This window comes from Thermomonospora echinospora (genome assembly GCF_900108175.1).
GTDB lineage: Bacteria > Actinomycetota > Actinomycetes > Streptosporangiales > Streptosporangiaceae > Thermomonospora > Thermomonospora echinospora.
The window spans coordinates 150492-263140 of the sequence record NZ_FNVO01000001.1; the positions used below are offsets into that span (position 1 = coordinate 150492).

107 protein-coding genes, 1 pseudogene and 1 riboswitch (1 of these 109 only partly in view) are annotated in these 112649 nt (G+C 73.9%); of the genes and pseudogenes, 74 read left to right on the forward strand and 34 right to left on the reverse strand.

The window, feature by feature from the left end:
- Positions 1-144: 144 nt before the first annotated feature.
- On the reverse strand, positions 145-1206 hold the full coding sequence (locus tag C4U03_RS00690; protein WP_103935623.1) for a polyprenyl synthetase family protein: 1062 nt from the start codon (positions 1204-1206) through the stop codon (positions 145-147).
- A 388-nt stretch (positions 1207-1594) separates the two neighbouring features.
- Between C4U03_RS00690 and metF the strand changes: the two genes are divergently transcribed.
- Positions 1595-2530, forward strand: a complete 936-nt coding sequence (gene metF, locus C4U03_RS00695) for a methylenetetrahydrofolate reductase [NAD(P)H] (protein ID WP_200826950.1) — start codon at positions 1595-1597, stop codon at positions 2528-2530.
- A gap of 47 nt (positions 2531-2577) precedes the next feature.
- Here the strand turns inward: metF and C4U03_RS00700 are convergent, their stop codons facing one another.
- The 5 genes from C4U03_RS00700 to C4U03_RS00720 form a co-directional block, all read right to left on the reverse strand.
- Positions 2578-3186 carry a GNAT family N-acetyltransferase gene (locus C4U03_RS00700; protein WP_235017538.1) on the reverse strand — a complete coding sequence of 203 codons (609 nt, stop codon included), beginning with the start codon at positions 3184-3186 and terminating at the stop codon, positions 2578-2580.
- A 9-nt stretch (positions 3187-3195) separates the two neighbouring features.
- Complete coding sequence (locus C4U03_RS00705) at positions 3196-3525, reverse strand: hypothetical protein (protein WP_103935625.1); 330 nt, start codon at positions 3523-3525, stop codon at positions 3196-3198.
- Between the two features lie 17 nt (positions 3526-3542).
- Entirely contained in the window at positions 3543-4436 is an 894-nt protein-coding gene (locus C4U03_RS00710) for a hypothetical protein (RefSeq protein WP_146087225.1), read from the reverse strand.
- 54 nt (positions 4437-4490) lie between these two features.
- A complete protein-coding gene (locus C4U03_RS00715) occupies positions 4491-4841 on the reverse strand; it encodes an arsenate reductase family protein (protein WP_103935627.1) in 351 nt (116 codons plus the stop codon).
- A 113-nt stretch (positions 4842-4954) separates the two neighbouring features.
- Positions 4955-5422 carry a YbaK/EbsC family protein gene (locus tag C4U03_RS00720; RefSeq protein ID WP_103935628.1) on the reverse strand — a complete coding sequence of 156 codons (468 nt, stop codon included), beginning with the start codon at positions 5420-5422 and terminating at the stop codon, positions 4955-4957.
- An 87-nt stretch (positions 5423-5509) separates the two neighbouring features.
- On the opposite strand from C4U03_RS00720, the gene C4U03_RS00725 reads away from it, so the two are divergent.
- The 3 genes from C4U03_RS00725 (at position 5510) to C4U03_RS00735 (ending at position 9199) form a co-directional block, all read left to right on the forward strand.
- Positions 5510-6301, forward strand: a complete 792-nt coding sequence (locus tag C4U03_RS00725; protein ID WP_103935629.1) for a L,D-transpeptidase family protein — start codon at positions 5510-5512, stop codon at positions 6299-6301.
- Positions 6302-6813: 512 nt separating this feature from the next.
- Positions 6814-7185, forward strand: a complete 372-nt coding sequence (locus C4U03_RS41595; protein WP_235017541.1) for an SAV_6107 family HEPN domain-containing protein — start codon at positions 6814-6816, stop codon at positions 7183-7185.
- A 586-nt stretch (positions 7186-7771) separates the two neighbouring features.
- Entirely contained in the window at positions 7772-9199 is a 1428-nt protein-coding gene (locus C4U03_RS00735) for an MFS transporter (RefSeq protein WP_103935630.1), read from the forward strand.
- Between the two features lie 204 nt (positions 9200-9403).
- On the opposite strand, the gene bldD is transcribed toward C4U03_RS00735, so the two are convergent.
- Positions 9404-9898, reverse strand: coding sequence for a transcriptional regulator BldD (gene bldD / locus C4U03_RS00740; protein ID WP_103935631.1), 495 nt, complete (start codon positions 9896-9898; stop codon positions 9404-9406).
- A gap of 463 nt (positions 9899-10361) precedes the next feature.
- Between bldD and pyrR the strand changes: the two genes are divergently transcribed.
- The 22 genes from pyrR to C4U03_RS00855 all read left to right on the forward strand — a co-directional run bounded on the left by pyrR (position 10362) and on the right by C4U03_RS00855 (position 35186).
- Positions 10362-11021 carry a bifunctional pyr operon transcriptional regulator/uracil phosphoribosyltransferase PyrR gene (gene pyrR / locus C4U03_RS00750; protein ID WP_103935633.1) on the forward strand — a complete coding sequence of 220 codons (660 nt, stop codon included), beginning with the start codon at positions 10362-10364 and terminating at the stop codon, positions 11019-11021.
- The gene (locus tag C4U03_RS00755; RefSeq protein WP_103935634.1) at positions 11018-11959 is read left to right on the forward strand and encodes an aspartate carbamoyltransferase catalytic subunit; all 942 of its coding nucleotides are present in this window, start codon (positions 11018-11020) and stop codon (positions 11957-11959) included. The genes pyrR and C4U03_RS00755 overlap by 4 nt, the downstream gene beginning before the upstream one ends.
- Positions 11956-13245 (forward strand): dihydroorotase, encoded by a 1290-nt coding sequence (locus C4U03_RS00760; protein WP_103935635.1) that lies wholly within the window; start codon positions 11956-11958, stop codon positions 13243-13245. Before C4U03_RS00755 ends, C4U03_RS00760 begins: the two co-directional genes overlap by 4 nt.
- Positions 13242-14360, forward strand: coding sequence for a glutamine-hydrolyzing carbamoyl-phosphate synthase small subunit (gene carA, locus C4U03_RS00765; protein ID WP_103935636.1), 1119 nt, complete (start codon positions 13242-13244; stop codon positions 14358-14360). The genes C4U03_RS00760 and carA overlap by 4 nt, the downstream gene beginning before the upstream one ends.
- Positions 14361-14555: 195 nt before the next feature.
- Positions 14556-17900 carry a carbamoyl-phosphate synthase large subunit gene (carB, locus tag C4U03_RS00770; RefSeq protein WP_103935637.1) on the forward strand — a complete coding sequence of 1115 codons (3345 nt, stop codon included), beginning with the start codon at positions 14556-14558 and terminating at the stop codon, positions 17898-17900.
- Between the two features lie 122 nt (positions 17901-18022).
- Positions 18023-18838 carry a dihydroorotate dehydrogenase electron transfer subunit gene (locus C4U03_RS00775; RefSeq protein WP_103936250.1) on the forward strand — a complete coding sequence of 272 codons (816 nt, stop codon included), beginning with the start codon at positions 18023-18025 and terminating at the stop codon, positions 18836-18838.
- A complete protein-coding gene (locus C4U03_RS00780) occupies positions 18835-19854 on the forward strand; it encodes a dihydroorotate dehydrogenase (protein ID WP_103935638.1) in 1020 nt (339 codons plus the stop codon). Before C4U03_RS00775 ends, C4U03_RS00780 begins: the two co-directional genes overlap by 4 nt.
- On the forward strand, positions 19851-20549 hold the full coding sequence (gene pyrF / locus C4U03_RS00785) for an orotidine-5'-phosphate decarboxylase (protein ID WP_103935639.1): 699 nt from the start codon (positions 19851-19853) through the stop codon (positions 20547-20549). The genes C4U03_RS00780 and pyrF overlap by 4 nt, the downstream gene beginning before the upstream one ends.
- Positions 20550-20899: 350 nt before the next feature.
- Positions 20900-21226, forward strand: a complete 327-nt coding sequence (gene mihF, locus C4U03_RS00790; protein WP_103935640.1) for an integration host factor, actinobacterial type — start codon at positions 20900-20902, stop codon at positions 21224-21226.
- 28 nt (positions 21227-21254) lie between these two features.
- Positions 21255-21929, forward strand: a complete 675-nt coding sequence (gene gmk / locus C4U03_RS00795) for a guanylate kinase (protein WP_103935641.1) — start codon at positions 21255-21257, stop codon at positions 21927-21929.
- A gap of 14 nt (positions 21930-21943) precedes the next feature.
- Entirely contained in the window at positions 21944-22201 is a 258-nt protein-coding gene (gene rpoZ / locus C4U03_RS00800) for a DNA-directed RNA polymerase subunit omega (RefSeq protein ID WP_103935642.1), read from the forward strand.
- Between the two features lie 24 nt (positions 22202-22225).
- Positions 22226-23428: a bifunctional phosphopantothenoylcysteine decarboxylase/phosphopantothenate--cysteine ligase CoaBC gene (gene coaBC / locus C4U03_RS00805; protein WP_103935643.1), complete on the forward strand. Its 1203-nt coding sequence runs from the start codon at positions 22226-22228 to the stop codon at positions 23426-23428.
- Positions 23429-23595: 167 nt separating this feature from the next.
- Positions 23596-24789, forward strand: coding sequence for a methionine adenosyltransferase (gene metK, locus C4U03_RS00810; protein WP_103935644.1), 1194 nt, complete (start codon positions 23596-23598; stop codon positions 24787-24789).
- Positions 24790-25042: 253 nt separating this feature from the next.
- Positions 25043-27079, forward strand: a complete 2037-nt coding sequence (locus C4U03_RS00815) for a primosomal protein N' (protein ID WP_103936251.1) — start codon at positions 25043-25045, stop codon at positions 27077-27079.
- A gap of 201 nt (positions 27080-27280) precedes the next feature.
- Entirely contained in the window at positions 27281-29086 is a 1806-nt protein-coding gene (locus tag C4U03_RS39730) for a serine/threonine-protein kinase (RefSeq protein WP_146087226.1), read from the forward strand.
- A 43-nt stretch (positions 29087-29129) separates the two neighbouring features.
- Entirely contained in the window at positions 29130-29675 is a 546-nt protein-coding gene (def, locus tag C4U03_RS00825; RefSeq protein WP_103935645.1) for a peptide deformylase, read from the forward strand.
- Positions 29676-29748: 73 nt separating this feature from the next.
- The gene (gene fmt, locus C4U03_RS00830) at positions 29749-30678 is read left to right on the forward strand and encodes a methionyl-tRNA formyltransferase (RefSeq protein WP_103935646.1); all 930 of its coding nucleotides are present in this window, start codon (positions 29749-29751) and stop codon (positions 30676-30678) included.
- The gene (locus tag C4U03_RS00835; RefSeq protein ID WP_103935647.1) at positions 30678-32096 is read left to right on the forward strand and encodes an RsmB/NOP family class I SAM-dependent RNA methyltransferase; all 1419 of its coding nucleotides are present in this window, start codon (positions 30678-30680) and stop codon (positions 32094-32096) included. The genes fmt and C4U03_RS00835 overlap by 1 nt, the downstream gene beginning before the upstream one ends.
- A gap of 80 nt (positions 32097-32176) precedes the next feature.
- A complete protein-coding gene (locus C4U03_RS00840; RefSeq protein ID WP_146087227.1) occupies positions 32177-33184 on the forward strand; it encodes a phosphatase PAP2 family protein in 1008 nt (335 codons plus the stop codon).
- Between the two features lie 10 nt (positions 33185-33194).
- Positions 33195-33866 (forward strand): ribulose-phosphate 3-epimerase, encoded by a 672-nt coding sequence (gene rpe, locus C4U03_RS00845; RefSeq protein ID WP_103935649.1) that lies wholly within the window; start codon positions 33195-33197, stop codon positions 33864-33866.
- 121 nt (positions 33867-33987) lie between these two features.
- Positions 33988-34665 (forward strand): HAD family hydrolase, encoded by a 678-nt coding sequence (locus C4U03_RS00850; protein ID WP_103935650.1) that lies wholly within the window; start codon positions 33988-33990, stop codon positions 34663-34665.
- A gap of 158 nt (positions 34666-34823) precedes the next feature.
- The gene (locus C4U03_RS00855) at positions 34824-35186 is read left to right on the forward strand and encodes a hypothetical protein (protein WP_103935651.1); all 363 of its coding nucleotides are present in this window, start codon (positions 34824-34826) and stop codon (positions 35184-35186) included.
- Between the two features lie 33 nt (positions 35187-35219).
- Here the strand turns inward: C4U03_RS00855 and C4U03_RS00860 are convergent, their stop codons facing one another.
- Positions 35220-35681 carry a MarR family winged helix-turn-helix transcriptional regulator gene (locus C4U03_RS00860; RefSeq protein WP_103935652.1) on the reverse strand — a complete coding sequence of 154 codons (462 nt, stop codon included), beginning with the start codon at positions 35679-35681 and terminating at the stop codon, positions 35220-35222.
- Between the two features lie 106 nt (positions 35682-35787).
- Between C4U03_RS00860 and C4U03_RS00865 the strand changes: the two genes are divergently transcribed.
- Positions 35788-36222: a DUF6069 family protein gene (locus tag C4U03_RS00865; protein WP_103935653.1), complete on the forward strand. Its 435-nt coding sequence runs from the start codon at positions 35788-35790 to the stop codon at positions 36220-36222.
- A gap of 72 nt (positions 36223-36294) precedes the next feature.
- Here the strand turns inward: C4U03_RS00865 and C4U03_RS00870 are convergent, their stop codons facing one another.
- On the reverse strand, positions 36295-36705 hold the full coding sequence (locus C4U03_RS00870; protein ID WP_103935654.1) for a DoxX family protein: 411 nt from the start codon (positions 36703-36705) through the stop codon (positions 36295-36297).
- Positions 36706-36874: 169 nt separating this feature from the next.
- Positions 36875-37005: riboswitch (FMN riboswitch) on the forward strand.
- A gap of 287 nt (positions 37006-37292) precedes the next feature.
- Between C4U03_RS00870 and C4U03_RS00875 the strand changes: the two genes are divergently transcribed.
- From C4U03_RS00875 to C4U03_RS00900, 6 genes are all read left to right on the forward strand, one after another.
- Positions 37293-37898 (forward strand): riboflavin synthase, encoded by a 606-nt coding sequence (locus C4U03_RS00875; RefSeq protein ID WP_103935655.1) that lies wholly within the window; start codon positions 37293-37295, stop codon positions 37896-37898.
- Positions 37895-38551, forward strand: coding sequence for a nicotinamide mononucleotide transporter family protein (locus tag C4U03_RS00880; RefSeq protein WP_103935656.1), 657 nt, complete (start codon positions 37895-37897; stop codon positions 38549-38551). Before C4U03_RS00875 ends, C4U03_RS00880 begins: the two co-directional genes overlap by 4 nt.
- The gene (locus tag C4U03_RS00885; RefSeq protein WP_407701400.1) at positions 38548-39813 is read left to right on the forward strand and encodes a bifunctional 3,4-dihydroxy-2-butanone-4-phosphate synthase/GTP cyclohydrolase II; all 1266 of its coding nucleotides are present in this window, start codon (positions 38548-38550) and stop codon (positions 39811-39813) included. The genes C4U03_RS00880 and C4U03_RS00885 overlap by 4 nt, the downstream gene beginning before the upstream one ends.
- Before the next feature lie 46 nt (positions 39814-39859).
- Positions 39860-40372, forward strand: a complete 513-nt coding sequence (gene ribH, locus C4U03_RS00890) for a 6,7-dimethyl-8-ribityllumazine synthase (protein WP_103935657.1) — start codon at positions 39860-39862, stop codon at positions 40370-40372.
- Between the two features lie 43 nt (positions 40373-40415).
- Positions 40416-41291 (forward strand): ATP phosphoribosyltransferase, encoded by an 876-nt coding sequence (gene hisG, locus C4U03_RS00895; protein WP_103935658.1) that lies wholly within the window; start codon positions 40416-40418, stop codon positions 41289-41291.
- A 74-nt stretch (positions 41292-41365) separates the two neighbouring features.
- On the forward strand, positions 41366-41815 hold the full coding sequence (locus C4U03_RS00900; RefSeq protein WP_235017543.1) for a PH domain-containing protein: 450 nt from the start codon (positions 41366-41368) through the stop codon (positions 41813-41815).
- A gap of 23 nt (positions 41816-41838) precedes the next feature.
- Here the strand turns inward: C4U03_RS00900 and C4U03_RS00905 are convergent, their stop codons facing one another.
- The 6 genes from C4U03_RS00905 to C4U03_RS00930 form a co-directional block, all read right to left on the reverse strand.
- Complete coding sequence (locus C4U03_RS00905) at positions 41839-42210, reverse strand: hypothetical protein (protein ID WP_103935659.1); 372 nt, start codon at positions 42208-42210, stop codon at positions 41839-41841.
- A 6-nt stretch (positions 42211-42216) separates the two neighbouring features.
- A complete protein-coding gene (locus C4U03_RS00910) occupies positions 42217-43134 on the reverse strand; it encodes a D-alanyl-D-alanine carboxypeptidase family protein (RefSeq protein WP_235017545.1) in 918 nt (305 codons plus the stop codon).
- Positions 43135-43264: 130 nt separating this feature from the next.
- Positions 43265-44638, reverse strand: a complete 1374-nt coding sequence (locus C4U03_RS00915) for a CoA transferase (protein WP_103935661.1) — start codon at positions 44636-44638, stop codon at positions 43265-43267.
- Between the two features lie 38 nt (positions 44639-44676).
- Positions 44677-45309: a hypothetical protein gene (locus C4U03_RS00920; RefSeq protein ID WP_103935662.1), complete on the reverse strand. Its 633-nt coding sequence runs from the start codon at positions 45307-45309 to the stop codon at positions 44677-44679.
- Positions 45306-46703: a selenium-binding protein SBP56-related protein gene (locus C4U03_RS00925; protein WP_103935663.1), complete on the reverse strand. Its 1398-nt coding sequence runs from the start codon at positions 46701-46703 to the stop codon at positions 45306-45308. The genes C4U03_RS00920 and C4U03_RS00925 overlap by 4 nt, the downstream gene beginning before the upstream one ends.
- A 50-nt stretch (positions 46704-46753) precedes the next feature.
- Complete coding sequence (locus tag C4U03_RS00930; protein ID WP_103935664.1) at positions 46754-48013, reverse strand: sulfite oxidase; 1260 nt, start codon at positions 48011-48013, stop codon at positions 46754-46756.
- Positions 48014-48120: 107 nt separating this feature from the next.
- On the opposite strand from C4U03_RS00930, the gene C4U03_RS00935 reads away from it, so the two are divergent.
- The 3 genes from C4U03_RS00935 to C4U03_RS00945 are packed head-to-tail and all read left to right on the forward strand — an operon-like array spanning position 48121 to position 51264.
- Positions 48121-49035 carry an AAA family ATPase gene (locus C4U03_RS00935; protein WP_103935665.1) on the forward strand — a complete coding sequence of 305 codons (915 nt, stop codon included), beginning with the start codon at positions 48121-48123 and terminating at the stop codon, positions 49033-49035.
- A gap of 5 nt (positions 49036-49040) precedes the next feature.
- Positions 49041-50153: a vWA domain-containing protein gene (locus C4U03_RS00940; RefSeq protein WP_103935666.1), complete on the forward strand. Its 1113-nt coding sequence runs from the start codon at positions 49041-49043 to the stop codon at positions 50151-50153.
- Positions 50140-51264: an XdhC family protein gene (locus C4U03_RS00945; RefSeq protein ID WP_103935667.1), complete on the forward strand. Its 1125-nt coding sequence runs from the start codon at positions 50140-50142 to the stop codon at positions 51262-51264. The genes C4U03_RS00940 and C4U03_RS00945 overlap by 14 nt, the downstream gene beginning before the upstream one ends.
- Before the next feature lie 59 nt (positions 51265-51323).
- Here the strand turns inward: C4U03_RS00945 and C4U03_RS00950 are convergent, their stop codons facing one another.
- Positions 51324-52109, reverse strand: a complete 786-nt coding sequence (locus C4U03_RS00950) for an ABC transporter permease subunit (RefSeq protein ID WP_103935668.1) — start codon at positions 52107-52109, stop codon at positions 51324-51326.
- Positions 52106-53020: an ABC transporter ATP-binding protein gene (locus C4U03_RS00955; RefSeq protein WP_103935669.1), complete on the reverse strand. Its 915-nt coding sequence runs from the start codon at positions 53018-53020 to the stop codon at positions 52106-52108. Before C4U03_RS00955 ends, C4U03_RS00950 begins: the two co-directional genes overlap by 4 nt.
- A 111-nt stretch (positions 53021-53131) precedes the next feature.
- On the opposite strand from C4U03_RS00955, the gene C4U03_RS00960 reads away from it, so the two are divergent.
- The 4 genes from C4U03_RS00960 to C4U03_RS00975 are packed head-to-tail and all read left to right on the forward strand — an operon-like array spanning position 53132 to position 56086.
- Positions 53132-54349 carry a sensor histidine kinase gene (locus tag C4U03_RS00960; RefSeq protein WP_103935670.1) on the forward strand — a complete coding sequence of 406 codons (1218 nt, stop codon included), beginning with the start codon at positions 53132-53134 and terminating at the stop codon, positions 54347-54349.
- Positions 54346-54993, forward strand: coding sequence for a response regulator transcription factor (locus tag C4U03_RS00965; RefSeq protein ID WP_103935671.1), 648 nt, complete (start codon positions 54346-54348; stop codon positions 54991-54993). Before C4U03_RS00960 ends, C4U03_RS00965 begins: the two co-directional genes overlap by 4 nt.
- The gene (locus C4U03_RS00970) at positions 54990-55559 is read left to right on the forward strand and encodes a nucleotidyltransferase family protein (RefSeq protein ID WP_235017547.1); all 570 of its coding nucleotides are present in this window, start codon (positions 54990-54992) and stop codon (positions 55557-55559) included. Before C4U03_RS00965 ends, C4U03_RS00970 begins: the two co-directional genes overlap by 4 nt.
- A 47-nt stretch (positions 55560-55606) precedes the next feature.
- Positions 55607-56086, forward strand: a complete 480-nt coding sequence (locus C4U03_RS00975; RefSeq protein WP_103935673.1) for a nitroreductase family deazaflavin-dependent oxidoreductase — start codon at positions 55607-55609, stop codon at positions 56084-56086.
- Positions 56087-56098: 12 nt separating this feature from the next.
- Here the strand turns inward: C4U03_RS00975 and C4U03_RS00980 are convergent, their stop codons facing one another.
- From C4U03_RS00980 to C4U03_RS00995, 4 genes and pseudogenes are all read right to left on the reverse strand, one after another.
- Entirely contained in the window at positions 56099-56620 is a 522-nt protein-coding gene (locus C4U03_RS00980) for an XdhC family protein (protein WP_103935674.1), read from the reverse strand.
- A gap of 98 nt (positions 56621-56718) precedes the next feature.
- A pseudogene (locus tag C4U03_RS00985) lies at positions 56719-57855 on the reverse strand (DUF6986 family protein); the annotation flags it as partial.
- Entirely contained in the window at positions 57852-58763 is a 912-nt protein-coding gene (locus C4U03_RS00990) for an aldose 1-epimerase family protein (RefSeq protein WP_103935676.1), read from the reverse strand. The gene C4U03_RS00990 and the pseudogene C4U03_RS00985, both read right to left, overlap by 4 nt.
- Positions 58764-58813: 50 nt before the next feature.
- Positions 58814-60262, reverse strand: coding sequence for an MFS transporter (locus tag C4U03_RS00995; protein ID WP_103935677.1), 1449 nt, complete (start codon positions 60260-60262; stop codon positions 58814-58816).
- An 83-nt stretch (positions 60263-60345) separates the two neighbouring features.
- On the opposite strand from C4U03_RS00995, the gene C4U03_RS01000 reads away from it, so the two are divergent.
- On the forward strand, positions 60346-61044 hold the full coding sequence (locus C4U03_RS01000) for a TetR/AcrR family transcriptional regulator (RefSeq protein WP_103935678.1): 699 nt from the start codon (positions 60346-60348) through the stop codon (positions 61042-61044).
- A 162-nt stretch (positions 61045-61206) separates the two neighbouring features.
- Here the strand turns inward: C4U03_RS01000 and C4U03_RS01005 are convergent, their stop codons facing one another.
- From C4U03_RS01005 to C4U03_RS01015, 3 genes are all read right to left on the reverse strand, one after another.
- Positions 61207-62616 (reverse strand): YlbE family protein, encoded by a 1410-nt coding sequence (locus C4U03_RS01005; RefSeq protein WP_103935679.1) that lies wholly within the window; start codon positions 62614-62616, stop codon positions 61207-61209.
- 100 nt (positions 62617-62716) lie between these two features.
- The gene (locus C4U03_RS01010) at positions 62717-64162 is read right to left on the reverse strand and encodes an FdrA family protein (RefSeq protein WP_103935680.1); all 1446 of its coding nucleotides are present in this window, start codon (positions 64160-64162) and stop codon (positions 62717-62719) included.
- A 246-nt stretch (positions 64163-64408) separates the two neighbouring features.
- On the reverse strand, positions 64409-65257 hold the full coding sequence (locus C4U03_RS01015; RefSeq protein WP_235017549.1) for an oxamate carbamoyltransferase subunit AllH family protein: 849 nt from the start codon (positions 65255-65257) through the stop codon (positions 64409-64411).
- Positions 65258-65574: 317 nt separating this feature from the next.
- Here C4U03_RS01015 and C4U03_RS01020 point away from each other — a divergent pair, with 317 nt between their 5' ends.
- The 5 genes from C4U03_RS01020 (at position 65575) to cutA (ending at position 72932) form a co-directional block, all read left to right on the forward strand.
- Entirely contained in the window at positions 65575-67338 is a 1764-nt protein-coding gene (locus C4U03_RS01020) for a PucR family transcriptional regulator (protein WP_103935682.1), read from the forward strand.
- Positions 67339-67577: 239 nt separating this feature from the next.
- Positions 67578-69128 carry a uracil-xanthine permease family protein gene (locus tag C4U03_RS01025; protein WP_103935683.1) on the forward strand — a complete coding sequence of 517 codons (1551 nt, stop codon included), beginning with the start codon at positions 67578-67580 and terminating at the stop codon, positions 69126-69128.
- Between the two features lie 5 nt (positions 69129-69133).
- The gene (locus C4U03_RS01030) at positions 69134-70012 is read left to right on the forward strand and encodes an FAD binding domain-containing protein (protein ID WP_103935684.1); all 879 of its coding nucleotides are present in this window, start codon (positions 69134-69136) and stop codon (positions 70010-70012) included.
- The gene (locus C4U03_RS01035; protein ID WP_103935685.1) at positions 70009-70512 is read left to right on the forward strand and encodes a (2Fe-2S)-binding protein; all 504 of its coding nucleotides are present in this window, start codon (positions 70009-70011) and stop codon (positions 70510-70512) included. Before C4U03_RS01030 ends, C4U03_RS01035 begins: the two co-directional genes overlap by 4 nt.
- On the forward strand, positions 70509-72932 hold the full coding sequence (gene cutA / locus C4U03_RS01040; RefSeq protein WP_103935686.1) for an aerobic carbon-monoxide dehydrogenase large subunit: 2424 nt from the start codon (positions 70509-70511) through the stop codon (positions 72930-72932). The genes C4U03_RS01035 and cutA overlap by 4 nt, the downstream gene beginning before the upstream one ends.
- A gap of 117 nt (positions 72933-73049) precedes the next feature.
- Here cutA and C4U03_RS01045 read toward each other — a convergent pair whose 3' ends face one another.
- Entirely contained in the window at positions 73050-73907 is an 858-nt protein-coding gene (locus C4U03_RS01045; protein WP_103935687.1) for a polysaccharide deacetylase family protein, read from the reverse strand.
- Between the two features lie 178 nt (positions 73908-74085).
- Here C4U03_RS01045 and C4U03_RS01050 point away from each other — a divergent pair, with 178 nt between their 5' ends.
- The 3 genes from C4U03_RS01050 (at position 74086) to C4U03_RS01060 (ending at position 78697) form a co-directional block, all read left to right on the forward strand.
- Complete coding sequence (locus tag C4U03_RS01050) at positions 74086-74883, forward strand: SRPBCC family protein (protein WP_103935688.1); 798 nt, start codon at positions 74086-74088, stop codon at positions 74881-74883.
- A 54-nt stretch (positions 74884-74937) separates the two neighbouring features.
- Complete coding sequence (locus C4U03_RS01055) at positions 74938-75864, forward strand: carbon-nitrogen hydrolase family protein (RefSeq protein ID WP_103935689.1); 927 nt, start codon at positions 74938-74940, stop codon at positions 75862-75864.
- Positions 75865-76171: 307 nt separating this feature from the next.
- Entirely contained in the window at positions 76172-78697 is a 2526-nt protein-coding gene (locus C4U03_RS01060; RefSeq protein WP_103935690.1) for an ATP-dependent Clp protease ATP-binding subunit, read from the forward strand.
- 80 nt (positions 78698-78777) lie between these two features.
- Here C4U03_RS01060 and C4U03_RS01065 read toward each other — a convergent pair whose 3' ends face one another.
- From C4U03_RS01065 to C4U03_RS01075, 3 genes are read right to left on the reverse strand one after another with little or no spacing between them, the layout of a single operon-like run.
- Positions 78778-79605, reverse strand: a complete 828-nt coding sequence (locus tag C4U03_RS01065; RefSeq protein ID WP_146087228.1) for an ABC transporter permease subunit — start codon at positions 79603-79605, stop codon at positions 78778-78780.
- Entirely contained in the window at positions 79602-80576 is a 975-nt protein-coding gene (locus C4U03_RS01070; protein ID WP_103935691.1) for an ABC transporter ATP-binding protein, read from the reverse strand. Before C4U03_RS01070 ends, C4U03_RS01065 begins: the two co-directional genes overlap by 4 nt.
- A gap of 31 nt (positions 80577-80607) precedes the next feature.
- The gene (locus tag C4U03_RS01075) at positions 80608-80982 is read right to left on the reverse strand and encodes an FKBP-type peptidyl-prolyl cis-trans isomerase (protein ID WP_103935692.1); all 375 of its coding nucleotides are present in this window, start codon (positions 80980-80982) and stop codon (positions 80608-80610) included.
- Between the two features lie 150 nt (positions 80983-81132).
- Here C4U03_RS01075 and C4U03_RS01080 point away from each other — a divergent pair, with 150 nt between their 5' ends.
- From C4U03_RS01080 to C4U03_RS01090, 3 genes are all read left to right on the forward strand, one after another.
- On the forward strand, positions 81133-83280 hold the full coding sequence (locus tag C4U03_RS01080) for a hydantoinase/oxoprolinase family protein (protein WP_103935693.1): 2148 nt from the start codon (positions 81133-81135) through the stop codon (positions 83278-83280).
- A complete protein-coding gene (locus C4U03_RS01085) occupies positions 83277-85151 on the forward strand; it encodes a hydantoinase B/oxoprolinase family protein (protein ID WP_103935694.1) in 1875 nt (624 codons plus the stop codon). Before C4U03_RS01080 ends, C4U03_RS01085 begins: the two co-directional genes overlap by 4 nt.
- Before the next feature lie 100 nt (positions 85152-85251).
- Positions 85252-86436 carry a winged helix DNA-binding domain-containing protein gene (locus tag C4U03_RS01090; RefSeq protein ID WP_160146881.1) on the forward strand — a complete coding sequence of 395 codons (1185 nt, stop codon included), beginning with the start codon at positions 85252-85254 and terminating at the stop codon, positions 86434-86436.
- Positions 86437-86477: 41 nt separating this feature from the next.
- On the opposite strand, the gene C4U03_RS01095 is transcribed toward C4U03_RS01090, so the two are convergent.
- Positions 86478-87269 carry a carbon-nitrogen hydrolase family protein gene (locus tag C4U03_RS01095; RefSeq protein ID WP_103935696.1) on the reverse strand — a complete coding sequence of 264 codons (792 nt, stop codon included), beginning with the start codon at positions 87267-87269 and terminating at the stop codon, positions 86478-86480.
- Between the two features lie 108 nt (positions 87270-87377).
- Here C4U03_RS01095 and C4U03_RS01100 point away from each other — a divergent pair, with 108 nt between their 5' ends.
- The 9 genes from C4U03_RS01100 to C4U03_RS01140 all read left to right on the forward strand — a co-directional run bounded on the left by C4U03_RS01100 (position 87378) and on the right by C4U03_RS01140 (position 95926).
- Positions 87378-88334 (forward strand): ABC transporter ATP-binding protein, encoded by a 957-nt coding sequence (locus C4U03_RS01100; RefSeq protein ID WP_103935697.1) that lies wholly within the window; start codon positions 87378-87380, stop codon positions 88332-88334.
- On the forward strand, positions 88331-89176 hold the full coding sequence (locus tag C4U03_RS01105; protein ID WP_103935698.1) for an ABC transporter permease: 846 nt from the start codon (positions 88331-88333) through the stop codon (positions 89174-89176). Before C4U03_RS01100 ends, C4U03_RS01105 begins: the two co-directional genes overlap by 4 nt.
- 92 nt (positions 89177-89268) lie before the next feature.
- Positions 89269-90480 carry a sensor histidine kinase gene (locus C4U03_RS01110; RefSeq protein ID WP_103935699.1) on the forward strand — a complete coding sequence of 404 codons (1212 nt, stop codon included), beginning with the start codon at positions 89269-89271 and terminating at the stop codon, positions 90478-90480.
- Positions 90477-91082: a response regulator transcription factor gene (locus C4U03_RS01115; RefSeq protein WP_103935700.1), complete on the forward strand. Its 606-nt coding sequence runs from the start codon at positions 90477-90479 to the stop codon at positions 91080-91082. The genes C4U03_RS01110 and C4U03_RS01115 overlap by 4 nt, the downstream gene beginning before the upstream one ends.
- Positions 91083-91261: 179 nt before the next feature.
- Positions 91262-91837 (forward strand): snapalysin family zinc-dependent metalloprotease, encoded by a 576-nt coding sequence (locus C4U03_RS01120; RefSeq protein WP_103936255.1) that lies wholly within the window; start codon positions 91262-91264, stop codon positions 91835-91837.
- A 76-nt stretch (positions 91838-91913) separates the two neighbouring features.
- Positions 91914-93077 carry a pyridoxal phosphate-dependent aminotransferase gene (locus tag C4U03_RS01125; protein WP_200826951.1) on the forward strand — a complete coding sequence of 388 codons (1164 nt, stop codon included), beginning with the start codon at positions 91914-91916 and terminating at the stop codon, positions 93075-93077.
- 247 nt (positions 93078-93324) lie between these two features.
- Positions 93325-94431: a barbiturase gene (gene bar, locus C4U03_RS01130; RefSeq protein ID WP_103935702.1), complete on the forward strand. Its 1107-nt coding sequence runs from the start codon at positions 93325-93327 to the stop codon at positions 94429-94431.
- 169 nt (positions 94432-94600) lie between these two features.
- The gene (locus C4U03_RS01135; RefSeq protein WP_103935703.1) at positions 94601-95305 is read left to right on the forward strand and encodes an SseB family protein; all 705 of its coding nucleotides are present in this window, start codon (positions 94601-94603) and stop codon (positions 95303-95305) included.
- Between the two features lie 9 nt (positions 95306-95314).
- Entirely contained in the window at positions 95315-95926 is a 612-nt protein-coding gene (locus C4U03_RS01140; protein ID WP_103935704.1) for a prepilin peptidase, read from the forward strand.
- Between the two features lie 104 nt (positions 95927-96030).
- Here C4U03_RS01140 and C4U03_RS01145 read toward each other — a convergent pair whose 3' ends face one another.
- On the reverse strand, positions 96031-97083 hold the full coding sequence (locus C4U03_RS01145; protein WP_103935705.1) for an alpha/beta hydrolase: 1053 nt from the start codon (positions 97081-97083) through the stop codon (positions 96031-96033).
- A gap of 152 nt (positions 97084-97235) precedes the next feature.
- On the opposite strand from C4U03_RS01145, the gene aroC reads away from it, so the two are divergent.
- The 3 genes from aroC to aroB are packed head-to-tail and all read left to right on the forward strand — an operon-like array spanning position 97236 to position 100027.
- Positions 97236-98429 carry a chorismate synthase gene (gene aroC, locus C4U03_RS01150; RefSeq protein WP_103935706.1) on the forward strand — a complete coding sequence of 398 codons (1194 nt, stop codon included), beginning with the start codon at positions 97236-97238 and terminating at the stop codon, positions 98427-98429.
- Between the two features lie 9 nt (positions 98430-98438).
- Complete coding sequence (locus C4U03_RS01155; protein ID WP_103935707.1) at positions 98439-98954, forward strand: shikimate kinase; 516 nt, start codon at positions 98439-98441, stop codon at positions 98952-98954.
- Entirely contained in the window at positions 98951-100027 is a 1077-nt protein-coding gene (gene aroB / locus C4U03_RS01160) for a 3-dehydroquinate synthase (protein WP_103935708.1), read from the forward strand. The genes C4U03_RS01155 and aroB overlap by 4 nt, the downstream gene beginning before the upstream one ends.
- 57 nt (positions 100028-100084) lie before the next feature.
- Here aroB and C4U03_RS01165 read toward each other — a convergent pair whose 3' ends face one another.
- Positions 100085-100348 carry a hypothetical protein gene (locus tag C4U03_RS01165; protein WP_103935709.1) on the reverse strand — a complete coding sequence of 88 codons (264 nt, stop codon included), beginning with the start codon at positions 100346-100348 and terminating at the stop codon, positions 100085-100087.
- A 235-nt stretch (positions 100349-100583) separates the two neighbouring features.
- Between C4U03_RS01165 and C4U03_RS01170 the strand changes: the two genes are divergently transcribed.
- Positions 100584-100940 (forward strand): DUF2834 domain-containing protein, encoded by a 357-nt coding sequence (locus C4U03_RS01170; protein WP_103935710.1) that lies wholly within the window; start codon positions 100584-100586, stop codon positions 100938-100940.
- A 62-nt stretch (positions 100941-101002) separates the two neighbouring features.
- A complete protein-coding gene (locus tag C4U03_RS01175) occupies positions 101003-101953 on the forward strand; it encodes a TIGR03621 family F420-dependent LLM class oxidoreductase (RefSeq protein WP_103935711.1) in 951 nt (316 codons plus the stop codon).
- 28 nt (positions 101954-101981) lie between these two features.
- On the opposite strand, the gene C4U03_RS01180 is transcribed toward C4U03_RS01175, so the two are convergent.
- Positions 101982-102557, reverse strand: coding sequence for a TetR/AcrR family transcriptional regulator (locus tag C4U03_RS01180; protein WP_103936256.1), 576 nt, complete (start codon positions 102555-102557; stop codon positions 101982-101984).
- Positions 102558-102686: 129 nt separating this feature from the next.
- On the opposite strand from C4U03_RS01180, the gene C4U03_RS01185 reads away from it, so the two are divergent.
- From C4U03_RS01185 to C4U03_RS01220, 8 genes are all read left to right on the forward strand, one after another.
- A complete protein-coding gene (locus C4U03_RS01185) occupies positions 102687-103349 on the forward strand; it encodes an enoyl-CoA hydratase-related protein (RefSeq protein ID WP_103935712.1) in 663 nt (220 codons plus the stop codon).
- 72 nt (positions 103350-103421) lie between these two features.
- Positions 103422-104468, forward strand: a complete 1047-nt coding sequence (locus tag C4U03_RS01190) for an LLM class F420-dependent oxidoreductase (RefSeq protein WP_103935713.1) — start codon at positions 103422-103424, stop codon at positions 104466-104468.
- A 131-nt stretch (positions 104469-104599) separates the two neighbouring features.
- The gene (locus tag C4U03_RS01195) at positions 104600-105682 is read left to right on the forward strand and encodes a M24 family metallopeptidase (RefSeq protein WP_103935714.1); all 1083 of its coding nucleotides are present in this window, start codon (positions 104600-104602) and stop codon (positions 105680-105682) included.
- Positions 105683-105739: 57 nt separating this feature from the next.
- Positions 105740-106297, forward strand: coding sequence for an elongation factor P (gene efp / locus C4U03_RS01200; RefSeq protein ID WP_103935715.1), 558 nt, complete (start codon positions 105740-105742; stop codon positions 106295-106297).
- Entirely contained in the window at positions 106297-106713 is a 417-nt protein-coding gene (nusB, locus tag C4U03_RS01205; RefSeq protein WP_103935716.1) for a transcription antitermination factor NusB, read from the forward strand. Before efp ends, nusB begins: the two co-directional genes overlap by 1 nt.
- Before the next feature lie 56 nt (positions 106714-106769).
- Positions 106770-107507, forward strand: a complete 738-nt coding sequence (locus C4U03_RS01210) for a methyltransferase domain-containing protein (protein ID WP_103936257.1) — start codon at positions 106770-106772, stop codon at positions 107505-107507.
- 19 nt (positions 107508-107526) lie between these two features.
- The gene (locus tag C4U03_RS01215; protein ID WP_103935717.1) at positions 107527-108804 is read left to right on the forward strand and encodes a DNA polymerase IV; all 1278 of its coding nucleotides are present in this window, start codon (positions 107527-107529) and stop codon (positions 108802-108804) included.
- Positions 108805-108949: 145 nt separating this feature from the next.
- The gene (locus C4U03_RS01220; RefSeq protein ID WP_103935718.1) at positions 108950-109354 is read left to right on the forward strand and encodes a DUF3040 domain-containing protein; all 405 of its coding nucleotides are present in this window, start codon (positions 108950-108952) and stop codon (positions 109352-109354) included.
- Between the two features lie 355 nt (positions 109355-109709).
- On the opposite strand, the gene C4U03_RS01225 is transcribed toward C4U03_RS01220, so the two are convergent.
- Together C4U03_RS01225 and C4U03_RS01230 are read right to left on the reverse strand one after the other, a co-directional pair.
- Entirely contained in the window at positions 109710-112166 is a 2457-nt protein-coding gene (locus tag C4U03_RS01225) for a transglutaminaseTgpA domain-containing protein (RefSeq protein ID WP_103935719.1), read from the reverse strand.
- Between the two features lie 46 nt (positions 112167-112212).
- A protein-coding gene (locus C4U03_RS01230) for a DUF58 domain-containing protein (protein WP_103935720.1) crosses the window boundary here: on the reverse strand, positions 112213-112649 show its final stretch. 832 nt of this gene lie beyond the right edge of the window; only the last 437 of its 1269 coding nucleotides appear in the window; its start codon lies off the right edge, out of view — the gene reads right to left on this strand; the stop codon is at positions 112213-112215.

Consider the following 112649-nt stretch of genomic DNA (forward strand, 5'->3'; position numbering starts at 1 on the left):
ACGTGGTGGGAATTCCAGCCGTCGCCGGACCATTGGCCACATCCCGCCACGACATGCCGCCCGGCACGCCGACACGGCCGCCCGCCGGCGCGGCGCCCGGAGGCGGCCCCGTCGCCGGAACGGCGTACCTCCCGCCGGCGGGGATCAGACGCGGCGTGCGGTGGCGGCGACCGTGAGCTCGGCCAGGGCGGAACGGGCCTCGGCGGCGATCGGCGCGACCTGCAGCGCCGAGCGCGCCTGCGCGGTGTAGCGCTCGATCATCTCCTCGCAGGCGGCCAGCGCGCCGGTGTCTTCGATGATCGTCCGCAGCTGCGCGACCCCCTCGGCGTCCAGCGCGGGGTCGCCCAGCCGGCTCTCGACGAGCTCGGCCTGGGCCGGCGTGGCGCGCTCCAGGGTGAAGGCGACCAGCACGGTGCGCTTGCCCTCGCGCAGGTCGTCCCCGGCGGGCTTGCCGGTCTCGGTCGGGTCGCCGAACACCCCGAGCACGTCGTCGCGCAACTGGAAGGCGATGCCCAGCGGCCGCCCGTAGGCGCGCAGGGCGTCCACCACCTGCGGGCCGCCGCCGGCGAGTTCGGCGCCCATGTGCAGCGGGCGCTCGATGGTGTACTTGGCGCTCTTGTACTCCACCACGGTCAGCGCGTCGTCGACCGTGCCGGCGCCGCGCGCGCCCTCCAGCATGTCCAGGTACTGACCGCAGATCACCTCGGTGCGCATCAGGTCGAACACCCGCCGGCCCCGGCGCAGCGACTCCGGGTCCAGCCCGCTGACCTCGAACATCTCCGCCGACCAGGCCAGGCACAGATCACCCAGCAAGATCGCCGCGCCCTCCCCGAACGGCGCCGCGCCGCCCCGCCAGCCCTGCTCGCGGTGCGCGGCCTCGAACCGGCGGTGCACCGACGGCTGTCCCCGGCGGGTGTCGCTGGCGTCCATCACGTCGTCGTGGATCAGCGCGCTGGCCTGCAGCAGCTCCAGCGAGGCCGCGGCGGCGGCGATGCCCCGGGCCGCCTCGATGTCCTCCCCGCCGGCGGCCCGCCAGCCCCAGTAGCAGAACGCCGGGCGCAGCCGCTTGCCGCCGGCCAGCAGCTCGTCCAGCGCGGTGAGCATCGGAGCCAGCTGGTCACTGATCGCCAGCACCCCGGGACGTTGCCGGTCGACGAAATCCAGCAGCGCTCCGTCGATCTCCTTGCGAACACGGCCAGCGGACATATCGATCACCCTAGTGAACCGGAGACGGTTACCCGTACCCAGGCCGGGCTGAGTACCTCAGCTGATGACCGCGCGTCCCGGCCCGCCGATCACGGACATTATGCGTGTCAGGCCCGAAGAGTCCGCAATGGGGCGTGGTGGGGTGTTCGTCTCGGCCGCCGAACCGGCCGCGCCGCCCCCTTCCCGCCGATGTGGGGCCGGGCGGGATGTCGCCGGAATCACGTTCGGCCGGGCCGGTGCGCCGGGCGGCCGGCGGCCGGCGGCCGGTTCCGGCGGCCCGCGGGAACCGGACGTGATCCCCAAGTCCCCGCCGTGGACGGCGCCCCGCCGGGTCGGCGGACCGGATGGGGCCACGACAGACCGGAGGGGTTCGCACTAACCTATGGGGATGCGTCCCGTGCAGCCCGACCGCGCCCCCAGCATCCGTGAGCTGCTGGCCGCCGGTGGCAAGTCGTTCTCCTTCGAGTTCCTCCCCCCCAAGACCGAGACCGGCGAACGCAACCTGTGGCGCACCATCCGGCAGCTGGAGGCGCTGCGGCCGACGTTCGTGTCGGTCACCTACGGCGCCGGCGGCGGCACCCGGGACAAGACCGTCGACATCGTCGAGCGGATCGCCACCGACACCACGCTCACCCCGGTGGCGCACTTCACGGCGGTCAACCACTCCACCGCCGAGCTGCGCAACCTCATCGGCCGGTTCGCCTCAGTGGGGGTGCGTAACATCCTCGCGCTGCGCGGCGACCCGCCGGGCGACCCGATGGGGGAGTGGGTCAAGCACCCGGACGGGGTCGAGTACGCCGCGGAGCTGGTGCGCATGATCCGCTCGTACGGGGACTTCTGCGTGGGCGTGGCGGCCTTCCCCTACAAGCACCCGCGCTCGCCCGACATCGACAGTGACACCCGGCACTTCGTGGCCAAGTGCCGGGCCGGCGCCGACTACGCCATCACCCAGATGTTCTTCCGCGCCGAGGACTACTTCCGGCTGCGCGACCGGGTCGCCGCGCACGGCTGCGACGTCCCGATCATCCCGGGCATCATGCCGGTCACCCAGCTGAGCACCATCGAGCGCTCCGAGCAGCTGTCGGGCGCCCCGTTCCCGCCCGAGCTGGCCGCTCGCTTCGAGGCGGTCGGCGACGACCCGGAGGCGGTCCGCCGGCTGGGCGTCGAGCACGCCGCCGAGCTGTGCCAGGAGCTGCTGGACCAGGGCGCGCCGGGCATCCACTTCATCACCTTCAACAAGTCCACCGCGACCCGTGAGGTGTACGGGTTGCTGGACACCGGCGCCCACCGCGCGGCCCCGGTGTCGTCCTCGCTGACCGCCTGACCGCCTGACCGCCTGACCGGCCGGGCCATCGCCGGCCGTCGCCGGTCTCAGTGATCGTCCGGGCCGTGCGGGGAGTCCGTCAGCGGCAGCCGCGCGCCCATCACGGCGTAGCGGGGGCCGCCGCCGGGGAACTCGAAGTCGGCCAGCAGGTCCACCATCCCCACCGACCGGTAGAGCCGGCGGGCCCGGGTCTCCGGCCGGCGGTCCAGCGTGGACAGCACCACGGTCCGCTCGGGGCGGTCGGCGCACAGCGTGGTCAGCAGCGCCCGGCCCAGCCCCCGGCCCTGGTGCGCCGGGTCCACGTGCAGCTCGGCGACCTCGAACGAGTCCGACAGCCACTCGGCGGCGTGCCCGGCGCCGCCCGCCTCGTCCAGCGCGTGGTGGACGACGTCGTGCCACCACTGGCCGGGCGTCCCGTGGAAGCCGTACGCGAATCCCTGGATCGCGCCGCCGCGCAGGAATGGGCGGCGCGACTCGGCCACCAGCGCCCGGAACCGGGGGTAGGTGGTGTGCCGCTCCATGATCGCGTACCGGCCCGGCAACTGGTCGATCGGCGGATCCATCGCCGCCGCGTAGACGTCCAGGATCGGGCCGAGTCGCCGCCGGAAGCCCCGTACGTCGATCTCGCGCAGTTTGGGCGGGTCACCGTCTTCCACCCGGACAGACTAGACCCGTTGGATCGTCCGGGATGTCGCCACCAGCGTGGCGTGCATATCGGACAGGATCCGGTCGGCCGCCTGCTGCAGGATCCGCCGGTTGTCCTCCAGCCGGCCGCCCCAGCTGCGGGCCTCCGGGCCCAGCCAGGCGTCGGTGCCGGCCAGCGTCCTGGCCGGCGGATCCAGCGCCTCTCGCAGCCGGTCGATGCTGCCGTAGGCGTCGCGGTAGGCGTGGTAGAGCCGCTCGTACTCGGGATTGGGCACCTCGCCTGGCGGCAGCTGCCGCGCGGTGACCGGGTCGATGGGCGGCTGCAGGGTTCCCGGGGGCGGTGGCGTCATGGCGACCTCTCGACCTCTCAGAGCGCCGGCCGGTCCGCACCGGGCTGGACGGGGGCGGGCGTGCGCGCCGGGCCGCCCGGCGCCTGCGGCGCGGCGCCCCCCGGCAGTAGGCCCAGCCTGGCCAGGGCGTCGTCGGTCCGCCGGCTCATGTCGGCGTCGAGCAGCACCCGGACGGTGATGTCGCGGGTGCCGTCGCGGTCGGCCTCGGCCAGCAGCGCCTTCAGCCAGGCGGCGTTCATGGGCAGATGGAAGCTGGCGGTGCCCAGCGACTCGCTGATCGCCCGCAGCCGCGCCTCGTCCCCGGCGGCCCGCCGGATCAGGTCGGCGATCCCGGCAGGGCCGAGCCGGTCGTACAGCTCCTCGGTGTAGTCGGGGTCGTCGGCGTGCTGCCCGAGACGCCGCCACACCTCGTCCGGGATGGGCCTGCCCTCCTTGAGGGCCCGGTTGATGACGAACGCGTCGGCGCGGGCGGCCTTCTGGGCGTCCTGCCGGTTGGGGAACGTGCCGAGATCGTCGCCGGCGCCCTTGGGCGTCGTCCGCGGCGACCTCGGCGGCGCGACCCCGTCGCCCAGGCCGGAACCGCCGCCCTGCCCGCCCGTACCCGGTATCGCGGGACGCGGCGGGACGGCCGGGCCCGTCCTGATCCCGCCGCCGGTGTCGGGATGGGTGATCGCGTAGTTGTAGCGCCGGTTGAGCATGCCGAGCTGCTCGGCCACCCAGACGCTCACCTCCTGCGCCCGCTGGTGCCCGGTGGCGGGTACCCCGGCCGGCGGGGGATGGGCGTCCAGCCATCCGATGATCGCCCTGTTGGCGGCGTTCATCTGCTTGAGCAGGTGGCCCAGCGCGTCCGGGTCGATCCCGCGGAACTCGGGGTCGCCGGCGGCGGGGCCGTTGCGCATGCTCGCACTCATGGCCGCTCCGGTGCTGACGGACGGTTCGGGTCGGTCACTACGATCACACCCGTGTCAGGCGCTGTCGAGGGCCGCCCGCACCGAGCCCTCGTCGCGGGCCACGACCGCCCGGCCGCCGGTAGCGATGATGGGACGCTGGATCAGCACCGGGTGGGCGACCATGACCTCGATCCAGCGCGCCCGGTCCCGCGCCATGTCCTTCAGGCCCAGCTCCTTGGCGACCGGCTCGTTCAGCCGGGCCACGTCCCAGGGCTCGGCGCCGATCGCGGTGAGCACCGCGTCGAGCTCGGCCGCCGTCGGCGGCTCGTCCAGGTAACGGCGCTCGGTGTAGGTCACGCCCGCCTCGTCGAGGGCGGCCTTGGCGGCGCGGCTCTTGGAACAGCGGGGGTTGTGCCAGATCTCCATGCGCCGATTCTCCCAGACCGGTACTTCGGGAGCCGGGGAGTCGCGGTACGGGACGGGGCGAGGAATGGTGAGGATCGCCTGCCCGGGCGTTCGGAGGCCCCAGGGCGGCGAGCTCAGGCGCCGACGTCGGCGGGGGTGCCGCCGGTGATACGCACCAGTTCCTCGAAGGAGGTCGGGAAGACGGTGTGCGGGTGCCCGCCGGCCGCCCAGACCACCTCGTGCTCGCCCAGCCAGGTGTCCACCAGTGTCCGGATCGGGGCCGGGTGCCCGACCGGGGCGACCCCGCCGATCGGCTGCCCGGTGGCCTCGCGGACGAACTCGGGGGTGGCCCGCCGCACCCGCCGGGCACCGGCCAGCGCGGCGGCCTTGGCGGTGTCCACCCGGTGGGCGCCGCTGGTCAGCACCAGCAGCGGCGTGTCGTCGGCGGCGAAGACCAGGCTGTTGGCGATGGCGCCCACCGGGCAGCCGAGCTGCTCGGCGGCGGCCTCGGCGGTACGGGCCGCCTCCGGCAGCTCCACGATCTGCCCGGTCGCGCCCAGCTCCTTGAGAGCCGCGGCCACCCGTTCGACGTTGGGATGCATGGCAGCACTCTAAAGTCTGGTGGCGGCGTCGAACCCGGCGGATGGATCCTTTGTCCAAAAGGGAACCATTCCGGTGGGAGGTCGCACATGAGGGCAAGGGTGCGGATGGCGGGGCTCCTCGTGGCGGGCGGCGTCCTGGTGCTGCCGGGCTGCTCACGGCCGGCCACCGAGACGGCGGGGGAGGACCGGCCCACCGCGCCGGCCACGCCGAGTACGTCCTCGGCCGGCACCACGCCGAGTCCCACGCCGACGCCCCGTCCCAAGCTCAAGCCGGGCGGCAAGGGCGAGCACGTCAAGGCGCTGCAGCGGCGGCTTGAGGAGCTCGGGTACGCCCCCGGCCGCGTCGACGGCCGCTACGGCATCACCACCCAGATGGCGGTGTGGGCGTTCCAGAAGGTCAACCGCATCAAGGTGAGCAACACGGTGGGCGAGCGGGTATGGGAGGCGCTCGACAGGCCCAGGGCCCCGCGGCCCATGGCCAAAAAGCGCGAGCCCGACCGGGTGGACGTCGACCTGCGCCGCCAGTACCTGGTGGTCTACAAGGACGGCCGTCCGGCGCTGATCAGCCACATCTCCTCCGGATCGGGCGAGCTGTTCTGTTCGAACGACCCCGGCTCCAGCACGCCGCGCTGCCGTTACGCCACGACCTCCACGGGCGACTTCCGCACGGGCCGGCGCGCCTCCGGCTGGGAGACCTCGCCGCTGGGGCGGCTGTACAACCCGATCTACTTCAACGGCGGCATCGCCTTCCACGGAGCGCTGGACGTCCCGCGGTACCCGGCCTCGCACGGCTGCGTGCGGCTGCCGATGAACGTCGCCGAGGACTTCCCGAAGCTCGTCGGCACGAACGTTCCGGTGCACGTCCGTCGCCCCACGTGATCTGACGGGTTTTGTCAGACCCCTTTGTTCTCCTGGTCGGGTGCCGCTGACCTGCGACGTCTCCATGTGGACGGCCCGGTCGCGACGCTCGTTCGAACGTATTGACGAATCGCCGCACGGGCGGTTTACTGAAGGTACGTCGAACTTCTGTTCGATGCGGTGCGGGGCCCGCGCCCCGCGCCCAGGGGCACACGTCCCGCCGGGGGCAGCGCGACCGGCCGGCGGGGTGTGACGGCCGGGCGGAGTGAGGGGAAGCTCTCCGTCCGGCCGGCCCGGAGCCGGAAGGAGACAGGCGAATGTCCGGATCGACGACCGCCCGACGCAGAATCCACACCGACGTCCACGGCGACGCCCGTGCCGATGCCCGTGCCGATGCCCGTGTTGATGCCCGTGTTGATGCCCGTGCCGACGCTCACCCTGGGCCGACCGCCATCCCGGCACCACCCCGTCCCCGTAGCGTCCCGTCCCCGCGGACCGGCCACACCGCGCGCGGCCAGCTCCAGGCCGCCCGCATGTGCCTGGCCGAGGCGGCCGAGGCCACCTCGCCCGCCGTCCGCTACGTGTCGGCCCACCTGGCGGCCCTGCGCGCCGCCGCGGCGGTGCTGGCCACCCGCGAGCCGCTGGAGACCCACCGCCGGGGCCGCCCGCGCAGCGTGTGGGTGCTGCTCCCCGAGGCCGACCCCGCCCTGCGCGAGTGGGCCGCCTTCTTCGCCGCCGGCGCCGACAAGCGCGCTGCCGCCGAGGCCGGTCTGCCCCGCGCCGTCACCCCCCGGGAGGCCGAGGAGCTCATGCACGACGCCGAGATCTTCGTCTCCCTGGTGGAGGACACCCTGGGCGTTCCCAGCCAGCCGACCCTCCCGATGCCCGAGACCCGAGCGGGCTGACACCACGGCACTCCGTGGAGCGCCTCCCGCCTCCCCCGGGCCGTCACCGCACCCTCCCCTGTGCGGTGACGGCGACCCCCACCGCGCCGGTGGGGCCGACAGCCCCCTGATCGGCCCCACCGGCCCGGTCCCACCCACCCGGACTCGGCCAAGACCCACGGACGCCCCTGACACCACCGTGTCCGCACGATCCCGGCGAAGCCACCTTGCCTGAATCGCGGTGCTGTCGGTGCGGGTCGGCGGAGTGTCCGATCTTCGGCGGGGCCGGCCTGTCGAGCGGTGCGCTTGCGTAGGTGGACGGCGTTGCGCAGCCGGTGCCCACGCGAGTTCCACCGGTTCGCGGACACTCCCGGCCATCCCGCCTGAGTCGCCGTGGTGTCGGTGCGGAGGGGCGGCGCTTGAGGACCTGATGAGGCGGTTCCGTTCGCGGGGGCCGCCAAGGAGACGTCGACGTGGGGTGTCGTCGTGCGGTCTCGCCGGGCGGGCTGCCGGGTTCGCCGGTGACGAGGGACGTTGTTGCCGGGGCTTATGGGGATATGGGGGCGCTGGAGGGCTTTGGGATCTTGGTGAGTAACGTGGCCTCGGCATGGGAGCGGGTGGACGGGGTTCGGGCGGGCGGGGCGACCGGCTGGTCGTGCCCTTGCTGGCCTTCTTGGGCGTGATGGCGTACGCGCTGTCGATGGCGGTGGTGACGCCGGCGCTGCCGTTGATCCAGGAGGGGCTGGACACCACGCCCGGGGGAGCGGCGTGGGCGCTGACCGCCATGACGCTGTCGGCGGCGGTGGGGACACCGGTGATCGGGCGGCTGGGGGACCTGTACGGGCCGCGACGGGTGCTGCTGGTGGTGCTGGCGGTGGCCTTGGCGGGCATGGTGGTCGCGGCCCTGGCGACCTCGCTGCCGGTGATGCTGGCGGGGCGGGCGCTGGCCGGGGTGGGCGGCGGGGTGTTCCCGCTGGCCTACACGATCATCCGGGACGTGTACCCGCCGCACCGGACGGCCTCGGCGGTGGGGCTGATGTCGTCGATGCTGGGGCTGGGCGGGGCGCTGTCCTGGGTGATCGCGGGGCCGGTCATCGACTGGTTCGGCTGGCGGTGGCTGCTGTGGGTACCGGTGGCGGGCCTGCTGCCAGGGACGCTGCTGGCCTGGTGGATCGTTCCAAAGTCGGCCGGGCGGCCGGCGGCGCGGATCGACTGGTGGGGGGCGGTGCTGTTCGCCGCCTGGCTGGTCGGCGGGCTCACCGCGCTGACACAGGCGCCGCAGTGGGGCTGGGCCGATCCGGCGGTGCTCGGCCTGCTCGCGGCGGCGGCGGTGCTGGCGGCGGCCTGGCTGGTCGTGGAGTCGCGGGTGGCCGAGCCGCTGGTGGACCTGCGGGTGATGCGCGGGCGGGGGGTGTGGACGGCCAACGTCGCCTCGATGCTGTCCGGCTACGCGCTGATGGCTGGGGGAATCCTGTTCCCCCTGCTGGTGCAGTTGCCCGCCGACACCGGCTTCGGGTTCGGCGGATCGGCCACCGAGGCGGCGCTGCTCCAGCTTCCGGCGAGCGTGGGGATGACGGTGGCCGGATTCACCGCCGGGATGCTCGACGTGCGGATCGGATCGCGCACGGTGCTGCTCGCCGGGTCGGTGCTGACCCTCCTGGGATACGGCTACGTGGCGTTCGCGCACTCGCAGATGTGGCAGCTGTACGTCGGAGGAGTGGCGCGCGGGATCGGTCTCGGCCTGGCGTACGCGGCGGTCGCCAACCTGGTCGTCGCCGCGGTCCCGCCAGGGCAGACCGGGGTGGCCACCGGCGTGAACACGCTGATCCGCACCGTCGGGGCGTCCCTGGGAACGCAGGCCAGCGCCGCCATCGTCGCCGCCTCCGCCCCGGTGGCGGGCGGAACGCCGTCCGAGGGCGGCTTCACCGCGGGTTTCACGGTGGCCGCCGCCGTGATGGCGGCCGCGATCGTGCTCGCCCTGATCGCCCCCAGCCGCCGGCCCGGCCCCGCCGGCCGGCCACCGGACCTGCTCTGAGAACGGCCGGGCGTCCGCCGCCCGCGACGGGCCGTGCTTACCGGCGGCCGGCGGCCTGTACCGCCGGACGCGCTCTGGGCGCGGAGGCCGCCGTGACCGTGCGTCCGGGGCGGGCTGCGATGCGGCGGGCGGGACGTTCCGGACGGTGAAGCCGCCGTCGCCGGGCCGCCCGGCGAGCGGTCGGTGACGGCGGCTTCGTCGCGGTCAGAACGCCTCGACGGCGCGGCGCGCCTCGGGGTCGAGAACGCCCCAGCCGATGAGCTCCTCGGTCAGCTCGGTCGGCGACTTGTCGTAGATCACCGCGAGCGAGCGCAGGTCCTCCTGACGGATCGACAGCACCTTCCCGTTGTAGTCGCCGCGCTGGCTCTGGATCGTCGCGGCGTAACGGGCGAGGGGACCGGCCTTGTCCTTCGGAAGCTGCTGCAGCCGCTCAAGGTCGATCACAAGCTTGGGCGTGGGCCCGAGCGGGCTCGGCGCGGCCCCGCCGGGCAGCAGCTCGGACACCGGCACGCCGTAGAAGTCGGCGAGCTCGGCCAGTTTCTGAACGGTGACGGCGCGGTCGCCGCGCTCGTAGGAGCCCACGACGACGGCCTTCCAGCGGCCGCGGGACTTCTCCTCCACGCCGTGCAGGGACAGTCCCTGCTGGGTACGGATCGCGCGCAGGCGCGCGCCGAGAGCCTTTGCGTATTCAGACGGCATCGTTGCGGCCCCCCAGGCTCACTTTCGTTGTTATGTCGGCCCCGGGGAGCGGCGGTCTCGAGTCGCTCCCACAGGGAGCGGGACCTGGGACCGAACGCCCCGGACCCGTCTCCAGGGATGGTTACGGACAGTGACGGTAAAACGGGGAAGCCCGAAGGTCAAGCTGATTGGAAAAAAGCGGTCGAATCGACGGCCGTAGCCATGCCCTCCGCAGGCCCTCCGCAGGCCCTCCGCAGGCCGCCCCGGCGCGCGGAATCCGGGCGCCCGCGACGGCCGCGGGCGCCCGGCGGCCGGCGACGGTCCGCGTCCGCCCGCGGGCGTCCTCCGGCATGCCAGGTGTGACCCCTCTCACCTGGTAAGACACCGGCCTGCCCGGTGCGGGGCGACACGCCGGGGCTGCTACCGTGAGAGGGACAAGACGTCCTTTAAGACCCGTCCCGTGAGGCGGGAAAGGAGGTTGGCGGTGAATGCTGCCTCCCGGCCGGTACAGCCGGCCGAGGCGCGCGACGCGGAACGTGACGCAGGACACAAGGCCGTTCTTGAGGCCCCCGACATCCGGCGCGCGCTCACCCGCATCGCCCACGAGATCCTCGAACGCACCAAGGGCGGTGCCGACGTCGTCCTGCTCGGCATCCAGACCCGCGGGGTGACGCTCGCCCGCCGGCTGGCCGCCCGGCTGGAGGAGGTCGAGGGCAGGCCCGTGCCCTGGGGCTCGCTCGACGTGACGATGTACCGCGACGACCTGCGCATGCGGCCCGCCCGGGCGCTGGGCAGGACCGACCTGCCGCCGGAGGGTGTCGACGACCGCATCGTGGTGCTGGTCGACGACGTGCTGTTCTCCGGCCGCACCGTCCGCGCCGCGCTCGACGCGTTGAATGACCTGGGCCGGCCCCGTGCTGTGCAGCTGGCGATCCTGGTGGACCGGGGCCACCGCGAGCTGCCCATCCGCGCCGACTACGTGGGCAAGAACCTGCCCACCTCGATGCGCGAGACCGTCCGGGTCCTGCTGGCCGAGAACGACGAGCGGGACGCGGTCCTGCTCGGCCCGGCCGCGCCCGGCGACACCCGGGGCGGCGCGCCGGATGGCGAGGCGTCCCACAGCGACAGGAAGTCCGCACAGTGAAGCGCCATCTCATCTCCGCGGCGGATCTGACCAGGGACGACGCCCTGCTGGTCCTCGACACCGCAGAAGAGCTCGCCCAGGTCGCCGACCGTTCGATCAAGAAGCTGCCGACCCTGCGCGGCCGCACGGTGGTCAACCTGTTCTTCGAGGACTCCACCCGCACCCGCATCTCCTTCGAGGCCGCCGCCAAGCGGCTGTCGGCGGACGTCATCAACTTCTCCGTCAAGGGCTCCAGCGTCTCCAAGGGCGAGAGCCTCAAGGACACCGCGCTGACCCTGGAGGCCATGGGCGCCGACGGCGTCGTCATCCGGCACAGCGCCTCCGGCGCGCCGCACCGCCTGGCCAACTGGGTGCGGGGCAGCGTCATCAACGCCGGTGACGGCACCCACGAGCACCCCACCCAGGCGCTGCTGGACGCGTTCACGATGCGCCGCCGCCTCGGCGACCTGGCGGGCCGCAAGGTCACCATCGTCGGCGACGTGCTGCACAGCCGGGTGGCGCGCTCCAACGTGCTGCTGCTGCACACGCTCGGCGCCGACGTCACCCTGGTCGCCCCACCGACCCTGCTGCCGGTCGCGGTGGACACCTGGCCGTGCTCGGTGTCCTACGACCTGGACGCGGTGCTGCCCAAGAGCGACGTGGTGATGATGCTGCGGGTGCAGCGCGAGCGGATGAACGCCGCCTACTTCCCGACCGTCCGCGAGTACAGCCGCCGCTACGGCCTGGACGCCGACCGGGTCGCGCGGCTGGCCGACCACGCCATCGTCATGCATCCCGGTCCCATGAACCGCGGCGTCGAGATCGCCGCCGAGGTGGCCGACTCGCCCCGTTCCACCATCGTCGAGCAGGTCGCCAACGGCGTCAGCGCCCGGATGGCCGTGCTCTACCTGCTTCTGGGCGGCTCGGAGCCGGCCATCGGCAAGGAGGTCTCGCATTGAGCGGTACGTACGTCATCAAGGGTGCGCGGATCCTCGGCGGCGAGCCCGCCGACCTGCTACTGCGCGACGGCGAGATCGCCGAGACCGGCCGGGGGCTGGCCGCCGCCGGGGCCGAGGTGATCGACGCCGACGGGCTGGTCGCCCTGCCCGGCCTGGTCGACCTGCACACCCACCTGCGCGAGCCCGGACGCGAGGACGCCGAGACCGTCGAGTCCGGCACCCGCGCCGCCGCCAGGGGCGGTTACACCGCCGTGCACGCCATGGCCAACACCCACCCGGTCGCCGACACCGCCGGCGTGGTGGAGCAGGTCTGGCGGCTGGGCCGCGAGGCCGGGTTCTGCGACGTGCACCCGGTGGGGGCCGTCACCCAGGGCATCGCGGGCAGGCAGCTGGCCGAGCTGGGCGCGATGGCCGACTCGGCCGCCCAGGTGCGGGTGTTCTCCGACGACGGGCACTGCGTGTCGGACGCGGTGATCATGCGGCGGGCGCTGGAGTACGTCAAGGCGTTCGACGGCGTCATCGCCCAGCACGCCCAGGAGCCCAGGCTCACCGAGGGCGCCCAGATGAACGAGGGCGAGGTCTCGGCGGCGCTGGGGCTGCCCGGCTGGCCTGCGGTGGCCGAGGAGGCGATCATCGCCCGCGACTGCCTGCTGGCCGCGCACGTCGGCTCCCGGCTGCATGTGTGCCACGTGTCCACGGCCGGCTCGGTGGAGATCATCCGCTGGGCCAAGAGCAAGGGCTGGCGGGTGACCGCCGAGGTCACCCCGCACCATCTGCTGCTGGACGACGCCGTGGTACGGGGCTACGACCCGATCTACAAGGTCAACCCGCCGCTGCGCACCGTCGACGACGTGACCGCGCTGCGGCACGCGCTGGCCGACGGCACCATCGACGCCGTCGCCACCGACCACGCCCCGCACCCGGTCGAGGCCAAGGAGACCGAGTGGGCGGCGGCGGCCATGGGCATGATCGGGCTGGAGACGGCGCTGTCGGTGGTCCAGCAGTCGATGATCGAGACCGGTCTGCTGGACTGGCCCGGTGTCGCCGACCGGATGTCCTACCGCCCGGCGCGTATCGGCCGCCTGAACGGGCAGGGACGGCCACTGGAGGCGGGCGCCCCCGCCAACGTGGTGCTGTACGACCCGGCGCCGCGCACGGTGGTCGATCCCTCGGGCTTCGCCTCCAAGAGCCGCAACAGCCCCTTTGCCGGGCTCGAACTGCCCGGCCGGGTCGTCGCGACGTTCCTGCGCGGCCGGCCCACCGTCCTGGAAGGAAAGCTGCAATGACCCAACCCCCCGCGATGCTGATGCTCGAGGACGGCAGGGTGTTCCACGGGGTCGGGTTCGGCGCGGAGGGCGAGACCTTCGGCGAGATGGTCTTCAACACCGGCATGACCGGCTACCAGGAGACCCTCACCGACCCCTCCTACGCCGGGCAGATCGTGGCGATGACCGCCCCGCACATCGGCAACACCGGCGTCAACGACGAGGACCCCGAGTCCGCGCGCGTCCAGGTCGCCGGCTACGTGGTGCGCGAGCCCGCGCGGGTAGCCTCCAGTTGGCGGTCGCGCCGCTCGCTGGACGCGGAGCTGAGGGCGCAGGGGATCGTCGGGATCGCGATGCCCGGCACCCGGGCCCTCACCCGGCACCTGCGCGACCGGGGCGCCATGCGCGGCGCGATCTCCACCGTGGAGACCGACCCGCAGGCGCTGCTGGAGCGGGTGCGCCAGAGCCCCTCGATGGAGGGCGCCGACCTGGCCCGCAAGGTCACCACCCCGGAGCCGTACATCGTCCCGGCCATCGGCGACAAGCGGTTCACCGTGGCCGCCGTGGACCTGGGCATCAAGTCGATGACCCCGCACCGGATGGCTGAGCGCGGCTGCGAGGTGCACGTGCTGCCGGCCACCTCCACCGCCGCCGAGATCCTGGCGACGAACCCGGACGGGGTGTTCTTCAGCAACGGGCCGGGCGACCCGGCCGCCACCGAGTACGCGGTCACCGCGCTGCGCGGGGTGCTGGACGCCGGCCGCCCGTTCTTCGGGATCTGCCTGGGCAACCAGATCTTCGGGCGGGCGCTGGGCCTGGGCACCTACAAGCTGCGCTTCGGCCACCGGGGTGTCAACCAGCCCGTCCAGGACCGCGCGACCGGCCGGGTGGAGATCTCCGCCCACAACCACGGCTTCGCGGTGGACGCCCCCACCGACGGCCCGTTCGAGACCCCCTACGGCCGCGCCGAGGTCAGCCACGTCAACCTCAACGACGGCTGCGTCGAGGGCCTGCGACTGCTCGACGGCCCGGCCTTCAGCGTCCAGTACCACCCGGAGGCAGCGGCGGGCCCGCACGACTCCACCGCCTTGTTCGACCGGTTCTGCGAGCTGATGGACGGGAAGGTGCGCGGCTGATGCGATCCCGCGTTTCGGCGGTCGGCACCGCACACCGTTCTCCTGACCCCATTGCCCCGTTCGGCCGGTTTTGCGGTCTGATGGACGGAAAGGTGCGGGGTTGATGCGCTTCGATTTCCTCCGCCGGGGGCCACGCGCCCACCGCCCGGCCGACCCGCTCGACCAGTTCTGTGAACCCAGGGAGGGTGCCCGGTAATGCCCCGCCGCCAAGATCTCAAGTCGGTCCTGGTCATCGGCTCCGGGCCGATCGTCATCGGCCAGGCGTGCGAGTTCGACTACTCCGGAACGCAGGCGTGCCGGGTGCTCAAGGCCGAGGGCCTGCGGGTCACCCTGGTCAACAGCAACCCGGCGACGATCATGACCGATCCGGAGTTCGCCGACGCCACCTACGTCGAGCCGATCACCCCCGAGGTCGTCGAGAAGATCATCGCCAAGGAGCGCCCCGACGCGCTGCTGCCCACCCTGGGCGGCCAGACCGCGCTCAACACCGCGATCGCCCTGCACGAGGCCGGGGTGCTGGAGCGCTACGGCGTGGAGCTGATCGGCGCCGACATCGCGGCCATCCAGGCCGGGGAGAACCGCGAGCGGTTCAAGGAGATCGTCGCCACGGTCGCCGACAAGCACGGCCTGAACGCCGAGTCGGCCCGCTCGGTGATCTGCCACACCCTGGACGAGTGCCTGGCCGCCGCCGACGACCTGGGCTACCCGATGGTGGTGCGGCCCTCGTTCACCATGGGCGGGGCCGGCTCCGGGATGGCCTACGACGAGACCGACCTGCGCCGCATCGCCGGGTCCGGGCTGGCCGCCAGCCCCACCAGCGAGGTGCTCCTGGAGGAGTCCATCCTCGGCTGGAAGGAGTACGAGCTGGAGGTCATGCGGGACCGCGCCGACAACGTCGTCATCGTGTGCTCCATCGAGAACGTCGACCCGATGGGCGTGCACACCGGCGACTCGATCACCGTCGCGCCCGCGCTGACCCTCACCGACCGCGAGTACCAGAACATGCGGGACGTGGCGATCGCGGTGATCCGCGAGGTCGGGGTGGACACCGGCGGCTGCAACATCCAGTTCGCGGTGCACCCGCGGACCGGCCGGATGATCGTGATCGAGATGAACCCGCGGGTGTCGCGCTCGTCGGCGCTGGCCTCCAAGGCCACCGGCTTCCCGATCGCCAAGATCGCCGCCAAGCTGGCCATCGGCTACACGCTCGACGAGATCCCCAACGACATCACCGCCGAGACCCCGGCCAGCTTCGAGCCGACCCTGGACTACGTCGTGGTCAAGGTGCCCCGGTTCGCGTTCGAGAAGTTCCCCGGCGCCGACGCCACGCTGACCACCCACATGAAGTCGGTGGGCGAGGCCATGGCGATCGGCCGCTCGTTCCCCGAGGCGCTGCAGAAGGCGCTGCGGTCGCTGGAGCAGAAGGGCGCCTCGTTCTCCTGGGAGGACGAGCCCGGCGAGCCCGGCGAGCTCGGCGATCCCGCCGAACTGCTGCGCCGGGCCGGCCGGCCGCACGACGGGCGGCTGCGCGACGTGCAGCGGGCGCTGTGGGCCGGCGCGGACGTCGAGGAGGCTTACCAGGCCACCGGCATCGACCCCTGGTTCCTGGACCAGATCGCCGCGATCAACGAGGTCGCCGAGCAGATCCGCACCGCCGAGGACGCGCTGACCCGCGACAAGCTGCTGGTCGCCAAGCGGCACGGCTTCTCCGACGCGCAGATCGGCCAACTGCGCGGTCTGTCGGAGGAGGTCGTCCGGGAGCTGCGGCGGGCGTTGGGCGTGCGGCCGGTCTACCACACGGTCGACACCTGCGCCGCCGAGTTCGCCGCCCAGACCCCCTACCTGTACTCCACCTACGACGAGGAGACCGAGGTCCCGCCGGGGGACAGGCCCAAGGTGATCATCCTGGGCAGCGGTCCCAACCGGATCGGGCAGGGCGTGGAGTTCGACTACTCCTGCGTGCACGCCTCGTTCACGCTGGCCGAGGCGGGCTACGAGACCGTCATGGTCAACTGCAACCCCGAGACCGTCTCCACCGACTACGACACCTCCGACCGGCTGTACTTCGAGCCGCTCACCCTGGAGGACGTGCTGGAGGTGGTGCACGCCGAGCAGCGGTCCGGCGAGGTCGCCGGGGTGATCGTCCAGCTCGGCGGGCAGACCCCGCTGGGGCTGGCGCAGCGGCTCAAGGACGCCGGGGTGCCGATCGTGGGCACCTCGCCGGAGAGCATCCACCTGGCCGAGGAGCGCGGCGCGTTCGGCCGCGTGCTGGACCGGGCCGGGCTGCCGGCGCCCAAGCACGGCACCGCCACCTCCTTCGAGGAGGCCCGCGAGATCGCCGCCGAGATCGGCTACCCGGTGCTGGTACGGCCCTCCTACGTGCTCGGCGGGCGCGGCATGGAGATCGTCTACGACGACGCCACGCTGCAGGCGTACCTCGACCAGCACGCCAAGGCGAACCTGCTGGAGCACCCGGTGCTGGTCGACCGGTTCCTCGACGAGGCGATCGAGATCGACGTGGACGCCCTCTACGACGGCCACGACCTGTACCTCGGCGGGGTCATGGAGCACATCGAGGAGGCCGGGATCCACTCCGGCGACTCGGCGTGCGCGCTGCCCCCGATCACGCTGGGCCGCGACGACGTCCGGCGGATCCGCGAGTCCACCGAGGCGCTGGCCCGCGGCATCGGCGTGCGCGGGCTGATGAACGTCCAATACGCCCTGTCGGCGGGCGTGCTGTACGTGCTGGAGGCCAACCCGCGCGCCTCCCGCACCGTCCCGTTCGTGTCCAAGGCCACCGCCGTGCCGCTGGCCAAGGCCGCCGCCCGGGTGATGATGGGCGCCACCATCGCCGAGCTGCGCGCCGAGGGCGTGCTGCCGGCCGAGGGGGACGGCGGCACCCTGCCGCTGGACGCCCCGATCGCGGTCAAGGAGGCGGTGCTGCCCTTCGACCGGTTCCGCAACGCCCAGGGGCAGGGTGTCGACACCGTGCTCGGCCCGGAGATGCGCTCCACCGGCGAGGTGATGGGCATCGACGAGACGTTCGGCACCGCCTACGCCAAGTCGCAGCAGGCCGCCTACGGCTCGCTGCCCACCAAGGGACGGGCGTTCGTTTCGGTGGCCAACCGGGACAAGCGGTCGATGGTCTTCCCCGTCAAGCGGCTGGCCGACCTGGGCTTCGAGATCCTGGCCACCGAGGGCACCGCCGAGGTGCTGCGCCGCAACGGCGTGCATGCCAAGATCGTGCGCAAGCACAGCGAAGGCCCCGGACCGGACGGCGAGCCCACCATCGTCCGGCGCGTCCTCGACGGCGAGGTGGACCTCATCGTCAATACTCCCTTCGGCAGCCCCGGCCAGTCGGGGCCGCGTCTGGACGGCTACGAGATCCGTACCGCCGCCGTGCTGCGCGGCGTCCCGTGCGTGACCACCACGGCCGGGCTCGCCGCCGCGGTGCAGGGCATCGAGGCCATCGTCCGTGGCGACGTGGGCGTCCGCTCCCTCCAGGAGCACGCCGAGCGTCTGCGGGCCGCGCGCGGGTGACAGCACGCCGATAGGAGGGAGCGGGTGTGACCGACACTGCCGGCCCGGGCTCCGGCCGGGCCGTCGGCCTGCGGACGTCGGCGATCGTCCTGACGGTCCGCCAGGTGCAGGACTACCACGCGATGACGCTGGTCGCGCCCGCGGTCGCCGAACGGTTCCGGCCGGGCCAGTTCGTCGCACTGGCGGTCGGTGGTGAGCACACCGGCCGGCTGGTGCGCCGCTGCCTGGCGGTGTACGAGGTCAAGCCCGACTACGGCGGCACCGTCGAGGTGGTGTTCGACCACCGGGGCTCGCGCGATCCGGGCACCGGCTGGCTGGCCGGCCGCCGGGCCCGCGACATGGTCGACGTCGTCGGGCCGCTCGGCCGCCCGTTCCGGCTGCCCCGCGACCCGGTCAACTGCCTGCTGGTGGGCGGCGGGCCGGGCGCGGCGGCGCTGTTCGCGCTGGCCGACACGCTGCGCCGGCGCGAGTGCCGGGTGCACTTCCTGCTGGGCGGCCGGTCGGCCCCGGCGGTGTTCGGGGCCCGCTCGGCGCGGCGCATCGGCGACTCGGCCACCGTCGTCACCGAGGACGGTTCGCTCGGCGACACCGGGACGGTGCGGGACGTGCTGCCCCGGGTGATCGAGGAGTCGGCCGCCGACGTGGTCTACGCCTGCGGGCCGACCGGGCTGCTGCGCTCGGTCAGCGCGGTGGCCACCGAGTACGGGCTGCCGTCCCAGGTCTCGGTGGAGGAGTTCCTGCAGCAGACCGGGGCCTGCGGGGTCGGGCTGTGCATGACCTGCGTGCTGCCGATCATCGGCGACGACGGGGTCACCCGGATGGCGCGGGCCTGCACCGACGGCCTGGTGATGCGCGGTGATCGGGTCCGCTGGGGCGACTTGGGCACCATCCCGCTCGACGCGCTGGGCGCCCCCCGGGCCCTGGGAGGCGGGCTGTGACCGACCTCACGACGCGGCTGGGGACACTGGAGCTGGCCAACCCCGTGCTGACCGCGGCGGGCTGCGGCGGCACCGGGCGCGAGCTGGCCCGCTTCTTCGACTTGGCCAGGCTGGGGGCGTTCACCACCACCTCGGTCATGCTGCGGCCCCGCGCGGGCCGGCCGACCCCCCGGGTGGCCGAGACGCCCAGCGGTGTACTGACCGCGATGGGCCTGCCCGGCCCCGGTGTGGACTCCTTCCTGGAGACCGACCTGCCCTGGCTGGCCGAGCAGCAGGTGCCGGTGATCGTGTCGGTGGCCGGCCACAGCCTGGAGGAGTACGCCGAGGTGGCGCGGCGGGCGCAGGAGTCGCCCGCGGTCGCCGCCGTGGAGGTCAACCTGGCCGCGCCCAACGTGGAGGACCGGGGCCGGATGTTCGGCCGGCTGCCGGGCCCGGCCGCTGACGTGGTGCGCGCGGTGCGCGCGGTCACCCGCCGCGACGCGCCCGTCCTGGCCAAGCTGGCCCCGGACGTCAGCGACCTGGTCACCATCGCGTTGGCCTGCGTGGACGCCGGGGCCGACGGGCTGAGCCTGATCAACACCATGGCCGGGCTGGCGATCGACCCGCACACCCTGCGGCCGACGCTGGCCGGGGTGTCGGGCGGGCTGTCCGGCCCGGCGATCCGGCCGGTGGCGCTGCGCTGTGTGTACGAGGTGCACGCCGCGCTGCCCGGTACCCCGATCGTCGGGATCGGCGGGGTGGCCACCGGCCTGGACGCCCTGGAGTTCGTCCTGGCCGGCGCCAGCGCGGTGGCTGTCGGCACCACCCTGTTCCACGACCCCACGGCCGGCCCGCGGATCGCGCGCGAGCTGGAGGAGGCGCTGAGCGCCCGGCGGATCGGCCGCCTGGCCGACGCGGTGGGGCTCGCCCACAGGTTGCCGCCCCAAGGCCATGTCGGCCACGTCCCCCCGCAGATCAGCCCCCCGCCGGGTGCCGACGAGCGCCGGACCGAGGAGTCCAAGGAGAAGCTGCCGTGACGTCCGCTCCCATCGCCGTCGCCCTCGACGCGCCCGACCTGGAGACCGCCGCCCGCTGGGCGAGCCTGGTAATACCGCATGTCAGCACTGTCAAGGTCGGACTTGAGCTGTATCTGAGATATGGGCCGGATGTGGTCGCCAGCGTGCGTGGCGCCAGCGGCGTCCAGGTCTTCCTGGACCTGAAGCTGCACGACATCCCGGCCACCGTCGCCGGTGCCGCGCGGGCGGTCTCCCGGCTGCGGCCCGACTACCTGACCGTGCACGCCGCCGGCGGCACCGCCATGATCCGCGCCGCCGTGGAGGCCGCCCCGCAGACCCGGATCGCGGCGGTGACCGTGCTGACCTCGCTCGGCGAGGACGATCTCGACCGGGTGGGCCTGGCCGGACCGGCCTCAGACGCCGTACGGCGCCTCGCGGCCCTGGCGGTGGGGGCCGGTGCCCAGGCGCTGGTCTGCTCCCCGCAGGAGGCCGCTGCGGTCCGTGCGGAGGTGGGGTCGGAGATCACCCTCATCACCCCGGGGGTGCGGCCGGCCGGCAGCGCCGCCCAGGACCAGGCCCGCGTCGCCACCCCCGAGCAGGCGTTGGCGGCCGGTGCCGACCTGTTGGTGATCGGCCGTCCCATCACCGGGGCGTCGGACCCGGGCGCGGCGGCCGCCGGGATCGCCGCGGCGCTGCGCCGCCGGCCGGTCTCCTGAGGCCGGCGGCGGGTCCTTTGAGCCCCCGCGCGGACGGGTCCAGGGCGCCGGAAGGGCCCGCCGGGGCGGGTGCCGAAAGGATACGGGTGAAGCCGTTTTCGAGATCAAGATCACGCTCGGCGGGGCCCGCGGAGCCGCTTTCGGCGGGCACCAGGAAACTCCTGGCCGACAGGGGAATCCGGCGTTCACCCCGCCAGATTGTGTACACTGCGTATTCAGGACACTTCAAGGAGTGATTTTCGTGATTTTGTGGCGGGCAGAACAGCACTTCACGTTGCTTTATGGGGTGTGAACTCGCTAGTTTCCACACCCGTCCGACTCCGTCGAGTGGAAACACGAGGTGACCCGGCGTGGCTCTTCCGCCCCTAACCCCCGAACAGCGCGCCGCAGCATTGGAGAAGGCCGCCAAGGCCCGCAAGGAACGGGCCGAGGTCAAGAACCGGCTCAAGCACGGGGGTACCTCGCTCGCCGAGGTCCTCAAGGACGGCCAGACCGATGACGTCATCGGAAAGATGAAGGTGTCGGCCCTCCTGGAGTCCCTCCCCGGCGTGGGCAAGGTCCGTGCCAAGCAGATCATGGAGCGCCTGGGCATCGCCGAGTCCCGCCGTGTGCGGGGCCTGGGTGCCAACCAGCGGGCCTCCCTGGAGCGTGAGTTCGGCGGCGGTGCGAACCGCTGACGACGATCGCTCGGGCGGGCGCGACGGGATGACCGTCGCGGCCGCTTCCGGTGTACCCGCGTCGGCGGGCGGCCGGAACGGCTCCACCCCGCCCCGTCCGGGCGCCGCACAGGCCCCGGGCGGCGATGTGCCGCCTGATCTCCACAGGCGCCGCCTGACGGTCCTGTCCGGGCCGTCGGGCGTCGGGAAGAGCACGGTAGTCGCCGAGATCCGGCAGGCCCACCCCGAGGTGTGGCTGTCGGTCTCGGTGACCACCCGGCCCCCCCGGCCGGGTGAACAGCACGGTGTGCAGTACTTCTTCGTCGACGACGCCGGTTTCGACCGGCTCGTCGAGGAGGGGGAATTGCTCGAGTGGGCGGAGTTCGCGGGGAACCGGTACGGGACCCCGCGGGCTCCGGTCGTCGAAAGGCTCGCCGCCGGCGTCCCCGTCCTGCTGGAAATCGACCTGCAGGGGGCGCGGCAGGTGCGCCGGGCGATGCCCGAGGCCCGGCTGGTGTTCCTGGCGCCTCCCTCCTGGGAGGAGCTGGTGCGCCGGCTGGTGGGCCGCGGCACCGAGCCGCCCGAGGTGATCGAACGCCGTCTGGCGGCCGCCCGGGTGGAGCTGGCCGCCGAGAAGGAGTTCGACGTCACACTGGTCAACACGGCCGTCCGGGACGTGTGCCGGGAGCTGCTAGCCTTGATGGCTGACCATCCGTCGGATTAGTGGAAGGCCCAAGCGTGGCAGCCAACAGCGAAGGCATCACCAACCCGTCGATCGACGAGCTGCTCGAGGTCGTCGACACCAAGTACGGCCTGGTGAGCATCGCGGCCAAGCGGGCGCGCCAGATCAACGCCTACTACGCCCAGCTCGGCGAGGGCCTGCTGGAGTACGTCGGCCCGCTGGTGGAGACGCACGTCCAGGAGAAGCCCCTGTCGATCGCCCTGCGCGAGACGCGGGAGGGGCTGTTGAAGGCCGAGCCCATCGAGGCCCAGTAACAACGGGGTCGGTACCCTCTTCGCATGACCCCTGACAAGCCCCGGGTCGTGCTCGGGGTCAGTGCCGGTATCGCCGCGTACAAGGTGTGCGAGCTGCTGCGGCGGCTGACCGAATCCGGTCACGACGTGCGCGTCGTGCCGACGCGGGACGCGCTGCGCTTCGTCGGCGAGCCCACCTGGGCTGCCCTGTCCGGCAACCCGGTCGCCACCGAGGTGTGGACCGGGGTGGACGAGGTCCCGCACGTCCGGCTGGGGCAGACCGCCGACCTGGTGTTCGTGGCCCCCGCCACCGCCGACCTGCTGGCCAGGGCCGCCCACGGCCTGGCCGACGACCTGCTCACCAACACCCTGCTGACCGCCCGCTGCCCGGTGGTGTTCGCGCCCGCGATGCACACCGAGATGTGGGAGCACCCGGCCACCCGGGCCAACGTGGCCACCCTGCGTGAGCGCGGCGCCATCGTGCTGGAGCCGGCCTCCGGGCGGCTGACCGGCGCCGACACCGGCAAGGGGCGGCTGCCCGAGCCGGCCGAGCTGTTCGAGGCGGCGCGGCGGGCGCTGGCCCGCGGCGGCCTGCCCGCCGACCTGGCCGGGCGGCACGTGGTGGTGTCGGCCGGCGGCACCCGCGAGCCGCTGGACCCCGTCCGCTTCATCGGCAACCGCTCCTCCGGCCTGCAGGGGTACGCGCTGGCCCGCACCGCGCTGGCCCGCGGCGCCCGCGTCACGCTGGTGGCGGCCAACGTCGCGCTGCCCGACCCGGCGGGCGCCGAGGTGGTGGCCGTGGGCACCGCCGAGGAGATGCACAAGGCCGTGCTGGAGGCCGCCGGCTCCGCCGACGCGGTGGTGATGGCCGCGGCGGTGGCCGACTTCCGGCCCGCCGACTACCGGGAATCGAAGATCAAGAAGTCCGAGTCGGCCGGGCCCGCGCCGATCGAGCTGGTCCGCAACCCCGACATCCTGGCCGAGCTGGGCCGGCGGCGGCGGGACGGCCAGGTGATCGTGGGCTTCGCCGCCGAGACCGACGACGTCCTGGCCAACGGCCGCGACAAGCTCGCCCGCAAGGGCTGCGACCTGCTGGTGGTCAACCAGGTCGGCGCCGACCTGACGTTCGGCCGCCCCGACAACGCCGCTGTGGTGCTGGCCGCCGACGGCGGCTCCACCGAGGTCCCCCGCGGCCCTAAGGAGGCCCTCGCCGACGTCGTCTGGGATCTGGTCGCCGACCGGCTGTGACGGCGCGCGTGCCCGAAGGCGGCCGAGAAGGTCGGGATTGGGAGGCCGCAGGGTCATTCCCGATACACTTCGGCGGAAATAGATCCCGGCGCGGCGCCGCGCCGGCCCGATGAAGCACAGTCCGCCCTGCGACGTCAGTCAGCAGCCGCTGCAAGGAGTTCACGCACGTGTCTCGCCGTCTGTTCACCTCTGAGTCCGTCACCGAAGGACATCCCGACAAGATTGCGGACCAGATCAGCGACGCGATCCTGGACGCGATGCTGAAGGACGACCCCACCAGCCGGGTCGCCGTGGAGACCATGATCACCACCGGCCAGGTGCACGTGGCCGGCGAGGTGACCACCGAGACCTACGTGGACATCCCCGGGGTCATCCGCGAGAAGATCCTGGAGATCGGCTACGACTCCTCCAAGAAGGGCTTCGACGGCCACTCCTGCGGCGTGTCGGTGTCCATCGGCGCCCAGTCGCCCGACATCGCCCAGGGCGTCGACGACGCCTACGAGACCCGGGAGGGCGAGGGCACCGACGAGCTGGACCGGCAGGGCGCCGGCGACCAGGGCCTGATGTTCGGCTACGCCACCAACGAGACCCCCGAGCTGATGCCGCTGCCGATCACCATCGCGCACCGGCTGGCCCAGCAGCTGTCGGCGGTCCGCAAGAACGGCACCGTGCCCTACCTGCGCCCGGACGGCAAGACCCAGGTCACCATCGAGTACGACGGCGACCGCGCGGTCCGCCTGGACACCGTGGTGGTCTCCAGCCAGCACGCTCCCGACATCGACCTCAAGGAGCTGCTGACCCCCGACATCAAGGAGCACGTGGTCGACCCGGTGCTGGCCGCCTTCGACCTGGACACCGACGGCTACCGGCTGCTGGTCAACCCGACCGGCCGCTTCGAGATCGGCGGCCCGATGGGCGACGCCGGGCTGACCGGCCGCAAGATCATCGTGGACACCTACGGCGGCATGGCCCGGCACGGCGGCGGCGCCTTCTCCGGCAAGGACCCCTCCAAGGTGGACCGCTCGGCCGCGTACGCGATGCGCTGGGTGGCCAAGAACATCGTGGCCGCCGAGCTGGCCGACCGCGCCGAGGTGCAGGTCGCCTACGCCATCGGCAAGGCCAAGCCGGTCGGGGTGTTCGTGGAGACCTTCGGCACCGAGAAGGTCGCGATCGGCAAGATCCAGGAGGCCGTGCTGGAGGTCTTCGACCTGCGCCCGGCCGCCATCGTGCGGGACCTGGACCTGCTGCGCCCGATCTACCAGCAGACCGCCGCCTACGGCCACTTCGGCCGCCAGGAGCCGGACTTCTCCTGGGAGCGCACCGACCGCGCCGACGCCCTGCGCTCGGCCGCCGGCCTGTAACCGCGTCACACCAGGCGGCCCGTGCCCCCGTCCGCTCGGCGGACCAGGGCACGGGCCGTCTGCCTGCGCCGGTTCGTCCGGCTCCCGGGAGCCGCGGCCCCGTCGCATGCGGCGCGCACAGGCCGGAACGGCGCATGTGCCGGCACAGGCCGTTGGCATCCTGCGCCCGATGACGCGCGGCGCTCGAAACGTCCGGCTGATCTGGTAGGACGGGAGCGTGACGAACGGCGGCGAGACGGAACTGATCCCGGGCATGGACGTGCTCGCCGTCCCGCCCGCGCCGGCGAAGACCTCCGCCGCCAAGAAGACCCCCAAGAAGGGCGCCCGGCGGCCCGCCGAGACGCTGCCGGTGGCGCGCGTCCTGGTGGACATGTCGCTGCCGCACCTGGACCGGCCCTTCGACTACCTCGTCCCGGTCGAACTGGACGCCAAGGCGGTGCCGGGCTGCCGGGTGCGGGTGCGGTTCGCCGGGCAGCTCGTGGACGGCTTCCTGGCCGAGCGCGTGGCCGACAGCGACCACGAGGGGCGGCTGGCGTTCCTGGAACGGGTCACCTCGCCCGAGCCGGTGCTGACCCCCGAGATCGCCGCCCTGGCCAGGGAGGTCGCCGACCGGTACGCCGGGACCCTCGCCGACGTGCTGCGGCTGGCCGTCCCGCCCCGGCACGCCCGCGCCGAGGCCGAGGAACATCCCGAGCCGGGGGAGGGGCGGCCCGCGCCGCCCGCTCCGGGGCCGTGGGCCGACTATCCGGCCGGGCCATCCTTCCTGACGGCACTGGCCGAGGGCCGGGCGCCCCGCGCTGTGTGGACGGCGCTGCCCGGCCCGCACTGGCCGGAGGCGATCGCCCGCGCCGTCCGGGCCACCCTGGCGTCGGGACGTGGCGCGCTGGTGCTGCTCGCCGACGGCCGCCAAGTGGCCCGGGTGGACGCCGCGCTGGCCGAGGTGCTGGAGGGGGCGTCCCGGCATGTGGCACTGACCGCCGAGCTGGGCCCGGCCGAACGCTACCGGCGGTGGCTGGCCGTCCTGCGCGGCACGGCCGGGGCGGTGGTGGGCACCCGTGCGGCGATGTTCGCCCCGGTGCGGGACCTCGGGCTGGTCGTGCTGTGGGACGACGGCGACGACGTGCACGCCGAGCCCCATGCCCCGTACCCGCATCCCCGCGAGGTCCTGGCGCTGCGGGCGCACCGGTCGCGGGCCGGGGCGCTCATCGGGGGCTTTACCCGCACCACCGACGCCACCGTGCTGGTCGAGACCGGCTGGGCGCACGCGCTCACCGCCGACCGGCAGCGCATCCGCGCCGTGATGCCCAGGGTGCGGCCCGCCGGCGAGGATGCCGAGCTGGCCAGGGACGAGGCGGCCCGCACCGCGCGGCTGCCCGTGCTGGCGCTGCGCACCGCCCGGCAGGCGCTGCGGGACGGGCCCGTGCTCGTCCAGGTCCCCAGGCGCGGCTACCTGCCCGGCCTGCGCTGCGGCCGCTGCCGCGAGCAGGCCCGCTGCGCCGGCTGCCAGGGCCCGCTGTCGCTCAGGTCGTCGCATGCGGCCCCCTACTGCCGCTGGTGCGGCCGCATCGCCGGGGACTGGCAGTGCCCCGAGTGCGGCGGCCGGCACGTGCGGGCCGCCGTCGTCGGCGCCAGGCGCACCGCCGAGGAGCTGGGCCGGGCCTTCCCGGGAGTGCCCGTGCGGACCTCTGGCCGGGAGGGCGTGCTGGACCGGGTGGGGGCCGAGCCGGCCCTCGTGGTATCCACCCCGGGCGCCGAGCCGGTCGCCGACGCCGGTTACGCGGCGGCGCTGCTGCTGGACGGCTGGGTGCTGCTGGGCCGCGCCGACCTGCGAGTGGCCGAGGAGGCGCTGCGCCGCTGGATGAACGCCGCCGCGCTGGTCCGCCCCGCCGCGCCGGTGATCGTGCTCGCCGAGGGGGCGCTGCCCCCCGTCCAGGCGCTGATCCGCTGGGACCCGGTGACGCTGGCCGAACGGGAGCTGGCCGACCGGCGCGAGCTGGGCTTCCCGCCGGCCGCCCGGATGGCGTCGCTGACCGGCACCCCGGCGGCGATCCGCGAGTTGCTGGCCGACACCAGGCTGCCCGCTGGCGCGCAGGTCCTCGGCCCCGTCCCGGTGGCGGCGCCCCAGGACGGCGCCACGCCCGGCCCGGACCGGGAACGGGCGCTGGTACGAGTGCCGCGCCCGGCCGGTCCGGCGCTCGGACGCGCGCTGAAGGCCGCCCAGGGGGTACGCAGCGCCCGCCGGGCCCCCGACCCGGTCCGCGTCCAGATCGACCCGCTGGAACTCATCTGACCCACCGCTCCGAGCGACGACCCGGGTGCGGATTGGGCAACTCTCGCTGTGCCGTGGTCGTCCGGGCTCCGGAGAGGCGGGGCGGGCGATGTTCGTGCCGGGAAGGCGCCCGTGTGCGGGTCGGGTGGTCTTCGCTGTGCCGTGGTCGTTCAGGGCTCTGAAAGGCAGGTCGGGCGATCTCCGCTCCGCTAGGGTTCCCTGGTGGCTGACGACTGGGCGGATATCGCCTCCGAGGCCCTCGAACGCTGGGCGAGCGGGTACGGGGGCGGCATCGACACGTACGGGATCCGACTGCTGCTCGATCTGGCGCGCCAGGAGCCCGGGCTCACCGGGCCGGAGGAGCTGACCGCGCCGCGGCTGCGCCGCCTGATGCTGGAGACCTTCCCCGACACGGTGGTGGCCGAGGTCGAGGACATGCCCTCGGTGATGGCCACGGCGGGCGCGATGGTGGACTTCCTGGCCGGCACCGGGCGGATCGAGGCCAGGCGGGCCGCCGCGCTGCACCAGGAGCTGGCCGCGCTGGAGCCGGAGCTCACCGAGATCATCACCGAGCTGGACGAGGCCGAGCGGGAGTCGGCCGGCGAGGTGGTGCGCGGCATGATGCTCGCCGACGGGGTCGCGCTGGACGACGAGGACGCGGTGGGGCGCTGGCTGGCGGACTTCGAGTCGCTCAGCGACGACGAGCGCTTCGACCGGGCCGCCGCCTACCTGCGCGAGGCCGAGGAGATGGCGGTACCGCCGGTGGTGCTGGCCCCGCCCGCCGAGCTGGCCGCCGCCGCCCGCCGCTCCGGGCTGAGCGGGCGGGTGCTCGCGCTGGCCGGATGGGCCGATGGACGGGCCGTCACCGAGCTGGACGAGCCGCTGCCGGCCGACCTCCCCGCCGCCGCGGCCGCCCTGGACCTGCCGGCGCCCGGGGCGCCCGGCTCGCTCGGCGACCTGCCAGAGCTGGCACGGCTGTGGTGGGCGGCCACCGAGGCCGGGGCGCTGGCCGCCGCGGGCGGGCGGGCGGCGCCCGGCCCACTGCTGGCGGACCTGCGCGACGGCGGCGACGAGGCCGTCCTGGCCGCCTGGCTGCGGCTGTTCGACGAGGCGCTGGTGGGCGCCGCCGGGGCCGTCGACGAGGCCGACACCGCGCTGCTGGTCCGGGCCGAGCTGACCGGCGTGCTCATCCACCTGTACGAGCAGGACGAGCCCGCCGCCCGGCAGGAGCTGGCGGCGGCGCTGGCCGAGCACCTGCGGGAGGCCGCCGAGGAGCACGGCGCTGCGCCGCCGTCCGGGGACGTCGCCGCCGCGCTCGGCCGCGAGCTGGACGAGCTGGCCTCCTGGGGCGTCGTGGAGACCGTGCCCGGCGGCGGGTGCGCGCTGACCCCGCTCGGCGTGTGGGGGGTCCGCGAGCTGCTGCTGGCCGAGGGCTTCACCGCCCCGGTCGTCGGCGAGCTGACCGACCGCCCGGCCGCCGCGCTGGTGGCCGGGCTGGAGGGGCACGGCGAGCACGCCTTCGTCCCGGAGGTCGAACGCTGGCTGGCCGCCCGCCCGCCCGAGACGGCCGCCGCCGAGCTGATCGAGGTCATGCGCTCCGGCGGCCCGGGCGACCGCGCCATCGCCGCCGCCGTGCTGGCTGGGGCCGACGCCGCCGCCGAGCCCGTCGTGCGGGAGGCGCTGGCGGACCCTGCCGCCGGCCCCTATGCCAGGTTGTGGCTGCACGAGCACGGTGACCGGTCGGCCGAGCCCGACGCCGAGGACCTGGCCTGGATGCTGGCCGACACGGTGGCCGCGGCGCTGGAGTCGGCCGAGCCCGCCGCGGCGGTGGCCGAGGTGCTGGCCGACCTGCCGCCCGACGCCGGCCTGACGGCGCTGATCGAGGCCATGGGCGGCGGCGGGCATCCGCAGGCCGCCGAGGTGCTGGACGCGCTCGGCGCGCACCTGCCGGACCCGGTGCCGGCCGGTGCGGCCCGCGCCGAGGCGGCTCGCACCCGCGCGGTGAGCGGCCCGCCGGGATCTCCATAGACTGGAAGGACGCCCTTTTCCCAGCCCCCGACAGGAGCCATCGTTGGCCGTCAAGCCCATCCGTCTGTTCGGCGACCCGGTGCTGCGCACGCCGGCCGAGCCGGTCAAGGACTTCGACAAGGAACTGCGCAACCTGGTCAAGGACCTCACCGACACCATGATCGACGCGCCCGGGGCCGGCCTGGCCGCGCCGCAGCTCGGGGTGGGCCTGCGGGTGTTCACCTACTACGTCGACGACCGGCTCGGCCACCTGGTCAACCCCACGCTCGACCTGTCCGACGAGCAACAGGACGGTGAGGAGGGCTGCCTGTCCCTGCCCGGCCTGAGCTTCCCGACCCCGCGGGCCTGGCGGGCGGTCGCCAAGGGCTTCAACATGTACGGCGAGCCGATCACGCTGGAGGGCACGGACCTGCTGGCCCGTTGCGTGCAGCACGAGACCGACCACTTGGACGGCATCCTGTTCATCGACCGGATGGACCCCGAGCAGCGCAAGGCCGCGATGAAGGCGATCCGGGAGGCCGAGTGGTTCGGCGAGCCCGCCCCGGTGATCAAGGAGTCGCCGCACCGCACCCTGGGCAGGGCGCTGTAACCCGCGTGACCCGCGGCAGGCAGGTGCGGCCCGCCCGGTGCGGGGTAGGCCGCGTGAGGGAGGCATCGAGTTCATGAGGCTGGTCTTCGCCGGCACGCCCGAAACGGCCGTTCCGGCGCTGGAGGCGCTGCTGGCGTCACCGCGGCACGAGGTGGCCGCCGTCGTCACCCGGCCCGACGCGCCCGCCGGGCGCGGCCGCAAACTGGTGGCCGGGCCGGTCGCGCAGCGGGCCGAGCAGGCCGGGATCGAGGTGCTCAAGCCCGCCAAGGCCAAGGACCCCGACTTCCTGGACCGGCTGCGCGAGATCGCCCCGGACTGCTGCCCGGTGGTGGCCTACGGGGCGCTGCTGCCCCGCGCCGCGCTGGACATCCCCCGGCACGGCTGGGTCAACCTGCACTTCTCGCTGCTGCCCGCCTGGCGCGGCGCCGCCCCCGTCCAGCACGCCGTCCTGCACGGCGACGACGTCACCGGCGCGTGCACGTTCCAGATCGAGGAGGACCTGGACACCGGGCCGGTTTACGGCGTCCTCACCGAGCCGATCCGGCCCGACGACACCTCCGGCGCCCTGCTGGACCGGCTGGCCCGCGCCGGCGCCCGCCTGCTGGCCGACACCATGGACGGCATCGAGCAGGGCCTGCTGGAGCCCCGCCCGCAGCCCGCCGAGGGCGTGTCGTACGCCGCCAAGCTCACCCCCGAGGACGCCCGGGTCGATTGGAGCGCCCCCGCGCTGCGCGTTGACCGGCTTGTGCGCGCCTGCACGCCCGCCCCCGGCGCCTGGACGACCTTCCGCGGCGAGCGGCTCAAGCTCGGCCCGGTCCGCCCGGCCGCCGGCGGCGGCGACCTGGCCCCCGGCGAGCTGAAGGTCTCCAAGAAGGAGGTGCTGGCCGGCACCGCCACCCACCCCGTCGCGCTCGGCGAGGTCCAGCCGCAGGGCAAACGCCGGATGCCCGCCGCCGACTGGATGCGCGGCATCACCCTGACCGGTGAGGACACCCTGATCTGATGACGCCTCGAACCTCGCGGGACCGCCGGGACCGCAACCGGCGGCCCGGCGGCCCCCGCCGCACCGGCGGACCCGAGGACCTGGTGCGGCGCACCGCGTTCGACGTCGTGCGGGCGGTGCAGACCCGCGACGCCTACGCCAACCTGCTGCTGCCCGGACGGTTGCGCGAACGCGGCCTGACCGGCCGCGACGCCGCCCTGGCCACCGAGCTGACCTACGGGACGCTGCGCGGGCGCGGCACCTACGACGCGGTGCTGGCGGTGTGCAGCGACCGCCCGCTGCACCGCATCGACGGCCCGCTGCTGGACGTGCTGCGGCTGGGCGCCCACCAGCTGCTGGCCACCCGCATCCCCCCGCACGCGGCCGTCGGCACCGCCGTGGAACTGGCGCGTTCGGTCGCCGGGCCCGGGCAGGCCAAGTTCGCCAACGCGGTGCTGCGCAAGGTCGCCACCCGCGACCTTGCGGCGTGGCTGGACATCGTGGCGCCCCCGGGCGACGAGGTCGGCCGCCTGTCGGTGACCTACAGCCATCCCCGCTGGGTCGTCTCCGCGCTGCGCGACGCGCTGGGCCCCGGCCGGGACGAGATCGAGGAGCTGCTGGCCGCCGACAACGCCCGGCCGCGCGTCACTCTGGTCGCCAAACCCGGCCGCGCCACGGTCGAGGAGCTGCTGGCCGCCGGGGCCGAGCCCGCCCCGTACTCGCCGTACGCGGCCATCCTGCCCGAGGGCGACCCGTCGGCGGTCGCGGCGGTCGCCGGCGGCCGCGCCGCCGTCCAGGACGAGGCCAGCCAGTTGGTGGCGCTCGCGCTGGCCGACGCGCCGCTGGACGGGTCGGACGCCCGCTGGCTCGACATGTGCGCCGGCCCCGGCGGTAAGGCGGGCCTGCTGTCGGGCCTGGCCGCGCAGCGCGGGACCCGGCTGCTGGCCTGCGACGTCCAGCCGCACCGCGCGGGCCTGGTGCGCCGCGCGGTCGACGGGCGCACCGGGGTCGCGGTCGTGGACGGCACCGTCCCGGCCTGGCGTCCGGGTTCCTTCGACCGGGTGCTGCTGGACGCGCCGTGCACCGGCCTGGGGGCGCTGCGGCGCCGTCCGGAGTCTCGCTGGCGCCGCGAGCCGGGCTCGGTCGCCGAGCTGGGGCCCCTGCAGCGGGCGCTGCTGACCTCGGCGCTGGAGGCGGTCCGGCCCGGGGGAGTGGTCGCGTACGTGACGTGCTCGCCGCACCTGGCGGAGACCCGTGTGGTCGTCGACGACGTGCTGCGCGGCCGTCAGGACGTGCAGCGGCTGGACTCCCCGGCCGTCCTGGCCGGGTCGGCCGCCCGGGAGCCGGCGGGCCTGGGAGAGGGCCCGTACGCCCAGTTCTGGCCGCACCGGCACGGCACCGACGCGATGTTCCTGGCGCTGCTGCGGCGCACGGCCTGACCGGGCCGATCGCGGGGACGGCGGTTCGAGGCGCCGACCCGGGGTAGCGAACACGGACGACGCCCTCGGGGGGACGGACTGTGACAGCCTTCATGCTCGCCGTGTCGTTCATCGGCAGCGCGGCGTTCTACCTGCCGCTGCTGGTGCTGGCCTTCTGGTGCGGGAACCCCCGTGCGGCCGCGCCCGCCGGTGTGGCGCTGGGTCTGAGCGGGATGCTGAACACCCTGCTCAAGCTGGCCTTCCAGGAGCCCCGGCCGTACTGGACCGACCCCGCCGTGCACGCCCTGGCGTCGGAGTCGACGTTCGGCATGCCCTCCGGCCACGCCCAGGGGTCGATGGTCGCCTGGGGCTTCCTGGCCGTGTACCTCACCCGCCGGGGATGGGCTCCGCAGCTGCCGGGCAGGTTGTCGGGGGCGCTGCGGCCGGGCTGGGTCTGGGTGCCGACCCTGGTGGTGATCGGCCTGGTCGGCGTCTCCCGGGTGTACCTGGGCGTGCACTCGCCGGGCCAGGTGGCGGCGGGCTGGGCGATCGGCGGGGCGCTGCTCTTCGTGGTCGTCAGGTTCGGGCCCGTGGTCGCCGGACGGTGGCGTGACCTGCGGCTCGTCTGGCAGTTCGTCTTGAGCGCGGTGGTGTCGCTGGGCCTGCTGGCGTGCGCCGTCGCGGCCGTCGCGCCGCTGCGGAACTGGCGGATGCCCCCGGTGTGGCAGGAGGCCATCATCAGGGCGGGCGGTCATGTCGACGTGCATCCCGACCGGCTGGGGATGGAGCGGGCGGCGCTGGCGGCCGGGCTGCTGTGCGGCCTGCTGGTGGGCCTGTCCTGGCTGGCGCACCGCGGCTGGTTCGCCGCCGGCGGCCCGCCCCTGGCGCGGGTGTCCCGCGTCCTGGTCGGGGTGGCCGGCCTCGCGGTGATCAACACCGTCCTGCTGCTGCCCGCCCCGCACGTGGCCGTGCTCTTCCTCGCCCAGGCCCTGACCGGCCTGTGGATCACCGTCGGGGCGCCGGAGGCGTTCGTGCGGCTCGGCCTGGCCCGCCGCCCCACCCCCGGACTCACCCGGCCGGGTGAACCCGCCCTGACCCGGGACTCCTAGACTCGGGCAGGTGGCCGTGAAGATCTCTCCCAGCATCCTGTCCGCCGACTTCGCCCGCCTGGCCGAGGAGGTCGCGCTGATCTCCGAGACCGCCGACTGGGTGCACGTCGACGTGATGGACAACCACTTCGTGCCCAACCTCACCCTCGGGCTGCCCGTGGTCGAGGCGCTGCTCAAGCACAGCGCGCTGCCGCTGGACTGTCACCTCATGATCGAGGACCCCGACCGGTGGGCACCGCAGTACGCCGAGGCGGGCGCCGGGAGCGTGACCATCCACGCCGAGGCGGCCAAGGCGCCGATCCGCACCCTGCGGGCCATCCGCGCCGCCGGCGCCCGTGCCGGGCTGGGCATCAACCCGGCCACCCCGGTGGAGCCGTACGAGGACCTGCTGGGCGAGATCGACATGCTGCTGCTGATGACCGTCGAGCCCGGCTTCGGCGGGCAGAAGTTCCTGGACGTGGTGCTCCCCAAGGTCCGCCGCGCCCGGCAGCTGATCAAGGGCCGGGACCTGCCGGTGTGGCTGCAGGTCGACGGCGGCGTCAGCGCCGAGACCATCGAACGCTGCGCCGAGGCGGGCGCCGACGTGTTCGTGGCGGGCAACGCCGTCTACGGCGCCGACGACCCCGCCGAGGCCGTCCGCAACCTGCGCGCCCAGGCCGAGGAGGCGACCGGCGAGGGCTGACCGCCCGGCACGCCGACACGCCCTTCCCGACGTTCCCGGGGACGGCTCCGTTGATGCTTCGACCGGGGCGTGTCGGCGTTCCCGTGTGATCGGCGGCGGTGATCAGGGAAGCAATCCCCGCATGGCATCCGTTGAGAACCCCCCGGCCGTGCACCTGCCCGCCGCGGCCCTGCTGCTGGACGTGGACGGCACCCTGATCGACTCGACACCGGTGGTGGAACGGGCCGCCCATCGGTGGGCGGCCGAGTACGGCCTCGACCCGCAGGAGTTCCTGGCCGACGCCCACGGCCGCCGCACCGCCGACCGGGTGGCCGAGTTCGTGCCCCCCGGGCGGGTCGCGGAGGCCACCGCGCGGCTGGACGAGCTGGAGGCCTCCGACACCGAGGGCGTCGTCGCGCTGCCGGGTGTCCTGGACCTGCTGGCCGCCCTGGACGGGCGTCCCTGGGCGCTGGTGACCTCCATGGACCGGCCGCTGCTGGACGTCCGCCGCGCCGCCGCCGGGCTGCCGTTGCCCGAGGTGGTCGTCACCGCCGAGGACGTCCGGCAGGGCAAACCCGACCCCGAGGGCTATCTGCTGGCCGCCCGCCACCTCGGTGTGGCGGCGGGGGAGTGCGTCGTCATCGAGGACGCCCCGGCGGGCATCCGCGCGGGCCGCGCCGCCGGCGCCCGCGTCGTGGCCGTCACCACCAGCCATCCGGCGGCGGCCCTGACCGAGGCCGACATGATCGTCTCCGACCTCACCGCCGTGTCGGTGACGGCCGGGGGGCTGCTCGTCTCCGGGAACGGCGCCCGGGGCTGATCCCTCTCCCACGAGGACGTTCTCGAACCCCTGATCGCCGGATGACGGCGAGGTGGCCGGGTGCGGCCATACGCCAGACCGGCTCGGCGGGATGCGTGGCCGCCGAAGAGGCCCCTTGGTACGTTCCGCGCGGACCACACCACAGAAGGGGTCAGATCATGGCGATACGCGACAAGATGCAGGCGAACGCGGCGCCCTTCCTTCGGCCCGGGGAGACGGTCCAAGCGGTGTTCGGCGCGCAGACGCTGAGCCAGTACTACATCGTCATCTCGGCGCTGATCCTGTTCATCTGGAACTCCTACCGCGTGGTGGTCGTCACCGACCAGCGCATCCTGGTGTGCCGGTCCGGGAAGTTCACCACCACCCCGGTCAAGGAGGTGCTGCGGGAGCTTCCCCGGCGTACACGAATCGGTCCCGCAAGCGGGCTGTGGTGGCGGTGCGAGGCGCTCGGCGAGCGGCTGTACGTCCACAAGCGCTACCACAAGGACGTGGCCGCCGCGGATGCGGTCGCCACGTCCTGACATGGGCGACACGGACGCGCGGCGGCCGGCCCATCAGGGGGCGCAGCGGTAGGGGTTTTGGCCGGTGTGGTTCGTCGCGACGCGGGTGAGGAGGTCGCGGAGCGCCCGTTGGTCGTCCGGGGGGAGGCCGAAGACCTGGGCTGCGGCCTCGGCGGAGTGGGTGCGGAGCGCCTGGCGTCTGCGGTGGCCCTCGTCGGTGAGGACGACTAGTTTGACGCGGCGGTCGTGGGGGTCGGGCTGCCGGAGGACCAGCCCGCGCCGTTCCAGGCCGTCCACGATGCCGGTCACGTTCGAGGCGTCGCAGGCCATGACGTCGGCCAGTTTCCGCATGGGGGCGGGGAAGTCCAGGTTGGCCAGCGCCTGCGCCTGGGCGGGCGGCAGGTCCAGGTCCGCGGCGGCGGCGGTGAAGCAGTCCCGTAGGCGTCCGGCCACCCGGAACACCAGTTCGGTGAGCTCGATGTGGGGCGGAGGCGGCTGGTCGGGCACGGCTTTCATGACTCGATCATAGGCAGCGAAGCGGACTGTTGAGGTTCTCAAGTATCTTCCCTAGACTCGCTCAATAGTTGAGGAGCTCAACAATGGTGTGACTCAAGGAGATGTCATGGCAGTGAGTGCTACCCCCGTGCCGACCGCCCCCGCCGCATGGCGACGCCGGGCCCAGGGGGTCGCCGTGCTCGGGGCGACGCTGGCGGCGGTCGTCGTGTGGCTGGTGGCCGCCCCGCTGTTCGGCCAGGACCTGGTGGTCCAGCAGCCTGGCCGGGAGGCCATCGAGGTCGGGTTCGGCGCGGTCGTGACCTTCTCGCTGGTGCCGTCGCTGGCCGGTTGGGCGCTGCTGTTCCTGCTGGAACGGCTGACCGCGCGCGCCCGGGTGATCTGGACGGTCATCGCGAGCGCCGTACTGGTGCTGTCGTTCGGCCCGGTGCTCGGAGTGGAGGCCGCGGGCACCACCAAGCTCACCCTGGCGCTGCTGCACCTGGCCGTGGGCGCGGTGCTGATCCCCATCTTCTGGCGTACCGCGCGTACCCCTGAGCGGTGACGTCGCAGGAGGACCGGCCGGCACCGCCGAGGCGAACGGTGGCGCCGGCCGGTCCGGCGAGTGCCGGCGGGGTCAGGCGAAGAGCGGGCCGACGAGGTTGGCGCCCGGATGATGCGCGGAGGCGTACAGCACGAACAGGGCCAGCGCACCGCCGGCCAAAGAGACGTCCTTGAGGAACTGCACCTGCTCCTGCCGGCGGGTCGCCGGGTCTGGCACCGACCAGAAATCGTGGAAGACGAACGCCGTGATCAGCAGGAACGGGACCAGGGCGAGCGCGGCCAGGTCGGGCCAGATGCCCAGGACCAGCATCACGGCGGCCACCAGGAGGTAGACGCCGGACACCCGCACGGCCAGGTGGGGCTGGGGCAGCCTCTTGCTCGCGGCGTAGCCCGCCATGGCGTCGGTGGCGGTCAGATGGCCGATGGCCGAGCCGACGAAGATGGCGGCGAACAGGATCCGTCCTATCAGGGCGATAACGTCCACGGCTGCCTCCGGGTGTCACGGAGCCTGCCTGCGGGATACCCCGATCGGAGAGCGACGAACGAACGGCCGGAAACGGGGACGGGCGCCACGGCCGCCTCGGAGCGGCCGTGGGCTTCCTCACATGGGGCGGGGAATGCCGGACATGGCACACTGGTTCCTGAGTCAGTGAACGCGTGCTCCGGGGTCGGTGAAATTCCGAACCGGCGGTTACAGTCCGCGACCCGGCCGAAGCCATCGGCCGGTTGACCCGGTGGAACTCCGGGACCGACGGTGAAAGTCCGGATGGGAGGCAGCGCGCGGTGCGCCCCTGCGCGGGGCGCTGTACCCGTTCATCCCCGGAGCCATGACCGTCTCGCGCGAGACGCAGGAGGCCCGGGGTGACATCACCCGCGATGAGACCGGCCGACGCGCGGCACGCCGTGCCGCCGCCCGGTGCCCTCCCTCGCCGCTGCCGTCTTGGCACGGTTCCGCCGGCCCCCGATGCGGCCCCCACCCCTGCGGGCGGCCTTCCGGCGGGCGTTCACTCCGGGTTTGCCGCAGGTCCGGACCGTTCCCGGCCGGGACCTGCCCGAGAGGAGCGCCAGAGGATGTTCACCGGCATTGTCGAAGAGCTCGGCGAGGTCGTCGCGGTGGAGCCCCACGGGGACTCGGCCCTGCTGACCGTGCGCGGGCCGCTGGTCACCGAGGACGCCGTGCACGGGGCGTCCATCGCGGTCAACGGCGTCTGCCTGACCGTGGTGGAGACCGCGGACGGCGCGTTCACCGCGGACGTCATGAAGGAGACCCTCGACCGTTCCAGCCTCGGCGTCCTGGTCCCCGGCTCGCGGGTCAACCTGGAACGGCCGGTGCGGCTGGCGGACCGCCTCGGCGGTCACCTCGTCCAGGGGCACGTCGACGGCGTCGGGCAGATCGTGTCCCGGCGGCCGGGGGAGCGGTGGGAGGTCGTCACCGTCTCCGTGCCCGCCGCGCTGAGCCGGTATGTCGTCGAGAAGGGCTCGATCACCATCGACGGCGTCAGCCTCACCGTGGTCGAGGCGGGTGCGGAGCACCTGACCGTGTCGCTGATCCCGACCACCCTGGAGCTGACCACCCTCGGCCACAAGGGCCCCGGCGACCCGGTCAACCTGGAGGTCGACGTCGTCGCCAAGTACGTCGAGCGGCTCCTCGGCCCCCGGCCGGAGGCGGCCCGATGAGCTGGGTGGACGCCGGATTCGAGGTGCTCGGCCAGAAGGTGCTGTGGACCGACCTGGCCGGCAACGCCGCCGCGCTGGGCACCGTCGCGCTGGCGATCCGCAAGACCATCTGGACCTGGCCGGTGCAGCTGGCCGGCTCGGTGCTGCTGCTGGTGGCGTCGCTGAACGCCGGGCTGACCGGCAACGCGCTCAAGCAGGTGATGTTCGGCGTGCTGGCCGGCTACGGCTGGTGGAAGTGGTCGCAGGGATTGCGCGGCCGGGACCTGCCGGTGCGCCCGGCCACCGGGTACGAGCGGCTGGTCCTGCTGGCGGTGCTGGCCGCCGGGACCGCGCTGGTCGCCGCGTTCTTCCAGGCCACCGGCTGGTCGTGGGCGCCGCTGCCGGACGCCTACATCTTCGTGGGCAGCGCGGTGGCGACCTACGCGCAGGGGCGGGCGCTGACCGACTTCTGGCTGGTGTGGATCGCCGTCGACCTGGTGGGCGTGCCACTGGCCTTCGCCTCTGGCCTGGTGGTGTCGGGCGTGGTGTACGGGGTGTTCTTGGTGATGGTCCTGGTCGGGTTCCGCGACTGGCTCCGCCAGTACCGGGCCCACCGGGAGGAGGGCACGGGCGGCCCCGCCCGTCCCGGGACGAAGGAAGCGGTGGCGGCATGACCGGCGACCAGACGGACGGCAGGACGGACGGGATGGACGAGACGGTGAACAGCGGGATCTTCGACCCCGTCGAGGACGCGCTGGCCGACATCGCGGCCGGCAAGGCGGTCGTGGTGGTCGACGACGAGGATCGCGAGAACGAGGGCGACATCATCTTCGCCGCCGCCAAGGCCACCCCCGAGCTGCTGGCGTTCACCATCCGCTACACCAGCGGGGTGATCTGCATGCCGATGCTCGGCGAGGACCTGGACCGGCTGCAGATCCCGCTGATGACCGCGCAGAACCGCGACCGCATGCGCACCGCGTTCACGGTCAGCGTGGATGCCCGCGACGGGGTCAGCACCGGCATCTCGGCCGCCGACCGGGCCCGCACCATCCGTACCCTGTGCGACTCGGCCACCGAGCCCTACGAGATCGTCCGCCCCGGCCACATCTTCCCGCTGCGTTACCACGAGGGCGGGGTGCTGGCCCGCCGTGGCCACACCGAGGCGTCCGTCGACCTGGCCCGCCTGGCGGGCCTGCCCCCGGCCGGGGTGCTGGCCGAGGTGGTCAACGACGATGGCACCATGGCGCGGCTGCCCGAGCTGCAGGTCTTCGCCAAGGAGCACGGCCTGAAGCTGATCTCCATCGAGCAGCTCGTGGAGTACCGCAAGCGCACCGAGACGATGGTCCGCCGCGAGGTCGAGACCCGGCTGCCCAACCGGTACGGCACCTGGCGCGCGGTCGGCTTCTCCAGCGCCATCGACGGCGGCGAGCACGTCGCCCTGGTCTACGGCGACATCGGCGACGGCGAGGACCTGCTGGTGCGCGCCCACTCCGAGTGCCTCACCGGGGACGTGCTGCACTCCGAACGCTGCGACTGCGGCACCCAGCTGGACGCCGCCATGGAGGCCATCGCCGCCGAGGGCCGCGGCGTCGTGCTCTACCTGCGCGGCCACGAGGGACGCGGCATCGGCCTGCTGGCCAAGCTGCGGGCGTACGCCCTGCAGGACGCCGGCTCCGACACCGTGGACGCCAACCTGGAGCTGGGCCTGCCCGCCGATGCCCGCGAGTACTCCAACGCCGCGCAGATGCTGCTGGACCTGGGCGCCCGCTCCATCCGCGTGCTCACCAACAACCCGGCCAAGCTGGCCGGGCTGAAGGGCTTCGGCCTGGAGGTGCGCGGCCGGGTGCCGATGCCCGTCGTCCCGACCGAGCACAACCTGCGTTACCTGACCGCCAAGCGCGACCGCCTCGGCCACCGCATCGAGGGCCTGGCGTGAGCGCCCGCACCACCCGTCCGCCCCAGGCACCGAAGGGAACCCGACCATGAGCGGCGCCGGACGCCCGGAACAGACCACCGTGAACGCGGCCGAACTCACCCTGGGCATCGCCTGTACCCGCTGGCACGGCCAGATCACCGACCGGCTGTTGGAGCGCGCGGTCCTGGCGGCCAAGGAGTGCGGCGTCGGCGATCCCGTGGTCGTCCGGGTGGCCGGCGCGCTGGAACTGCCGGTGGTCGCCCAGCAGCTCGCCCGCGACCTGGACGCCGTGGTCTGCCTGGGCGCGGTCATCCGGGGCGAGACCGCACATTTCGACTATGTCTGCGACTCGGTGACCGCGGGTTTGACAAGGGTTGCCCTGGACGAGGCCACTCCGGTGGGCAACGGCGTCCTGACGTGTGACACCATTGAGCAGGCACTGGATCGCAGCGGGCTGCCGGGCAGCCGCGAAGACAAGGGATGGGAGGCGACTGTGGCCGCTCTCGACACGGCTCTGACCCTGCGAGGTCTGCGGCATCACGGTCCCGCCGGGCATCTGTCGGAGCATCTGAGCTCCTGAGCGATCCCGGACCACCCATACCTTCACACGAAAGGCTTCCGCCGTGCTGTCCCTCGTACTGCCCAAGGGGTCCCTGGAGAAGGCGACGATGGAGCTGTTCGACGCCGCGGACCTGACCGTCCGCCGCGCCTCGGACCGCGACTACCGCGCCTCCATCGACGACCCGCGCATCGACCGGGTGCGCGTGCTGCGCCCCCAGGAGATCCCGACCTACCTCGAACAGGGTCTGTTCGACCTGGGCATCACCGGCCGCGACTGGATCACCGAGACCGACTCCGACGTGGTCAGCCTCGGTGAGCTGAAGTACTCCAAGGCCACCTCCAACCCGGTGCGCGTCATCATGGCGGTGCCCAACGACGCCCCCTGGCAGTCGGTCTCCGACCTGCCCGAGGGCGTGCGGATCTCCACCGAGTTCCCCGCGATGACCCAGCGCTTCCTGGAGCGGCACGGGGTCAAGGCCAAGGTCGTGCCGTCCTACGGCGCCACCGAGGCCAAGGTCCCCGACATCGTGGACGCGATCGTCGACCTGACCGAGACCGGCTCCTCGCTGCGCAAGAACGGCCTGCGCATCCTCGACACCCTGCTGACCAGCTACACCGAGCTGGTCGCCAACCGGCAGTCCTACGAGGACGAGGCCAAGCGCGCCGCGATGGAGGACATCGCGCTGCTGCTGCAGGGCGCCATCCGCGCCCGCGGCAACGTGCTGCTCAAGCTGAACGTCTCGGCCGCGCAGCTGCAGGCGGTGCTGGACATCATGCCCGCCATGTCCTCGCCCACGGTCACCTCGCTGGCCGGCGGCGAGGCGCACGCGGTGGAGAGCGTGGTCGCCAAGCGCGGCGTCAACACGCTGATCCCCGCGCTGAAGGCGGCCGGCGCCCGCGACATCCTCGAGATCCCCATCTCCAAGATCGTTGACTGATCCGTTCCCTCTGGGGAGGGGCCTGCCGCCACCGCGGGCGGCGGCCGGGCCGTCCCCACAACGCTGGAGCCGTGGTGCGGTCGTCTGACCTTCCGTCCCTGCCGGTGGTGTGGCGTCCGCGGCGGACCCGGATCGTCGCCTACACGATGGCGGGCGTGATCGTGCTTGGCATGGTCGTGCTCGCCATCGTGGTGGCACCCCCGTTCACGGTCTTCGACCGCGTGCTGCTGGTCGCCCTGGGCCTGTTCCTGGGCTGGCTGCTGCACATGTTCGCGCGTTGTCGCGTGGTCGCCGACCAGCGGGGCGTCACCGTGGTCAACGCCTTCCGCACCCGCCGCCTGGAGTGGCCCGAGGTGCTGAGCGTCACCATGGCCCCGGGCGAGCCCTGGCCCACCCTCGACCTGGCCGACGGCACCTCGATCGGCGCCATGGGCATCAACGGCGCCGAGAAGCCCCGCGCCGCCCACCAGCTCACCGAACTGCGCGCCCTCCTCGCCGAGCACGCCGAAGCCCCCGACCGCTGACCTCACGGCGCGGGGGCCGACGGTCAGGGGGCGGCGCGGAATTCGGTGGTGTCGCCCTCGCTCCAGGTCATGACGAAGGTCTTGGCGCCCTTGGGGGGCCGGGCGGTGCCGGTGAACTTGGAGATCTTGCAGTCGATGTCGAAGCGGTAGGCCTCGCCCGCCGGGGCGGTGGTGCCGGTGCAGTCGACGGTGCTCTTGAAGCGGACCCCGCCGTTCTCGTCGACGGTGAGGGTGGTGCCGCCCGCGCCGGTGCCCGCGCCCCCGGCGCCGAGCCAGGTGCCGGTGAACGGGTGGCCGCTTGGGGCGGACGGCTCGCCGTCGCCGCCGCAGGCGGTCAGGGACGACAGCAGGGCGGCGGCGAGCGCGAGGGCGGCGGGTGCGGTGCGGCGGGTCATGGCGGGTCAGTCGACGTTGGCCCCGGGCGGCATGGGCGCCAGGACGAGCTGTTCGGTGGAGCGGACGCCGAAGCCCCAGTTGAGGACCTTGGAGGCGTCGGTGAAGCGGGCCGTGGAGTCGGTGGTGGAGCTGTTGAGGACCACGCCGACCAGGGTGCGCTTGCCGCGGGTGGCGGCGAACATCAGGCTGTAGCCGGCGGCGCTGGTGTAGCCGGTCTTGACGCCGGCGGCGCCGCGGTAGGAGCCCAGCAGCCGGTTGGTGTTGTGCCAGGTGTAGGAGCGGTGGCCGCCGCCGGCCGCCAGGGAGTAGGTGCGGGTGCCGACGACCTTGCGGAAGTCCGCCCGCTTCATGGCGTAGTTGGCCAGCTTGGTCTGGTCCAGTGCCGTCGAGTAGCCCGCCGTGGCGGTGGGCCAGGGCAGGCCGTCGAAGTTGGCGTAGTGCGTCCGGCCCATGTTGAGCTGACGGGCCGTGGTGTTCATCTTCTTGACGAAGCCGCGCCAGCCGGGCCCGTACACGTCGGCCAGGGCGTAGGCGGCGTCGCAGCCGGAGGGCAGCATCAGGGCGCGCAGCAGTTGCCGGGCGGTCAGCTTGTCGCCCGGCCGCAGGTTGGCCATGCTGCCGCCGTGCCGGACGGCGTAGTCAATGTACTTCTGCTTGATGGTGATCTTGCGGTCGAGGTTGCCGGCGCGCAGCACCACGACGGCGGTCATGGCCTTGGTGATGCTGCCGATGGGCCGCTTGGTGTTGCCGGAGCGGTGCCAGTGGATCTTACGCTTGGCGGGCTCGTACAGCAGGGCCGACCTGGCCTGCACCCCGGACGGCCCGGCCGCCGTGGCGCCCGCGGGCGGGGCGGGGGAGGCGGGGGCCGCGGCGGCCATGGTGGCGGGCGTGCCGACCAGCAACGCGGTCCCCAGTAGTGGCACGAAGACACGCCTGGACCATGCGCGCTGCATGGGCACCCCATTCACTCGGATAACGACCGGAACGCCGGAAGCCTGTCAGTACGGGCGCTTCGTCGCAACCGATTCCCGATCTTGGCCGGAACCGGGCCCGTCAGCGGGGGCGCCAGGAGGGGGTGTCGGAGCCCCAGGGGGTGACCGGATGAGCCCAGGTGCGGGGACCTCCGCCCAGGTCGATTGGCGGCAGCGCGCGGCGGATGCCTCCGCTTTCGGCCAGGTACGGGGACGGGTCGAACCCGGCGGCCGCCGCGTCTGGGGCGGCGGGACGGCGCAGCAGCCAGGCGGCGGTCTGGGCCAGGGACAGCTCGGCGTGCCATCCGCCGCCCTCGGCGGCTCGGCGGGTGACCGCGCGCATCACCACCGCGGCCAGCAGGTAGCCGGTGCCGTGGTCGAGAGCCTGGACGGGGAGCGCGCCGGGGGCCGGGTCCCCGCCCGCCTCGGTCACCGCGATCCCGGACGCCGCCTGGACGAGGCTGTCGAATCCCCGCCGGTCCGCCCACGGCCCGATGGAACCCCAGGCCGACAGGCAGGCCACGATCAGGCCGGGACGCTCGGCCGCCAGGGCGGCGGGGGACAGCCCGTACCGGTCCAGCGCGCCGGGCCGGTAGCCGGTGACCACCACGTCGGCGGCGCCGAGCAGCTCCGACAGCCGCGTCCGGCCGGCGGCCTCGTCCAGGTCGAGCAGGGCCGAGCGCTTGCCCGCGCCGGTCTCCAGGTGCTGGGCGGGGATCTCCGGCAGCCGCGGCGAATCCACCCGCAGCACATCCGCGCCCAGCAGCGCCAGCGTGCGGGTGCCCACCGGCCCGGCGATGACCCGGGTGAGGTCCAGCACCCGCAGCCCCGCCATCGGTAGCAGCGGCCCGGAGGGGACCGGGCCGAGGGGGCGGGCTGGGGCGTCGCCGGCGCGGGTCAGCCGCAGCAGCGGCAGCGCGGCCACGTGCGCGCCCTGCGGGTGGGCGGCCCAGGCGGCGGGGGTGCGGACGGCGACGGCCAGGCCGCCTGCCGCCTGCACCGACGCCTCGACCTCGGCGGCCGAGGCGGCCGCGATCGTCTTCTCCACGGCGGGCACGGGATCGGTGAGCGAGACCTCCAGCCCCAGCGCCCGCAGCAGCCGGTCGCGGTGGTGCGGGTAGTTGCCGTGGGTGCGCACCCAGCCGTCGGCCGCCCGCCAGAAGCGCGACAGCGGCGCGAACGACGGCTCGGCCTTCCCGTCCACCCGCAGATGCCGTTCCCCGGCGAACGCCACGGCCACCGCCCGGCTGTCCACCCGGACGGCGGGACGCCCGGCCCCGCGCGCTTCGGCCAGTTCGGCGGCGGCCAGCGACGCCGCCGCCACGGTCGCCCCCGCCAGTTCGGTGACCGGCAGCCGGGCGGGCAGCGTCACGTCCGGGCCGGTACGGGCGACCGTGCCCGGCCGCCCGCCCAGGCACGCCCACGCCTCGTCCAGGAACCCCGCCCCACGCCCCACCGCAGACCTCCTCGTGTCGCGGGCCGAGGCTAGCGGGGTCAGGCGGTGAGGACGGCGGCGGTCCCGGCGCCGATGAGGGCCAGCGCCCAGACCCGGTCCAGGTCGAGCCAGGCCCGGCGCAGCACGGCCAGGCCGACGACCTCGTACACCAGCACCGCGATCACCCCGGCCACCGCGAACATGGCCAGGGTGTGCACGCCGGTCACGAAGATCCCCGACATCAGCGCGCTGCCCTGGGCGTGGCCGAGGCCGTGCGCGTGGCCGGCCACCGGTGCGGAGGCGGTGATCACCGGCAGCAGCATCAGCCCCGCCCCGTGCACCGACGACATCAGGAACGACCAGCCCGCCAGCTGCCACAGCGACAGCCGCATGCCCACCCAGCGGAAGTGCCGCCGCGACAGCAGCCGCCACAGCCCGAAGCAGGCCAGCGCCGCGCCGCCGGCGATCGCCACGATCCGGGTGGCCACCACCGACTGCGTCAGCGAGACCAGCACGGCGACCACCCCGACGGAGGCGGCGTGCCCGGCGGCGATGGCCGGCAGCGACTCCAGCACCCGGGCGCGGGCGCGCTCCTGCAGGCCGCGGGCGACCGCGAACAGCCAGCCCATGCCCGGGTTGAGGCCGTGGAAGGCGCCCAGGGCGACCAGCGCCGCCAGCGATCCCTCGGTCACGGGTAGCAGTAGGAGTCCGAGGAGGCGTCCCCGCCCTGCAGCCGGGTCTGGTGCGGGCGCAGCCCCCGGAAGGCGTCGCCGTGCGGGAAGAACCGCTCGTCGAACGTGAAGTCCGCGCCCGAGTCGAGCTTGGCCATCCAGGCACCGACCCCGTCGGGGTAGAACTGGTCGTCCCAGGACCCGTACAGCGAGTTGGTCACGTAGACCCGCCTGCCGTCCCGGCTGACCTCGACCATCTGCGGGCCGCCGGCCAGCGGCAGGTCCGGCGCGGCCGGGTGCGGGGTGCGGCCGGTGATGCCGCCGATGCGCACCGACCCCGCCTCGACCGGCTTGAACGGGTCGGACACGTCGTAGCGCTTGAGCTCGCCGGTGCCCCAGCACGACACGTACAGCCACTGGTCGTCCACCGACAGGTCGATGTCGGTGACCAGTGGCGGGACGGCGCCGAACGGCTGGATGACCGGTGGCAGGTCCGCCGGGTCGGCGGGCTCGGCGGGGATCGTGATGACCTTGGTGGCGGCCCAGGCGTCCCCGTCGCGGTGCCACAGCCACACCGACGCCGACAGGTCCTCCACGTTGACGACCACGCCGGCGAAGCCGTACTGCTTGGTCGGGTCGTGGGCGGGGCGCAGCTCCAGCACCATCTGGTGCTCGTCGCCGAGGTCCACGGTCTGGACGTGGCGGCGCTTGCGCAGGTCCCAGAAGTGCAGCGCGTGCCCGTACTTGCGGCCGAGCAGCAGCTCGCCGACCACCCCGTCCTCGACCATCGACGGGGTGCCCCACTCGGAGGTGATCAGCACGTCGTGGGCGATGTGCCACCAGGCGTCGTAGGCGAGGTACTGCGGGCCCCGGTCGACCTCCCAGCGGCCGAGCACCTCGAAGGAGGTGTGGTCCAGCAGCGCGATGCCGCCCGGCCCGTCCTCGCCGTTCGCGCCGCCGAGCGCGGTCAGGTAGAGCCCCTCGGGGCCGCAGTGCACGGTGTGCGGGCGCGAGTAGCCGGCGCGCTTGGCCAGCTCGTCGGCCTCCAGCACCTTGACGATCTGCGGGCTGGTGGGCTGCTCCTTGGTGTCGATGACGTAGACCCGTGAGGAGCGCAGGCCCGGCACGATCAGGTAGCGCCGCTCGACGTGCGGGTGCGGCGCGTACGGGCACAGGGCGCTGGAGCAGGCGTTCCAGCCGAAGTGGTGCAGCTCGTCGCCGGTGTGGGGGAGCTCGGTCCAGCCGACCACCTCGCCGTAGGAGCCCGAGCCGGGGTCGGTGTCCAGCACGGCGATGGCGTCCGGTTTGGTGGCCGAACGGTCGAAGGCGGCGACGTAGGCGAGCTTCTCGGGTGGGGCGCTCGCCGCGTCACGGGGCGAGGGATAGAAGGTGGGGTCCGGCTTCCACAGGGCCATACGGGGATCCTCCTGGTGTCCGCTGCGCCGTCACGTGGAGTTACTATCCGTCAGACTAGTGTGACGGGATGTCGCGCCACGGCGTCGAAGAGATAGCCGAGAGTGTTGTGCGGAGTGGCGTCCGGCTGGGTGGCGCCGGTCTCGTCGGTGGCGCGCGCCAGCAACTGGTACGAGCCCGGACCCGGACATCGCCAGCGGTATTCCCACAGCGTCCAGCCGTGCGCCGGGCGCGGGCCGCGCAGCCGTGCCCGGTGCCAGGTCGCGCCGCCGTCCACGCTGACCTCGACCTGCCGGATCCGGCCGTTGCCGGACCAGGAGCGGCCGTGCAGCACCCGCTCGCTCCGGGCGGGCAGTCGCGCGTCCCAGGGCAGCTCGAAGGCGCTCTTGACGCCCATCCGGGTCAGCGGGGCGCTGCCCTCGGGCGGATGGCCGGCGCCGAACAGCCGGTAGTAGCGGGTGTTCCAGGGCGAGAACAGCGGCTGGTCGGAGACCTCGATGTCGCCGACCCACTTGACGGAGGCGATGCCCACCCAGGACGGCACCACGACCCGGACCGGGAAGCCGTGGTCGGGCGGCAGCGGCCGGCCGTTCATCTCGTACGCCAGTAGCACGTCCTTGAGGGCCTTGGCCACCGGCAGCGGGCGCCGCACCCGGCCCATGTTCTCGCCCTTGTCGACGTAGTCGGCGTCGAGGCCGCGCGGCATGACGTCCACGGCCTGCGGGGTGATCCCGGCACGTTCCAACACGGCCGAAAGCCGCACGCCGCGCCAGCGGGCGACGCCGGCGGCGCCCAGCTTCCAGGGCGTGCCGGAGACCTGCTGCCCCTGCTGGGAGGCGAACAGGCTGCGGCCGTTGCCGGTGCACTCGATGAAGGCGGTGAGGGTCTCGGCGCGCATCGCCAGCAGGTCCTCGTAGCCGAACTCGACCGGGGCGTCCAGCGTGGGGGAGCCGCGCAGGCCGCTGCCCCACAGCTTGAGCCGCCAGGTGCGCACGTCGATCTCGGGGGTGGCGACGTGGTTGCGGACGAAGAACCGGTCCGCGGGGGTCAGGTACCCCTGCCCGCGCATCGCCTCCCAGCGCATCTCGGCATTGGTGCCGTGGTTGATGAACAGCTCGGGCGGCAGCGGCTTGACGATGGGAGAGGCGGCGGCGCGGGCGGGGTCGGCCGGGGCGAAGGGCGCGGCGGTCATCGCCAGGCCCGCGCCGGCGGAGGCGCGCAGCAGCCTCCGGCGGGTCAGGGGTGGCAGCTCCCGCCACTGGCGCGATCGGACGCGTTCGTACGCGGCCTCGTCGGTGAGGTCGTCCTCCATGGCCCCGATGATGCTCCTGACCTCCTCTATTGTCAATTGATTAGGTAGGTAAAGTAGGGAGATTGTTGAACATTCCGCTGTCCCGGCCCGGTCAGTAGCCTGGACGTGTGACGCAGAACGCGGCGAACCGGGCGTCCGATATCGGCTCGCCCCAGGAGCTGGCCCGCCTGCTGGACTCCTGCGGCTACCTGACCGACGACGGCCTGGCCACCGCCGCCTACCTGGCCCTGCGGATGCGCCGCCCGCTGTTCCTGGAGGGCGAGGCGGGCGTCGGCAAGACCGCGCTGGCCAAGTCCCTGGCCCAGGTGCTCGACACACCGCTGATCCGCCTGCAGTGCTACGAGGGCCTGGACGCCGCGCAGGCCCTCTACGACTGGGACTTCCCCCGCCAACTGCTGCACCTGCGCACGGCCGAGGCAGCGGGCGTCACCGACGTGGCACGCCTGGAGTCGGAGCTGTACGACCGGCGCTTCCTGATCGCCCGGCCCCTGCTGCGGGCCCTGGAGACCTCCACCGCGCAGCGGCCCAGCGTGTTGCTGGTGGACGAGGTCGACCGTGCCGACGACGAGTTCGAGGCGTTCCTGCTGGAGGTGCTGTCGGACTTCACGATCTCGATCCCGGAGCTGGGCACGGTGCGCGCCGCCGAGCCCCCCGTGGTCGTGCTGACCTCCAACCGCACCCGCGAGGTGCACGACGCGCTCAAGCGCCGCTGCCTCTATCACTGGCTGGAGCACCCCTCCTACGAGCGGGAGGTGGCCATCATCCGGCGGCGGCTGCCGCAGGCCGACCGGCGGCTGGCCGGGCAGGTCGCCCGGGCCGCGCAGCGGCTGCGCGCCGAGGACCTGCTCAAGCCGCCCGGCGTGGCCGAGAGCCTGGACTGGACCGAGGCCCTGGTCGCGCTGGGCGCCCGCGACCTGGACCCGGCGACCGCCGCCGTCACGCTCGGCGCCGTCCTGAAGTACCGCGAGGACCAGCAGCGCGTGACCGCCCGCGGCCTGGACGCCCTCCTCAACGGGGGCTGACCGCCGTGCGCAGCGTCACCGAGACGATCGTGGGCTTCGCCCGCACGGTGCGGGCCGCCGGGGTCGGCGCGGACCCGGAACGGGTACAGACGATGGTGCGCGCCCTGGACCACCTCGACGTCCTCGACCCGTCCGACGTCTACTGGGCCGGACGGCTCACGCTGTGCTCCGACCCGGCCGACCTGCCGCGCTACGACCGCTGCTTCGCCGCCTACTTCTCCGGGCAGACCGCCCGCACCGTCCGCCGCCCCCCGCCCGTGACGGTCACCCGGACCCTCGCCCTCCCGGCCGCACCGCGCGAGGACGGCGAGGACGGCGAGCGCGCCGACCCGCGCACGGCCACCTCCAGCGCCGCCGAGGTGCTGCGGCACCGCGACGTCGCCCGGCTCGGCGCCGCCGAGCGGGCCGAGGTCAACCGGCTGATCGCGCTACTGGAGGCGGGCGCCGAACGCCGCCGCTCCCGCCGCCTCGCGCCCGCCCCGTCCGGCCGCCTGGACCCGCACCGCACGGTCCGGGAGGTGCTGCGGCACGGCGGCGAGGTCTCCCGGCTGCGGCACCGCGCGCACCGCACCCGGCCGCGCCGGGTGGTGCTGCTGGTCGACGTGAGCGGCTCCATGGCGCCGTACGCCGACGCGCTGCTGCGGTTCGCGCACGCCGCCGTGCGCTCCGGCGGCCGCACCACCGAGGCGTTCAGCGCCGGGACCCGGCTGACCCGGCTGACCCGCGAGCTGCGGCACCGCGACCCCGACACGGCCATGGCCGCGGTCTCGCAGGCCATCCCGGACTGGAGCGGCGGCACCCGGCTCGGCGAGGAGCTCAAGGAGTTCCTCGACCGCTTCGGGCAGCGCGGCCTGGCCCGGGGCGCGATCGTGGTGATCGCCTCCGACGGCTGGGAACGCGGCGACGCGTCCCTGCTCGGCGCGCAGATGGCGCGGCTGCGGCGGCTGGCGCACCGGGTGGTGTGGGCCAACCCGCACAAGGCGCGGCCCGGGTACCAGCCGCTGACGGCCGGGATGACGGCGGCGCTGCCGCATGTGGACCACTTCGTGGCCGGGCACAGCCTGGCCGCGCTGGAGGAACTGGCCCAGATCCTGAAGGCGGGGGATGCACGTGCGTGACGTGCTCGGCGACATCGTCCGGTGGTACGCGGCGGGCGAGACGTTCGGCCTGGCCACGGTGGTGGAGACCTTCCGCAGCGCGCCCCGGCCGCCCGGGGCGGCGATGGCGGTCTCGGCCGGCGGCGAGGCGGCCGGCAGTGTGTCCGGCGGATGCGTCGAGGGCGCGGTGTACGAGCTGGCCCGCGAGGTGATCGAGACCGGGCGGCCGCAGCGGGCGCGCTACGGGGTCAGCGACGACGACGCGTTCGCGGTCGGCCTGACCTGCGGCGGCATCATCGACGTCTGGGTCGAGCCGGTCGGCCCGCGGACGTTCCCGCAGTTCGGCGAGGTGGCTGCCGCGATCGAGGCGCACCGGCCGGTGGCGGTGGCCACGGTGGTGGCGGGGCCGGGCGTCCTGGGCGCCCGCCGGGTGATCTGGCCCGATCACGCGGCCGGCTCCCTGGCGCCGGGGGAGTCCTACTCCGAGCGGCTGGACGCGGCGGTGGACGACGACGCGCGCGGGATGCTCGCCCAGGGGCTGACCGGGTCACGGCACTACGGGCCGCGGGGCGAGCGGCGGCTGGACGACCTGACGGTGTTCGTCCAGTCGTTCGCGCCGCCGCCCAGGCTGCTGGTGTTCGGCGCGATCGACTTCGCCGCCGCCGTCGCCCGGATCGGCAAGTTCCTCGGCCACCACGTGACGGTCTGCGACGCCCGGCCGGTGTTCGCCACCGCCAAGCGGTTCCCCGACGCCGACGAGGTCGTGGTCAAGTGGCCGCACAAGTTCCTCAGCGAGATCGAGGTGGACGAGCGGACCGCCATCTGCGTGCTCACCCACGACCCCAAGTTCGACGTGCCGCTGCTGGAGGTCGCGCTGCGCACCCCCGCCGGCTACATCGGGGCGATGGGCTCGCGCCGCACCCACGCCGACCGGCTCGCCCGGCTCCGCGAGGCCGGGCTGGGCGAGGCCGAGCTGGCCCGGCTGCGCTCGCCGATCGGCCTGGACCTGGGCGCCCGCACCCCGGAGGAGACGGCCGTGTCGATCGCGGCCGAGCTGATCCAGCTCCGCTGGGGCGGCTCCGGCCGCCCGCTGACCACCACCACCGGCCGCATCCACGGCGATCACGACTGACCGCCAGTCCCGTCCGGCCCCCGGCGGCGGCCCCCGCTGACGGCCCGTCCTCGTCCGCCTCAGGCGTCCCGGCGCCGCAGCACCAGGTACCCCCCGACAAGCGCGGCGGCCGTCCAGCACAGCAGGACGGCCAGCCCGGCCGCCGGGCCCAGCGGATCCCGCAACAGCACTCCCCGCCCTCCGGTCTGCAGCATCGCGATCCCGGCCTGGTCGGGCAGGTACCGGGAGACGGCGCGGAGCCCGGGGGCGTTGCCGAGCCCCTGCGAGCCCAGGAACAGCAGCGGCAGCAGGATCGCCATCGCCCGCGCCGAGCCGCGCAGCAGGGTCGTCACCCCGACCGCGAAGAGGCTCATCAGGGTCAGGTAGACGGCCGCACCCAGCGTCGCGCGCAGCGCGCCCTCCCCGCCCAGCTCCGTGCCGTGCGGCCCGAGCGCCGCCTGCGCCGCGAAAAAGGCGGCGAACGCGGTCAGCAGGCAGACCGGCAGGGCGGCCGCCGCGACCGCCAGCACCTTGGCGCCGTAGAACAGCCCGCGCCGGGGAACCGCGGCCAGTGAGGCACGGATGGTCCCGCCGCCGTGCCCTCCGTACTCGGTGCCGACCGCCAGCACCCCGAACACCACCACGGCGAGCTGGCCGAGGGCCACTCCGTAAAAGCCCACGGCGGTGGGGTCGAAGCCACTGCGCTGATCGGCCGGCAGACTCTCCCAACGAGTGCTGAACGACCGCCCGGCCAGCACGCCGAGCCCCACGCTCAGCGCGAACGCCGACGACAGCGCCCAGTGGCTCGACCGCAGGGTCCGCAGCTTGATCCATTCGGCGGCGAACGCCGGGCCGAGGGCGGTCACCGGCCCTCCTCCCCGCTGGAGTACTCCACGGCCGACGCGGTGAGCCGCATGAACGCCTCCTCCAGACCGGCCGCGCGCAGGCCGATCTCGTGCACCGCCAGCCCGTGCGCGGCGGCCAGTTCGCCGACCGCGGCCGGGTCGCCGCCCGCGATCTCCAGCGCGCCGTCGGCCCCGGTCCGCGCCGTGACGCCCGCGCCGGCCAGCACGTCGAGCAGCCGCTCCGGCTCGGGGGTGCGCACCCGCACGAAGGAGCCGCAGTGGCGCTCGACGAAGTCGGCCATGGCGGTGTCGGCCAGCAGCCGGCCCCGGCCGATCACGATCAGATGGTCGGCGGTCAGCGCCATCTCGCTCATCAGGTGGCTGGAGACGAACACCGTGCGCCCCTCGGCGGCCAGCCCCCGCATCAGCGTGCGGATCCACACGACGCCCTCCGGGTCCAGCCCGTTGACCGGCTCGTCGAACAGCAGCACCGGCGGGTCGCCGAGCAGGGCGGCGGCGATGCCCAGCCGCTGGGCCATGCCCAGCGAGAAGCCGCCGGCCCGGCGCCCGGCCGCCGGTCCCAGCCCGGTCAGCTCGATCACCTCGCGGACCCGGGCGGCGGGGATGCGGTTGCTGCGCGCCAGCCACAGCAGGTGGTGGCGGGCGCGGCGGCCCCGGTGCACGCCTCCGGGCTCCACCAGCGCGCCGACCCGCCGCAGCGGGTCGGGCAGCTCCCGGTAGGGGCGGCCGTCGATGAGCGCCCGTCCCGCGGTGGGCCGGTCCAGGCCCAGCAGCATCCGCAGGGTGGCGGACTTCCCGGCGCCGTTGGGGCCGAGGAAACCGGTGATCCGGCCGGGGCGGACCGAGAAGGACAACCCGTCCACGGCGAGCTTGCGGCCGTATCTCTTGGTGAGGTCACGGACTTCTATCACGCGGCCACGGTAGGAACTGGCGGCGGTCGGCCGCCGTCCGCCAAAGTCGACGGTCGCCGATACCGAAGTGGACGGGCTCGACGCGGCGGCCGACGGTCTAGCCTCTGAGGAATGGGCCGAATCGCTGCCGCCGCACTGGTGATTCTCGTCGACGCGGTGTGGCTGTTCCCCGACCGGCTGCCGGGCCGGGTGCTGCCGGTCTACGTCGCGGCGCTCGGGCTGGTGTTCGCGCTGCGGGCGCGCACCTCGGTCGGGGCGCTGTTGGCCGCCCTGAGCTTGGCGGCGGTGTCGGGCGGGCCGCTCGCCCTACTGGTCTGGTCGGGCTTCCACGCCGGGCACCGGGTGGCGACGTCACGGCCGGGCGCCGCGCTGGCCCTGGCCGGGATGCTCGGGTACGCCGGGGCGCGGATCGCCGAGCGAGGCATGCCGGTGCCGGCGATCGCCGCCGAGTGCGTGGTGCTCCTGGCGCTGCCCATGGCGGCCGGCGCGTACCTCGCCCAGCACCGGCGGCTGGTGGACGCGCTGGACGAGCACAACCGGCGGCTGCGCCACGAGCGGGAACTGCTCGCCGAGCGGGAGCGGCTGCAGGAGCGGCTGCGGATCGCCCGGGATGTGCACGACTCGCTCGGGCACCGGCTCGGCCTGGTGTCGCTGCAGGCGGCCGCCCTGGAGGCCGGGGAGCCGTCCGACCGGGAACGCAAGGAGGCCCTCCGGCTGATAGCCGACGCGTCGCGCCAGGCCGTGGACGAACTGCACGAGCTGGTCGGCGCGCTGCGCCGGCCGCCGGAGCCCGCCGGGCCCGTGCACGGACCGGCCGACATCGACGCGCTGGTCGCGGGCTTCCGTGCCGCCGGGGTGCCGGTCGCGTTGAGCGTGCGGGGCCGTCCCGGGCGGGTGGACGGACCGGCGGGGGAGGCCGCGTACCGGGTCGTGGAGGAGGCGCTGACCAACGCGGTCAAGCACGCCCCCGGCCGGCCGGTCACGGTGTCGCTGGAGTGGGAGCCCGGCGCCCTGCTGCTGTCGGCCGGCAACGAGCTGCCCGCCGGGCCCGTCCCGGAGGACGGCGGCAGGGGGCACGGGCTCGCCGGGCTGGCCGAGCGGGTGGGCCTGGCCGGTGGGCTGCTGAACGTCGAGCGGTCGGCGACCTGCTTCCGGCTCCGGGCCCTGATCCCGGCGGCCGGGGACGCCGTGCCCGGGCCGGAGCCCGAGGTCCGGCCCGAGCCGCCGGCCGGCGCGGGCGCACTGCGCCGGCTCCGCTTCGCCACCCTGGTCCTCGCCGCCGCGGCCCTGCTGTCGGCGGTCGGCCCGGCGGGAACGGGGGGAACGTGATCCGGGTGCTGGTCGCCGACGACGAGCCGCTGGTCGTGGCCGGGATCGGGGCCGTGCTGGGCGCCGCCGAGGACGTCGAGGTGACCGCCGTGGCGCAGGACGGGCGGACGGCGGTGGAGCAGGCGATCCGGCACCGGGTGGACGTCGCCGTGCTGGACATCGGCATGCCGCGGCTGGACGGGCTGGCCGCGCTGGCCGAGCTGCGCCGGCGGACGCCGGACGTGCGCGTGCTGATGCTGACGGCCTTCGGCGACGCGCCCAACGTGCGCGACGCCCTGGACGGCGGCGCCGCCGGGTTCGTGCTGAAGAACTGCGCGCCCGACGAACTGGTCCGCGCGGTGCGGGCGGTGCACGCCGGGGAGGCGTTCCTGTCGCCGGCGGTGACCCGGCTGGTGCTGGGCCTGCTCGGCCCGCAGCGGGCCGGGCGCCGCCGGGCGGCCGAGCGGTTGTCGGCGCTGTCGGCCCGGGAGGTGCAGGTGGCGTCGCTGGTAGCCGAAGGACTGTCCAACGCCGAGATCGGAGCGCGACTGCACATGAGCGAGACGACCATCAAGACCTACATGAGCCGGATCCTGGCCAAGCTGGGATGCGCGAACCGAGTGCAGGTCGCCCTGCTGGTCCGGGACGCCGGGGCGGGGTCGTGAAGGCGGCGGCCCCGGCAGGGCTGCTGTTGGCCGCCGGTGAGGGCAGCCGGCTCGGGCGGCCCAAGGCGCTGGTGGAGGTGGACGGTGAGCGGCTGGTCGACCGGGGGGTGCGGATGCTGCGCGCCGCCGGGTGCTCGCCGGTGCTGGTGGTGATCGGCGCGGCGCCGGTCGAGGTGGTCGGGGCGGTGGTCGTGCCCAACCCGCAGTGGCGCACCGGGATGGGGTCCTCGCTGCGCACCGGGCTGGCCGCGCTGCCGCCGGGCTGCCCGGCCGTGGTGGTCGCGCTGGTCGACCAGCCCCGGGTGACCTCCGAGGCGGTGCGGCGGCTGGTGCGCGCCCACCGGGAGGGCGCGCCGATCGCCGTGGCGACCTACGGGGGCACGCCGCGCAACCCGGTGCTGATCTCCAGCCGGTATTTCGCGGAGGTGGCCGAGTCCGCGGTCGGTGACGTGGGGGCCCGGCCGTTCCTGCGCGCCCACCCTGCGCTCGTGACCGGGGTGCCCTGCGACGACGTGGCCGCACCCGACGACATCGACACTCCCGACGACCTCGCCGCACTGGGCTAGCGGGGCCTGTGCCAAGATAAGGAACCGCTTACTTTGGTGGAGGTCGTATGCCCAAGCCGCGCCCCAGGTCGCACGACGCGTCCTGGACGCCCCGGTTCATGAAGCTGATGAGCAGAGCGCACGTGAGGGCCTACCGCGCGACGGGCGGGCTGGTCGGAGGCCGGATGCGGATCGGCTCGGCCTGGCTGCGGGGCGTCCCGGTGTGCCTGTTCACCACCACCGGGCGCAAGACGGGGCTGCCGCGGACCAGGCCGCTGCTCTACATGCGCGACGGCGACCGCGTCGTGGTGGTCGCCTCGCAGGCCGGCCTGCCGACCCACCCGCAGTGGTACCGCAACGTTCAGGCCGACCCGCAGGTGACCGTCCAGATCCGCCGGCGGCGGTGGCGGATGCGCGCCCGCACCGCCGACGACGCCGAACGCGCCGAACTGTGGCCCCGCCTGCTGGCGGTCTACGCCGACTTCGACGACTACCAGCGATGGGCCGGCGACCGCGTCATCCCCGTGGTGATCTGCGAGCCCGCCTGACCGCCGGCCGCCTCAGAACTCGAAGCCGCCGGGGCGCCCGTTGCGGTCGGCCAGCAGCCCGGCCAGGGTGGCCACCGCGATCTCGGCGGGCGTGCGCGAGCCGATGTTCAGCCCGATCGGCCGGTGCACGCGGGCGATGTCGTCGTCGGCCACCCCCAGCGCCCGCAGCGCCGGGACGTGCGGGGCGGGGTGGCGCGGGTTGCCCATCACGCCGATCCAGCGGGACGGGACGGCCAGCAGGTCGCGCAGCACCGGGCCGAGCTCGTCGCGGTGGTGGTCGGTGACGACGACGTCGGCCCGCCCGTCCAGGTCGGCGGTCGGCCCGGTGATCACCTTCGGCCCGTCCCAGCCGGCCGCGCGGGCCGGGTCGGGCTCCAGCAGCAGCGTGCGGAAACCCAGGTCGGCCCCGTAACGCAGCAGGAACTCCGCCACCGGAGAGGCGAACACCGCCACCAGTGTGCGGTCACTGGTGTCGGGCCTGACCTCGCCGTGCGCGACCGCGCAGGCCGGGTCGTCTTCGTGGACGTGGCTCATGCGCCCAGTGTCGCATCGGTGGCTCAGTCGGGTAGCACGCTCTCGTCCAGGGCGCCGCAGTCGACGGCGCGGCGCAGCCGGTCGTTGAGGGCCTTGACGGTGGCGGGCTCCTCCAGCACGCCGTTCTTGCCCGCCACCTGGTCCCGCCAGGCCCGCACCCGCCCGATCGCGTCGTCCACCCCGGCCAGGTGGAAGGCGTACACGGTGGCGTACCGGCTGGGCAGGTGCGCCGGGTGCAGGTCCCAGCCCTGGTAGAGGCCGTGCCGCAGCGAGTGCCGTACGCCCGCCGAGTGCGCCGCCCAGGTGCGGTTGACCTCGTCGGGGCCGTCGTTGCGGGGCACCACGTTGCAGGACCCGTCGCTGACCCGGATGCCGGTGCCCGCCAGCGCCACCTGCATGACGTTGCGGGCGAAGTCGCAGGCGGGATGCTCGATCCGCTGCTCGTCGGGGGGCAGCCCCAGTGCGGCGGTGTAGTCGTAGACCCCGAAGTGCGCGGCGGTGATGCGCCCCCGGCCGGCCTCGGCGATCGCCCGCACCCCGATCGTGCCCCGGTGGTCGATGATCGCCTCGGTGGTCTCGATCTGCACCTCGAAGCGCAGGATCCCGTTCGGCAGCCCGAGCGCGTCCTCCAGCCGGTCCAGGTAGTCGGCGAAGATCTCCACGTGCTCGGGCATCACCACCTTGGGAAAGGTGATCACGAAGCCGCCGGGCAGCCGGCCCAGCCGGTCGCGCAACTGGGTCAGGAAGCCGTCCAGGGTGCGCATGGTCCGCTCGTGGCCGCCGTCGGCGAAGGACTTGACCCGCAGTCCCCAGAAGTGCGGCAGCCCCTTGACCTGGTAGGCGGCGGCCACCGCCTCGACGACCTGAGCGACGTGCGCGTCCTCCTCGGAGTCGGGGCGCACCCCGTAGCCGTCCTCGAAGTCGATGCGCAGGTCCTCGATCGGCTCGGCGGCCAGCTTGGCGGCCACCCGCTCGCGCACCGTGCCCGCCAGGTCCGGGTCGATGTCGAACGCGGTGCCGAACGAGCCGGCGCCGGGGGTGTGGTTGTTGAACAGGCGCAGCGCCTCGGCGCCGAAGTCGGCCGGGGTCGTCCGGGAGAACCGGTCGGCCGGGACGTACACGGTGTGCACCGGCTGCCGTCCGCCGGCCGGGCCGGAGAAGTGCCGGTCATGTTCGGCGGACGCCGCCGCGATCCGCGCGGACAGGTCCTCGGTCGAGGAAACGCTCAGATTCACCCTGCAATGATCCCCCAAGAACCGGTGGTCGTGTGGCCCGGTTCGAGGTGGATCAGGTCGATTCCGCTGGCGAGGGCGTTCGGCGGGGCGGTCATCGGCTCTACCCCCAGGCCCCGGCGGCGCAGGCCCTCCGGCAGCGCGTCGGCGGTGTAGATCTCCAGCCAGGGCTGGGCGTCGTCCTGCCAGAACGACACCGCGCGCCCGCCGCCCCGCAGCCGCACCCAGGCCCGGCCCGCCTCGTCCCGGTGCAGCCCGGTGTAGGCGTTGTCGATCTGCTGCGCGCCGAGCAGGTCCGGCTTGCGGCGGTCGTAGGGGGTGCCGGTCACGTCCTGGGCGGGTCCCTCCGGGATCATCCGGTCGTTCACCGGGAGGTACCGGTCGCCGGGGATGGTCACCTCGCAGTCGTCGATCGGTTCGCCCACCGTGATGTACGGGTGCATGCCATGCGCGTACGGGGCCGTCCGGGCGCCGCTGTTGCGCGCCGTCACCCGGACGGTGAGCCCCGTGTCCGCCGCCAGCGTGTACTCGACGTCCAGGTCCAGCCGGAACGGGTAGCCGGCCGAGCCCAGCAGCCGGTGGACGAGCCGCAGCCGGTCCGGCTTGTGCTCGACCGCCGTCCAGGGCGCCCACCGCACCAGCCCGTGGATCGCGCAGTCCAGCTCCGGTTCGCTGATGTCGAGCTGGTAGGTCTGCCCGTCATGGGTGTAGCGCCCGTGATCGACCCGGTTGGGCCAGGGGATCAGCAGCTGGCCCAGCGCGGCCGGGGCGGGCTCGTCGGCGCCGTGCGACAGGATCACCGGCCGCTCCTGCCAGGCCAGCTCCCGCAGCGCCGCCCCGCTCTCGGTCACCACCGCCCGGTACGCCCCCGCGGTGATTTCGTACTGGCTTCCGGTGATCTGTTCGCTCATGATCCGATTTCTACCCTGAACCGGGTCCGACAGGCGCGCCGTCCACGCGGTCAGCGTGCGGCGGGCTCCGGAACGGCCTCGGCCGGCCCGGCGACGATGGTGACGGCGGGGCGGGCGCCGCGCAGCGCGTACAGGCTGAGCGGGATGCCGACCGCCACGATCGCCGCCGCGACGAGCAGGGTGGACTGGTAGGCCTCCAGGAAGGCGTCCTGCGGGGCGAGCCCGTCGCGCAGGTGGCCGCTCTGGCGGGAGTTGAGGATGGCGCCCAGCACGGTGATGCCCAGCAGGCCGAACACCTCGCGCGAGACGTTGAGCGTGCCCGAGGCCACGCCCGCCCGGTCGGCCGGCAGCACCCCGAGGACCACGTCGGTGAGGGGCAGCAGCAGCCCCGCGCCCAGCCCGTACAGCAGGAACCAGGGCAGCAGGTCCGGGTAGCCGTCACCGGCCCCGACCCCGGAGATCGCGCCGACCGCCACCGCCATCAGCGCCAGGCCCGCCGCCACCGTGGCCGCCGCGCCGAACCGGGCCGCCGCCCGGCCCGACAACGGCGCCACCACCGCCATCACCAGCGCCATCGGCACGAACGCCGCGCCCGCCTCCGTCGGGCTGAAGCCCAGCGAGCCCTGCAGGTACAGCGCGGTGAAGAAGTAGATGCCGAAGATCCCGAATGACCACAGCCCCATCGCCAGCAGCCCGCCGGAGAACACCCGGTGCCGTACCAGCGACAGGTCGATCATCGGGTCGGCGGTCCGGCGCTCGGCCACCACGAACAGCGCCGCCGCCAGTGCGGACACCGCGAAGCAGCCCAGGATGACGCCCGAGGTCCAGCCCCGCGACTCGCCCTCGATCAGCGCGAACGTCAGCGCGAACAGCGCGGTCGCCGAGGTGGCCAGGCCGGCCGGGTCCAGCCGCCGCCACGAGGCGCCGCGCCCGCCGGGCACCCCACGCACGCCGGCCAGCGCCAGCGCGGCGGTGACGGCGCCGATCGGCACGTTGATCAGGAAGATCCAGCCCCAGTGGGCGTGCTCGCTGAGCAGCCCGCCGGTGAACGGGCCGATCGCCAGGGCCAGCGCGCCGACCCCGCCCCAGATGCCGATGGCCAGGCCGCGCTCGCGCGGGTCGGGGAACATCGCCGGCAGCACCGCCAGCGCGGCGGGGGTAAGCAGCGCCGCGCCCACGCCCTGCACGGCGCGTGCGGCGATCAGCATCTCCTGGCCGCTGGCCAGCCCGGCCACCAGTGAGGACACCGTGAAGACGGCCAGCCCGGCCAGTAGCGCCCGGCGCACCCCGAACACGTCCGCCAGCCGCCCGCCGACCAGCAGCAGCCCGGCGAACACCAGGATGTAGCCGCTGACGATCCACTCCAGGCCGGAGATGGTCAGCCCCAGGTCGCGCTGGATCGAGGGGAGCGCGACGTTGACGACGTTGTTGTCCAAATAGGTCATGAAGGTGGCCAGCGCCACCGCGCCGAGCGCGAGCCACCGCCGCGGGTCGTTCATCGGATCTCCATTTCCTGTACGTCGTACTTGTACGCCGTACATGTACATCGCACAGGAGAGCATGTACGGCGTATAGTCGTCAAGTGGCACCGGACAAGCTGACGCGGGAAACGGTCGTGGCGCGGGCGCTGGAGCTCGCCGACGCCGAGGGGATCGAGGCCGTCACCATCCGGCGGCTGGCCCAGGAGCTGGGCGTCACCCCGATGGCGCTCTACTGGCACTTCAAGAACAAGGAGGAGCTGCTCATCGGCATCCTCGACGCGGTCTTCGGGCAGCTGATCGCCGCGCCGGCCGTCGGCGAGCCCTGGCAGCGGCGGCTGCGCATCGTCCTGGCCGCGCTGGTCGGGGTGCTGCGGCGGCACCGCTGGGTGCCCTCGATCCACCAGGCGGTGTCCAAGCAGCGTTCGGAGAGCTTCCAGCGCGCCACCGACTACGCGCTGGGCCTGCTGGCCGAGGCCGGGTATCCGCCCCAGCGCGCCTACCAGGTCGCCTCGTACCTGCTCAACGGCGCGACCGCACTGGTGGCCAATGACCCGACCGGACCCCCGGGGCTCTCGGAGCAGGACGCCGGCCAGTGGCGGCGCACGCACCGGCTGGAACTGGAGTCGCTGCCGCCCGGCGAGTTCCCCTGCCTGGTGGAGTACGGGCGGACGCTGGTCGAGGAGCCGGACGTGGAGGGCTACTACGCCTTCGGCGTCGACCTGCTGATGGCCGCCGTGGAGACGATGGCCCCTGCCGGCCAGGGGCCGGCCGCCCCGGCGCCCCCCGGCTCGGGGGGCTGAGGGCCGGGCGCCCATCGGCACGGGACCGTTCGGGCCGGTGTCATCCTTTCGTGCGCCCTTTCGTGCGCAATCGTTCGCACGCCGCCGCACCGACGGTGTCCGGTGGGCGTCCACCGTTCGGAGCGATGGCGCGGCGGGACGGGGCGTCCCGCCGCGGACGAGTCAGCGGGCCTGCGTGGCCAGGGCGTGCAGCGCCGCGGTGAACACCTGCGCCGGGGGTTCCACCAGCCCGGCGCCGACCTGGCCGGTACCGGCCACCCGGCCCGCCATCCCGGTGTTGATCACCGGCAGGATCCCGGTACGTACCACCCGGGTCACGTCCACGCCCGTCGGGGTGCCGCGGAACGACAGGATCGGCACCTGGAACACCGGATGCTCGGCCAGCGTGATCTCCCGCATCCGCCGGGTGGCGGCCAGCGCGTCCGGCACCTCGCCGCCCACGAACCGCACGATCGCCGGCGCCGCCGCCATCGCGAACCCGCCCAGCCCGGCGGTCTCCATGATCGTCGAGTCGCCGATGTCGGGATTGGCGTCGGCCGGCCCGTAGGAGCCCAGGTAGAGGCCGTCCGGAGTGCCCGCCGGGCCGGTGAACCAGCGGTCGCCGGTGCCCGACACCTGGATCCCGAAGTCGGTGCCGTTGCGCGCCATCGCCACCACCAGGCTGGAGCCGGGCACCCCGCGCGCCGCGTCCGCGCTCACCTTGGCCGCCGCCATCGCCAGGTTCAGGTAGAAGTGGTCGTTGCCGTGCACGAACCGCAGCACCTCGGCCAGCCGGTCCGGCGGCGCGCCGGCCAGCACGATGTCGCCCGCCAGCTCCCGCACCAGCAGCGAGGTCGCCGCCCGGTTGCGGTTGTGCAGCTCGTCGCCCATCTGCAAGGCCTGCGCCGTGATCGCGGTGAGGTCCACCGGGCCGTGCCGGCGCACGGCGTCCCGCAGCACCGGTCCGAGCACCGCGCCCATCCAGCGCAGCCGCTCGATCACCTCCGGGCCGTACGCCCCGTACCGCAGCACCTTGCCCAGGCCCTCGTTGAGGGAGCAGTACGACCGGCGCGCCGCCCCGTTCTCGGTGTCCTCGATCACGAACATCCACATGGACGGGCTGACCACGCCCGCCATCGGCCCCACCGCGGCGTGGTGGTGGCAGGAGTCCAGCCGGGCCGTCCCGGCCGCCAGCGACCGCTCCGCCTCCTCGGGGGAGGCGGCCAGCCCCTCCAGCAGCATGGCGCCGATCAGCGCGCCACGCATCGGGCCGGACGCGCGGTCCCACTCCAGCGGCGGACCTGCGTGCAGGAACAGGCCGGGCTCCAGTCCCAGCACCTCACCGGCGGGCCGCACGTCCACCAGCCGCGGGCGGGCCGCCAGCATGCGCCCCACCGCCGTGGCGTTGGCGGTGGCGTGCCGGGGGTCGCCGAGCACCGCGTTCAGCGCGTCCACCGCCTCGGCGGGCGGCGGACGCCAGTCCACCGGCTGCACCGCGACGGCCTGCTGCTCCAGCGCCTCGGCCAGCGCGGGCGCGCCGACGGCCACCACCCGCGGCTCGCGGCCCAGCAGCCCGCCCAGCCGCCCGTTCATCGCGCCGCTCCACGCCGCGCCAGGCGCCCCCGCCGCGGTGCGGCGCCCGTTCCCGGCGCTCCGCCGCCCCCCGGTCCGGACGTCGTACGGCCGCCCGCGATCATCGCCCACCTCCGTTCCGGGCCAGGCCGGCCGCGTACCGGGCCGCGGCGGCGTTGGAGACGAACACGTCGGCCCCGGCGGCCCGCAGCGCGGCGGCCTGCCGGTCCCGGTCCTGTGGGTCGGCCGGCGTCCCGCACAGCGACACCACGATCCGCAGGTCGTCCCGGCGCTCCAGCGCCGACTCCACCGCCGGGGCCAGCAGCGCGGCCGGATCCGGCTCGGCCCCGTACCCCAGCACCACGTCCAGCAGCAGCACCGCGCAGGCCGGGTCGGCGGCCTCGGCGGCCAGCCGTTCCAGCCGCAGCGTCGGATCGATCAGGGGATGGGCGCGGCCCCGGGTGTACCCGTCGTCGCCGAAGTCGATCAGCCGGTGGCCGCCGGAGCCGAATGCGGGCCCCAGTACCCGGCGGGCGACGAGGGCGGCCTCCGCACACAGCGTGCCGCCGGCGAACAGCCCGCGCAGCGCACCCGGCCGCGGCCGCGCCGTGCGCCGGTCCGCCGGCCAGGACGGCCAGCGGGGCGCCGCGCGGCCGAGCGTGGTCAGCACCTCCTCGGTGGAGGCGGTCAGGTCCGCGGAGTCCTCGCCGAGCATCGCGAACCGCACCGGGGTGTCGAGCCTGCGGGCCGCCGAGTGCACCAGGTCGGCCACCCGGGGCGCGGGCGGCTTGGTCACCACGGCGATCAGCTCGGTGGCCGGGTCGGCGTCCAGGGCGGCCAGCGCGGCCAGCGTGGACCGCCCGCTCACCTCCGCCGACAGGTCACGGCCGCCGACCCCCAGCACGTGGCGCACCCCCACGCCGGCGGTGTCCAGCAGGCACATCATCTGCTGGGCGCCGGTGCCCGAGGCGGCCACGAGGCTCACCGGGCCGGGCCGGACCGCGTTGGCGAACCCCAGCCCCACCCCGCCGATCACCGCCGTACCGCAGTCGGGCCCCATCACGATCAGGCCCCGCCGCCCGGCCGCCTCCTTGAGCGCCACCTCCTGGTGCAGCGGGACGTTGTCGCTGAACACCATGACGTTCAGCCCGGCCGTCAGCGCATCCATCGCCTCGACGAACGCGTACCGGCCGGGCACCGACACCAGCGCCAGCCCGCCGGGCTCACCGAGCCGGCGGGCGGCCGCGCCGGCGGTCCGGGGCGGCTCGGTCTCCGCGATCCCCGGCGCGGCGGGCGCGGGGACCTCGGCCAGCAGCCCGTCCAGCGCTCGCCGGGCCCCGTCGACGGCGGCCTCGCCGACGCCCCGGATCGCCACCACCAGGTCGTTGGGCCCCGCTCCGGCGGGCACCGCGAAGCCCTGCTGGGTCAGCAGGTCGAGGTTCAGCTCGGTGGCCATGGCGACCATCGCCGCCGTGACCCCGTCACGCTCGGCCAGCGTCCGGCTCACCCGCATCAGGGTGACCGAATCGCGGTAGGCCCCGCTCCGGACCTCGACCCACGAGTTCACCGCATCACTCCGCTCCGCATTCGGCGGCCTTGCAGGCACGCCGCCCTCCTTCGTCGCGTCGAGGGCGCCCGTTTCCGGCGCTGCCCCCTCCTCGGCCCGGGCGTCGTGCGGCTGCTCGCGTTCATCGCGGCGCTTCGCTCCGTGGTCCGCAGCCCGCTGCGCACGCCGCCCCTCTTTGTCGCGGTGAGGCGCTCGTCTCCGGCGCCTGGCCCATCCTCGGTCCGGAGGCCGTGCGGCTACGGGCGGTCATGCGGACGCCCTGTGGCCCTTCAACGCGGTGAGCGACAGGGTCAGCACCGCGCGGCAGCCGGCCAGCAGGCCGAAGGCCAGGTCGGCGCCCGAGGTGTGGCCGGCGGCCAGCAGCCGGCGCAGGGCCGGGGCGAGTGGTTCCAGCCCGGCGATCCCGCGCAGCACAGCGATGACCTCCGCGCTGGCCTGGCCGTCGGCGGCGCAGTGCAGCAGCGTGGCGGCCAGCGTGGTGGTGCGGGTCTCGGCGTCGGCAGTGACCGCGGCGCCCAGCCAGTCGGCCAGCCACAGCGCGGTGCGGCCGTGCTGCACCGAGCCGCCCAGCGCGCGCAGCGCGACCAGCAGCGCGGCCAGCACGTCGTCGCCGCTGGGGGTCAGGCCGGGACCCAGGCCCACGATGCGCTCGGCGGCCTCGACGGCACCGGCCAGATCGCCGTCGGCGCACCGGCCCGCCAGCAGGTGCGGGTCGGGGTGTCCGGCCAGCCCGAACCGAGCGTCGGCGAGGGCGGCCTCCAGCTCGCGCACCCCGTGAGTGAGCCGTGCCAGGGCCACCGGGCCCAGCGTCGGCGAGGGGTCCCACCAGCGGCGCACCCGCACGCGCAGCGCGCCGACCTCGACCAGGCCGTCGCCGGCCCAGGCCTCCTCGCCCTCGTGGATCGAGCGCAGCGGCCGGTCCCGGCTGCCGGCGGCGATGACCACCGAGTTTGGCAGCCGTACCGCGTCGCTGCACACCACGGCCAGCACCCGCGGCTCGGCGGCCGTGCGCATCTCCAGGTACAGGGCCGCGGGGAAGGCGGCGATGACCCGGCCCGGTGTCCGCGGCGGGTCGAGAAGGTCGCGCAGGCTCACACCGGCCGCACCGGGGATGTCCGGTCCTGCGGTCCGGGCGGCGCCCGGGATGACGGATGCGGCGGATCGCGCCGCGCCCGCTAGCGGGGGCCGGGGCCGCTGCCGGGTTGGCAGGGAGACCGGCTCGCGCATGACGGCAGTCACAAGCCCTCCAGACGTCGTTTTCTGGGAAACGTAGACTCTGGCCTAGTCCGGACGTATGGAGAAACGTGCCAAGGATGGTTGTCAGGCTTCGTATTTCTTGTCAGGGTTGAGCGCGGACGAGTGCGGACCGGCCCCAACCGGGCATCCGCGTACACCGGCAGGAGACCCCTGACATGCTCCCCGACAAGCTCACCGACCGGTCCTACCCCACCGCCGATCCCGGTCCCCCTGCACTCCGGCTGGCCAGCACCGGCACGCTGACCTACGGGCTGTCGGTGGGGGAGGTGCTCGGCGTGTCCACCCTGACCGGGGCCCGCCTGATCGGCGGCCGGTCCGGGCTGGACCGCATCGTGCAGCGCCTCAACGTGATGGAGGTGCCCGACATCCTGGCCTGGGTCAAGCCGCACGAACTGCTGCTGACCACCGGCTATCCGCTGCGCAACACCCCGCAGGCGCTGGACGACCTGGTCGCCGACCTCGACGCGCGCGGGCTGGCGGCGCTGGCCGTCAAGCTGGGCCGCTATCTGGACGGGCTGCCGCAGCGGATGATCGAGCAGGCCGACCGGCTGGGCTTCCCGCTCATCCTGCTGCCCAGCGACGTGGGGTTCGACGACATCCTCAACCAGGTGCTCACCGACATCCTCAACCGGCAGGCCGCGGTGCTGGCCCGCACCGAGGAGGTGCACCGGGCGCTGGTGCAGATCGTGCTGAGCGGGGGCGGGCTGCAGGAGGTCGTGGACGAGGTCGCCGCCCTGCTGGAGGTGGCCGTGGTCGCCATGGACGGGGAACGGCGGATGCTGGCCGGCTCCGGCCCCGACGAGCAGTTGCGGGCCATGCTGTCGTGGGACGGTCCCGCGGGCACCGTACAGGCCGGCGACCACCTGATGGTGCCGGTGTTGGCCGGCGGCTTCGACCACGGCCGCATCGTCGCCCACAGCCCCGGCGGCGGGCTACGCGAGACCGACGTGGTGGGCATCCTGGAGCGGGCCGCCACCGTGGTCGCGCTGCTGATCACCAAGCAGCAGGCGGTCGCCGCCGTGGAGAGCAAGTACCGCGCCGACTTCCTGCGCGACGTGCTGGTCGGGCGGGCCGGCGACGACGACCGGGTGATCGCGCACTGCGCCGGGTTCGGCTGGGACCTGGACCGCCCGATGGCCGTGCTGGTCGCCGAGCTCGACGGCCGGATCGGCGGCGAGCCGGACGGCCGGGGCCGCGGCGGGCGCGGCGGCGAGCCGGGCGGCGAGGCGCCCGCGCGCTCGCGTGGCACCGACGAGCGGATGGTGCAGGAACGGCTCGCGGGCGCGTGGACGACGGTGGTGCGGCGGCACGACCGGCACGGCGCCGTGGCCAGCTTCGCCCACGAGGTGGTCGCCATAGTGGGCGCTCCGGGCGCTCCGGGCGCCGCGGGCGGGTCCGGAGCCCAGCCCGCGCCTGACCTGTCCGTGCTGGTCAAGGAGGCGGCGGCGGTGTTCGCCGAGCCGCACGGCCCGCGCCGCACCTTCTCCACCGGGATCAGCCGGACGGTGACCTCTCCGGCCGAGCTGCCCGAGGCCTACGAGCAGGCCGTCAAGGCGGTGCGGGTCGGCCGGCAGATGCACGGCGACGGGGCTCGCGCCCACTTCGACCAGCTGGGCGTCTACCGGCTGCTGAGCCTGGTCTCCGACCCGGCCGAGCTGCACGTGTTCGTACGGGAGACGCTCGGCGAGCTGGCCGACGACGACGAGCCCGAGGCGATGGACCTGCGCCGCACCCTGCAGGTGCTGCTGGAGACCAACCTGAACGTGGCCGAGACCGCGCGCCGCCTGCACTTCCACTACAACACCCTGCGCTACCGCATCGGCAAGCTGGAACGGATGCTGGGCCCGTTCACCGAGGACGCCCACCTGCGGCTGAATCTCACCCTGGCGCTACACGTGCTGCGGATGCGGGGGATCTAGCCGGACCCCGCCGTTAACACGGATGTGATCTGGAGCACAGTGAGTGCACAATGACGACCGCCCTGTTTGGCAGATGTCGCCGATGATGCCCCCTGCGGTTCCGTCTATTTTCCCCGGATAGACGTCGCTGCGGCATTCTTCACGGGCGGCCACGGACGGCCGTGGACGGCCGTGGACGACATCGCGGCGGGTCGAGACCGGAGGACACCGGGCCCACCGCCGATACCGAGGGAGCGGGAATGGCATTCGGCTGGAAGGTGCACGGTGACGGGCGCAGCCCCGCGCCGGGCGAGGTGGTCAGGCCGGACGAGCGGCTGAGCTGGCCGCGGACGGCGGGCCTGGGAGCCCAGCACGTCGTCGCCATGTTCGGCGCGACGTTCGTGTTCCCCCTGGTGATGGGGCTGGACCCGAACCTCGCGGTGATGATGTCGGGCGTGGCGACGATCCTGTTCCTGCTGATCGTGCAGGGCAGGGTCCCCAGTTATCTGGGCACCAGCGCCTCGTTCGTGGGCGGGGTGTTCGCCATCCGCGCCGGGGTGGACGGCGCCGCCGGGGACGCGGTGGTGACCGGGGCGATCCTGGTCGCCGGGCTGGTGCTGGCGGCCGCCGGGCTGGTCGTCCACTTCCTCGGGCCGCAGGTCATCCACCGGGTGTTCCCGCCGCCGGTCACCGGCGCGGTGGTGATGCTGATCGGGTTCGGGCTGGCGTTCGTGGTGGCCGACACCTACTGGCCGCAGGACCACTGGGTCGCCCTGATCACGATGACCTTCGTGTTCGTGGTCATGGTGGCCTTCCGCGGGTTCGTCGGCCGGATCTCCATCCTGCTCGGCCTGGTCTTCGGCTTCGTGCTGTCGTGGGTGCTGGACCTGTTCGGCCAGATCACCTCTGTGCTGCCGGGCGCCAACCTGCGCGACGCGGCCGGCGCCCCGTGCCCGGCCGAGGGACCCTACTGCCTGGCGACCGCGTTCCCGCATGACCGGGTGAGCTTCGCTGGGGTGCGGGAGGCGGCCTGGTTCGGGCTGCCGGACATGCACGCCCCCGACTTCAAAATGTCGGCGGTGCTGTTGGTGCTGCCCGCGGTGATCGCGCTGATCGCGGAGAACACCGGGCACGTCAAGGCGGTCGGCGAGATGACCCGCGCCGACCTGGACCCGCTGATCGGCCGGGCGATCTTCGCCGACGGCGTCGGCACCGTGGCCGCCACCTCGGTGGGCGGCTCGCCCACCACCACCTACGCCGAGAACATCGGGGTGATGGCGGCCACCCGGGTCTACTCGACGGCGGCCTACTACGTGGCGGCGGTCATCGCGATCCTGTTCGGCCTGTGCCCCAAGTTCGGCGCGCTGGTCGCGGCCACCCCCGGCGGGGTGCTCGGCGGCGTCACCGTCATCCTGTACGGGATGATCGGCCTACTCGGCGCCAAGATCTGGGTGGAGTCCCGGGTGGACTTCGCCGACCCGGTCAACATGGTGCCGGTGGGCGCGGGCGTCATCTTGGCCATCGGCCCGGTGGTGCACCCCATCAGCGAGGATTTCAAGCTGGAGGGCATCGCCCTGGGCACCATCGTGGTACTGGCCGGGTATCACCTGCTACGGGCGATCTCCGTCCGGGTCGGCGGCGGGCAGGAGGTCTCCTACGGCGAGGTCGGCTTCGAGAAGGACCCCACGGCCAGTGCGGCCGGCACCGCCGAGACCACCGACAGCATCGACAGGGCCGACAGGGCCGACAGGGCCGACAGGGCCGACAGGGCCGATGACGCCGACGAGGCCGCCAGGGAAAGGCCGGTGTAGCACGCTTGAAACCGCCGCCGTTCGACTACGAGGCCCCCCGGACCCTCGGCGAGACGCTGGACGCTCTCGCCGGGGGCGGGAAGGTCCTCGCCGGAGGCCAGAGCCTGATCCCCCTGCTCAACATGCGGCTGGCCGCGCCCGACCGGCTGGTGGACGTCAACGGCGTCGCCGAACTGGACACGCTGGAGGTCACCGCGGCGGGGGTGCGGGTGGGGGCGCTGGCCCGGCACGCGAGGGTGGAGCGTTCCGGCGAGGCGGCGGCGGTGCAGCCCCTACTGCGCCAGGCGCTGCGGCACGTCGCTCATCCGGTCATCCGCAACCGGGGCACGGTCGTCGGCAGCCTGGTGCACGCCGACCCGGCCGCCGAGCTGCCCGCCGTCCTGGCGCTGCTCGGCGGCACCGTGGAGGCCGCCTCGTCCGGCGGGCGCCGCACCATCGAGGCCGCCGGCTTCTTCACCGGGCCGTTGGAGTGCGCGCTGGCCCCGGGCGAACTGGCCGTCTCGGCGTTCTTCCCGGCGCTGCCGCCGCAGACCGGTACGGCCTTCGCCGAGGTGGCCCGCCGCCACGGCGACTACGCGCTGGTCGGGGTGGCCGCCCTGGTCGCCCTCGACGACGACCTGCGGGTCCGCGCCGCCCGCGCCGCCTACCTCAGCGTCGCCGACACCCCGCTGGTGCTGGACCTGACCGAGCCCGCCACGCGGGGGCAGGCGGGCCGCCCGCCCGGCGCGGCCGACTGGTCCCTGGCCGGAGCCGACGCCGCCGGGCGGGTGCGGCCCGACGGCGACATCCACGCCGGAGCCGACTACCGCCGCCATCTCGCCGGCGTGCTCACCGAGCGCGCGCTGGCCGAGGCGGCCCGCAACGCACTGCCGGGAGAGCGATGAACGGCGAGCGGACCCACCGGATCGCGATGACGGTCAACGGGACGTACCGTGAGGCCGCCGCCCCGGCGCGGCGGCTGCTGTCGGACTTCCTGCGCCACGACCTCGGCCTGACCGGCACCCATGTCGGCTGCGAGCATGGCGTCTGCGGCTGCTGCACGGTGCTGCTGGACGGCGAGCCGGTGCGGTCCTGTCTGATGCTGGCCGTGACGGCGGACGGGCACGAGATCACCACCGTGGAGGGGCTGGCCACCGGCGGGGAGCTGTCCCCGGTGCAGCGGGCCTTCCAGGAGTGCCACGGCTTGCAGTGCGGGTTCTGCACCCCCGGCTTCCTGTGCACGGTCACCGCCCTGCTGCGCGACAACCCCCGCCCGACCGAGGAGGAGGTGCTGGAGGGCATCTCCGGCAACCTGTGCCGCTGCACCGGCTACCAGAACATCGTCAAGTCCGTGCACCGCGCCGCCGACCTCATCGCCGAGGCCGGAAGGGAGCCCACCCTATGAGCACCTCGATGTTCGGGGAGCCGATCGCTCGGCGCGAGGACCCCCGCCTGCTCACCGGGCAGGGCCGCTACCTCGACGACCTGGGCCGGGACGCGCTCGCCGTGGCGTTCGTGCGCTCGCCGCACGCGCACGCCCGCATCACCGGCATCGACGTGGACGCGGCGCTGGACGTCGACGGGCTGGTGGCCGTCTACACCTGGGAGGACCTGCCCGGCCCGGTGGGCGAGCCGCTGCCGCTGCTGATCCCGCACCCGGCGCTGACCCACGGCCGCACCGGATACCCGCTGGCCCGCGACATCGTCCGGTACGCCGGCGAGCCGGTCGTCATGGTGGTGGCGCGCGACCGCTACCTGGCCGAGGACGCCGCCGAGCGGATCCGCGTCGAGTACGAGGTGCTGCCCCCGGTCGTCGGCATCGAGAACGCGGCGGCGGCCGGGCGCCTGGTCCACGACGACGTGCCCGGCAACGTCGGCGCGCACCTGGTCCAGCAGACGCGGGACGCCGCCGGGCGCGACGCGCCCGCCGCGGTGGAGGCCGCCCCGCACCGGCTGGAGTTCCGGCTGGACATCGAGCGCAGCGCGGCCATGCCGCTGGAGGGGCGCGGGGTGTACGCGCGCTGGGACGCCGACGACGGGTCACTGCGGGTCTACTCCTCCACCCAGACCTCCACCAGCGTCCGCATGGCCGTCGCCGCCCGGCTCGGCCTGCCCAAGACCAAGGTGGAGGTGATCGCCCCGGACGTGGGCGGCGGGTTCGGCGTGAAGATCGTCCATCCGTGGCCGGAGGAGGTGCTGGTGCCCTGGGCGGCCCGGCTGCTGGGCCGCGAGGTCAAGTGGACCGAGGACCGCCGCGAGCACTTCGTGTCCGCCGCGCACGAACGCGGCCAGGTGCAGTTCGTGCGGGTCGGGTTCGACGACGACGGCCGGATTCGGGGCCTGGACGTGCGGATCCTGCACGACCACGGCGCCTACACCCCGTACGGCATCATCGTCCCGATCATCACCTCCACCCAGTTGCTGGGCCCCTACAAGCCGGACGCCTACCGGGTGGAGTTCACCAGCCTGTACACCAACACGGTCATCGTCACCCCCTACCGGGGCGCGGGACGGCCGCAGGGCGTGTTCTGCATGGAGCGGACGATGGACCGCATCGCCGCCCATCTGGGCCTGGACCGCGCCGACGTGCGGGCGGCCAACTTCATCGCGCCCGGGGAGTTCCCCTACGACCAGGGCCTGACCTTCCAGGACGGGCGCCCGCTGATCTACGACTCCGGCGACTACCCGCGGATGCTGGACATGATCAAGGAGCTGGTCGGCTGGGACGGCTTCGAGCGGGAGCGGGCGGCGGCCGCGCGGCGGGGCCGCCGGATCGGCATCGGGCTCGGCTGCTACGTCGAGGGCACCGGCGTCGGCCCGTACGAGGGCGGGCACGTCGAGGTCGACTCCGGCGGGCGGGTGCACGTGTCCACCGGGCTGACCTCCCAGGGCCAGGGTCACGAGACGGTGTTCGCGCAGATCGCGGCCGCCGAGCTGGGCGTCCCGATCGAGGACGTCACGGTGACCACCGGCGACACCCGCCGGTTCGGGTACGCGGTCGGCACGTTCGCCTCCCGGGCGGCCGTGCTGAGCGGCAACGCCATCGCGCTGGCCTGCCGGCGGCTGCGCGACAAGGCGCTGCGCATTGCCGGGGAGGCGTTGGAGGCCGACCCCCGCGACCTGGAGATCACCGACGGGACGGTGCACGTACGGGGCGACACCACCGCCTGCATCCCGCTGCGCACCGTGGCGGTGCTGGCCAACCCGCTGCGGTACGCCTTCGACGACGAGGCCCAGCGCGCCACCCAGTTCGCAACGGGTGGATCACCGGACGAGCCGCCGGTCGCGGAGGGGCAGGAGCCGGGGCTGGAGGGCCGTGACTACTACTCCCCGGTGCGGTCGACGTTTGCCGCCGGTATGCACGCGGCGGTGGTCGAGACCGATCCGGACACCGCAGAGATCCGCATCCTGCGGTACGCGGTCGTCCACGACTGCGGGCGGCTGATCAACCCGCGGATCGTGGAGGGCCAGATCCATGGGGGAGTGGCGCAGGGCGTGGCCGGGGCGCTGTACGAGCGGATGGTCTACGACGAGGCCGGGCAACTGCTCAACGCCTCGTTCATGGACTTCCTGATGCCGTACGCCACCGAGATCCCGCACGTGGCGACCGACCACCTGCAGACGCCGTCGCCGCTGAACCCGCTGGGCATCAAGGGCGCGGGGGAGGCCGGGGTGATCCCGGTCTCCGCGGTGATCGCCGCCGCCGTGGAGGACGCCGAGGGCATCCGGGTGGACGCCATGCCGCTCAGCCCGGACGGGCTGTTCCGGCTGCGGCGGCGCGCCGCGGCCGACCCCGGGCTGCGCCTGCCCCGGGTACGGGTCTGACGCGCCGCGCGCTGGGGCCTGCCCGACCGTGTCCCGGTCCTGAGACTTGCTCGGCCGTGCCCGCGCCCTGGGGCTTGCACGATCGTGTCCTCATCCCGGGGCTTGCCCGACCGTGTACTACTTGACCGTGGTGGCGGTGTCGGGCGCGTTGCCGCCCAGCGAGCGCGGGATGTAGTTCTCGATCGCCGCCGGCCGGAACCCCTGCTGCCTGATCCAGCCCAGGATCATCTGGAACTGCTGGGCCAGGCCCTTGCGGTAGTGCATCAGCACGATGTCGCCGGGCTGGAAGCCCTTGCCGCCGCCGTCGCCGCGGGCGAACCCGTTGAAGCCCACCCCGGGCCCGGTGGTGCCGTTGTAGAACTCGGTGTTCCACAGCATGATCAGTTTGATGCCGCACTCCTTGGCGGCCTGCTGGGTCAGCTCGTTCATGGCGCCGAACGGCGGGCGGAAGAACACCGGGCGCATGCCGTACTGCTGGGTGATGGTGGCCGAGGCGTCGCAGATCTGTTTGCGCTGCTGCTCCAGCGGCAGGGTGTTCATGGCCGGGTGCGTCACCGAGTGGTTCTCCATCCGGGACCCGGCGTTGCGCAGCGACCAGAAGTACTGGCCCTGCCCCTTGACGTAGGTGGAGGTCAGGAAGGTCAGGATGGGCACCTTGTGCTGCCGCACCAGCTTGACGAACTCCGGGTCGTACTCGTAGCCGTCGTCGATCGTCAGGAACACCACCCGGTCCTGGGTGGTGATCTTCCGGATCGTCGGCACCGGCCCCCGGGGGATGTCGGCGGCCTGCTCGACGGTCCAGCTTCCGGGCTTGGGACGTTCCCACCCCTGGTCGGCCAGCAGCGCGGTCAGATCCTCCCGCAGCGAGGGCGCGGTGTCGGCGGCGGCGTGGGTGCGAACCTCGGGCCAGGCGCCCGCACCGACCCCCAGCACGCCCGCGACCAGGCAGGCGACCAGGGGAATCTTCCCTCGCATAGCCGGAACCTCCTCAGGGGGCGACCGACCGGTGTCCGATCGGGTGTGGGGGGACGCCCGCATCGGTTGACGCGGGGGCGCGCAGGAAGGTTCGCACATCAAGCGTGACAAAGGCGCGCGACTCGCTCGGCAGTTCTTGCCATTCGTCACGGCGGGACGTTTTTCCTAGGGTCGGGACATGAAGGTCACCGGGAGTGCCACCCTCGCCGCGCCGCTACCCCGGGTCTGGGATGCGCTGCAGGACCCGGCCGTGCTGGCCAGCAGCATCCCCGGCTGCCACAGCCTGGAGGCGGTGGGTGCCGGCGCGTACAAGATGACGATCACCGCGGGGGTCGCCTCCGTCCGGGGCACCTACGTCGGGCAGGTGGCGCTCGCCGAGCCCGAGCCGCCGCACTCGTTCGTGCTGCGCGCCCGCGGGCAGGGCGCGCCCGGTACGGTCGAGGCCACCGTCAACGTCCGGCTGTCGGAGGGCGCGGACGGTACCCGGGTCGACTACGACGCGGACGCCGTGGTCGGCGGCATGATCGGCGGCGTCGGGCAGCGGATGCTCGGCAGCGTCGCCCGCAGGACGGCCGGGGAGTTCTTCGCCGCCGTCGAACGGGTCCTGACCGCCCCGGTCCCGGCCTTCGCCGAGGCTGCGCCCGCCGAGGCGGCCTCGCGGCAGGCGCCCCCGGCACCGGCGGCCGTTCCGCCGACCCTCGCCCAAGCGGCCCCCGTACAGGCGGCTCCCGCCCAAGCGGTCCCTGTGCAGGCGGCCTCCCCGCAGGCGACCCCCGTTCAGGCTGCCTCCGCGCAGGCGGCTCCCGCGCAGGCTCCGGTGCCCGGGGCGATGTTCTACGGCCGGGCCGCCGAGCCGGCGGCCGGGCCGGAGCGGATCGCCGGGCCGATGACGATCGCGTTCGGCGCGGGCGGCCTGGTGGCGCTAGCGGGGGTGGTCGTCGGGTACGCCCTGGGGCGTCGCCGCGGCGGCGCCTGAGCGGCGCCTGAGCGGCGTCTTGCGATCACGGGACGCAGAGAGGACGGTGGGGTGATGAGGCCGTTCACCGCGGCCGCGGTGCAGTTCGCGCCGGCCGCCGGGCCGCTGACCGAGCGGACGGTCCGCGAGAACCTGGACAAGGCCGTGGCCTGGACCGGGCGCTGCGTGGCCGCCACCGGCGCCGAGCTGGTCGTGCTGCCGGAGTCGTGCACCACCGGGTTCACCCCGGGCGTGCCGGCCGGCGAGTTGTGGTCGCTGATGTCGCAGATCCCCGGGCCCGTCACCGAGCCCCTCCAGGAGGCCGCCCGCGACCTCGGCGTGCACGTGTGCTTTGGCACCTACGAGCGGGGCGGGTCGCCCGGCGTGGTGCACAACGCGGCGGTGCTGGTCGGCCCGCGGGGCGACGTGCTGGGCGTCTACCGCAAGACGCACCCGTTCGGCGGGGAGGACGCCCGCCGGGGCGGCTGGGTGACCGCCGGCACGGACGTGTGCGTGGTGGACACCGCGCTGGGCCGCATCGGCATGGCGATCTGCTTCGACGGCGACTTCCCCGAGCTGTGGCGGATCCAGGCGGTGCGCGGCGCCGAGGTGATCTGCCGGCCCTCGGCCCTGCTGCGCTCGGCCGACATCTGGGAGCTGACCACCCGGGCCCGCGCCTACGACAACCACGTCTACGTGGTGGCCGCCAACGCGGTGGGCGCCGACCCGGCCGGCGTCCTGTACTTCGGCAACTCGCTGATCGTGACCCCGATCGCCGAGGTGGTGGCGCGCGCCGCGACCCAGGAGTCGTGGGTGGCGGCCCGCCTCGACCCCGCCGCCGCGATGGCCTCGCTCACCCCCGGCTCCTCGGTGCCGCAGCCCTTCGACCACCTGGCCGAGCGGAACCTGGAGCTGTACGACAAGCACGCCGCCGACCTGCTCGGCCCGGCACAGACCACCTTTCCCTACAGTCCGTACGGGTCACCGCCCTCGCGCCCCTGAGGAGGCGGGTCCGCGACCGTGCGCCGGGCCCGGTAGGCGACGTGATCCGCCCGGCCGGGCACGACGACATGCGGCCGTTCCCGCCGCGGCACGGGACCGCACGAAACGCGGAAGCGATCCCCGGGCATGAATACTGGGGCTTCCCCATGGGGTGGCGCCGAAACTTTGCGGAGACCGGACCCTTCCGTACGGAGCTCCTCTTCCCCCCGCTTGCGCGGACCCGGCGCGCGTTCCGCAGGAGAGGTTTCGGGGGAACCGCCGGGGTAGGGGCCGCTCACGGAACTGATTCGTATGAGGAGGTCACGTCATGGTCGGGGGCTGGCATGGGTCCGGCGGCGGGATGGATCCCTTCGAGGAACTGCTCGCCCGCTTCTTCGGCGCGGGGGGCGCCAAAAGGCCGGTGGAGCGCGTCAACCTGGCCAGGCTGATCAGTGAACCGGGCCGCGAGCTCATCCGGGACGCGGCGCTGCGGGCGGCCGAGTGGGGCAGCCCGGACCTGGACACCGACCATCTGCTGTGGGCGGCGGCCCACCACGACGCCACCCGCCACATGCTCAGCCGGGCGGGAGCCGACCCCGAGGCCCTGGCCGGGCAGATCGAGAGCCACAGCGGGCACGGCCCCACCCGGGAGACCCCGCCGATGATGACGCCGTCGGCCAAACGGGCGCTGCTGGACGCTTACCAGATCTCCCGCGCCGTCGGCTCGTCCTACATCGGCCCCGAACACGTGCTGCTCGCGCTGGCCGTCAACCCCGACTCCCCGGCCGGGCGGATGCTGCGCGAGGCGCACGTCACCCCTGAGGCGCTGCAGGAGGCGGCGATGGGCACCCGTCCCGCCGCGGCGGCCGCGCCGCGCCCGGCCACCGACACCCCGACACTGGACGAGTACGCGCGCGACCTGACCGAGCTGGCCCGCGAGGGCCGCATCGACCCGGTGATCGGCCGTGACGACGAGATCGCCCAGACCATCGAGGTGCTGTCGCGGCGGACCAAGAACAACCCGGTACTGATCGGCGACCCCGGCGTCGGCAAGACCGCGGTCGTGGAGGGCCTCGCCCAGCGCGTCGCCGACGGCGACGTGCCCGAGCTGCTGTTCGGCAAGCGGCTGGTCCAGCTCGACCTGGCCGCGGTGGTGGCCGGCACCCGCTACCGGGGCGACTTCGAGGAACGGCTGAACAAGCTGATCGAGGAGATCCGCGGCCACTCCGACCGGCTGCTGGTGTTCATCGACGAGATCCACACCGTGGTGACCGTCGGCGGCGCGGAGGGGGCGATGAGCGCCGGCAACATGCTCAAGCCCGCGCTGGCGCGCGGCGAGCTGCACGTCATCGGCGCCACCACCATCGACGAGTACCGCAGGAACATCGAGAAGGACGCCGCGCTGGAGCGCAGGTTCCAGCCGATCATGGTGCCCGAGCCCTCCACGGAGGACACCATCGAGATCCTGCGCGGGCTGGGCGACCGCTACGAGGCCCACCACCAGGTGCGCTTCCGGGACGAGGCGCTGGTGGCCGCGGTGGAGCTGTCCAGCCGCTACCTCACCGACCGGTTCCTGCCCGACAAGGCCATCGACCTGATCGACCAGGCCGGCGCGCGGGTGCGGCTGCGCACCAGGACACCCGGCCAGGAGGCCCGCGAGCTGGAGCGGCGCATCGACCAGGTGCACCGCGAGAAGGACCAGGCCGTCGCCGAGGAGAACTACGAGCACGCCAGGGCGCTGCGCGACGAATTGGCCGAGCTGGAACGACGCAGGGACCAGGACCCGCACGCCGGCGGCGGCACGGCGGTGCCCGAGGTGACCGTCGAGGACATCGCCGAGGTGGTGTCCCGGATCAGCGGCATCCCGGTGGCCCAGCTCACCCGAGAGGAGCGCGACCGCCTGCTGCAACTGGAGGAGCACCTGCACCGCCGGGTGATCGGGCAGGACGAGGCGGTGGCGGCGGTCGCCGAGGCGGTGCGCCGCGCCCGCGCCGGGATGGGCGATCCCGACCGGCCCATCGGCAGCTTCCTGTTCCTGGGGCCGACCGGGGTGGGCAAGACCGAGCTGGCCCGGACGCTGGCCGAGGCGCTGTTCGGCAGCGAGGACCGCATGGTCCGCCTCGACATGAGCGAGTTCCAGGAACGGCACACCGTAAGCCGGCTGACGGGGGCCCCGCCCGGCTACATCGGCTATGAGGAGGCCGGCCAGCTCACCGAGTCGGTGCGCCGCCGCCCCTACTCGGTGCTGCTGCTGGACGAGATCGAGAAGGCCCACCACGACGTGTTCAACGTGCTGCTGCAGCTGCTGGACGACGGCCGGCTCACCGACGCCCAGGGCCGCACGGTCGACTTCCGTAACACCGTGGTGATCATGACCAGCAACCTGGGCTCGGACGTGATCGGCGCCTCGACGACCCTGGGGTTCACCGCCGCCGACGGCGTCGACGCCTCGCTGCGCGACCGGGTGATGGGGCGGCTGCGCGAGGCGTTCCGGCCGGAGTTCCTCAACCGGATCGACGAGATCATCGTGTTCCGCAGGCTGGAGCTGGAGCAGCTGTGCCAGATCACCGAGCTGCTGCTGGAGGAGACCCGCCGCCGGGTGCACGCCCAGGGCGTCACCATCGAGTTCACCCGGGAGGCGGTCGACTGGCTGGCCCACCGGGGATACCAGCCGGAGTACGGCGCCCGGCCGCTGCGCCGCACCATCCAGCGCGAGCTGGACAACCGGCTGTCGAGCATGCTGCTGGACGGGCGGCTGCGGCCCGGACAGCACGTGCTGGCCGGCGTCCGCGGCGACGCCATCGACTTCGAGGTGACCGCCGGCAGGCAGACCGCCGCCGCGGGCCGGCGGTGAGCCGCCGCCGGGGCGGGCACCGCCGGGATCCTCCCGGCGGGGAGGCCTGGGGCCGCCGCCGGGAGTGGACGGGCCGTGCCTCAGGCGTCCCGACGCTGGAAGGAGACGAACGCGGCGGCCAGCACGATCGCGGTGTACAGCGCGAACACCGCGCCGCCCGCCACGGGCGACAGCGCGTCGGGCATGTCGCGGGCCGTCATCAGCATTCCGCCGGCGTTGGACGGCAGCAGCTTGGCGACGGTGTCGCCCCAGTCGCCGGGCAGGAACGACCCGATGATCGGCAGTACGAACAGCGCGCCCAGCACGGTCGTCACCGCGCCGGCGGTGTGCCGCAGCAGCATCCCGACGGCCAGCGAGATCAGCGCGATCAGCGTCAGGTAGACCGCGCCGCCGATCACCGCGCGCAGCACCCCGGGGTCGCCGAGCGAGCCGTCCAGGTTCTTGGTCGCGTAGACGAGCTGGGCCAGGAAGAACGAGGCGAACGACACCACCAGCCCGACCACCAGCACCAGCGCCGCCAGCACCAGGGCCTTGGCGGCCAGGTACTGGGTGCGGCGGGGCACCGCGATCAGTGAGGTGCGGATCATGCCGGTGGCGTACTCCCCGGTGACCACCAGGACGCCCAGCACCCCGAAGGCCACCATGCCGAAGTTCAGTCCGACCAGGCTGAAGGACGCCGTGTCGAAGGTCGCCTTGTCCTGCTCGGGAAGCTGGTCGTAGGAGGAGACGAAGGCCAGCGAGATCAGCACCGACAGCCCGACGGACACCACGACGCCCGCCAGCAGCGTCCAGAACGTGGACCGGACCGTGCGGATCTTCGTCCACTCCGAGGCCAGCACCCGGCCGAACCCGGCCTTGGCCGCCGGCCCGGCGGGCGCGGCGCTCGGCTCCTGTGCGGTGGTGGTCATGCCTTCCCTCCCGGCTGCGTCATCGCCACCGTGGCCGCGTCGGCGGCCTGGCCGTCCCGCGCCCCGGGCACGCCCGCCTGGTACTCCACCGACTCTCCGGTCAGCTGCATGAACGCGTCCTCCAGGGACGGCTGCACCCCGGCCAGCTCGTGCAGCCACAGGCCGGCCTCGCCGGCCGTGTCGCCCACCTGGTCGGCGGTGGCCCCGTACACCCGCACGGCGCCGTCGGAGTCGTCCTCCACCCGCCAGCCCCGCTCGGCCAGCAGTGGGCCGAGCCGGTCCAGGTGCGGCGAGCGCACCCGCACGTGGCTGGTGGCGTTGGCGTCGATGAACTCCCGCATCCCGGTGTCGGCCAGGATCCGGCCCCGGCCGATCACCACCAGATGGTCGGCGGTCAGCGCCATCTCGCTCATCAGGTGGCTGGAGACGAACACGGTGCGGCCCTCGGCGGCCAGCTGCCGCATGAGCCGGCGGACCCACACGATGCCCTCGGGGTCCAGGCCGTTGACCGGCTCGTCGAACATCAGCACCCCGGGGTCGCCCAGCAGCGCGGCGGCGATGCCCAGCCGCTGGCTCATGCCCAGCGAGAAGCCCCGGGTCGGCTTGCCGGCCACCGAGTCCAGCCCCACCAGGCCGAGTACTTCGTCGACCCGGCGGCGCGGGAGGCCGTTGCTCTGCGCCAGGCACCACAGGTGGTGGTAGGCGCTCCGGCCGCCGTGCACCGCCCTGGCCTCCAGCAGCGCCCCGACCTCCCGCAGCGGTGCGGGCAGGTCGCGGTAGTGCCTGCCGTTGACGGTCACGTCGCCGGCGGTGGGCCGGTCGAGCCCGAGAATCATCCGCATCGTGGTCGACTTGCCGGCCCCGTTCGGGCCCAGGAATCCGGTCACCGTGTTGGGCCGCACCGTGAAGTCGGCGTGGTCGACGGCGACCTTGTCGCCGAAACGCTTGGTCAGCCCGCGTGCCTCGATCATGTCGTGTCCCTCCGGCCACCGCGCCCGGCGGTCAGTTCACCGCCAGCAGGTCCACCACGAAGATCAGCGTCTCGCCGGGCCCGATGGCCCCGCCCGCGCCGCGGTTGCCGTACGCCAGGTGCGGCGGGATCACCAGCTTGCGCCGGCCGCCGACCCGCATCCCGGCCACGCCCATGTCCCAGCCCTTGATGACCCGGCCGGCGCCCAGCGGGAACTCGAACGGCTCGCCGCGGTTCCAGGAGGCGTCGAACTCCTCGCCGGTGGAGAAGGCCACGCCCAGGTAGTGCACCGAGACGTTGGAGCCCTTGGTGGCCTCCGGCCCGTCGCCGACGACGATGTCGGTGATGTCGAGGTAGTCCGGCGGGGTCCCCTCGGGGAAGTCGATCTCGGGTCGCTCAAGCGCCATCGCTGCAGGCTCCAGGCTTCATGGGTGGTGGTCGGTCTTCGGCCGCGGCCCAGCCTATCGGCACCGGCGCCGTGATCCCGAAACCCGCGGTCGTGCGTTGGCAAGTCTCGACGGTTACCCCGGCGGCCCTGCGACGATAGATGTGGCCTCATGCGGGACGTGCGAGGGCGAATACGGATCGGGATCGACACCGGGGGCACGTTCACCGACGTGGTCGCCCTCGACACCGGCAGCGGGCGGGTCGTCGGCACCAAGACGCCCTCCACCCCCGCCGACCCGGCCGAGGGCTTCATGACCGCCGTCGCCGCGGCGCTGGACCTGCTGGGGGCCGACGGCCGGGACGTGGCCGCGCTCGCGCACGGCACCACCGTGGCCACCAACCAGCTGCTGGAGGACCGGATCGGCGACCTCGGCTTCATCACCACCGAGGGCTTCGAGTTCGTCCTGGAGATCGCCCGGCAGAGCGTGCCGGACGGCTACGGCAACTCCTACTTCTGGGTCAAGCCGCCCCGGATCGTTCCGGTGCACCGGGTGCGCACCGTGGGCGGCCGGCTCGACTACACCGGCGCCGAGATCCGCCCGTTCGACGAGGCCGGGGCGGTGGCCGCCGCCCGCTGGTTCCGCGACCGGGGCATCACCTCGATCGGGGTGTGCTTCCTGCACTCCTACGCCGACCCGCGGCACGAGCTGGCGATGCGCGAGGTGCTGCGGCGCGAGCACCCGGAGGCGGTGGTGTCGCTGTCGTGCGAGGTGCTGCGCGAGTACCGCGAGTACGAGCGGTCGGTGACCACCCTGGTGGACGCCGCCGTCAAGCCCACGATGACGCGCTACATCGACCGGATCGCCCGCCGTCTGCAGGCGCTGGGCGCGCCGCCGTTCCACGTGATGAAGAGCAACGGGGGCGTGCTGTCGGCCGAGGAGGTGGTGCACCAGCCGATCACCACCGTGCTGTCCGGCCCGGCCGCCGGGGCGCTGGGCGCCGCGCTGGTGGCCGGCACCGGCGGGCACCGCTCGGTGATCACCCTGGACGGCGGCGGCACGTCCACCGACGTGGCGGTGGTGCTGGACGGTGAGCCGACGCTGACCACCGAGGGCTCGGTGGGCCGCTACCCGTCCAAGATCCCCATGGTCGACGTCGTCACGGTCGGCGCGGGCGGCGGCTCGCTGGCCCACCTGTCGCCGGGCGGGACGCTCAAGGTCGGCCCGGCCTCGGCGGGCGCCGACCCCGGGCCGCTGTGCTACGGCAAGCGCGGTGCCCGCAGCGAAGCAAGGGACGCCGCGCGCCGCTCGGGGGGCGTGGGGGGGCGTCCCCCCACGATGCCAGGCGCCGACGGCGCCCCCACGGTCACCGACGCGCACGCGTTCCTCGGCCGTATCCCGCCGCACCTGCTGGGCGGCCGGATCCCGCTGGACGTCGAGGCGGCGCACAAGGGGCTGGCCGGCCTCGGCGACGAGCTGGGGCTGGACCCGGAGCGGTGCGCGGCCGGGATCCTGGAGATCAGCGCCTGGAACCAGGCCAACGCCATCCGGCAGATCACCGTCAAGCGCGGGCTGGACGTGCGCGACTACCCGCTGGTGGCCTTCGGCGGGTCCGGGCCGCTGCTGGCCTGCCGGCTGGTCGACGTGCTCGGGCTGCCCGCCGCGATCATCCCCGAGAACCCCGGCAACCTATCGGCGTTCGGGCTGCTCACCGTGGACGTCAGGAACGACTACGTGCGCACCCGCGTGTCCCGCGACGCCGAGCTCGACCTGACCGCCTTGGCCGGGACCTTCGCCGACCTGGAGCGCCAGGCCGCCGACGCCCTGCACCGTGAGGGCTTCCCCGCCGAACGCCACCGCTATCTGCGCACCGCCGACCTGCGCTACTACGGGCAGGCCTACGAGGTGCGGGTCGCGGCGCCGGACGGCCCGGTGGACGAGGACTTCCGCGCCGCGGTCGTCGGCCGCTTCCATGACGCCCACGAGGCCCTGTACGGCTACTGCTACCGCGACGAGGGCGGACGCCATCCCGTCGAGTGGGTCAACCTGCGGGTCTCCGGCGTCGGCCCGATCGTCCGGCCCGAGCTGAAGGAGCGCCCGCCCGGCAACGGCGATCCCGCCCGGGCCCGTACCGGCACCCGGAGGATCTACTTCGACGAGTGGACCGATACCCCGATCTACCGGCGGGACCGCCTGCTTCCCGGGGACGTGCTGCAGGGGCCCGCCGTCATCGAGGAGTTCGGCTCGACCCTGCCGCTGCATCCCGGCTTCCGGGCCCGCGTGGACTCCTACGGCAATGTGGAGGTGACCCGTTCGTGAAGGCGGATCCGATCGTCCTGGAGATCGTGGAGGGGACGCTGGCGTCCGTGGAGCGGGAGGTGGAGACCGCCATCGCGCGGACCGCCCGCTCGCCGATGATCCGCGACGCGCACGACTTCCGGGCCGGCCTGCACGACCGCAGGCTGCGCAAGCTCACCGGCCGCTCGTACTCGGCGCTGGTGCACCCGATCGTGCGGGACTTCCCGATCGCGACCATGCGGCCCGGCGACGTGTTCTTCCACAACGACGTCTACCTGTCCGAGGGCGGCATCGGCCACCTGCCCGACCTGTGCGTCACCGTGCCGGTCTTCCACGACGACGAGGTGGTGGCGTTCGTGCAGGCGTTCGGCCACCACGACGACATCGGCGGCGCGGTGCCGGGCTCGATGCCCAGCCACGCCCGCAGCGCCTTCGAGGAGGGCTTGATGGTCCCCCCGATCAGGCTGTGGGACCAGGGCGTGCCCAACGAGGCGGCGTTGCGGATCATGACCCGCAACTCGCGGATGCCCGACTCGCTGGCCGGCGACCTGGACGCCGAGTGCTCGGCCTGCCTGATGGGCGCCCGGCGGCTGGCCGAGCTGTTCGACCGGTATGGCCGCGCGCAGGTCGAGGCGTGCTTCGACGCCATCATCGACCGCACCACCGAGACCTTCCGCCGGGAGATCCTGGCCAGGATCCCCGACGGGACCTACGCCTGGGAGGACTACGCCGAGCACGACGGGGTGGACCCGCCGCGCCTGCACACCCAGCGGATCACCCTCACCAAGACCCCCGAGAAGATCGTCATCGACTTCACCGGCACCTCCCCGCAGGCCAAGGGGCCGATCAACCACGCCGGCGACTACGCCGACGGGGTGTTCCTGAAGAAGTGGCTGGCCCCCGTCCTGCGGAACCTGGCCGACACCCCCGAGCGGATGGCCGAGCTGGACGTCAACGAGGGCGTGGTGCCGCTGATCGAGATGCGCTTCCCGGACAAGGGAACACTGCTCACCCCGATCTTCCCGGCCCCCACCAACGCCCGCACGTTCGTGATCCTGCGGTTGCTGGGGGTGCTGGCCGGGGTGCTGGCCAAGGCCACCGGCGGCCGGATGCCCGCCGACCAGGAGACCATCCGCTACACCGGCGTGTACGGGCAGGACGGGTCGGGCGCCCCGTACCTGATGCGCGAGGTGCTGGGCGGCGGCTCGGGCGGCCGGTACTACGCCGACGGCGAGGACACCATCCACGTCGTGCCCGACTCGCGCAATATCCCGGTGGAGTTCGCCGAGTCCCGCTGGCCGTTCGTCGTGGAGCGGCTCGGCCTGGCGGTCGACTCCGGCGGGCCGGGGGAGCGGCGCGGCGGCCTGGGCTACGACAAGCACATCCGGATGCTGCGCGACGCCTGTTTCATGTCGATCGCCGACCGTTCCATCCTGTCGTGCTGGGGGGTCAACGGCGGCCGGGCCGGGCGCCCGTTCCAGGTGGACATCGACGGCCGCCCGATGGAGGGCCTGGTCGACGACGAGCCCGTGCGGGCCGGCCAGGTCATCCGGATCCGCACCACCGGAGGCGGCGGCTGGGGCGACCCGCTGCGCCGCGACCCGCTCGCCGTCGCCCGCGACGTCCGTGACGGCAAGGTCTCCGTCGAAGGGGCCCGCGACGACTACGGCGTCGTCCTGACCGGGGACGGCACCGGGGATGGTGCCGGGGATGGTGCCGGGGATGGTGCCGGGGACGGCGCGTTCGACGAGATCCGGGTCGACGAGACCGCCACCAGCGAGCTACGCCGCCGCATGGCTCACGAACGCGGCCCCGCCCCCTTCTTCGACCGCGGACCCGGCTACCCGCTGCTGGCCGGCGGCCGTACGTCCGCTGAACTCGACGCCTTGTGAGCCGGGCGGCGGAGACGTTCCGCTCCATCGTGTATTGCTGGATCATCCGCCCTGCGGATAGGCGATGATCGGGGCAGTCGAGGCGTGCAGGAGGTTTCCGATGTCGCTGCCGGTGTCCGTCGGGCAGGCGCGGGCGCATGTGCTCCGCAAACAGGGGCTGGCCGGGGACGGCCTGAAGTCGGTGCCGGCCGCCGTGGACGCCACCGGCGGCGTCTATGGCACCGCGCCGACCTGCTACCTGTCGTGCGCCGCGCGGATCCCCGGGTTCCAGGTCGCCGACCTTGACCATGAGCTGTACACCGAGCGCAGCGTCGTCCGGCTGCGCGCCATGCGGGGGATGGCCTACATCGAGCCGCTGGCGTTGCTGCCCGCGCTGTTCGCCTGCACGGGGGAGGCGCGCGACAAGACCCTCAAGCGGGTCGCCAAGTACGCCGAGATGACCGAGGTGCAGACGCTGGCCCTCGCCGACCGGATCGAGGCGGCGCTGGAGGGATGTCCGCCGATGACCGTCAAGGAGATCCGCGAGGCGCTCGGCGGGGACCTGCCGGGCAACAGGAACGCCCTGCAGATGACGGTGGCGCTGCTGGGCCGCCACGGCCGGATCGTGCGCACCCGGGCGCGCGGCACCTGGCGCAGCGACCTGTACCCGTACGCCCGCTGGACCGACTGGCTCGGCGCCCCGGTCGAGGACATGGACCCGGCCGCCGCCCGTGCCGAGGTGGCCCGCCGCTACCTGCGCGCCTATGGTCCCGCCACCGCCGAGGACCTCAAGTGGTGGACGGGCTGGACCAAGCGCGACACCCTGCCCGCGCTGGCGGCCCTCGGTGAGGAGGCCACGCCGGTGTCCCTGGACGGGACGGACGCCTGGGCGCTCACCGACGAGCTCGACGCGCTCACCGCCACGTCCCCCGGCGACGGGCGCGGAGTGCGGCTGCTGCCCGTCTGGGACTCGTACTTCATGGGGTACGCCACCAAGCCCGCGGGCCGTGCCCGCCAGGTCCGCGAGGAGGACTATCCCCGCGTCTACGACAAGATCGGCAACGCCACCTCGGTGGTCGTCCGCGACGGCATGGCCGCCGGGGTGTGGGAGCTGGACGCCGACGGGGGCACCCTCACCGTGGCGCCGTTCGACGAGGAGCTGCCCTGGGACGACGTCGCCGCCCAGGCCGCCGCCCTCGGCCAGGCCATCGGCACGGAGCTGAAGGTGGTACGCGCTCACGTACCCGGCCCGCTGTCGGACGGCCCGCGCAACACCTTTCTGTCACCGATCTCGCTGCGCTCCTGACCCGCCCCTCGCGGGACGGCCTCAGGAGCCCGCTCCGCCGTTCACAGCACGTCGGGGCGGCGGTGCGCCAGGGACGGCAGGAAGCGGCGGACCCGTCCGGTCACCTCGGGGTCGAGCTCCGTTACCTGCACGGACGGGAACGGGCCCAGGTCGGCCAGCACCGTGCCCATCGGGTCGACGAGCATGCTGCGGCCCACCCCGCCGGGGTTGCCCTTGGGCGGCGGGGTGCGGTCGGGGGCCTTGTCGACGGCGACCACCCAGGTGGTGTTCTCGATCGCGCGGGCCCGCACCAGCGTGGTCCAGTGCTCCTCCTTGAACACCCCCTGCGCCCACGCCGCGATGACCACCAGCACCTCGGCGCCCTGGTCCACCAGCGCCCGCGCCAGCTCGGGGAACCGCACGTCGTAGCAGGTGACCAGGCCGATCCGGGTGCCGGCCAGCTCCACCACCACCGGCCGGTCGCCGGGCGCGACCCGCTCGGACTCGTGGTCCCCGAACGCGTCGAACAAATGGATCTTGCGGTACGTCCCGGCCAGGCCGCCGGCGGCGTCGATCGCCACCGCCGTGTTGTACACCCGCCCGTCCCCGGCCGGCTCGAACACGCCGGAGACCAGCGCCGTGCCGTGCTCGCGCGCCAGTCGCCGCAGCTCACCGACGAAGGGCCCGTCCAGCGGCTCGGCGACGTCGGCCAGCGTGTTGCCGAACCGCACCTGCACCGCCTCCGGGAACACCGCCAGGTCGGCGCCCTCGGCCCGCCCCAGGGCCTTGCGGACCTCCTGCAGGTTCTCCTCGGGATCGTCGCCCACCGGGATCTGACACAGTGCCACGCGCATCTCCCCAGCATGACATGACAGCTGTCATGCGCCCGGCCTGACAGCCGCGGCCCGAAGCGGTGACAGCGGCGACTACCCGGCCGGACCGGCCGCGACGACCATGGGGACATGGCAAAGGACAAGATCGTCGAGGTCGCCGGCCTGCACCAGCGGTACGGCGACTTCGAGGCCGTGCGCGGGATCTCCTTCGAGGTCCGAGAGGGCGAGCTGTTCGCGCTGCTGGGCACCAACGGCGCCGGCAAGACCACGACGATGGAGACCGTCGAGGGCTTCCGGCCCGCCTCGGCCGGGACCGTCCGCGTGCTGGGCCGCGACCCGCACCGCGAACGCCGGGCCGTGCGGTCCCACGTGGGCATCATGCTCCAGGAGGGCGGGCTGTTCCCCGACCTGACCGTGGCCGAGACCGTGGACCTGTGGCGCGACATCGTTCCCGGCGCCCGTCCCCGCGACGAGGTGCTGGAGCAGGTCGTGCTGGCCGACCGGGCGGACGTGCGGGCGCGGCAGCTTTCGGGCGGGCAGAAGCGCAGGCTGGACCTGGCGCTGGCGATCGTGGCCCGCCCCCGGGTGCTCTTCCTGGACGAGCCCACCACCGGCATGGACCCCGAGGCCCGCCGCACCACCTGGCACACCGTGCGCGGCCTGGTCGCCGACGGCACCACCGTGCTGCTGACCACCCACTACCTGGAGGAGGCCGAGCAGCTCGCCGACCGGTTGGCGATCATGCACCAGGGCACGGTGCGGGTGGCCGGCACCGTCGCCGAGGTGCTGGCCGGGCACGGCGACCGGATCAGCTTCCGGATCCCCCCACAGGCCGCCGTGGCCGAGCTGCCCCGCCCGCACGGAGCCGAACCGCAGGTGTCGGCCGGCGGGGGAGGGCCGGTGGCGACCTACACCCTCACCGGCCCCCCGACCGGGCCGGGCGTGCAGCGGGCGCTGCGGGAACTGCTGGACTGGGCCGACGACAGGCGGCTGGAACTGGCCGGGCTGGAGGCCCGCAGCGCGTCCCTGGAGGACGTGTTCCTGCGGGTCGCCGGGCACCCGGCCGTGGAGGAGGCGCACCGATGACCCTCACCCGGACCCGGCCGGACGCGCCGGCCGCCAGGCCCGTGGACCCGCGCCGGCTGCTGCGCCTGGCGCGGCTGGACATGACGCTGCTGTGGCGCAACCGCACCGCGCTGTTCGGCGTCGTGGGCCTGCCCGCGTTCTTCGCCGTGATGCTGCTGGTGTCCGACGGCAACGGCCACCAGAGCGCCGGGGTGCCCGCGGTGCTCTACACCGGCACCGGTGACCTGGCCTTCTTCCTGCTGCCGGCCGTCTTCATGAACCTGGTCAGCGTCTTCACCGCCCGCCGCGAGGAACTGACCCTCAAGCGGCTGCGCAGCGGGCCGCTGTCGGACGCAGAGGCGCTGGGCGGCAGCGTGCTCGGCGCGACCGCGCTGTACTTGGCGCAGTCGGCCGTCATCGTGGTCATCATCGCCACCGCGCTGGACGGCGGGCTCCCCGCCGACCCGGTGCTGATGCTGCTGGGCATGCTGCTGGGCGCGGTCGTGTTCGCGCTGCTGGCCATGGCCCTGTCCGGGGTCACCCCGACCGTGGAGATGGCCCAGCTCACCGTGATACCGGTGCTGCTGGTGAGCATGCTCGGCTCGGGCTTCATGTTCCCCCTGGAGGAGGCGCCCGTCGGCGTCCGGGCGGTCGCCCAGGTGATGCCGCTGACCCCGGCCGTGGAGATCGCCCGCACCGCCTACCTCGGCCGCGACTTCACCGTCGACGGCGACCACGGCGCGCTGGGGCTCGTGGAGACCTGGACGGCCTGCGTGCCCGCCCTGCTGACCCTGGCCGCGTGGATCGTGGTGGGCGCCTGGCTGGCCCGGCGTTACTTCCGCTGGGAGCCCCGTCGTGGCTGACGCCGCCCCTCGGGAGCGTCCGGCGCGGGACGAGCGGCCCGGATACCGCGGTCGCCCGTCCCCGCTACCCTGAGCACGATCAGGAGGTCGCAGTGATAGGCACCGGCACCTCGGCCGACATCGCCGAGCGCGCGGCCCGGCGGTTCGACAAGGCCCGCCGGCTCACCGAGGGCACCTTCCTGGTGGCGGGCGGGGGCATCGGGATGGGCCTCGGCCTGAGCCTCAGCGACCTGTACGCCGACGGTGAGATCGGACTGCCGCTGGCGCTGCTGCTGGTGGCCGGTCTGATGGCCTTCACGGTGATGTACATGCGGCTGGTGCGGGCCGGGATGCAGGGCCGGGCCCCGGTCGGAGAGCTCGTGCTCAGCGCCGTGCTGGCGGCCGCGCTGAGCGCCGTGGTCGGCAAGCACCCGCTGTGGGTCCTGCTCGGCCCGTTCTGGGCGTCGGTGGCGGCGCTGTGCCTGCCCGGCCTGCGCCGCATCGCCGCCATCTGCGCCGGTACCGGTGCCGTGCTGGCCTCCTACACGGTGGTGGCCGCCGGTGACAGGGCCCACTGGTACATGTGGCCGACGATGTTCGTCCTGCTCAGCCTGGTGTCCGGAGTGATGGTGGCGGCCAACATGGCGCAGAAGTGGCTGTGGGACGTGATGCAGGAGGCGCACGCCGCCCGCGAGGCCCAGGCCCGGCTGGCCGTCACCGAGGAACGGCTGCGGTTCGCTCGCGACCTGCACGACCTGCTCGGCCACAACCTGTCGCTGATCGCCGTCAAGAGCGAGCTGGCCATCCGGATGACCCCGACCGATCCCGACCGCGCCCGGGCGGAGATGGCCGACGTGCGGCAGGCCGCCCGGGACGCGCTGCGCGAGGTCCGTGCGGCGGTGCGCGGCTACCGGGTGGTCGAGTTGGACGCCGAGCTGGCCAGCATCCGCGCCGTGCTGGAGGCCGCCGGGGTGCGCTGCACCGTGCCGCAGGACCCGGGCGGGCTGCCCCCCGAGATCGGCGGGGTGCTCGCCTGGGTGGTCCGGGAGGGCGCCACCAACGTCCTCAAGCACAGCGACGCGCGGCGCTGCGACATCACGCTCGCCCGCTACGACGGATCGGTGGTGCTGGAGATGGTCAACGACGGCGCCCGCCCGGCCGCCGCCGGCCACGGCACCGGGTTGACCGGGCTGACCGAGCGGCTGGCCGCCGTCGGGGGCGGCCTGACCGCCGAGCACACCGGCCACGGCCGCTTCCTGCTGCGCGCCGCCGTCCCGCTGCCGGAGCCGGTGTCCGGTGGCGAGCCGCTGCGGAGCGTGGCGTGATCCGGATCCTGCTGGCCGACGACGAGCACCTGATCCGCGGTGCCGTCGCCGCCCTGCTCGGCCTGCAGCCCGACCTTGCGGTGGTCGCCGAGGTCGGCCGCGGCGACCAGGTCCTGGACGCCGTGCGCGAGCACGACCCGGACGTGGCCGTGCTGGACATCGACATGCCCGGCGCCGACGGCCTGACCGTCGCCGAGCGGCTGCGCGAGAGCGGCGCCCGCTGCGCGGTGTGCATCCTGACCAGCCTGGGCCGCCCCGGCTACCTGCGCCGGGCGATGGCCGCCGGGGTGCGCGGCTTCGTCGCCAAGGACGCTCCGGCCGAGGACCTGGCCGCGGCCGTCCGCAAGGTCCACGCCGGCGGCCGCTACCTGGACGCCGAACTGGCCGCCACCGCCATGGCCGCCGGCGACAACCCCCTCACCGACCGGGAACGCGAGATCCTCCGCCTGGTCGGCCGGGGCTTGGAGGCCGCCGGCATCGCCGAGTCCCTGAACCTGTCGCAGGGCACCGTCCGCAACTACCTGTCCAGCGCGATGACCAAGCTCGGCGCTGCCAACCGCCTGTCGGCCGTCCGCACCGCCGACGAGATGGGCTGGATCTGACATCTGCCATATGACAAGTGGGTTTTACGGCATATGACGCCACTTGTTGCGGCGTGATCGGCGAACGTACGCTCAGGCCGATCTGACCCGGGTCATGCAGCACCGTCCTATCCAGCCAGGCCCCACCCCAGGCCCAGACAGGAAGGCCCCCCGCCATGCTGCACCGCAGGCCGTCCGCCATGCCGTCCCGCACGGCCGCCCGCATCCTGGTCGGAGCCGGCGCGCTCGCGCTCTCGACGTCCCTCGCCCCGGCCGCCCACGCCGCCCCGGCCGCGCCCCAGCGCCTCCTCGCCACCACCACCCTCTACTACGACGACTCCCAGGCGGCGGAGTTCAAGAGCGCCGTGGCTGCCGGAGCCGCCGCCTGGAACTCCAGCGTCCAGAACGTCCGCCTGGTCAAGGCCCCCGCCGGGCGGCGCGCCGAGATCCGGGTCATCGCCGACAACGGCTGGCCGCGCGCCACCCTCGGCCCGGTCCGCCCCGGCGGCCAGGTCACCGTGTGGTTCGGCCGTCAGGCCGTCGCCGAGGGCTACAACACGACCCGGATCGCCTCCCACGAGATGGGCCACAGCCTCGGCCTGCCCGACCGCAAGCCCGGTCCGTGCTCGTCGCTGATGTCCGGCTCCACCGGCGGCGTGTCCTGCACCAACGCCCTGCCCAACGCCTCGGAACGGGCCGCCGTGGAGAGCAACTACGCCTCGGCGGCCGTCGCCGCCCCGGCCGGCGCCGGCCGGATCCTTGTCGACGCGCCCTGACGCGCCCTGACACGCTGGTGTCCGTCGTCCCCGCGCCACGGGGACGACGGACACCAGCGGCCTTAGGCTGGCGGGCGTGAGCGATCCTCTCGTGTCCCGTATGCAGGGCTTCGGTACCACGATCTTCGCGGAGATGACCGCCCTGGCGGTGCGCACCGGTGCCATCAACCTCGGCCAGGGCTTCCCCGACAGCCCCGGGCCGGAGGCGATGCTGGAACGGGCGGTGGCGGCCATCCGCGCCGGCGACAACCAGTACCCGCCCGGGCCCGGCGTCCCCGAGCTGCGGGAGGCGGTCGCGCGGCAGCGGGTCGAACGGTACGGGCTCGGCTACGACCCCGACGGCGAGGTGTTGGTCACCGTCGGGGCGACCGAGGCGATCGCCGCCGCGATCCTGGCGCTGGCCGGGCCCGGCGACGAGGTCGTGGTGTTCGAGCCGTATTACGACTCGTACGCAGCGATGATCGCGCTGGCCGGGGCGGTGCGGCGGCCCGTCACGCTGCGCCCCGAGGGTGGCCGGTTCACCTTCGACCCCGGCGAGCTGCGCGCCGCCGTCGGCCCCCGTACCCGGCTGATCCTGGTGAACTCGCCGCACAACCCGGTGGGCACCGTCTTCACCCGGGCGGAGCTGGAGGTCATCGCCGACGTCTGCCGCGAGCACGACCTGACCGCCGTCACCGACGAGGTGTACGAGTACCTGACGTTCGACGGCGCCGGGCACGTGCCGCTGGCGTCGCTGGAGGGCATGCGGGAACGGACGGTGGCGATCTCGTCGGCGGGCAAGACGTTCTCGGCCACCGGCTGGAAGGTCGGCTGGATCACCGCGCCCGCCCCGTACGTGCGGGCCGTGCAGACCGTCAAGCAGTTCCTCACCTACACCGCGTCGGCGCCGTATCAGCGGGCGGTCGCCTACGCCCTCGGCCACGAGCTGGGCTGGGTGCAGGGCCTGCGCAAGTCGCTGGAGGCCAAGCGGGACCGGCTAGTCGCCGGGCTGGAGGCGGCCGGGTTCACTGCCTACCGGCCGCAGGGCACCTATTTCGTGCAGGCCGACATCCGGCCGCTCGGCTTCACCGACGGCATGGAGCTGGCCCGGGCGCTGCCGGAGCGGGCCGGGGTGGTGGCTGTGCCCAGCCAGGTGTTCTACGACCACGCGGCGGCCGGGGCGCACTTCCTGCGGTTCGCGTTCTGCAAGCGGGACCACGTCATCGACGAGGCGGTCGAGCGCCTGGCCGAGCTGCGCTGAGCACCGGCGTGCAGGCACCGGCTGCGGGCACGGGCGGGTGAGCACGGGCGGCGCCCCAGGCGCAAACTGCCGAAAGAGCGGCGCTCCTTAGGCGGATTTCGCCCATGAGGGCACCACCCGGCGGAAGTTAGTTTCGCCTGGTGAGGACCCCTGGATGCCGGCGGGCGAGCGGTGATCACCGCGCTGGGCGGCAGCGCCGGCGCGGCTCGCGGCAGGGCCGGGACGATCTTCGAGGAGGAGTGAGCCAGTGCCCGATCCGATCGAAGTGCGCAAGGTGCCCATCGAGAGCGTGACCGACGCCTCCGGGCTGGCCCGGCTGATCGACGACGGCGTGATCGAGGCCGACCGGGTGCTGGCCGTCGTCGGCAAGACCGAGGGCAACGGGGGCGTCAACGACTACACCCGGATCCTGGCCGACCGGGCCTTCCGCGAGGTACTGCTGGCCAAGGGCACCCGTACGGCCGAAGAGGTCGCCGAGGTGCCGCTGGTGTGGTCCGGCGGCACCGACGGGGTGCTCAGCCCGCACGCCACGATCTTCGCCTCCGTGGACCCGGCCACGGTCCCGACCACCGACGAGCCGCGGGTGTCGGTGGGCGTGGCGATGAGCGAGGTGATCCGGCCCGAGGACATCGGCCGCCCCGCCATGGTGGAGAAGGTGGCCGCCGGGGTCGGCGCGGCCATGAAGATCGCCGGCATCGAGGACGCCGCCGACGTCCACTACGTGCAGACCAAGACCCCGCTGCTCACCCTGGACACCATCAACGAGGCCAAGGGCCGCGGCCGGGACGTCGTCACCGAGGACACCCTCAAGTCCATGGACATCTCCAACTCCACCACCGCGCTCGGCATCGCCGTGGCGCTGGGCGAGATCGAGATGCCGGACGCCGGGCGGATCCACCGCGACCTGTCGCTGTACTCCTCGGTGGCCTCCTGCTCGTCCGGGGTGGAGCTGGACCGCGCCCAGATCGTCGTGGTCGGCAACGTGCGCGGCATCGGCGGCCGCTACCGCATCGGGCACTCGGTGATGAGGGACGCCCTGGACGCCGACGGCATCTGGGCGGCGATCCGCTCGGCCGGCCTGGACCTGCCCGACCGGCCGCACCCCGACGACCTGGACGGGCGGCTGGTCAACGTGTTCGTCAAGTGCGAGGCCGACCCCAGCGGCTCGGTGCGCGGCCGGCGCAACATCATGCTGGACGACTCCGACGTCCACTGGCACCGCCAGATCAAGGCGTGCGTGGGCGGCGTGGCGGCCAGCGTCACCGCGGACCCGGCCGTGTTCGTCTCGGTCGCCGCCGTCCACCAGGGCCCGTCCGGGGGCGGCACCGTGGCCGCCATCGCCGACCTCGGTTGAGCCCCGTTCCCCCGGGAACGGCTGCCGAAGCAGGGCCGGGCGACCCCCGCTGTGCTGGGGTCGCCCGGCCCGTTCCTCCCCGGGAGTGGGGAGGGAGGGGCCGTTACCAGACGGAGAGTGTGAGGGCAACGACCCTCCGTGGTCAGCAATCCCGTATACGCTCTCAGACGTGGCCGGACCGTCCCTGATCCAACCTCAGTTCCCCAACGACGACGGCAGCGCCGACCCCGCGCTGCGGGATGCGCTCGCCGGATACGCCGCCGGGCGGCTGGGCGAGCACGCCGTGCTGGAGCGGCTCTCCGGCGTCCGCCTGCTGATCCCGGTGGTCGCCATCCTCACCGAGGAGGAGCAGGTCGCCCCCGGCGAGCTGCGCCGCGAGAAGCATAGCGAGATGGCCACGCCCACCCTCATCGGCGAGGACGGGCGGCGCGGCTTCCTGGGCTTCACCTCGATGGAGGCCATGCGGCGGTGGCGCTCCGACGCCCGCCCGGTGCCCGCGCTCACCCGGGACGCGTGCCGGTCCGCCCTGGACCAGGGCGCGCACGCCCTGGTCGTCGACGTGGCCGGGCCGGTGCCGTTCGCGGTGGACGGGCTGCGGCTGCACCTGCTGGCCGAGGGCCGGCCCGTCCCGCCGCCGCACGAGGACCCCGAGGTGCTGGCCGCCGTCGACGCCGCGTTCGGCGGCGAGCCGGGGATCCGCGGAGTGCGGGTCGGCCGGGGCGAGTCCGCCGAGCTGGCCGTCCGCTGCGCGATCGCGCCCGGCCACGACGAGCGGGCCGTCATCGGGCGGGCCAGTGACCGGCTCGCCGAGCTGCTGCGCGGCCGGATCGTCGGCGGGGTCGAGCTGATCGTCAGCCGCGGTGCGCTCGGGTGAGGTGACGGTATGGACGCCGCCCCTGGCCCGGGGGCGCAGGCGCCCGGCGGCCGGGAGCGGTTCGCGCCGGTCGCCCGCCGCCCGGCCCTGACCGCCGCGCTGGCCGTGGCGGTCGTGACCCTGCTGGGCTGGCGGTTCGGGCCGCGTCCGGAGCTGGCGGCGTTCGTCTATTTCGGCGTTGTGGCCGTCCTGCTGGCGGTCATCGACGCGGCGATCAAACGGCTGCCCGACCCGCTGACGCTGCCGTCCTACCCCGTGGGCGCCGCGCTGCTCGGCGCGGCCGCGCCGTTCACCGAGGACGGCGGCGCCCGCTACCTGCACGCCCTCATCGGCATGGCGGCCCTGTGGCTGCTGTACGCGGTGCAGTGGTTCCTCGTCCCCGGCCAGCTCGGTTTCGGTGACGTCAAGCTGGCCGGGGTCCTGGGCCTGTACCTGGGCTGGCTCGGCCCCGCCGCCGCCGTCGCCGGCGTCCTGGCCATCCACGTGAGCAGCGCCCTGTACGCGCTGGCGCTGCTGCTCACCGGCCGCGCCGGGCCGCGCACCCAGATCCCCTTCGGCCCGTTCATGATCGCCGGCACCCTGTTCGCCGTGACGCTGTACGCCCCCGGCTGGAACGGCTGACCCCGACGCCCACCGGCGGAGGCCTGCGCGCACTGCCGGAGCGGGCCGCCCGCCGGCGCACCCGCCCGGCCTGCCAGGCCCGCCGTCCGGTGGGCCGACCCGGCTCAGTGCGGCCGGGCACCCTCCTCGGGCGGGGCGATGCGGTGGCAGAGCCAGGCCAGGGCCTGCGGGTAGCGGTAGTCGATCATCCCGTGGCCGGCGTCGAACAGCTCGAAGTGGATCACCTCGTCCGGTACGCCCGCGTCCGCGAGGGCCTGCCGGAACGCCTGGGCGCCCACGTCCAGGTACCACTCGTCGCGGGTGCCGCCGTCGATCCACACCGCGCGCAGCGACCGGACGGCCTCGGCGTGGCGCGGGACCATCCGCACCGGGTCCAGGTCCAGCCAGCGCTGCCAGACCTCCTGGCGCAGCACGCCGGTGCGCGGGTCGAACGGCAGCTCGGGAGTGCCGTCGTCGCGGGCCGAGAAGCAGGCCGACACGCCCAGCAGCATCAGCAGGTCCTGGTCCTCCTGCCTGGTGAAGGCGGTGCGCCCGCGGAAGTCGTCCCACCAGCGGAAGATGTCGCCGTCGTAGCCGCGCAGGTGCCGTACCGCCTTGGGGAACTCGGGGATGTAGCCGTACTCGTACAGCGCGTCCCCCGCATGGGTGGCCAGCGCGCCGAACAGGTCCGGCCGCAGCATCGGCGTGATCATCGCGCCGAACCCGCCGCTGGACTTGCCGCTGATGGCCCGGTGGTCGCGGTCGGCCAGCGTCCGGTAGTGCGCGTCCACCCACGGCACGAGCTCCTCGCACAGGTAGGAGTGGTAGCGCCCGGTGCCCGGGGAGTCGACGAACTGGCTGCCTCCGTAGGCGGTCCAGGCGTCCACGTACACCACGATGGCCGGGGGAGCCTGCCCCTCGGCGAACACCGCGTCGGCCGTCTCGGGGAACGGGCGCCGGAACGCCGTCCGGTTCGACCACATCTCGATGTGCCCGGTGTAGCCCTGGATCACGTAGATGCTGGGATACCGGCGGTCCGGCTCGTCCTCATACCCCGGCGGGACGTACACCCACAGTGGGCGCTCGTGCGGATCGCCCAGCGGGTTGCCGCGCAGCAGCTCGCTGGTGAACACGTGCCGGTCGAGGCGGCCGGACAGGTCGGCGGACCAGGGCAGCATCAAGCCCTCCCAATCGTCGAGATCACCTCGACGTTAACCGCTGGCGGGCGGGCCCGCGAACGGCCCGGCGAGTGCCCCGGCGGGCGACCCGGCATGGCTCAACGGGCGGACCGGCGCACGGCCACGGGCGCGGACTCAATAGGATCGCTTGCATGCTGCGCTGGTTGACTGCGGGGGAGTCCCATGGCCCGGCCCTCGTCGCGATCGTCGAGGGGCTGCCGGCAGGCGTGCGGGTGACCTCGGGCGACATCGCCGAGGCACTCCGCCGCCGCCGTCTGGGCCATGGGCGGGGCGCCCGGATGAAGTTCGAGCAGGACCAGGTCACGATCGTCGGGGGGATCCGGCACGGCCGCACCCAGGGCGGCCCGGTGGCCGTCGAGGTCGGCAACACCGAGTGGCCCAAGTGGGAGACGGTGATGTCCGCCGACCCGGTGGATCCGCAGGTGCTGGCCGAGCAGGGCCGGGGGCCGGGAGGGAGGAACGCGCCGCTGACCCGGCCGCGCCCCGGGCACGCCGACCTGGCGGGCATGCAGAAGTACGGGTTCGGTGATGCCCGCCCCGTGCTGGAGCGGGCCAGCGCCCGCGAGACCGCCGCACGGGTGGCGCTCGGCGAGGTCGCCAAGGCGTTCCTGCGGCAGTCGTTGGGCGTGGAGGTGCTCAGCCACGTGGTGGGCCTGGGCGAGGTGTCGGCCCCCGCCGGGCTGCAGCCGGCCCCGGCCGACCTGCCGGCCATCGACGAGGACCCGGTCCGCTGCTTCGACGCCGAGACCAGCGCCGAGATGGTGGCCCACATCGACGAGCTGCGCAAGGCCGGTGACACCATCGGCGGGGTCGTGGAGGTGCTGGCCTACGGGCTGCCGCCGGGCCTGGGCAGCCATGTGCACTGGGACCGCAGGCTCGACTCCCGGCTGGCCGGCGCGCTGATGGGCATCCAGGCCATCAAGGGCGTGGAGGTCGGCGACGGCTTCGAGACCGCCCGCCGCCCCGGCTCCAAGGCCCACGACGAGATCGAGGGCGGCGCCGGCGGCCTGCGCCGCCGCACCAACCGGGCCGGCGGCGTCGAGGGCGGCATGACCACCGGTGACGTGCTGCGGGTGCGTGCCGCGATGAAACCGATCTCCACCGTGCCGCGCGCGCTGGACACCGTGGACGTCGCCACCGGGGAGCCCGCCAAGGCCATCAACCAGCGCAGCGACGTGACCGCGGTGCCCGCCGCCGGGGTGGTCGCCGAGGCGATGGTGGCGCTGGTGCTGGCCGACGCGGTGCTGGAGAAGTTCGGCGGTGACTCGGTCGAGGAGACCGCGCGCAACGCGCAGGGCTACCTGTCCTCGCTGACCATCAAGTAGGGGCACCCAATGAAGCGACCTGTGGCCGTGTTGATCGGCCCGCCGGGCTCGGGCAAGACCACGGTCGGCCGGGCGCTGGCCGAGCGGCTGGACCTGCCGTTCCGCGACACCGACGCCGACGTGGAGGCCGTGGCGGGCAAGCCGATCGGCGAGATCTTCGTCGACGACGGCGAGGAGCACTTCCGCGGCCTGGAGCGGGCGGCGGTGGCCGCCGCGCTGGCCGAGCACGAGGGCGTCCTGGCGCTGGGCGGCGGCTCGATCCTAGACGCCGGAACCCAGCGGCTGCTGGCCGGGCACACCGTGGTCTACCTACGGGTGGGCCTGTCGGACGCGGTCAAGCGGGTCGGCCTGGCCGCGGCCCGGCCGCTGCTGGTGCTCAACCCGCGCAGCCAGCTGCGCACGCTGATGGAGGAGCGGCTGCCCATCTACGAGCGGCTGGCGGTGATCGCGGTGACCACCGACGGCCGGGAGCCCGCGGACCTGGCCGCCGAGCTCGCCGAGACCCTGCAGGAGCGGGCCCGATGACCGCCACCAGGATCGCCGTGCACGGCGACAGCCCGTACGAGGTCGTCATCGGCCCGGGGGTGCTGGACGAGCTGCCCGGCCTGCTCGGCGCACGGGTCCGCACCGTGGCCGTGGTGCACAACGCGGGCCTGCCGGAGATCGCCGGGCCGGTCTGCAAGGCGCTGGAGCAGGCCGGGTACACCGTGCACGCGCTGCCGGTGCCCGACGGCGAGGCGGCCAAGGAGGTCGGTGTGCTGGCCGGCCTGTGGTCGGACTTCGCCCGCCTGGGCATCACCCGCTCCGACGCGGTCGTCGGGGTCGGCGGCGGCGCCACCACCGACCTGGCCGGGTTCGCCGCCGCCTCCTGGCTGCGCGGGGTCAAGGCGGTGCTTGTCCCCACCACCCTGCTGGGCATGGTGGACGCGGCGGTCGGCGGCAAGACCGGCATCAACATCCCCGAGGGTAAGAACCTTGTCGGGGCCTTCCACCCCCCGGCCGGGGTGCTGTGCGAGCTGACCACCCTGACCACCATGCCGCGTGAGGACTACGTCAGCGGTCTCGCCGAGGTCATCAAGGCCGGGTTCATCGCCGACCCGAAGATCCTGGAACTGGTCGAGGACGATCCGCAGGGCGCCGCCTCGCCCGCTGGCCGGCACACCCGCGAACTGGTCGAGCGGGCCGTGCGGGTCAAGGCCGAGGTGGTCTCGGCCGACCTGCGCGAGAGCGGGCTGCGCGAGATCCTCAACTACGGTCACACCCTGGCGCACGCGATCGAGAAGGCCGAGGAGTACCGCTTCCGGCACGGCCACGCGGTCGCCATCGGCATGGTCTACGCCGCCGAGCTGGGCCGGCTGACCGGGCGGCTGCCCGCCGAGGTCGTCGACCGGCACCGCGCTGTCCTCACCTCGGTCGGGCTGCCGACCGGCTACCCGGCCGCCGCCTGGCCCGTGCTGCGCGAGGGCATGCGCGTCGACAAGAAGGCGCGGGGTGCGACGCTGCGCTTCGTCGTCCTGGACGGCCTGGCCGATCCCGGCCGCCTGGAAGGCCCCGCCGACGACCTGCTGGCCGCCGCCTACCAGGCGATCGCCCGGTAGGCGTGCCCCGACACCGAACGGCCCGCCTTCGCCGGTGGAACGCCGGCCGTGCCGGGTTCAACCCTGCTTGCACCTGTTGTTGGTGATACCCACGTGGTGGCCGTTCCCGACCACGAAGTTGTGGAATTCGAAGGCTTCGAGGCTGTGCCACAGCCTCCTGTTCTCGCCGAAGTTCGTGCAGTTGTTCCTGGGGGACTTCTGGTGCTTCCTGGACCTGCCCGAGTCGGGGGCGCTGTCGCCGGCCATCGCGGGTACGGCGCCCATGATCATGCCGCTTGCGGTTGCGGTCAGAACGCCGACCGTTGCCAGTCGCTTGAGCACGATGTCTCCTTTTGGGGTATATGTCGTTTCCGATGCGCGAGGTGGTGCGGCCACACCTTGTTTTCCCGTCTGCCGCCGCGGCTCGCGCATCCTGGGCGCTTTTCCCCCGCCATTGCTCTGAGCGGCGGAAACGAGTGATCCCGCCGGAACCGGCCCCGGCGGACGAGGATTTGTGTGACGCGGACGCCCCCGGAGCCGTCTTCACCGCCGGGCCGTGGCCGAGTACGCTCGCGCAATGCAACGGCAGGACAGGATTCTGTGCGGGATCTACGCGGCCGTCGCCGTCGGTGCGCTGATCGCCACCTGGTCCCAGAACATCCGTTTCTTCGCGCGGGACGACAACGGCGGGCTCGCCGGCTTCCTCCGGGACGCCTGGGCCAACCCGGCGGCGGCGTCGCTGTCCAACGACGTGGTGTTCGTCGCGCTCGCCGCGGTGGTGCTGATGGTGGTCGAGGCGAGGCGGCTGGGCGTCCGGCACGTCTGGGCCTACGTCGTGGGTGCGCTGGTCATCGCCATCAGCGTCACGTTCCCGCTCTTCCTCATCGCCCGGCAGCGCCGCCTCGCCGAACTGCGGTCCGAAACCCGCCGGTGACGCCCGTGCCCGGCGGCCAGGATGAGGCCGTCGGGAAGCCGGGTCCTCGGAGGTGGACGGTCATGGGCGTGCGGCCCTTCCGGTTCGGCGTGGTCGTGGAGTCGGCGCGCACCGCCGAGGACCTGGTACGCACGGCGCGGCGGGCCGAGGAGCTCGGCTACGCCACCTTGAACGTCCGCGACCACTTCGTGCGCGAGCCGTTTGGCGACCAGCTCGCACCCATGGTCGCGCTCACCGCCGCGGCCTGCGCGACACGGGCGCTGCGCGTGGGGACGCTGGTGCTCGCCAACGACTACCGGCACCCCGTGATGCTGGCCAAGGAGGCGGCCACGCTCGACCGGCTGTCCGGCGGCCGACTGGAGCTGGGACTCGGCGCCGGCTGGCTCCGCGAGGAGTACGAGCGGGCGGGCCTGCCGTTCGACCCGCCAGGAACGCGGGTGGACCGTCTGGCCGAGGCGTTGCACGTCATCAAGGGCCTGCTGGCGGGCGAGGAGGTGACGTTCACCGGCGACCACTACCGGGTCCATGGCCTGTCCACGTTCCCCCGGCCGGCCCGGCGCCCGCCGATCCTGGTGGGCGCGGGCAGCCCGCGCATGTTGCGGCTGGCCGGCCGGGAGGCCGACATTGTCGGGGTGCTGCCGCCCGCGCGGCCCGGCGGGACGATTGCCGGTGGCTTCGCCGAGCGGCTGCCCGAGGCGGTGGACGCCCAGCTCGTCCAGGTCCGCCGGGGCGCGGGGAAGCGGTGGCCCAGCGTCGAGCTGAGCATGCTCGTCTCACCTACGTTCGCCGGCCACCCGCGCCGAGGGGCCGAGGCCGCGGCCGCCCGGCGCGGGTGGCCGCCGGAGGCGGTGGACCTGATCCCGCGGATGCCCTCCCAGTTCGTCGGTCCGCCCGAGCACATGGCCGAGCAGATGGCCGGGCGGCGGGAGCGGTATGGCTTCTCCTACTACGTCGTCGCCGATTCGGCGATGGAGGACTTCGCCCCGGTGGTCGGTCTGCTGACAGGCCGCTGAGCGTCCGGAGGCGCCGTCCGAGGCCGGGTCAGGCGTCCTCGGCGGCGTCGCGGGTCAGCTCCTTGAGCTCGGTGACGACGTCGTCGAGCGGCCGCACGTCCCGGTGCGCCCGGCACAGGATGGTGGCGCCCTCTACGGCGGCCACGATCAGTCTGGCCAGGCGGGCGGCCCGGTCGTCGGGGACGCCCGAGTTGCCCAGGCCGGTGGCGAGGGTGTCCTGCCAGCGGGCGAACACCGCCGCCGCGGCGTCGGCGAGCTGCGGCGCCTCGTCGTGGGACTCCACGGTGACCGCCACGACCGGGCAGCCGGCCCGGAACTCGCTGCGGACCAGCACCGTCCGCCACCAGCCGACGAAGGCGTCCACGGCGGCCGCCGGGTCGCCGCCCTCCACGGCCGCCTCGATGCCGGCGTTCAGGAACTCCCCGGCGTAGCGGACCGCCTCCTGGGCGAGCTGCACCTTGCCGCCGGGGAAGTGGTGGTAGATCGACCCGCGCGGCGCCCCGCTGTGCGCGATGACGTCGCGGAAGCCTGTCCCGCTGTAACCGCGCTCGCGGAACAGGTAGGCGGCGCTGCGCACCATGCGCTCCCGGCTGTCGGTTGCCATGGTCATCGATTATGACATTCATCATATGGAGTTCGTTTCGAGTATGATGGTCGTCATAGGAGCGCACTGGCCGCTCATGGCTACCGGTGAGTAAGGTCATCTCGACCGCCCACCGGAAGGAGAACCGGCGTGATCGACCTGCAGCGCGACGGGGACGTGTTCGTCCTGCGCCTCGACGAGGGCGAGAACCGCTTCAGCCCCGGCTTCCTGGACGCCGTGCAGGCCGCCCTCGACACCGTGGAGAAGGCCGAGGGGCCGCGCGCCCTAGTCACCGTCGGAGCCGGCAGGTTCTACTCCAATGGGCTGGACCTGGACTGGCTGGGCGCCCACTCCGACCAGTTCGAGAGTTACCTGGGCCGTGTCCACGAGATGTTCGCCCGGCTGCTGGCGCTGCCGATGCCCACCGTGGCGGCCATCAACGGCCACGCCTTCGCCGGCGGCGGCATGCTCGCGCTGACCCACGACTTCGCGGTGATGCGCACCGGCCGGGGCTACTTCTGCCTGCCTGAGGTCGATCTGGGCATGAGCTTCACCCCGGGCATGAACGCGCTGATCCGCGCCAGGCTGCCCAGGGTCACCGCGCACGAGGCGATGATCACCGGTCGCCGGTACACCGCCGAGGAGGCGCTGGCCGCCGGGATCGTGGCGCAGGCCGCGCCCGAGGAGGAGGTGCTGCCGGCCGCGGTGGCGCGCGCCGCCGGCCTGGCGGGCAAGGACGGCCGGGTGGTCGCCCGGATCCGCACCGACCTGTACGGCCCGGCGCTGGCGGCGCTACGGGGGCCGGTGCTGTGATCCGGTCCCGGCAGGCTACGCTCGTCGTCACATACTGAACTTGATTCGGTTGACACCGAGAAGGGGAACCGGATGCGCATCGGGATGCCACTGAGCTACGCGGGCGGTTTCAAGGAGACGGTCGAGGCACTGGCCGACTACGAGAAGGCCGGCCTGGACATCGTCTTCGTCGCCGAAGCCTACAGCTTCGACGCCGTCAGCCAGCTGGGCTACATCGCGGCCAAGACGGACCGCCTGGAGATCGCCTCCGGCATCCTGCCGGTCTACACGCGGACCCCCACCCTGCTGGCGATGACCGCCGCCGGGCTGGACTACGTCTCCGACGGGCGCTTCACCCTCGGGCTCGGCGCCTCCGGCCCCCAGGTGATCGAGGGCTTCCACGGGCTGCCCTACCACGCCCCGCTGGGCCGCACCCGCGAGGTCATCGAGATCTGCCGGCAGGTCTGGAGGCGCGAGCGCGTCCAGTACGACGGCAAGCACTACCGGCTTCCGCTGCCCGCCGAGCAGGGCACCGGGCTGGGCAAGCCGCTGAAGCTGATCAACCACCCGGTCCGCGACCGCATCCCGGTGCAGATCGCCGCCATCGGCCCCAAGAACGTCGAGCTGGCCGCCGAGATCGCCGAGGGCTGGCAGCCCATCTTCTACCTGCCGGAGAAGGCCGCCGCGGTGTGGGGCGACTCGCTGGCCGCCGGGAAAGCCAAGCGCGACCCGGCCCTGGGCGAGCTGGACGTCGTCGGCCAGGCCCCGCTGGCCATCGGCGAGGACGTCGAGGGCTTCCTGGAGTTCGGCCGCCCGATGGTCGCCCTGTACGTCGGTGGCATGGGCGCCAAGGGCAAGAACTTCTACAACGACCTGTGCCGCCGCTACGGCTGGGAGAAGGAGGCCGAGGAGATCCAGGACCTCTACCTGGCCGGCAAGAAGGACGAGGCCGCCGCCAAGGTGCCGTTCGAGCTGCTGCGCAACATGTCCCTCATCGGACCGGAGGCGCACGTCAAGGAGCGGCTGGCCGCCATGAAGGAGTCGGGGATCACCACGCTCAACGTGACTCCGATCGCCGGCGACCACAAGGCCCGCCTCGCCCTGATCGAGAAGGTCAAGGAGCTGGCCGCCGAAGTGTGACCCGGACGCCCGCCGCGCCGCCGCGACCCGCCCGGTCACGGCGGCGCGGCCGGGCCGGGAAGAGTCGGGCGGGCCGCTCATGCCCGGCCCGCCTGCGGCGCCCAGCCGCCGCAGGCGTAGAGTCCGTCCCCATGGCTGACCTCCACATTGAGCGCAGGAAGCGGCTGGCCGGGCTGGTGGCCGAGACGGGCGCAGAGGCCGCCCTGATCACCCGGCTGGTGAACGTGCGGTACCTGACCGGGCTGGCCAGTTCCAACGCCGCGCTGCTGATCCGCGCCGACGGGACCGCCCTGCTGGCCACCGACGCCCGGTACGCGGGCACCGCCGCCGCGGTCTGCCCCGACCTGGAGACCGTCATCGACCGCGGCACCGCTCGGGTGCTGACCCAGCGGGCCGCGGCCGCCGGGGCCCGCCTGCTGGCCTTCGAGGCCCACGACCTCACCGTCGAGCGGCACGCCGAGCTGCTCGCCGCCGGCGGCGAGCGGCTGGTCACGATCCCGTTCGGTCGCCGGGTCGAGAGCCTGCGCATGGTCAAGGACGAGCAGGAGATCGCCCTGCTGCGGCGGGCGTGCGCCATCACCGACGAGGCGTTCGAGGCCGTCCTGCCGCTGATCCGGCCCGGGGTCACCGAACGGGAGATCGCCGTCGGGCTGGAGCGGCGGATGGTGGACCTGGGGGCCGACGAGCCCGCCTTCGCGTCCATCGTCGCCGCCGGGCCCAACGGAGCCGTCCCGCACCACCGTCCCGGCGACCGCCCGCTCGCCGAGGGCGACCTGCTCACCATGGACTTCGGCGCCCGGTGCGGCGGCTACCACGCCGACATGACCCGGACCGTCGCGGTCGGCCGGGTCGCCGGCTGGCAGCGCGACCTGTACGAACTGGTCGCCGCGGCGCAGCGGGCCGGGGTGGCGGCCGCCTGTCCCGGCACCGAGACCAAAGCCGTCGACGCCGCCGCCCGTGCCGTCATCGACGGGGCCGGGCACGGCGCGGACTTCCCGCACGGGCTCGGGCACGGCGTCGGCCTGGAGATCCACGAGGCACCGCTCATGGGGTACGACAAGACCGGTAGACTGATGGACCGGGTTCCGATCACCATCGAGCCCGGGGTGTACCTCACGGGCCGGGGCGGAGTCCGTATCGAGGACACCCTGGTGGTCCGGGCGGACGGGCCCGAGATCCTCACCAAGACGACCAAGGACCTGCTCGTCGTGTGACCCCGGCCGCCCGCGCGGCCCGGGCCGCGCGGGCGGATCGCGACCGGGAGAAGCACCGTGGCCACCACGAACGACCTGAAAAACGGCATGACGCTGAACCTCGACGGCCAGCTGTGGACCGTACTGGAGTTCCAGCACGTCAAGCCCGGCAAGGGTGGCGCGTTCGTGCGCACCAAGCTCAAGAACGTGCTCTCCGGCAAGGTCGTCGACAAGACCTTCAACGCCGGCACCAAGGTCGACGTCGCCAGCGTCGACAAGCGGGAGATGCAGTACCTGTACCGCGAGGGCGAGGACTTCGTCTTCATGGACACCGAGACCTACGACCAGCCGCACATCCCGGGCACCGTCGTGGGCGACGCGGCCGACTACCTGCTGCCCGAGCAGAACGCGGTCATCGCGTTCAACAATGACAACCCGCTGTACGTCGAGCTGCCCGCCGCGGTGGTGCTGGAGGTCACCCACACCGAGCCCGGCCTGCAGGGCGACCGCTCCACCGGTGGCAGCAAGCCCGCCACGCTGGAGACCGGGGCCGAGATCCAGGTGCCGCTGTTCATCACCACCGGCGAGAAGGTGAAGGTCGACACCCGCTCCGGCGAGTACCTCGGCCGGGCCTGATGGCCGCTCGCACCAAGGCGCGCAAGCTCGCCCTGGACATCCTGTACGCCGCCGAGCTGCGCGGGGAACGGCCGACCGACCTGCTGGCCCAGCGCGGCCGTCCCAACACCGACGAGATCGCGGCGCGCGAGCACGCGGTTCGGCTGATCGAGGGCGTGCAGGAGCACCGCGAGCGGATCGACGAGCTGCTGGCCACCTACGCCACCGGCTGGAGCCTGGACCGGATGCCGGCCGTCGACCGCAACCTGCTGCGGCTGGGCGCCTACGAGCTGCTGTGGGTCGACGACGTGCCCGATGGCGTGGCGGTCTCCGAGGCGGTGGCGCTGGCCACCGAGCTGTCCACCGACGAGTCCCCCCGGTTCGTCAACGGGCTGCTGGCGCGGCTGCAGGAGCTCAAGCCGTCCCTGTCCCTGTAGCGGCGGTCTAGGGTGGTCTGGTGACCGACACGATCCGTGGCGCCGGAGGCGCGATCATGGGTACCCGGGGAACCGGGCGGGTGCGCACCGCCGTGGTGTGGGATGCGCTGCGCCGCACGGTGGACGAGCTGGCCCGGGCGACCGGCCGAAGCCTGGACGTGATCGACGCCGGTGGCGGCACCGGCGGCTTCGCCGTCCCGCTGGCCGGGCTGGGGCACCGGGTGACGGTGGTGGACGCCAGCCCGGACGCGCTGGCCGCGCTGGAGCGCCGCGCCGCCGAAGCGGGCGTCGCCGTCGACTCCGTGCAGGGCGACGCCGGCGACCTGCCGGACCTGATCGGCCCCGGCCAGGCCGACCTGGTGCTGTGCCACAGCGTGCTGGAGTACACCGACGACCCCGCCGCCGCGATGGCCGCCCTGGCCGGGACGGTCCGCCCCGGCGGAGCGGTCAGCGTGCTGGTCGCCGGCCGGCTCGCCACCGTGCTGCACCGCGCCGTGGCCGGCCACTTCGACGACGCCCGCCGGGCGCTGGCCGACCCGGCCGGCCGGTGGGGCGAGCGGGATCCGGTCCCGCTGCGGTTCACCCGCCAGACGCTGACGGAGCTGGCCACCGGGGCCGGGCTGCGGGTGGCCGAGCTGCACGGCGCCCGGATCTTCGCCGACCTGGTGCCCGGCGGGGTGCTGGACGGCGACCCGGAGGCCGTCGAGTCGCTGATCGCGCTGGAGACGGCCGCGGCCGTCCACCCGGTGCTGCGCGACCTGGCCACCCAGCTGCACCTGCTGGCCCGCAAGTAGCCCAAGTACCCTCTTCCGGGTGAGCCGCAAGCAGCAACTGCACCGGCCGGGCCCGCCGCCGGGACCGCCCGCCGACGACACCGGCTGCGGCATCCTGCACGTCGACATGGACGCCTTCTTCGTCAGCGTGGAGCTGCTGGAGCGTCCCGACCTGCGCGGCCGCCCGGTGATCGTGGGCGGGACCGGCGGGCGCGGGGTGGTGGCCGCCGCCTCCTACGAGGCCCGCGCGTTCGGGGTGCACTCGGCGATGCCGATGAGCCGGGCCCGGCGGCTGTGCCCGCGGGCGGTGGTGCTGCCGCCCCGGCACGGGGTCTACGCCCGGGTCTCGGCCGCGGTGATGGAGATCTTCCGCTCGATCACCCCGCTGGTCGAGCCGCTGGCCCTGGACGAGGCGTTCCTGGACGTCTCCGGGGCGCGCCGGCTGCTGGGCCGCCCGGCCCGGATCGGCGGGCTGATCCGCGAGCAGGTGGCCGAGCAGCAGGGCATCACCTGCTCGGTCGGGGTGGCGAGCACCAAGTTCCTGGCCAAGCTGGCCTCCACCCGCTGCAAACCCGACGGTCTGCTGGTGGTGCCCGCCGACAGGACGGTGGACTTCCTGCATCCGCTGCCGGTGGCCGCGCTGTGGGGGGTGGGCGAGCGCACCGAGGAACAGCTGCGCCGTCTCGGCCTGAAGACCGTGGGCGACCTGGCGCGCTTCCCGCCCGACGCCCTGCGCCGCGAGCTGGGCAACGCGCTGGGCGACCACCTGCACGAGCTGGCGTGGGGCCGCGACCCCCGGCCGGTGACCCCCTCCGCGCCCGACAAGAGCATCGGCGCCGAGGAGACCTTCGAGCGCGACATCGGCGATCCCGAGCGGATCCGGCGCGAGCTGCTGCGGCTGTCGGAGCGGGTCGGGGCCCGGCTGCGGGCCGCCGGGCAGGCCGGCCGGACGATCAGCGTCAAGCTGCGGACGGCCGAGTTCCGCACCTTCACCCGGGCCCGCACCCTGCGCGAACCCACCGACCTATCTCGTGTGATCTATATCACAGCATGCGAGCTCTACGCGGCGGCCGGGCTGCACGGGGTACGACTGCGCCTGGTGGGCGTGCGTGTGGAGAACCTCGTCCCGGCCGGGCGGACGCCCCGCCAGCCGGCCTTGGACGAGCCGGAAAACGGCTGGCGGGAGGCCGAACGGGCAATGGACCAGGTCACCCGCAGGTTCGGCAGGGGGGCCGTGCGCCCGGCCGCGCTCGTCGACCCGCGCCACGACCACGGCGACCGGGGGGACGGTGGCGACGATCGGGACCGGGGAGCATGAAGCACCTGCTGGGACGACCGGCGGGGGTCCGGCGGTGGACGTTTCCTTTCGAACACTCGTGGGGCCTCGTATTGTGGGCATATCACCGTTGAGTTCTCCGTCCGTCATCGGAATCCCCGATGCGGGGCTGTTGTTGGGAGGCGCCGTGCCGCTCTCTGAGCACGAGCAGCGTCTGCTCGACCAGATCGAGCGGGCGTTGTACGCCGAGGATCCGAAGTTCGCGCACGCCGTCCGTGCCAAGGATCCCCAGGTGCACTACAAGCGCCGGATCGTCAAGGCGGTCCTCGGCTTCGTGCTGGGCGTGGTGGTGTTGATGACGGGTCTGGTCATCAACGCCGGCACCACGACGATCGTGGTCAGCGTGACCGGGTTCCTGCTCATGGTCGTCGCCTGTGTGTGGGGCCTGACCAGCTGGAAGCGGATGACCGGGGTCGGCGCCGAGGCCGAGTCGGCGACCCGCCCGCGTCAGGGCGGCGCTCGCCGTCCCGCCCGCGCGAGCTTCATGGAGCGCATGGAGGAGCGCTGGCGCCGGCGCACCGAAGGCCAGTGATCCGGCCGGCCGGCAGCTCGCCCCGCGGCCGGCCGACCGGATGACCCCACCCGACCGCCCGCATCCCGGCCGTCCCCTCCGGGGTCGGCCGCAGCATGCACACCGGTCCTCCCGCAAGCCGTGCATGCCCGAAGGCCACCGCCACCTGCCGCCGGCACCTCGTCACCCGGCCGCGCCCCATGACATCACCGCCGGACGCGACGGTCGTCCCCGGGAGGCTTCGTCTCCGAGGTGAGGGCGGGCGGCGCGGCCACCGCATGGCCGGTATGGCAGGGAGCGGCCGTCGTATGTCCCGTACGGCGGGGAGCGGCCGTCGCCCGGCCGGGCACGGGTGCCAGAGGCCGGGTGCCAGGGGTCAGGGGCGGCGGGTAAGGCGGTGTAGGAAGGCGCGCAGGCGTGTGGCGTTGAGGCGGTCGAGCACGTCCAGGGCCCGCGAGCCGGTCTTCCGGAAGCTCTCCATCGTCGAGGGCGGCGCCAGGCGTGCACGCCAGCGGGCACGCCGGTTCACGGCCGCCCCGAACGCCTCCCGGACGGTCCTGACGTCCTCGCGCAGCGTGTCGGCGGGGCCGGGGGCCGGGGCGTAACGCGCCCGCTCCTCGGCCCTGGCGATGCGCTCCAGCGCGGCGACGGCCGGTGAGCCGGGTTCCAGCGACTCGGCCAGCCGGCGTGCGGTGGCGCGCGGACTGTCGGCGGCCCGCCAGGTCAGGCCGTGGTCGATGGCGTCGGCGCGCAGCTCCCGCCAGGCGGCGTGCGCAGCGCCGGCCGGATCGGTGGCGGGCGGCGGTCCGTACGGGACCCGGCCGCCGGAGGCCGGGCCAGGCCGCCCGCCGGGCGCCGGACGCGGCACCGCCACCTGGGACCAGCGCCGCCGCCGGGCCAGCAGCCGGGCCGCCATCGGGGCCGCCAGGATCAGCAGGACCAGCGGGACGGCGGCGATCCAGCCGACCGGTGGGCCGTTCTCGGAGCCGGCCTCCAGGTCCGGCGCGGCCGAGGTGTCGCCGTTGTCGGTCCGCCGGTCGGGGCCGCGGCCCGGGGTCGGGGACTCCTCGGCGCCGGACGGGGACGGCGAGTCGGCGGTCTGTTCGCCCTGCTGCGTCCGCTGCTCTCCGTCCGCGTCCTCCCTGGTGTAGGAGGGGACGGTGGCGCTGCCCTGTCCGGTGGGCCCGGATGGGGTCGGCTCGAAGCGCATCCAGCCGGCGCCCTCGAAGTACAGTTCCGGCCAGGCGTGCGCGTCGCGGGAGCGGACCACCCACTCGTCGCCGGTGCCCCGCGACCCGGAGGTGTAGCCCATGGCGACCCGGGCCGGGATGCCCAGCATCCGGGCCATCATCGCCATCGACGCCGCGAACTGCTCGCAGTAGCCCCGCTTGCTGCCCTGCAGGAAGTCCACCAGGTCGGAGGTCCCCCGGGGCGCCGTCGTGGTCGTGTCGTAGACGAACCCGCCGGTCTCGGTGAACCACCGCTGTAGCTTCAGCGCCTGCTCGTACGGCGACCTGGCCCCGGCGGTCACCTGGTCGGCCAGCCGCCGCAGCTGTGGCGGGATGTCCGCCGGCAGCCGGGTGTGCTGGTGCATCACCTCCAGGCCGGGGGAGCCGGCCCGGGCCAGCTGGTCGGGGGAGGGCTCGGTACGCACGCTGGTGACCGTGTAGTCGCGGCCGGCGGCGCTCTCCCGCAGCGAGTAGATCATCAGCGACGGCCCGTCCACCCGCCAGTCGCCCTCGATCGACACCGTGGACGGCGCGTACGGGGCGGGCAGGAACGTCATGTTCCGCACCCGGTCGGCCACCGAGATCCGGGTGGTCACCGCACGGCTGCGGGCGGTCAGCAGGCCGGGTGGGGACGGCAGGTTGCGCCCGGCGACCCGGTCGCGCGGCGAGCTCTGCAACGGGCTGTAGATCCAGCGGTCGCCGTCGAACCGGTCCAGCGCGTACAGCCGCAGGTAGTCAGGGGCCGGGTCGTCGGTGCGGTAGGTCAGCACGACCTGGTCGCTCTGCCGGGTCAGCTCCCGCTTCAGACTGACCATCGGGTCGGGGGTGGTCACCGTCTGCGAGCCGCCCTGCCCGCCGCCTCCGCCCAATGCGAGCGGCCCGCGCGGATGCACCCCCGGTACCACTGTGGGCACCGTCACCGCGATCGTCACCGCGGCCAGCCCCAGCCGCCGTCCGGTCGCCATCAGCGTGCGCGCCCGGGGCCGTTCCCCTGGAGCCTCGTCAGTCAAGCGGCGGCCCGACACCGCACGACCCCAGGAGCCGACCTGCTCGCGGGAGTCGGCCAGCAGCAGCCCCAGGAACCCGGCGGCGCCCAGCGCGAACGCCACCCAGCTCAGGCTCTCCTCGCGGATCGCGGCGGGCACGCTGTACAGCGCCAGCAGCGGCAGCCCGGCCGGGGCGGCCCGGCGCAGCCGCACCGCCAGCAGGTCCACCATGACGGCCACCGCGGCGATGCCCAGCGTGGCCAGCAGCTCGATGCCGGCGCCCGGCGGGACCGGCGCCGCGTACCGGTTGGCCGCCGTCCAGCCGTCACCGGCCAGTTCCCGCAGCCGGTCCAGCGAGCCGGGAGTGGGCACGATCCCCAGCAGCGCCTGCCCCGGGGCGTACCGCACGGTGAAGTACAACAGCAGGGCGGCCAGCGCCACCACCGGGCCGGCCGCCGACGGCAGCCGGAACCGGCGCGACAGCGCGCCCGCCACCGCGACCACCAGGATGGCGCCCGACCCGGACCAGACCCACCCGGTCCCCTCGAACAGGGGATAGAGCCCGATCGAGCTCAGCAGCGTCGCCATGGCGGCGACGATCGTCAGGCGTACGCGCATGACCGGCTCCCGCTCCTCGGCCCCGTCCTCCGTGCGGCCCGCGGTCTCATGACCTGCCCCGGGCCGACTCCTCGGCCGCCTGGTCGGCAGCCGTCCAGGCGGCGGCCAGCCCGGCGGCCGAGCCGACCACCGCGACCCGCCATCCGGCGGCGCGCAGCAGCCGCGCCGTCCTGCCCGTCCCGCCGCCGGCGCCGCCCCCCGCGGCCGGGTCAGCCCGGGGGTCCACCAGGATCGCCACGTACGTCGAGGTCCCGCGCCGGGCGGCCGCCAGGGCCTGCGCCTCCTGGGCGTCCAGCACGCCGAACACCGCGATGACCAGCCCCTCGCCCTCCCGGCCGGGACCGGCCGCGCCGCCCATCGCCGCCAGGCCCGGGGTCAGCGACCGCACCGTGGAGGGATGCACCACGGCGAGGGCGTCCAGCAGCGCGCCCTCGAAGGCGGCCGACGGCGACAGCACCTGCCCGGCGTCGGTGACGAACCGCA

What these genes read in the sequence shown, in the direction of transcription:
- C4U03_RS00850 (WP_103935650.1), top strand. Translation starts at nt 33,988, where the DNA reads ATGGCATCCGTTGAGAACCCCCCGGCCGTGCACCTGCCCGCCGCGGCC.
- aroC (WP_103935706.1), top strand. Translation starts at nt 97,236, where the DNA reads ATGCTGCGCTGGTTGACTGCGGGGGAGTCCCATGGCCCGGCCCTCGTC.
- C4U03_RS00960 (WP_103935670.1), top strand. Translation starts at nt 53,132, where the DNA reads ATGGGCCGAATCGCTGCCGCCGCACTGGTGATTCTCGTCGACGCGGTG.
- C4U03_RS00865 (WP_103935653.1), top strand. Translation starts at nt 35,788, where the DNA reads ATGGCAGTGAGTGCTACCCCCGTGCCGACCGCCCCCGCCGCATGGCGA.
- C4U03_RS00885 (WP_407701400.1), top strand. Translation starts at nt 38,548, where the DNA reads ATGACCGGCGACCAGACGGACGGCAGGACGGACGGGATGGACGAGACG.
- C4U03_RS01095 (WP_103935696.1), bottom strand. Translation starts at nt 87,269, where the DNA reads ATGCGCGTGGCACTGTGTCAGATCCCGGTGGGCGACGATCCCGAGGAG.
- C4U03_RS00720 (WP_103935628.1), bottom strand. Translation starts at nt 5,422, where the DNA reads ATGCATCCCAACGTCGAACGGGTGGCCGCGGCTCTCAAGGAGCTGGGC.
- carA (WP_103935636.1), top strand. Translation starts at nt 13,242, where the DNA reads ATGACCCAACCCCCCGCGATGCTGATGCTCGAGGACGGCAGGGTGTTC.
- C4U03_RS01060 (WP_103935690.1), top strand. Translation starts at nt 76,172, where the DNA reads ATGGTCGGGGGCTGGCATGGGTCCGGCGGCGGGATGGATCCCTTCGAG.
- C4U03_RS41595 (WP_235017541.1), top strand. Translation starts at nt 6,814, where the DNA reads ATGTGCCTGGCCGAGGCGGCCGAGGCCACCTCGCCCGCCGTCCGCTAC.
- C4U03_RS00925 (WP_103935663.1), bottom strand. Translation starts at nt 46,703, where the DNA reads ATGGCCCTGTGGAAGCCGGACCCCACCTTCTATCCCTCGCCCCGTGAC.
- C4U03_RS01020 (WP_103935682.1), top strand. Translation starts at nt 65,575, where the DNA reads ATGCTCCCCGACAAGCTCACCGACCGGTCCTACCCCACCGCCGATCCC.
- C4U03_RS01070 (WP_103935691.1), bottom strand. Translation starts at nt 80,576, where the DNA reads ATGATCGAGGCACGCGGGCTGACCAAGCGTTTCGGCGACAAGGTCGCC.
- C4U03_RS01065 (WP_146087228.1), bottom strand. Translation starts at nt 79,605, where the DNA reads ATGACCACCACCGCACAGGAGCCGAGCGCCGCGCCCGCCGGGCCGGCG.
- C4U03_RS01140 (WP_103935704.1), top strand. Translation starts at nt 95,315, where the DNA reads ATGGACGCCGCCCCTGGCCCGGGGGCGCAGGCGCCCGGCGGCCGGGAG.
- coaBC (WP_103935643.1), top strand. Translation starts at nt 22,226, where the DNA reads ATGACCCCTGACAAGCCCCGGGTCGTGCTCGGGGTCAGTGCCGGTATC.
- C4U03_RS01100 (WP_103935697.1), top strand. Translation starts at nt 87,378, where the DNA reads ATGGCAAAGGACAAGATCGTCGAGGTCGCCGGCCTGCACCAGCGGTAC.
- C4U03_RS01050 (WP_103935688.1), top strand. Translation starts at nt 74,086, where the DNA reads ATGAAGGTCACCGGGAGTGCCACCCTCGCCGCGCCGCTACCCCGGGTC.
- C4U03_RS00990 (WP_103935676.1), bottom strand. Translation starts at nt 58,763, where the DNA reads ATGAGCGAACAGATCACCGGAAGCCAGTACGAAATCACCGCGGGGGCG.
- C4U03_RS01120 (WP_103936255.1), top strand. Translation starts at nt 91,262, where the DNA reads ATGCCGTCCCGCACGGCCGCCCGCATCCTGGTCGGAGCCGGCGCGCTC.
- C4U03_RS00980 (WP_103935674.1), bottom strand. Translation starts at nt 56,620, where the DNA reads ATGAGCCACGTCCACGAAGACGACCCGGCCTGCGCGGTCGCGCACGGC.
- C4U03_RS00875 (WP_103935655.1), top strand. Translation starts at nt 37,293, where the DNA reads ATGTTCACCGGCATTGTCGAAGAGCTCGGCGAGGTCGTCGCGGTGGAG.
- C4U03_RS01210 (WP_103936257.1), top strand. Translation starts at nt 106,770, where the DNA reads ATGGGTACCCGGGGAACCGGGCGGGTGCGCACCGCCGTGGTGTGGGAT.
- metF (WP_200826950.1), top strand. Translation starts at nt 1,595, where the DNA reads ATGCGTCCCGTGCAGCCCGACCGCGCCCCCAGCATCCGTGAGCTGCTG.
- C4U03_RS00905 (WP_103935659.1), bottom strand. Translation starts at nt 42,210, where the DNA reads ATGACCCGCCGCACCGCACCCGCCGCCCTCGCGCTCGCCGCCGCCCTG.
- C4U03_RS01105 (WP_103935698.1), top strand. Translation starts at nt 88,331, where the DNA reads ATGACCCTCACCCGGACCCGGCCGGACGCGCCGGCCGCCAGGCCCGTG.
- ribH (WP_103935657.1), top strand. Translation starts at nt 39,860, where the DNA reads ATGAGCGGCGCCGGACGCCCGGAACAGACCACCGTGAACGCGGCCGAA.
- gmk (WP_103935641.1), top strand. Translation starts at nt 21,255, where the DNA reads ATGACCGTCGCGGCCGCTTCCGGTGTACCCGCGTCGGCGGGCGGCCGG.
- C4U03_RS01035 (WP_103935685.1), top strand. Translation starts at nt 70,009, where the DNA reads ATGAACGGCGAGCGGACCCACCGGATCGCGATGACGGTCAACGGGACG.
- C4U03_RS00775 (WP_103936250.1), top strand. Translation starts at nt 18,023, where the DNA reads ATGACGCTGGTCGCGCCCGCGGTCGCCGAACGGTTCCGGCCGGGCCAG.
- fmt (WP_103935646.1), top strand. Translation starts at nt 29,749, where the DNA reads ATGAGGCTGGTCTTCGCCGGCACGCCCGAAACGGCCGTTCCGGCGCTG.
- C4U03_RS01170 (WP_103935710.1), top strand. Translation starts at nt 100,584, where the DNA reads ATGCAACGGCAGGACAGGATTCTGTGCGGGATCTACGCGGCCGTCGCC.
- C4U03_RS00705 (WP_103935625.1), bottom strand. Translation starts at nt 3,525, where the DNA reads ATGACGCCACCGCCCCCGGGAACCCTGCAGCCGCCCATCGACCCGGTC.
- C4U03_RS01080 (WP_103935693.1), top strand. Translation starts at nt 81,133, where the DNA reads ATGCGGGACGTGCGAGGGCGAATACGGATCGGGATCGACACCGGGGGC.
- C4U03_RS00710 (WP_146087225.1), bottom strand. Translation starts at nt 4,436, where the DNA reads ATGAGTGCGAGCATGCGCAACGGCCCCGCCGCCGGCGACCCCGAGTTC.
- C4U03_RS00715 (WP_103935627.1), bottom strand. Translation starts at nt 4,841, where the DNA reads ATGGAGATCTGGCACAACCCCCGCTGTTCCAAGAGCCGCGCCGCCAAG.
- aroB (WP_103935708.1), top strand. Translation starts at nt 98,951, where the DNA reads ATGACCGCCACCAGGATCGCCGTGCACGGCGACAGCCCGTACGAGGTC.
- C4U03_RS00690 (WP_103935623.1), bottom strand. Translation starts at nt 1,206, where the DNA reads ATGTCCGCTGGCCGTGTTCGCAAGGAGATCGACGGAGCGCTGCTGGAT.
- C4U03_RS00930 (WP_103935664.1), bottom strand. Translation starts at nt 48,013, where the DNA reads ATGGAGGACGACCTCACCGACGAGGCCGCGTACGAACGCGTCCGATCG.
- C4U03_RS01225 (WP_103935719.1), bottom strand. Translation starts at nt 112,166, where the DNA reads ATGCGCGTACGCCTGACGATCGTCGCCGCCATGGCGACGCTGCTGAGC.
- C4U03_RS01180 (WP_103936256.1), bottom strand. Translation starts at nt 102,557, where the DNA reads ATGGCAACCGACAGCCGGGAGCGCATGGTGCGCAGCGCCGCCTACCTG.
- C4U03_RS01155 (WP_103935707.1), top strand. Translation starts at nt 98,439, where the DNA reads ATGAAGCGACCTGTGGCCGTGTTGATCGGCCCGCCGGGCTCGGGCAAG.
- C4U03_RS00815 (WP_103936251.1), top strand. Translation starts at nt 25,043, where the DNA reads ATGGACGTGCTCGCCGTCCCGCCCGCGCCGGCGAAGACCTCCGCCGCC.
- C4U03_RS01145 (WP_103935705.1), bottom strand. Translation starts at nt 97,083, where the DNA reads ATGCTGCCCTGGTCCGCCGACCTGTCCGGCCGCCTCGACCGGCACGTG.
- C4U03_RS01090 (WP_160146881.1), top strand. Translation starts at nt 85,252, where the DNA reads ATGTCGCTGCCGGTGTCCGTCGGGCAGGCGCGGGCGCATGTGCTCCGC.
- C4U03_RS00725 (WP_103935629.1), top strand. Translation starts at nt 5,510, where the DNA reads ATGAGGGCAAGGGTGCGGATGGCGGGGCTCCTCGTGGCGGGCGGCGTC.
- carB (WP_103935637.1), top strand. Translation starts at nt 14,556, where the DNA reads ATGCCCCGCCGCCAAGATCTCAAGTCGGTCCTGGTCATCGGCTCCGGG.
- C4U03_RS01055 (WP_103935689.1), top strand. Translation starts at nt 74,938, where the DNA reads ATGAGGCCGTTCACCGCGGCCGCGGTGCAGTTCGCGCCGGCCGCCGGG.
- C4U03_RS01195 (WP_103935714.1), top strand. Translation starts at nt 104,600, where the DNA reads ATGGCTGACCTCCACATTGAGCGCAGGAAGCGGCTGGCCGGGCTGGTG.
- C4U03_RS00995 (WP_103935677.1), bottom strand. Translation starts at nt 60,262, where the DNA reads ATGAACGACCCGCGGCGGTGGCTCGCGCTCGGCGCGGTGGCGCTGGCC.
- nusB (WP_103935716.1), top strand. Translation starts at nt 106,297, where the DNA reads ATGGCCGCTCGCACCAAGGCGCGCAAGCTCGCCCTGGACATCCTGTAC.
- cutA (WP_103935686.1), top strand. Translation starts at nt 70,509, where the DNA reads ATGAGCACCTCGATGTTCGGGGAGCCGATCGCTCGGCGCGAGGACCCC.
- bldD (WP_103935631.1), bottom strand. Translation starts at nt 9,898, where the DNA reads ATGCCGTCTGAATACGCAAAGGCTCTCGGCGCGCGCCTGCGCGCGATC.
- C4U03_RS00855 (WP_103935651.1), top strand. Translation starts at nt 34,824, where the DNA reads ATGGCGATACGCGACAAGATGCAGGCGAACGCGGCGCCCTTCCTTCGG.
- C4U03_RS00735 (WP_103935630.1), top strand. Translation starts at nt 7,772, where the DNA reads ATGGGAGCGGGTGGACGGGGTTCGGGCGGGCGGGGCGACCGGCTGGTC.
- C4U03_RS01025 (WP_103935683.1), top strand. Translation starts at nt 67,578, where the DNA reads ATGGCATTCGGCTGGAAGGTGCACGGTGACGGGCGCAGCCCCGCGCCG.
- C4U03_RS00945 (WP_103935667.1), top strand. Translation starts at nt 50,140, where the DNA reads ATGCACGTGCGTGACGTGCTCGGCGACATCGTCCGGTGGTACGCGGCG.
- C4U03_RS00880 (WP_103935656.1), top strand. Translation starts at nt 37,895, where the DNA reads ATGAGCTGGGTGGACGCCGGATTCGAGGTGCTCGGCCAGAAGGTGCTG.
- C4U03_RS01175 (WP_103935711.1), top strand. Translation starts at nt 101,003, where the DNA reads ATGGGCGTGCGGCCCTTCCGGTTCGGCGTGGTCGTGGAGTCGGCGCGC.
- C4U03_RS01005 (WP_103935679.1), bottom strand. Translation starts at nt 62,616, where the DNA reads ATGAACGGGCGGCTGGGCGGGCTGCTGGGCCGCGAGCCGCGGGTGGTG.
- C4U03_RS00860 (WP_103935652.1), bottom strand. Translation starts at nt 35,681, where the DNA reads ATGAAAGCCGTGCCCGACCAGCCGCCTCCGCCCCACATCGAGCTCACC.
- C4U03_RS00975 (WP_103935673.1), top strand. Translation starts at nt 55,607, where the DNA reads ATGCCCAAGCCGCGCCCCAGGTCGCACGACGCGTCCTGGACGCCCCGG.
- C4U03_RS00835 (WP_103935647.1), top strand. Translation starts at nt 30,678, where the DNA reads ATGACGCCTCGAACCTCGCGGGACCGCCGGGACCGCAACCGGCGGCCC.
- C4U03_RS01045 (WP_103935687.1), bottom strand. Translation starts at nt 73,907, where the DNA reads ATGCGAGGGAAGATTCCCCTGGTCGCCTGCCTGGTCGCGGGCGTGCTG.
- C4U03_RS01190 (WP_103935713.1), top strand. Translation starts at nt 103,422, where the DNA reads ATGCGCATCGGGATGCCACTGAGCTACGCGGGCGGTTTCAAGGAGACG.
- C4U03_RS01075 (WP_103935692.1), bottom strand. Translation starts at nt 80,982, where the DNA reads ATGGCGCTTGAGCGACCCGAGATCGACTTCCCCGAGGGGACCCCGCCG.